The sequence below is a fragment of the Frankia sp. CcI49 genome (genome assembly GCF_001983215.1).
Lineage (GTDB): Bacteria > Actinomycetota > Actinomycetes > Frankiales > Frankiaceae > Parafrankia > Parafrankia irregularis.
The window spans coordinates 1-115,343 of record NZ_MOWP01000028.1; the positions used below are offsets into that span (position 1 = coordinate 1).

Genomic DNA, 115,343 nt, shown 5'->3' on the forward strand with positions numbered 1-115,343 from the left:
AGGTGCCCGGCCGAGAACCCCGCGAAGGTCGGGAAGCACATCGAGGCCAGAATGCCGTTGCGGTCCATGTCCCGCACCCGGTCATGGATGTCGTACACACCCGGGCGCATCTCCGCGAACCCGGCCGGGTCCTTGCCCCACTCCTCGGCGGGCCAGGAGACGACGGCGTTCAGGCCGCTGACACCGGTGACCCGACCCTGGTAGATCCACTGGTCGACGCCCTTGTCGTTGCGCACGACATGCGGCGCCTGGTCGGCGAGCTTCGCCGGAACGTGGTTCTTGAACATGTCGGGCGGCTCGACCACGTGGTCGTCGATGCTCACCAGGATCATGTCGTCGATGTTCATGGGCCTCCTCGACCTCCCGTCCGGGAGTGTGCTCCCGACCACACCATTACTTCTACGCTCCCCGCTCCTGACCGTCTCCGCACAGTCGGCCAGGAAACCCGCGAAACCGGCCAGCACCGGCATGGAATATGCGTCTCGTAGTCGCATTGTGTCGATGCGTCATGCCAGCCCGGCGCGACGGAAAGCCGACCGATTCCCCCGCCGATCCCCGTCCGGCCGGCCGGCCAGGTCGCCATCCATCTCCAACAGTGACCCACCGGCCGCGCGGGCGCCATCGATCAGGCGCCGTAAAGGCACCGCCGAGGCGCCGTGCGCCGCGCCCACCACGTGAAGAACGTCGCACGGTGGTGGCCTGGGTCCGGGACGTAACCAGGGTGCTTTTCTCCGAAGATCCCGACACCGCGTCAGGGATCGGCATCCACGCAGAGGCGGGCTGATGAGCAGGAAGATGTACAGCGCGCAGGAGATCAAGGAATTCATCGAGGAGTTCCGGGCCAACGGGGGCCGACCTGCGGGCCTCTTCGAGGGCGCCACACTGCTGCTCCTGGACAGCGGCCCCGAGCCGGACGGGTCACCGCACGTGTGCCCGCTGAACTTCTACCTCGACAAGGGCCGCTACTACGTCTTCGCCGCCAACGACGGCGCCGACGAGGATCCCAGCTGRCTGGGCCAGTTGCGGGCCAACCCGGCCGCCACCATCGAGGTCGACGGCCAGGTGCTGCAGGTGACCGCCATCGAGCTGCACGGCGGCGAGCGCAGCTCGATCTACAAGCGCCAGGCGGCGCGTAACCCGCAGTTCGAGCACTACCAGGAGCTGACGTCCCGGGTCATACCGGTCGTCGCGCTCGTCCCCACCAAGGGCGCCTGACCGGACGGCGGCCCCGCCCAGCCCCACGTCAGAACCAGCTCCACGCCAGAACCAGCTCCACTTCAGAACCGGCTCCAACGCCGAACTGAACCCGGTGCCCCGTCAGCTTCGGCGGGGCACCGCACCTGGACGCGACGTCGGCAGCACATGCGTGTCACACGACACATGCACAATGCACGGCACCTGCACTCTGCGCTACTCATGCATAGTGCACATCTGCGCACAGGCACCGCGTCCATGGTCAGGGTCACACGAACGGAGCTGGTCCCGGTGAGCACTCCTGCCAGCACGCCCCCGGTCGGCCGCGGTGTCGTGGGCGTCCTCGCCGGCGCCGGAATCATGGTCTCGCTGATGCAGACCCTGGTCATACCGCTGATCCCACGGCTGCCGGAGCTGCTCGACACCAGCGTCTCCAACACCTCCTGGGTGATCACCGCGACGCTGCTCACCTCGGCCGTCGCGACCCCGCTGCTCGGCCGGCTCGGCGATCTCTACGGCAAGCGCCGGCTGATGCTGGTCGCCCTGCTGTCCGTGTCGGCGGGCTCCCTGGTGTGCGCGCTGAGCTCGTCACTGGCACCCGTGATCGTCGGACGAGTTCTGCAGGGCCTGGGTATCTCGCTCATCCCGCTCGGCATGAGCATCATGCGGGACGTCCTGCCACCCGAACGGCTCGGGCGAGCGGTCGCGCTGATGAGCTCGTCGCTCGGTGTGGGTGGCGCGCTGGGCCTGCCGCTGTCCGCGGTCATCGCCCAGCATCTGGGCTGGCACGCGCTGTTCTGGTTCGCCGCCGCGCTGTCGGCCCTCGTCGCGGTACTGATCGCCAGGGTGGTGCCCGAGTCCCCCGTCCGCGTTCGGCAGCGGTTCGACGCCAAGGGGGCCGTCGGCCTGTCCGTGGGGCTGGTCGCGTTGCTGCTCGCGATCTCCAAGGGCGCCGAGTGGGGCTGGACGAGCGCAACCGTCCTGTGCCTCTTCGTCGGCTCACTGACCGTACTGGTACTCTGGGGCGCCTGGGAGCTGCGTGCCCCGTCACCCATCGTGGACCTGCGCACCAGCGCCCGCCGCCCGGTGCTGATGACCAACCTCGCGACCATCGTCGTCGGCTTCGCGATGTACTCCACGAGTCTGCTCGGGCCTCAGATGCTTCAGCTGCCCACCGCCACCGGCTACGGGCAGGGGCTGTCCATGCTCGAAGCCGGGCTGCTGATGGCGCCCGGAGGCCTGGCGATGATGACGGTCTCACCGCTCGCCGCGCGGCTGGCGCAGGTCCGCGGGCCCAGGACCTGCCTGCTGCTGGGCACTATGACCATCTGCTTCGGCAACGTCCTGGCGCAGCTTCTCATCGGCACCGCCTGGGGCGTCACGCTGTTCGGCATCGTGAACAGCGCCGGCGTCGGCTTCGCCTACGCCGCCACACCGACCCTGATCATGAGGTCGGTGCCCCGGTCGGCGACCGCCGCGGCCAACGGCCTCAACTCCCTGGCCCGCTCGCTGGGGACGTCCACCGCCAGCACGGTGGTGGGCCTCGTTCTCGGCCAGATGACGATCAGGATCGGCACGACTGCCGTCCCGGCGGAGAACGGCATCCGGGTGTGCCTGGCGATCTGCGCCGGCAGCGCGGCCCTGGCCGCGCTCGTGGAGCTGGCCATCCCGAGGCTGCAAGCCCCCGTCCCCGAAACCCCCGTCCCGGCCGCCGCCGCAGCTTCCGCTCCGGCCGCGGCCCCGGTGGCTGCGCCTGCTCCGATCACCCGTTAAGCGGCGCATTGAATCGCCTGTGAAGCGGCACATTGATAGGAAGGCGGCACACCTGCGGGTGGCCTGTCTGTCGGCCGAAGGAGGAGACGGGAATTGAGTGAACGGGAGATCGCCCAGCTCGAACACGAGCTTGTGCTCCTGACGCGTCACCCGTCGATGGGAGCGTTCGCCGGTGGCTGGGATCCGGGCAGCCAACAGCTGGAACGCAGTGCGTATCTCCTCATGGGCCGGCTCGAGAGCGCGGGCCCACAGTCCATCGGGCAGCTGGCCGAGACCTTCCGGCTCAACGCGTCCACCGTGAACCGGCAGACCGCGGCCATGCTGCGCGCCGGGCTCGTCGAGCGCATCCTCGACCCCGCCGGTGGAATGGCGCGGATGTTCCGGCTCACCCCGCACGGCAGGGAACGGCTTGACCAGCACCGCTCATGGTCGGTACGCGGCCTGGAGCGGGTCCTCACCGACTGGGACCCCACCGAGATCAGCGAACTCGTCCGCTCGTTGAGCCGCCTCAACCGCAGCATCCAGCACCGGATCGAGAATTCGCTGCCCGACCGGGCCGGCGCCGCCAGGTAGTCGGCGCCGCCAGGTAGGCGGCCCTGCGACGCGGCGCCGTTCGTCAGCGTCCCGGTGCCCTGGTGTCTCAGGGCGCGGTGAGTGCTTCGGTGGGTTGGAGGCGGGAGGCGCGGGTGGCGGGGTAGATCCCGGCGGCCGCGCCGATGACGATGGTGGCGCTGAAGGCGAGGAGCATCGCCCAGGACGGGACGACGGTAGGCCAGGCTTGAATGGTGGCGTAGCACGTGGTGACGCCGGTGCCGAGGATGAGACCCGTGATCCCGCCGAGGGCGGACAGGAGAAGCGCCTCGGCGAGGAACTGGTTGCGGATGTCCCCGCGGGTGGCGCCGAGCGCGCGGCGAAGTCCTATCTCGCCTCGTCGTTCGAGTACTGAGATGACCATGGTGTTCGCGACCCCGATGCCGCCGACGAGCAGTGCGACTGACCCGAGGCCGAGCAGGAGCCCGCCGAGGGTGGAGTCGGCCGCGTGCTGTGCGGCGAGGGCGTCGGAAGGACGTGAGACGTCGACCTCGTTGGGGGCGGTCGGGTTGGCGGTGCGGGCGAGCAACGTCTGTACGGCCTCGACGTTCCCGGGGTCTGTGCGGGTGTACAGGGTGGTCGGGAAGCTGTCGAAGCCGAGCAGGTCGGCGGCGACGGGCCAGCCGACGAGGGCGGCGCGGTCGAGTTCGGGGGCGAGGCCGACGGGGGCGAGGATGCCGACGACGGTGAACCACTGGCCACCGAGGTGGATCTGCTGGTCCGGTCCGGTCGAGTCGACGCCCAGGTGGGCTGCTGCGTCCGATCCGAGGACCACGGCGGGATAGTGCTGGGTCGCCTCGTTGAGGTAGGTGCCGGCGACGATGTCGGCCCCGACGGTGTGAAGCAGGTCCAGCCTGGTTGCCAGCACGGCGATACCGCCGGATTCCGCGGCCGGGATGTGGTCGTTGCGATAGACCTTGGCGTCCGGCACCAGGCCGGTGGCACTGATCGACTCGACGTGGCCGATCGCGCCGATCATCGCGACTGCCTCGGTCGGGAGGTGCGCCTGGTCGCCGAAGAGGCTCTGGCCGGGACTGACAGTGAGCAGGTTGGTACCAAGTGCGGCGATCTGGCGGTGGAAGGCCTCCCGGCTCGAGGAGGAGATACCGATTACCGAGATCATGGCCGCGATGCCGATCGCGATGCCCAGGGCGGACAGTGCGACACGCATCGGTCGGGAGCGAAGTCCGGAGGAGCCGACGCGGATGAGGTCCGGCGCGGTGAGCCGGACCGGGCGCAGGACCAGGGTGGCGTCCGGCACCAGCCCCCGGTGGGTCACATGTCCGGTCCTGTCCGTCGCCAGGATGCCGCCCCGAGTAGACGCATCAGTCGTTGATCGGGTGGCGGTCATGCACGGGCTCCCTGAGGTGTCCGGATGTCTCCGCTGTCGCCGACTTTGTGGCCGTCCCGCATCTCGATGCGTCGTGGCAGGGCGGCGGCGATGTCGCGGTCATGCGTGATGATCACGACGGTGGTTCCGGCGGAGCGGAGCTGTTGTAGCAGGGCCATCACCTCTGATCCGGACGAGGAGTCGAGGTTGCCGGTGGGTTCGTCGGCAAGCAGCAGTGCGGGCTCGCCGACGACAGCGCGGGCGATTGCGACACGTTGGCGTTCGCCGCCGGACAGTTGGTGCGGCCGGTGGTGGACCCGGTGGCCGAGACCAACCCGGTCAAGGGCGGCGCGTGCACGTTCGAGCCGTTCCGGACGGCGCACGCCGGTGTACAACAGCCCATCAGCCACGTTGTCCAGCGCCGGCACGCCCGAGGCGAGGTGGAACTGCTGGAAGATGAACCCGATGCGTTGCGCGCGTAGCGCCGAACGCTGGTCGTCACTCAGCGCGTGGACCGGTTGGCCGTCGACGGTCACGGTTCCCGTCGTCGGCCGGTCGAGGGTGCCGAGCAGGTGGAGCATCGTCGACTTGCCCGACCCGGACGGCCCGACGATCCCGACAAGCTCGCCCTCGTTGATCCGCAGGCTGACGTCGGCCAGCGCGCTGACCGTGCCAAAGGACCTGGACACCCGGTCGAGGACGACGATGGCAACCGCGGCGCTCACTGGGCGACCCGCACGGTGAGGCCTTCGCTGATCCCGGCTCCGCTGATCTCGACCTTGCCGCCCGCGAACATGCCGATCGTCACTGGCACGAACGTCAGCCGTCCGTCCCGGACCGCCTGGACGGCGTACCCGCCATCGGGGTTCGCGAGGAGCGCGGTAATCGGAACAGTCAGCACGTTCGCCCGCTGCCCGGTGACGATTGCCAATGTCACCGGCGACGAGTCGAAGCCTCCGGCGAGCGCGGAGGGATCGTCGAACGACACGATCACGGTGATGAAGGTCTTGTCCTGCTCCTCGATGGTCTGTGCGACGGCGCCGACGCTGCTGACCGTGCCGTCGAGACGCTGGCCCGTCGGAAGGGTGACGGTCGCCGGATCTCCGGTGTGGACGAGATGTTGCAGCGAAACGTCCAGTGGGATCGATGCCACCTGTGTGGCGCCGCTGTAGGTGATGACCTGCTGATTGGGTTGCAGGCCCAGGCGGCTGCCGGCCGGGATGACCTGGAGGGCGACTCGGATGTCGCCGTCGTGGACGAAGATCTGGTCAGGCGGGACGGTGCCTGTGACAGGCAGACCACTTTTGGCCTGCCACACCCGCACAGCCGAGGCGGTGGCGGCGTCGAAGGTTTCGTCGACGGTGAAACCGGTGTAGCCCAGGTTCTTCAGGCTGGTCTCGAGCTCCTTCACATCCGGGCCCAAGGTGCCCGTGGCCAGTGTCCGGTACGGCGTCGCGGTGCCGTGCAGGAGAATGACCGGCCTGCTGTCGACCGTGTACACGGGTTGGCCGATCTTCACCGTCGTGCCCGGGGCAGCGATCCAGGTGAGGACTCCGGACTGTTGCTGCGCGACGAGTCCGACCGGCTCGCCGTAGGAGATCAGACCACCGACCTGCTGGGTCTGGGTCAGGGTCGTGCGTAGGACCACCGCGGTCGCCGCGGGAAGCGGCCCGGTCGGCGGCGACGAGCTGCCACCGAAGCCCACCGCGGCAGCGGCGATCAGCGTGACGGCCCCCGCCCCCGCCCCTGCCAGGGCGAGCAGGTGCCGGCGGCGCCGCAGGCGCCGTAGCGATCTCCTAGCCAGCGGTGCGACCACCGCCCGTGTCCAAGCCCCGCTGGGCACATCCGGGCCGCCCGCCCTGCGCCCGACAGCCGCCGGCGGGGCGGTCACGGAAGTCTCACTGGTTCTGGTCTCTCCTGCCCCGGTCCCGGCCATGTCACGCGCCTGCGTTGTCGAGGATGTCCTGGCACTGCTGGGCCGCCTGCTGGAACGCCGGGTCGTCGCGGTCGACGTCCGCGCCGGCGAACAGACCGCCGGCCGAGCCGGGCTGGGGGTCGGGGAAGCCCGGCAGGCCGTTGTCGCGCATGCACTGCGCAAAGGCCACATAGGCGCCGAGGTCGGCGTCGTTCGGTTCTCCCCGGCTGCCGGCGGGCAGCCGATCCTGGCAGGCGGCCAGCGCCTGCTTCACGGCCGGACTGTTCGGGTCGACGCCCTCCCCGAACTGCGGAACTCCCGTGGACGGGTCCGGGTCAGCCATGTCGACGTCGTGGTCGCGCATGCACTGTGCATACGTCTGTACCGTCGGTGCCCCAGTGCCACCGGCACCGGACACCGTCCCGACCGGCGCCGCGCCACCGCCGGAGCCGCAACCGGCCAACCCCATGACCACCAGGCTCAGGCCGGTGGCCACCACTGCCAGCGGAAGTGTGGTCCTGATCATCCGTGTCCTCCGTCGTGGTTGAGCGATATCGACTACGGCGCCCAGTGGACGGCATTGCGGATAACCAGGCCGTAACGTCGGCGGCCGCTCGTTATCCGACGGTTATGCCCGCGGCGCCATGCTGAACGGGCACCGCACCGGGGCGCAGACGAGGCGAAGGGGGAAACCAGATGGTTCGGGTGATGGTCGTGGAGGACGAACCAGAGCTCGCCGGTGCGCTCTGCGAGGCGTTGACACGCGAGTCGTTCGCCGTCGACGTGGCCTACGACGGCGAAGAGGCGCTGGAGAAATGCGCCACTCACGACTACGACGTCGTCGTTCTGGACCGGGACCTGCCCGTCGTGCACGGCGATGAGGTCTGCCGCGCGATCGTCGCCGCCCGACGATCAACGCGGGTCCTGATGCTGACCGCCGCCTCGGCGGTCCGCGCCCGGGTCGAAGGGCTCGCGATCGGCGCCGACGACTACCTCGTGAAGCCGTTCGCGCTGGCCGAGTTGTCCGCCCGCGTGCACGCTCTCGCCCGCCGCACCGCGCCGGCCGCCGCTCCGATTCTCGAACGCGCCGGCCTACGTGTGGATCAGGCCAGCCGGACCGTCACTCGAGACGGCCATTTCGTCACTCTGACGAACAAGGAGTACGCGGTCCTGGTCGAACTGCTCCGCGCCGCCGGCGGTGTTCTGTCGGCTGAGCAGCTGCTGGAGAAGGTCTGGGACGAGAACATCGATCCCTTCACCAACACCGTCCGCATGACGGTGATGAAACTGCGCCGCAAGCTCGGCACACCACAACTGATCGAAACACTGCCGGCGGCCGGTTACCGCATACCGTGAACAGCCTGAGCCTGCGCGCCCGTCTCACCATTCTCTACGGCGCGCTGTCGATCCTCGCCGGAGCGGTCATCCTCACGCTGCTCTACCTGGTCGTCCAGGCCCGCCTCGACGCCGAGCTCACCGGGGACTCCGACTTCCGCATCGCCGCTCTTCGACAGCGGGCCGGCCAGGCGGGCGAAGCGACGATCACCGCACCCAGCGGGAGCCGAATCAGCCTCGACGACCTCGCCGAGCAGATCAGAGGCAACGAGGAAAGGATCAGGAATGCCGCCCTCGACACACTGCTCGTTCGGGGAAGCGGCATCGTCCTCGCCATAGGCCTCGCCACCGCGGGCACCGGCTGGATCATCGCAGRCCGCGGCCTGCGACCACTCGATGCCATCACCGCCACCGCCGAGCAGATCGCACGGTCCACCGGCCCGCACCGCGACCTCAGCCAGCGGATCGCGCTGACCGGACACAGCGACGACATCAGACGGCTAGCCAATGCCTTCGACGCCATGCTCGAAACCCTCGACCACGCCTTCGATGGCCAGCGCCGCTTCGTCGCAAGCGCCTCCCACGAACTGCGGACCCCGCTCGCGCTGGAACGTGCCGTGATCGAGCTCGAAGCGACCAAGGCGACCGCTCACCCCGACATCGTCCACTTCGCCGACCGCCTGCTGGCCATCAACACCAGGAACACCGATCTCGTCGACCGGCTCCTGACCCTCGCCGACGGAGGCAACGAACTCACCGAACCGATCCCCGTCGATCTAGCCGACGTCGCGGCCGACGTTCTCGCCCACACCAACACGGACACCCTGACCAGCGCCCGGATCACCGCCGACCTGGCTACCGCTCCGGTGCTCGGCGATCCCATCCTGCTCCACCAACTCGTCCGCAATCTGGTCGAGAACGCGGTCAATCACAATGTTCCGGGCGGCTGGATCGAGATCGGCACCGGCACCGGCACCGGCACCGGCACCGGCCAGATGTACCTGGCCATCGCGAACAGCGGCCCGCTGCTGCTCGCCCATGACGTGAACGGCCTCTTCGAACCCTTCCGGCGCGGACGGCCCGACCGAACACGGGACGCAGGCCGTCGGGGGTTCGGCCTCGGTCTCACGATCGTCAAGGCCATCGCCGACAGCCATCACGCACGGATCATCGCTCTCCCCAGGCAGGACGGCGGACTGGACCTGCGCATCACATTCCCGGCAGCATCTACATCCGGTGATGGCCCAGCCGGGACAACGCCGTGATCCTCCGATGCACTGAGCACCTAAGCGCCTGGTCACCTCGCCGTACCCGCACATCCGACCGAGGCAGCACCACATCGGCGCATGCCTGCCGCAGGCGGGCATGCCTGACCTACGCGAGGAGGCGGCCCGGCGGTCAGGTCGTTCGCTCGTTCTCGCACGCGGAGCGATCAATGGGAGGTTGGCTGGGGGACACGTCCTCGGAGGCGACAGTCCAGGCTATGAGGTCGTAGAGCCGGCCCGCGCACGAAAAAACCCGGCCCGCGAGGGGGCCGGTGGGCTAGACGCCTAGGCTCGCATGCGGTAGGCCCGGTGTCAAAGCCGGGCCCACCATCGCCGTGTCTACCAACCGGGAGGTCGGCTGATCGTGCCGATCTGGACCGGCAGCTGCGCCACGGTGAGGTCGACCGCGCGCAGGTTGTACCACCAGTGCCGGCCAACACCGGTGTCCGGCACTCCTCGCAGCGCACCGGCGGTGTAGCCCTTGCTGGGGTTGATGACTCCGACGGGTCCCCGAACGTCTGCACGCCGCCACCGAGGCCATAGACGACTTCCTCCGCAGGACGGCTGTGGACACCAGGCGGGGAGCACCGCTGAAGCGGCTTTGCTACACGGTTGGCCACATAACGATCATCCCGGCCCCGCCAGGTCGGGCGAAGCCCGACACTCGGGGGTCCGGGGGTCGCCCCCCGGGCAGACATCCAACCTCGGCGAAGCCGACCAGAGGCCGGCGAGCAGCCAGCGAGTGGAGACGAGGGGACTTGAACCCCTAACCCCTGCCTTGCAAAGGCAGTGCTCTGCCAGTTGAGCTACGCCCCCGTGGGTCTGGCCGCCAGGACGCGAGATCCGGGTGACCAACGTCCCCAGACTACGGCATCGCTCACCGCTGGGGCGCCTGCCGCCGAGGTTTCTTCACCCTTGATCTTCGGCGGCGGGGGTCGTGGCGTGGGCGGCAACCACCGCGTTGTCCACAGCCAGTACCCCCAGCCCGCCGAGGCGGCAGCCCCTTCGATCGGCTCCACCGGCCCGCCACCCACGGCTCTCCGTAGATCAAAGTTGTGATCATCTTGGCAGTTCTGCCAGCTCAGGCCGGGTTCAACGATGCAAGGCCGACCAGAGTGCACCCCTCGTGTCAGCGTGGGTCGAGATTGTGGATAACCCGACCCCTCTCGGCGCACGCTGCCCATATATGGAGTGCGTTCAAGTTCTCGGCGCCATTCCGTGCCGAGGTACAGACATAAAGCGAGCAATGTGCCATGATTGCCACAACGCACGTTGTCTGGAAATATGTCTGGAACACGCCACGCCATCGGCGATGAGTCGGCCTGAGTCCCACCGGGCCGCGACGACATCGATGGCGCTTGTGTGTTGGTAGTGACGTCGTCAGGTCGGTCTCGGTCGTGCTGCCGCTCCGCGGCGGGGGGCTCGGTTCGGTTCGACAGCTGTGGAAAGCCCGCCGGAGCTCGGCCTCGCCGTGGGTGAACGAGACCCATGGGTGGAAATCGTTAGCTGTTCTCCGCCTGTGTGGCTGGTTCGCGCGGGATCTTCGTTGCTCCGTCGGCCAGCTGCGAGGGCACGCGCCGCAGCGAACCCGGGTTGGCGGCCTGTGCGCAGGCGCCGGCCGGCAGGCAGAAACGGTCCAGACTTATCCACACGATGCCCACCAGCGGTCATCGTTCCCGCCGTGGACCACCGAACTGTGGACAGCGTGGCCCCGCGCTCCAGCGCACGTTGACCACAGGCCTCGCGCAGCAGGCCTCGGCCCCACGACGACAGGTCCACGCGCAACCCGAATCCGGTGCGGAGGCTTCTCCGTGGCAGTGGCGACACATCCGATTCGCGCGACCGCTCCGGCGGGATGGTCACGTCGTCCGCGTGGGCCGCACGGCCGATGCGGGACGCCCAAGGCACGGCTGCGGCTGCGGCTGCGGCGACAAGGTGCCTGCGGCGGCAGCCCCTGGGCGATGGGAGTCACTGCAGCTACGGGAGTTCCGCAGGGGCACCGACCCTGCTCGCGGCCAGCACGCGGGTACTCCCGGCGACGATGGCCCGAGCCCAGTTTGGAGTCCGCCATCTATTGCTAATAAGCAAACGTTCTACACTCACGCCATTGACGAGCGCGACGACAAGGAGCTGGCGTAAGCCATCACGCCCGTAGATCGCCGGGACCATCTCGGAATTCGTTCCCGTCGGCGACGCTCTCCGTCGATGGCTTCCGAGCAAAAATTTGACAGAAACCCCACTGGGAGTCAGTCAAATTTTGTCAATTAGCAAACGTTGTAAACTAACTCCTCGGGCGGTCGGCGCGCAAATCGTCCACCGGATTCCCTCGATGGTCAAAGATGCCGGTTGATGCCAAGCAAACTCATCGAACTTCTGCGACAGTCACCGCGGAGGATCAAGGTGCCCTCGTACAGCCAAAACTGCAGGTGGGTACTGTTGAATTTTGCGCATGAGCAAAATTATCCGACAGAAACCCGGGGTGGTAGGGGTTCGCATCACCGACCCTTTTCACGACCGGCGATCGACGACGTTTGCTGACTAGCAAAATAGTTTCACCATGACCACCGCCGGCCGTCGTCAGCGTCGCCAACCATGACCATCCCTGGAGTGTGCGTTATTTTGTTGCAAAGCAAAATAAGTGAACGTTCACCGGACCTGGAAATCGTCGGACGATGTACCGATCGCCACGCAAGGTGAACGACAGATTTTTCTTTGAAGAAAAATGATTCGACAGTCACCGTGGGCAGTTTTCGTACGCGGATTCGGGCAGCCACAGACAGGGGCAACGTCGACCTTTTGCGACAAGCAAATATCGTGCACGGTCACCATCACAGGGATGCCTGCGGGCTGCCGCACAATCGAGTCCCGGCTCCCACGCCGCGGTACCTGAGCCGGGGTGAACGAGGCGCTGCGGTCCGCGCAGAGGGACTGTTGGCCGCGAGCTACCGCTGTTGTCGACGGCGAAGCGGCAGACAGACTGCGCGGGGGAGGACGAAGCGACGAGACACGGACGGACCACAGTGGGCGAAGCCGGGGACGGAYGCGGAACAGGCCTGACCGAGGCTGGCCGCCGGTTCCTCAGGTCCAGGCGGCCAAGGTAGGCCAGGCAGGGTCGCCTTCGGCCCGGCCGGCCATCCAGCGCAGCGCTGCCCCGGCGGGGAGATCGACCCGGACGATCCGGGCGCCCCTCCCGGCGGCGAGCGACGGGCGATCCCCTGGTGTGAGGTGGAGCGTGACGTCCGACGGAAGCCGTTCCACCAGGCGGCGGGTGGACCAGGCCCATTCGGCCTCGATGTAGGCCGGGCTCAGGTCGCCCCAGTTCGGGCCGCCGAGATCGGTGAGGCCCAGATCGACCAGGTGGACCTCGATCTCACGCCATCGCAGGAACACGAGATCCGCGAGGCTGGTGCTGCCCTGGGTGCTCGTCCGGCCGAGGCCGCCGCGCCAGGTGTTGACGTGGGTGTCGTCCCAGGCCCGTTCGAGGCGCCGCACCGAATCGGCGACGTCGGCGACCAGCTGCTGCGCCGGGCGGCCGGCGCCGGCCTCGATCGCGGTGTTCCGCTGCTCCGGGCCACCCGGGTACTGATCCTCGACATACCCGTCGCGCGCCGCGTCGAGCATGTCGGCGTGGCTGTCGGCGTTTCGTGCGAGATGGGTGATCAGATGCCCGACGGTCCAGCCGGGAAGTAGTGAGGGGCGACGCGCGACGGCGTCGTCAACCCGGGCCAGCAGCTCCAGCAGCCGCGCATGGGCACGTGCGCAGCCCAGCAGCCGGTCGAGCGGCACCGCGGACGGCGTGTACTCGGGAGGCTGCGGCGGCTCCGAGAGGACGACAGAGGAGGACACCGGCTGCGAGTCCGAATGCGGCGCGCTGGGAGTGGCCATGGGGACCAGACTCCCCCCTCGCTCGCCGCGAGCGCCACTTCGCCACCCCGGCAGGGTGCCCGGCGGGATGAGGAAGCGGCACTCGCCGCTACGGATGGGTCAGCGGGTGCCCTGCGCGGCCGTCGCCTCGCGCCAAAGGTCGATCTCGTCCTTGTTGCGGCGGCGGCGGACGGCGGTGAGGAGAGCCCCGGCGCTCGCCGCCACGGCGATGAGAGTGAACTTGCGCATACCGACTCCCCTTGGTCGACTGCCACTACCCGCTCACCGTATCGCGCGTGAAACCGCTGCGCCGACGCCGAACGCTGTCGGATCACCGTCCAGACACAGGCACAGGAAAGTCAGCGCCGACGAACAGGTCGGCGCCGACCGTGGGCGACCAGGTAACCGGCGACCGGGGCGACATCCGCGGGAGCCCGTCCTGCGAGGACGGGCGTCCGGCCACCGTGTTCGGGGTGGCCGGCAGCGGCTGCCGGGGTCGCGCCCTGGGGTGGGGGCGACTGAGGTTCAGCGCTGGTAGGTCGCCCGCAGGACGCCCCGAGCCAGGGTGTGGAAGGTGAGGTTGAAGCCGACGACGGCCGGGGCCACGCTCGCGTCGATCTCGAGCTTCGGCACGTCGACGGCATGGACCACAAAGACGTAACGGTGCGGGCGGTCGCCCTCGGGGGGAGCGGCACCGCCGTAGTTCGGCGTCCCCCAGTCGCTGCGGACGTGGTACGAGCCCGCGGGAAGACCGGACAGGTCACCGCTGGCGGCACCGGTGGCCAGCTCCGTGACGTCCGCCGGGATGTCGACGAGCACCCAGTGCCAGAAACCGCTGCCGGTGGGCGCGTCGGGGTCGAAGCAGGTTACGGCGAAGCTCTTGGTCTCTGCCGGGAAGCCGCTCCAGGACAGCTGCGGCGACAGGTCCGCGCCGCCCGCACCCCCGTACACCTGGTCCAGGCCGAGCGGGCTGCCATCCGTTATGTCGCTGCTGGTCAGGGCGAACGAGGGCAGGGCGGGCAGCAGGTCGAGCGGGTCCGGTGCGGTGTTCCGGTCCAGCAGGGACATCGGTCGGTCCTCTCGTCGAGATCGGATGACGCCCGCATTGACGGGCATCCGCCGGATTGGATGACAATCGCGAGACCGCGTTGTCATCTGTGGGCTTTACGCTTCTCCGCGATGAAACATCATTACGCCACCAGAGGTGGAGCCGGGTCTTGAAGCTCGTGACGGCGATCCTGCGCCCGCACCGSGTGGATGATGTCCGCGCCGCACTGACGACGTTCGGGGTACAAGGAATGACCCTGAGTCAGGTTACGGGCTTCGGCCTCGAGCTCTGGCGTACACAGGCGTATCGAGGCAACGTCTTCCATGACGAATCCGTGAGCAACGTCCGGCTTGAGCTGATCGTGCCCGACGTCGACGCGACTGATGTGGTGAACGTCATCCGGCGGGCGGCGGCGTCGGCAAGCAGCGGGGCCGGCAAGATCTGGGTCCTGCCGGTGGAGGGTCTTGTCCGGATCCGTACCGGGGAGCGAGGCATGGACGCTCTCTGATCGCCACCCAACGTCACCCAGGGCAACCAGAATGTGGACTTTCAGACACGGAAAGTAACCGCACTATGCCCGTCTTGCGCTAGTTCATCATCTTTTCGGGGATAATTGGGCCGTGGGCGCGACGTAGGGCCGACCGGGCGGATACGGTAGCTGTGTTCCGGCGGGTGTCTCCCACTGAATCCCCCCGTATCAGTGGGTCGCCCGCCGGAACCCTTTTCGTTTCCGGCCTTCGCGCCCGGCTGTCGGCTCGGGTGGCCCCTCGGCACAGCGGCCCGGCACAGTTGCGCGGGCCGATCCCGAGCGAGGCAGGCTCGCCGGCGACCAGCCCGCGCGACGACGCTCAGCGGTTCCGGGGCGCCGAATGCCTGCCGCCACCTCCACGCCGCGGGTTCCGCTCGATTCGCATCGTCTGCTCACTCTCGCCCGGCCCCGCCGGTGTGCCCGCAAGCTGGTCGGCGTAGGTCCGACCGCCCGCGACCGGATCGTGCGCACCACTCGCGCCCGTGCCCGTGGGCTGGCCCCCGGTACTGCCGGTGGCCGCGGTGGCGGCCTTTCTGCGACGAGCCCGCAGATACTCCACGCCGATCGGCAGCACCGAGACCAGCACAAGCAGGATGAGCATCGCCTCGACGTTGTCCCGAACGAAGGCGATCTTCCCGAGGTAATAGCCGAGAACGGTGACGCCGCAGCCCCAGAGCAGCCCGCCGATCACATTGAAGGTCACGAAGGTCCGGTAGTGCATGCGGCCCACGCCGGCGATCACCGGGGTGAACGTCCGCACGATCGGGACGAACCTGGCCAGCACGATCGACCGGGGGCCGTGCTTCTCGAAGAACTCCTGTGCCTGGTCGACGTACTCCTGTTTGAACAACCGCGAGTCCTGGCGCCGGAACAGTGCCGGCCCGACCTTTCGGCCGAAGAGATAGCCGACCTGGTCACCCGCGATGGCGGCGACGGCGATCAGCGCACAGGCCAGCCACAGCGGCGTGGACACCTCATCCCGCGAGATCAGTAGACCCAGCGTGAACAGCATGGAGTCGCCGGGGAGGAAGAACCCCACCAACAGCCCGGATTCGGCGAAGACGATCAGCAGGACCATGACGAGGCCAGCCTTGGCCAGGCTGTCAGCGCTGATTGCGTCCGGCCCGAGGGCCAGGGTGTTCGACGCGAACGTGGTCACTGTCGAGGGCCTCCTGGGGATCGAACGGACCGCGCGCGGCAGCGCCGTAGGTAAATCCAGGGTCTCACGTCCACGGGGCGGCTCCGCTCCGGCCTCGGGCCGGGCCCGAAACCCACCGGGACAGCGGGCGGACGGCAGGTGCACGGCAGACGGGCAGCAGGCGGGCAGCGGGCGGGCAGCGGGACAGCGGAAACACAGCTGACGCTCAGATGGTGCCGACCCTGGCAAAGCACCCATAACCTTTCGGGGTGACGAGACCCCGGATCCGTCTCCTCTGCCTCACCCTCGGCGTCACCGCTCTGGCCACGCCACTCGCGGCCTGCACCGCGCGCTCGACCTCCGCCACAGCCCTGCGTCCAACAGCACCGACAGTGGCGTCGGCCACCGCGCCGACGAGGACGTCCAAAACGACGAATCAGCCCAGGGCAACCGGAACGGCGCCCTCCACCGCCAGCTACCAGCTGAGCGGCTACGGCCTGAAGGACCTCACCGTCAACGGCCGCACCGGATCCGAGGACCTCGCCGACCTGCCCGCCGGGAAGCCCGGTGAGCTGGTGTCGACCGCCCCGGTGACCGCGCCGGACGGCCTGCGGGCCTGGCGGATGCTGTACCACTCCACCGGTCCGGACGGGGAGGACCGGCTCGTCACGGGTCTCGTGGTGGCCCCGGCGGCAGGCACGCCCGTTCCGCCCGCTGGCCGCCAGCTGGTCGCGTTCGGCCACGGGACCACCGGGATCAACGACAGCTGCGCCCCGTCGAGAGCGGACTCGCCGCTGTCCACCGTCGGCGGGACGCTCCAGCTCGCCAGGGATGGGAACGTCCTGGCCATCACCGACTACACCGGCCTCGGCGGGCCCGGTGAGCATCCGATCTACGTGGCCGACGTCGAGGGGAAGGCAGTTCTGGACGCCGCCCGGGCCGCGCGCTCCCTCACCGCCGCCCAGGTGGGCCGTGATGTCGTCCTCTGGGGGTATTCGCAGGGCGGCCAGGCGGTGCTCGCCGCCAGTGGTCTCGCCGCCGCCTACGCGCCTGACCTGCGGGTTCGTGGGGTAGCGGCGACCGCGCCCCTGGCCGATGTGCGGACGTCCCTGCGTGAGCTGCTGGCGACGCCGGGGGGCGTCGGCTACCTGCTGCTCGCGGTGCTGGGTGTCACCGCCGCCGATCCGGCTGTCAACCCGGCGGGCCTGCTCACCGCCACCGGCCGGAGGCTGAGCGCCGTGGCGCACAACCGGTGCGCGATCGACCTTCTGCAGGCGAGCACCGGTGAGTCCGTCACCAGTGTGTTCACCAGCGATCCACTGCGCACGGAGCCGTTCGCCGGCGCCCTGGAACGTCAGTGGCAGCAGCTGGAGAAGCCTGGGCCGCCGAAGCTCGTGCTCCAGGGCGATCTGGACACCGTGATCCGCCAGCCCACCACGGACAACGTGGTCCGCGCGCTGTGCGCGGCTGGCGGCCCGGTGGAGTACCGCCGCTACCAGCTGGCCGATCACCTCACGGTCGTCAACGCGTCCATGCGGGACCTCTCCGCCTGGATCAACGCGCGCTTCGCCACCGACGGCACGGCCGAGCCGGACAGCTGTTCGCGGCTCTGACCGCGCCGCCCCCCACAACCGTGCAATCGCGACCGCGGCCGTGACCGCAGCCGCTGGCCAGGACGTCCACGTCACCCACCCACGGGCAGGGTGGGGGCGGAATCCCGGGCTGCGGCGAGGGAGTATTCGACGAGCCTGCGGTGGAAGGCGGTCACCGGCCCAGCAGCGTCCGGCCCACCTGCGTCCGGACCACCTGTGCCGTCCGGGCGATCGGGGTCCGGCCCATCGGAGTCCGGGCTGCCGGGGTCCGGGCTGCCGGGTGGGCTGCCGGGTGGGTTGCCGTAGCCGAACGCCTGCCGTCCGAACGCCTGCCGGGTCAGCAGCACGCCCAGGAAGGCACTGGCGGCCAGATCGGTGTCCAGGTCCGGCCGGGTCTCGCCGCGCAGCCGGGCGTCGTGGAAGGCATCCTGGACAGCTGCCGCGCACCGGTCCACCGACTCCCGCCGGAAGGCCGCGTACAGGTCGGGATAACGCGAGAGCTCGGCCAGGCAGCGGGCGAGGATCGACATCCGCGGCTCGGTGAAGACGGCGTCGACCTGCGGTGCCAGTCTGAGCAGGTCCGCGCGCAGCGAGCCGGTCCGGGGTGGCACGAGACCGGCGGCCAACGTGCCCAGGGCGGCGAGCACCAGTCCGTCACGGGTGGGCCAGCGGGCGTAGATGCCACGTTTCGCCACTCCCGCGCGGGCCGCGACGCTGTTGACGCTGAATCCGCCGACACCCTGGTCGGCCAGCTCCTCGACGGCGGCCCGCAGGACCCGATCGTCGATCGTGGCGTCCCGGGGGCGGCCCCGACGCGGCCGCGAACAGTCCTCGGCCGGATCATCGGGAGCCATCCGTCCAGGGTAGGCGTCTGACCGCAGCCCAGCGGAAACCACACAGCGTAGCCGCAGGACGTGGGAGGTGGACCGGGTCCCGGCCGGGGGCGCGGCCTGGGTCGCCGGACCTGCTCCAGGACGGGACTTGGCAGGTCGCGGATGGTTCGTACCCGAAGGAACCGGCTGCCCAATGTACGGACAACGACGTCCGGGCCGGCCGTGACACCAACTACGCTAAGTAGCCGGATTTGCCCGAAAGCAGCCGAAAGTATCCGGATTCCGTGAAGATCGGCGCCTAATGTCCTAGTGTTCCAGCAACGGCGCTGTCCACGGGCTCGCGGGACCCGTAGGAGGCCGCGAGCGATGGAGGGCGCACCGTTGCGGATTGCGTTGTTGTCGTACCGAAGTCTGCCTACCTGTGGTGGCCAGGGAGTGTACGTACGGCACCTCTCGCGTGAACTGGTTACGCTAGGTCACCAGGTCCACGTTGTGAGTGGGCCGCCCTACCCGGTGCTCGACCCGGGCGTGGAACTCACCGAACTGCCGAGCCTCGACCTCTACCGCGACGGCGATCCGTTCCGCTGGCCGGGGTTCCGGGAGTTCAGGTCCCTGGCGGACGTGGCCGAGTTCGGCATGATGCGCACCGGGCAGTTCTCCGAGCCACTGGCGTTCTCGATCCGGGCGTTCGAGGCACTGCGCCCGCGGCGCGGGCAGGGCCGGCCGGACTTCGACATCGTCCACGACAACCAGACGCTGGGCTACGGCCTGTTGCCGCTGCGCCGGGCACTGCGCCCCTACAGGATCCCGGTCGTCTCCACGATCCACCACCCGATCACCGTCGACCGCCGTCTGCACCTGGCCGCGACGACCGGCCGACGAGCCCGGCTCGGTGTTCGTCGCTGGTACTCGTTCCTGCCCATGCAGGGACGGGTAGCCCGTGGTCTCGACGGTGTGGTCGTGCCGTCGGAGAGCTCGCGGCACGAGATCGTCGCCGACATGAACGTGCCGCTTGATCTGATGCACACCGTTCCGCTCGGCGTCGAGTCCGACGTGTTCACCCCGAGCCCGGCCGGACCCACTGGCGACCAGGACGGCCAGGGCGACCAGGCCGCCGCTGCCAGCACCCGGGTCCCGGGACGGATCGTGGTGGTCACCAGCGCGGACGTCCCCCTCAAGGGCCTGATGGTGCTGTTGGAGGCGCTGGCGAAGCTGCGGGTCGAGCGCCCGGCGCACCTGGTGTGCATCGGGAAGGTCCGGGAGGGCGGGGCGGCGCAGCGCCGAGTCGTCGAGCTCGGGCTCACCGAGGCGGTCACCTTCCGGTCCAATGTGCCCCAGCCCGAGATGGTCGAGCTGCTGCGCACCGCCGAGGTCGCCGTGGTGCCCTCGCTCTACGAGGGCTTCAGCCTCCCCGCGGTGGAGGAGATGGCCTGCGGGCTGCCGCTGGTCGCGACGACCGCCGGCGCGCTGCCCGAGGTGGCCGGGCCGAGCGGGGAGGCCGCGCTGCTGGTGCCCCCGGGCGACGCCGACGCGCTCGCGGGCGCGATCAGGACACTGCAGGACGACCCCGAGCTGCGCGCGCGGATGGGTGCCGCCGGCCGGCGCCGGGTCGAGGAGCTGTTCTCCTGGAAGGCCGCTGCGGCCGGCACCGCCGCCTGGTACGAGAAGGTGCTCCGCGAGGCCAGGCCGGCCGCCGGCCACGACAACCAGGCATCCGCCGCATGCTGACCGTCGATTTCGAACGCTTTCCCGTCCCGGGGAAKGCCCTCGTCCTCGACCTCGGCTGCGGTGCCGGCCGGCACTCGTTCGAGGCGCTGCGCCGCGGTGCCCGGGTCATCGCACTCGACTACTCGGCCGACGAGGTGGCCGGGGTGAACGCGATGTTCGGCGCGATGGCCGCCGAGGACCAGGTGCCCCCGGGCGGGCAGGCGGGGGCGGTGCGCGGTGACGCGCTGTCGCTGCCCTTCGCGGACGGCACCTTCGACCGGATCATCGCGGCCGAGGTGCTGGAGCACCTCCCCGCGGACGCCGGCGCGATCGCCGAGCTGGCCCGCGTGCTGCGCCCCGGCGGACTCGCCGCGGTCACCGTGCCCGCGCGTTTCCCCGAGCGGATCTGCTGGGCGCTGTCGGACGACTACCACAACGTCGAGGGCGGCCACGTCCGCATCTACCGCCAGGACGACCTCGTCACGAAGCTGCGCGCGGGTGGCCTGGACCTGATCGGCCAGCACCGCGCGCACGCGCTGCACGCCCCGTACTGGTGGCTGCGGTGCCTGGTCGGTGTGCACGACGACAACCATCGGGCCACAAAGCTCTACCACCGGCTGCTGGTCTGGGACATGATGCGCCAGCCGGCGATCACCCGCCGGACGGAACAGCTGCTCAACCCGGTCCTGGGCAAGAGCCTGGTGCTGTACCTGCGCAAACCACGAGTGCAACCACCGGCCCGGACGTCCGATCGCTCGGCAGGTGATCACCTCACCGTGGGGGGCCCGCGTGCCGGCGAGTGACGCCTCGCCTGACGCCTCGCCTGATGCCTCGCCGACCGGACCGATCCTCGACGCCGCGCAGCTACGTGCCACCGCGGACGCCATAGCGGCCGCCCAGGAGCCCGACGGGGCCATCCCGTGGTTCCCGGGCGGGCACACCGACGCCTGGGACCATCTGGAATGCGCGATGGCACTGCTGATCGCCGGGCGCCTCGACGCCGCCGACGCCGCCTGGGACTGGCTGCGCCGCAAGCAGCGCCCGGACGGCTCCTGGCCGGCCAAGACCGTCGGCGGCGTCATCACGGAGGACTTCGCCGACAACAACCAGTGCGCCTACGTGGCGACCGCGCTCTGGCACCGCTGGCTCGCCACCGGCGACCGGGCGTTCGTCGACCAGCTGTGGCCGGTCGCCCGGGCCGCGCTCGACTTCGTCGTGGACATGCAGGCGCCCGCCGGCCAGATCTGGTGGGCCCGCGACGCCGCCGGGAACGACTACCCCGAGGCGCTGCTGACGGGATGTTCGTCCACCCTGCACAGCCTGCGCTGCGGGCTCGGGCTGGCAGCGCTCGTCGACGATCCGCAACCTGACTGGGAGCTGGCCGCGGGCCGGCTGTGGCACGCCCTGCGCCACCACCCGGAGAACTTCATCTCCCGGGATCGCTGGTCGATGGACTGGTACTACCCGGTGATCGGCGGCGCGCTGCACGGCGCGGAGGCGCGAGCCCGGCTACGCAGCCGCTGGGACGACTTCGTGGTGGACGACCTGGGCATCCGCTGTGTCGACGACGAGCCGTGGGTCACCGGTGCGGAGACCTGCGAGCTGGCCATCGCGCTGCACCTCGCCGGCGAGTCCGACGAGGCCGCCCGGATGGTGCGCAACATGCAGCATCTGCGCACCGCGGACGGCGCCTACTGGACCGGCTGGCAGTTCGTGGCCCAGTGCCACTGGCCGGAGGAGCAGTCGACCTGGACCGCGGCCGCGGTCATCCTCGCCGTCGACACGCTCGCCGGCGGGCCCACCGAGCGGGCCTTCCGCGGCGACGGCCTGCCCGAGGCCCTGCAGCCCGCTTCGGCAGCGCACGGGGCGTCCGCACCGCACGCCGACCTGCCCGGACCCCGCCGGGCCCCCGATTCCCCGGAGCCCGGTTCCCAGAGCCCCCACCAGCAGCCCGCGGACGAGTCGCCGCGGGCCTGATCCGGACCTGACCCGGGCCTGCTGCCCCAGAGGCCTAGGGCAGGGGCCTGCTGACGCGGCTCAGAACAGCCGGCGGAGTACCCGCAGGGATCCCGTCCGCGACATCTCGGTGAATCCGTCCCGGACGGCGCGGAGCAGCACGTGGTACGGCGCCTGGCCGCCATCCGCCGGGTCGGGGAACACGTCGTGGATGACCAGCCGGCCGCCGGGACGCACATGGCGGGCCCAGGCCTCGTAGTCGGCCTGGGCCTGCTTCTCGGTGTGCCCGCCGTCCAGGAAAAGCAGGTCGATCGGCGTCGACCACCAGCGGCCGACCATCTCCGAGCGCCCGATGACGGGTGTGACGACGTCCTCGACGCCGGCGGCCTCCAGCGTGGAGCGCAGGGTCGGCAGCGTGTCCATCCGCCCGCTCCGCTCGTCGACGAGCGTGGTGTCGTGGTACTCCCAGCCCGCCTGGTTCTCCTCCGAGCCGCGGTGGTGGTCGACGGTGACCACCACGGCACCGACGAGCCGGGCCGCCGAGGCGAGGTAGAGGGTGGACTTGCCGCAGTAGGTGCCGATCTCGCAGATGAGCCCACCGCCGGGAAGCTCGGCGGCGGCCGCATGCAGCGCCTGTCCTTCCTCGGGTGGCATGAAGCCCTTGGCAGCCTCGGCCGCCTGCCGCAACGCCACGTCCACGTCGTCGTCTCCTCGTCCCAGGTGGGGGATCCGGGTGGGATCCGGGGTCCGCGACCAGCGGGATGACCCGCTCGGCTCCCCGCCCCGTAGCCGATGCCGCCTGCTCGTCTTACCAGAACTGGCAAAGCGCATGCATGGGATGCGGGCCGGCACTTCGCCCACCGGTGCGCGGCTCGCACCCATCCACCCGTGGCGTTCGTGTCGGCTTCCAGACACCACTCACCACGATTGGCACCCACATAGCGGCCTATCCACAGGATCATCCACAGCTTTATCCACAGCCCTGTGCACAGACCCGTGGACAACCACAGGACCACAAGGACCAGACCACGCTAAGCCCCCCGCACCCCACCGGCGGTACCCGTGCGGATGAACCCGAGGGCGATATCCACAAGACTGAGCCGGTACAGGTCGACGACGTCCGTCAGCGGGATCCAGGCGGCCAGGTCGGTGGTGCCGCCCACCTCGGACCGCAGCTCACCGCCGACGACGTGGCCCGAGTACACGATCCGCAGCCCGTGGAAGTCGGTGTTCCTGTCGGCCCAGAACTCGCGGATGGAGTCGACGCCGAGCAGACCGGTGATCTCGACGTCGAGGCCGGTCTCCTCCTCGACCTCCCGAACGGCGCCCGCCTCCGGCTGCTCACCGTGGTCCAGCCCACCCCCTGGCAGCGTCCACCGCGCCGCGTCCGCGGCCACGCTCGGACCCGTCCGGACCAGCAGCAACCGCTCATCCTGGACGCAGACCACGTAGGCGGCGATCCGCTGGTACTTCCGGGCGCCCCCACCACCCCCAGCAAGCCGCACAAGCCCTCCCAGCACCGATTCGTCCACCCAGGCCGATTCTGGTGCCGCCAGGCCCCCACAGACCACCAAACCCCACAACCACCCGACCGCCCCGCCGCCGTGGGCGGCCCCGGCGGACGCCCGGGTGGCTCACCCCACATCAGCCGGATCTCGCCCGAACGGCCACCCTTCGGGGATCCCACCCCGCCCCGGCGCACCGACAATTCATCTCAAAAGCGGGCAAAAAGGGGTACGGGTTGCCTGGCAACCCGCAAGAAAGAAGGATTTCGGTCGTCGGAGCAACCAAAATCGTTCACTCTTGCGACTCACCACACCGGGCCACCGGGCCACCGGGCGACCGGGTGCTCGGAGGTCCGGCCGCGTTCGTGGGGTGCGGACCTCCCCGCCCACCATCCAGCGATCTTGATCGGCGCCAGCCTGCGCCAGGCTCCCAACGACCAAAATCCTCAGATCGTGCCAGGCACCAATAGCTCCATCGCCCGAAGCCACACCGCAGGACCCGGGAGGAACCGACCAAGCAAACCCAATCAACCAGGCAATGCCGGCTAAGACCCCCCGAAGCCCCAGGCCCCCGCTGATCTTCGAGGATTCCCGTGGGGGTTCGGCCCCCCGACCAACATCCCGCGGGCCCCAGGGAGCCCCCGAGCAGAGGGACGAACACACAAAGCCGACCAACCAGGCAAACCCTGCGAACCAGAAAACCCCCGAAGCCCCAGACCCCCACCATCTCCGGGGGGTTCCCGTGGGGGGTCCCGGGGGGCTCGGCCCCCCGACCAACATCCCGCGGGAGCCAGGGAGCCCCCCACCAGGGGGGCGAACACGCAAAGCCGATCGCGTGGACCTAGGTGGACTTGAACCACCGGCCTCTTCCTTATCAGGGAAGCGCTCTAACCGACTGAGCTATAGGTCCTTGGCTGTTGATGAGAGTACAGGATGGCGACAGCTGCGTGACGGCTGCCGCCATCCGAATTCTGGGAGATCTTCTACTGGTCGCTCAAGGTCACTTCGAGGCCGCCGATCATCTCGGCGCAGAGGTTGTAGAGGAGGGCGCCGAGGGTCGCGAGCGCGGTCATCAGCACCACGTTGATGGCGCCTACGAGCAGGCTGATCTGCATGGCGCGGCCGAAGGACAGCCAGTTGGACACGTCGGCGTTGGTGCCGTTGGTGAGCGTGTCGGCGGCGTCGGTGACGCTGTCGAAGACGCCGATCGAGTTGAGCACGAACCACAGCACCGCGACGGCGACCATCATGATCAGGAAGACGCACAGCGAGAACGCGAACGAGAGCTTGGTCACCGACAGCGGTTCGACCCGGGACAGGCGTAGCCGGGCGCGCCGGCCGCTGGCGGGGGGGCGCCGTTCGGCTGGTTCCGCCCGGTCGCTCCGGAGCGGCTCGTAGCCGCCATGGTCGCGGCCGCCCTGCGGAGGGCTCTGGGCACCTCGGGGGCCGGCCTGGGGGCCGGGAGGACCGAGCGGCCCCGGGCGGGACTGCATCGGGCCGTCAGGGGGGCCCAGCGGCTCGGTGGACAGCGCGCCCGGGCCGAGGCGGCTGGGGGGCGGCTGTACGCCTGGCGGCGTGCCAGGGCGGTCGTAGGGCGCGGTGCGGTCGGCCGCGGGGGCGGGCCGCCCGGCCCCTGAACCGGCCCGTACGGGCTCGGGGGTGGGTCGGCGTTCCGCGGGCATCCGCTCGGTGACGGCGGCGCGGTCGGTCTTCTTCATGCTGTCGCCGCCGCGGTCGGTCGTGCTGCCGGTTCCGCGCCTGGGCAGGTTGGGGCGCACCAGGGAGATCGTGTCGGTGTCCCGCGGCCCGTCCAGTGCCGATGTGGGTCGGGCCGCGGGGGTCGCGACGGTGCTCTGCGCATCGTGCTTTCTGGTGGTGTCGGATCTGGACCCGTCTGTTCGGGCGGTGTTCGGCCCGGCCGCCGTGGCGGGGGTACGGGTGTCGGTGCCGGTCCGGGTCTTGGCCACGGAGGGCTTGCGGGGGTCGCCGCTGCCCGGGTCCGCTGGGTCGCCGTCCCGGGTGGCGGCCGTGGCCGTGGTCTTGGATGTGGTCTTGTCTGTGCTCTTGACTGTGGTCTTGGCGGTGGTGGTCCGCGCCCCGGCGCCGCGGTCGGCGTCGCTGCCGCGGGGAGCCGGAGTGGCACGGTCGGTGCCGCCGGGCTTCCTCGCGGCCGAGGTACCGGAACCCGACGCGGATCCCGAAGTACCGGAGCCGGAACCAGCGGACGAGCTGCCCTCCTTGGTGGGCTCTCCCGCTGCGGCGGCGCCGGAACGCGCCTCGCTCCTGGCAGCCCCCGGCGCCTTGCCCCGGTCGTTCGAGGAGCTGGAGTCGCGCCCGTTCCGCTGGAAGAAGGGACTGGACGCGCCTCCCGAACCGGCGGCCGAGCCCGAGCCGGCGGCCGAGCCCGAGCCCGCCGCTGATCCCGAGGGGCCACCACCCGCGGGGCGGCCGTCATCGGCCCGGCTCTCGCCCCGGCCGGTCCCCGGCAGGGAGAAGCGCCTCGGCGCGTCGCTGCCGCCGTCGGCGGCGGCAGCGCTCGCGGCATCCCCGGGCCGCCGCGTCAGGTCGGGATCGTCCAACCGGCCGGCACCCACGGGTGACTCCTGGCGGCCCGGGGATGCGCGGTGGACGGCCGACCGGGCTGGCCGGTCACTCTGACTGTCGCTCACGGATACTCCCCGTCCACTCCTGGTCGCACGTGGGACCTGCCCGTCGGCAGTCCTGGCTGGCGCCGACGACGCGCGACGTGGCCGTCAGGCCGCCGGATCGCCGAACTCAGGTGGCCGGCCCGTCCGACCCCGCATTCTCGCCGCTTCCGTCACTGTCGTTGGCATCAGCATTGCGCGCCACACCGACGACCTGCACACCGGCCTCCAGGTCGATGAGCCGTACGCCCATGGTCTGCCGCTGTGCCCGACGGACATCCTTCGCTACGGTACGCAACACACCGCCGTTGGATGTGATGGCGTAGAGCTGGTCGTCCGGTGCGACGACGAGCGCTCCGACCAGACCACCCCGAGTTGATACGATCTTGGCGGTCAGGACCCCCTTGCCGCCCCGCCCCTGAACGGGGTATTCGGCGAGCGGTGTCCGCTTCGCGTAGCCACCGCTGGTGGCGACCAGCAGGTCCGCGGTGGTCTCCGGCACGACGACGTCCATCGAGAGCAGTTCGTCCGAGTCGTCGAACCGCATGCCGATCACGCCGGACGTAGCCCGCCCCATCGGGCGGAGCTGCTCGTCGTCGGCGTGGAACCGGATCGACTGCGCGTTGCGGCTGACCAGCAGAAGGTCGTCGCCCGGTGCCACGAGACGCGCGGCGATCAGCTCGTCGTCGTCGCGCAGGTTGATGGCGACCAGGCCGCCGGCGCGGTTGGAGTCGAAGTCGGTCAGYGCCGTCTTCTTGCACAGGCCCCGCTTGGTCGCGAGCACCAGGTAGGGGGCGGCCTCGTAGTCCTGGATCGCCATCACCTCGGCGATCCGCTCGTCCTGGCTGAACGCGAGGATGTTCGCGACGTGCTGCCCCTTGGCGCTGCGGGCCTGCTCGGGCAGCTCGTGCGCCTTCGCCCGGTAGACCCGCCCCTTGTTCGTGAAGAACAGCAGCCAGTGGTGGGTGGTGGTGACGAAGAAGTGCTCGACGATGTCGTCCTCGCGCAGCGCCGCGCCCTGCACGCCCTTGCCGCCGCGCTTCTGCGAACGGTAGAGGTCGGTCTTGGTGCGCTTGGCGTAGCCGCCACGGGTGACGGTGACGACGACGTCCTCGCGGGCGATGAGGTCCTCGACGGACATGTCGCCCTCGAACGGGACGAGGCGGGTGCGCCGCTCGTCGCCGTACTTCTCGACGATCTCCGCCAGCTCCTGGCCGATGATCTCGCGCTGCCGGGCCGGTGAGGCCAGGATGGCCTCGAGCTCGGAGACCTTCGCCCGCAGCTCCGCGGCCTCGTCGATGATCCGCTGCCGCTCCAGGGCGGCCAGGCGGCGCAGCTGCATGTCGAGGATCGCGGTGGCCTGGATCTCGGAGAGGGAGAACCGCTCCATGAGCTGGCCGCGGGCGACGTCCGCCGACTCGGCGTTGCGGATGAGGGCGATGACCTCGTCCAGGTGGTCGAGCGCGATGAGCAGGCCGTCGAGGACGTGCAGCCGCTCGCGCGCCTTGCGCAGCTGGTAGCGCGTCCGCCGGACGATGACCTCGATCTGGTGCTCGACGTAGTACGAGATGATCTGGTCGAGCCGCAGCGTGCGGGGCACGCCGTCGACGATCGCCAGCATGTTGACGCCGAAGGTGTCCTGCAGCTGGGTGTGCTTGTAGAGGTTGTTCAGCACGACCTTGGCGACGGCGTCGCGCTTGAGGTCGATGACGAGCCGCTGCCCGATGCGCGCGGACGTCTCGTCGCGGACGTCCGAGATGCCGGTGATCTTGTTGTCGCGGACCAGCTCGGCGATCTTCTCGGCGAGGTTGTCCGGGTTGACCTGGTACGGCAGCTCGGTGACGACGAGCTGGGTGCGGCCCTTGTTCTCCTCGACGTTGACGACCGCGCGCATCCGGATGCTGCCGCGACCGGTGCGGTAGGCGTCCTCGATGCCGTTGCGGCCGACGATCAGGCCGTAGGTCGGGAAGTCCGGGCCCTTGATGATGCCGATCAGGGCTTCGAGCAGCTCCTCGGGGGTGGCGTCCGGGTGGTCGAGCGCCCACTGCACGCCCTTGGAGACCTCCACCAGGTTGTGCGGCGGAATGTTCGTCGCCATGCCCACCGCGATGCCGCCGGCGCCGTTGACGAGCAGGTTCGGGAACCGGCTCGGCAGGACCAGCGGCTCCTGCGAACGGCCGTCGTAGTTCGGCGCGAAGTCGACCGTCTCCTGGTCGATGTCGCGCAGCATCTCCATGGCCAGCGGGGCCATCCGGGCCTCGGTGTACCGCATGGCGGCCGGCGGGTCGTTGCCCGGCGAACCGAAGTTGCCGTTGCCGTCGACCAGCGGGTAACGCAGCGACCAGGACTGGGCCAGCCGGACGAGCGTGTCGTAGATCGCCGAGTCACCGTGCGGGTGGTAGTTACCCATGACGTCACCGACGACGCGGGAGCACTTGAAGTACCCCCGGTCCGGCCGGTAACCGCCGTCGTACATGGCGTACAGAACCCTGCGGTGGACGGGCTTCAGCCCGTCACGCACCTCCGGCAGGGCACGGCCGACGATGACGGACATGGCGTAGTCGAGGTACGACCGCTGCATCTCGACTTCGATGCCGATGGGCTCGATGCGGTCGCCGGGGGGCGGGGGTAGGACGTCGACCACGGGGTCCTTCCAGGCAGTGGGAGCGATGAGTCGGCGGGTGCGGGCCGGGCGCCGGGCCGCGGGGAGTGGCCCGGTCCGTCCCCTGGCGTCCGCGGGCCGCTCACTCGCGGATCCGCCGGGATCAGATCGGTTTCAGATCGGTCCAGCTCAGTGCGGGAGTCCCAGCTCAGTGCCGGATCAGTGCCACCAGCCGCCGGACGGGGTCGGCGGGCCCGGCCAGCGCCCGGACCCCACCGGCGAACTGGCCTAGATGTCCAGGAAACGCACGTCCTTCGCGTTGCGCTGGATGAAGCTGCGGCGCGCGTCGACGTCCTCGCCCATGAGGACGGAGAACAGCTCGTCGGCGACGGCGGCGTCGTCCAGGGTCACCTGGAGCAGGATCCGTCGGTCCGGGTCCATGGTGGTGTCCCAGAGCTCGGTGGCGTTCATCTCGCCGAGACCCTTGAAGCGCTGGATCGCGTCCTTGGGCAGCTTGCGCCCGGCCTCGGTACCCCGCTCCAGCAGGCCGTCACGCTCGCGGTCGGAGTAGGCGTACTCCCAGTCCTCACGACMCCACTTGATCTTGTAGAGCGGGGGCTGCGCCAGGAAGACATGGCCGGCTTCGACCAGCGGGCGCATGAACCGGAACAGCAGGGTGAGCAGCAGGGTGCGGATGTGCTGGCCGTCGACGTCGGCGTCCGCCATCAGCACGATCTTGTGGTAGCGCAGCTTGGCGATGTCGAAGTCGTCGTGGATGCCGGTGCCCAGCGCCTGGATGAGCGCCTGGACCTCGGTGTTCTTCAGAACCCGGTCGATACGGGCCTTCTCGACGTTCAGGATCTTGCCACGCAGCGGCAGGATGGCCTGGAACTTCGAGTCCCGCCCACCCTTGGCCGAGCCGCCGGCCGAGTCACCCTCGACGATGTAGAGCTCGCACCGCTCCGGGTCGGTGTACTGGCAGTCCGAGAGCTTGCCGGGCAGGCCGGTCCCGCCGAGCAGGCCCTTGCGGCGGGTCAGATCGCGGGCCTGCCGCGCGGCGATGCGCGCCCGCTGCGCGTCCAGCGCCTTGCTGACGATGGCGCGGGCCTCGGTCCGGTTGACCTCGAACCAGTCCTTGAGCGCCGCGTAGCACATCTCCTGGACGAACTTCTTGGCCTCGGTGTTGCCGAGCTTCGTCTTGGTCTGGCCCTCGAACTGGGGCTGCGCGAGCTTCACCGAGATGATCGCGGTGAGGCCCTCCCGGATGTCGTCGCCGGAGAGCCGCTCGTCGGTGTTCTTGGAGCCGGCCTTGACCGGCTTCAGGAGGTTCTGATCCTTCGCGTAGGCGTTGACCGCGCTGGTGAGCGCCGCCCGGAACCCCTCTTCGTGGGTTCCGCCCTCGTGGGTGTTGATCGTGTTCGCGAAGGTGTAGACCGACTCGTTGTAGCCGGAGTTCCACTGCATCGCGAGCTCGGCCTCGATGCCCGTGCCCTTGGACTCCAGCGAGATCACGCTGCGGTGGACGGCGTCCTTGGTCGCGTTGAGGTGACCGACGAAGTCGACCAGGCCGTTGTCGTACTTGAAGGTGACCTCGACCGGCTCGGTCACCTCCTCCGCCGCCGCGGTCTGGGCGCTGCTCGCCTCCACGGAGCCGGTCTCGGCCGCGGATGCCTCGGCCTCACCTGCCGCGGCCGCCGCCTCGGCGGCCTCAGCGGCCTTCGCGGCCAGCGCCGGGTTCTTGGCGGCCGCACTCCGCTCGTCGCGCAGGGTGATGGACAGGCCCTTGTTCAGGAAGGCCATCTCCTGCAGGCGCCGGTAAAGCGTCTCGTACTTGTACGTGGTGGTCTCGAAGATCGTCGGGTCGGCCCAGAACGAGATCGTCGTGCCGGTCTTCTTCGAGGTTCCGGTCTTCGCCAGCGGCGCCGCGGGGCGGGATGCCACGTAGGGCTGGAACCAGGAGTGGCCGTCGGTCTCGACGGCGACGTCGAGCCGGGTGGAGAGGGCGTTCACGACGCTGACACCCACACCGTGCAGGCCACCGGAGACCGCGTACGCCTGGCCGTCGAACTTTCCTCCGGCGTGCAGGGTGGTCAGCACGAGTTCCACAGTGGGAATCTTCTTGACGGGGTGCTCACCGACCGGGATGCCTCGGCCGTTGTCGGTGACACGTACGCCGCCGTCGGCCAGCAGGGTCACGGTGATCGTGTCGCAGTAGCCGGCGAGGGCCTCGTCCACCGCGTTGTCCACAACCTCGTAGACAAGGTGGTGCAGGCCCCGCTCCCCGGTGGAACCGATGTACATGCCGGGGCGCTTGCGTACTGCGTCGAGACCCTCGAGAACCTTGATCGAACTAGCGTCGTAGGCCACGCGGCAGGTCCCCTCGCTCTGACGGAAGTATTCCTCAGTCTACCCGGCAACCCGTCGTAACGGACGCAAGGTGCCGTCTCAGCTGTGCGCTGGGCCCCGAACTCGGGTCGGCTGTGGCCCCCTACCAGCTCCACGCACCCTGAGGCCTTGCGTCCATCTGCGACCGGTCRCCGAGGTCACCGCGACAGTCACTCTGATCCGTTCGCCGACCGGAGGTCTCGTTGCCGCGGCCCGCGAGGCCCGATTCGGCGGGACGTCCGGGGGTGCGCGGGATACAGAGACAGCACAGGATTACAGAGAGAGACCGGGCGGGGTATGAGGTGTCATCCGTATGTATCCCGCGGGCCGCGCCCACCGCTGGTGGACATACCGCCGTGATTCCAGGAGGGCGCGGCCGGGCCCCGCACCGTGATCCGGCGGACGACGTGCGGTCCCAGCTCCTTGCGAAGGATCCCGAGAATCTGCCTGGAAAGCATCCGCAGCTGGGTGGCCCAGGCCGTCGACTCCGCGACCAGTTCCAGCTCTCCGTCACGCAGCGAGACCGGCGAGCAGTGCGCGGCGATGTCCGGGCCGACGAGGACATCCCACCGGGCCAGCACCGATGCGTCCGTGGCCCGGCTCTGCCAGCCACGTTCCGCGACAAGGCGGGCGATCGACGAACCGACCACCATCGGCGTCCGCCAGTCGCGACCAGGTGCTGCGATACCTGGCAGCCGCGGGCGCGGCGGCGGATCACCAGAACTTTCCCGCCCCCGCCGACCGGGGTCGTGCCCGCCGGCACCCGCACCGGTCTCCGCATCGGCACCAGCGCCGGTGCCGGCGCCTCGACCCGACGACGTGCCCGGGCGACCCTGGCCACGCGCGCGGGCGTCCCGCTTCGCCCGGGCCAGCATCTCGCGCGCGAGATCGGCGCCCCGCGCCCCCGAAGCCGGCGCGGTGGACGGGTCCGCCCCCGAAGCCGTGGCCGGACCCGATGCCGGCGCCGGACCCGCGGGCGGCTCTGCCGGTGAAGGCGGCGGCGATGACGACCCTGCCGCACCGAACTGGTCAGCCGACACGACGCACCTCCCCGGAGCTCACCTCGAACCGCACCCCGGCCAGCTCGGCGGGGACGTCCGCCTCAACCGCCGCGGTCACCAGAACCTGCTCGGCCGGCGCGACGAGGGCGGCGAGCCGGGCCCGTCGTCGGACGTCCAGCTCGGCGAAAACGTCGTCCAGCAGCAGCACAGGCTCCCGGTCGTCGGCTCGGAGCAGGTCATAGGAGGCCAGCCGCAGCGCCAGCGCCAGCGACCAGGACTCGCCATGGCTCGCGTAGCCCCGGGCCGGCCGCCCCTTCACCGACAGCAGGAGGTCGTCGCGATGCGGCCCGACCAGGGTGACCCCGCGTTCGATCTCCTGGGAGCGGACCGCGGCCAGCCCGGTCAGGATGGCTTCGGCCAGCTCGGCCCGCAGATCCGAACGGCTGGGCCGGCCGCCGGGCCGCGTCTCGTCCGAGCCTTCGGCGCCTTCGGCCTGCCCTGCGCTCGGAGCCGGCCCGGCCGCCTGATCCGTCGGCGCGGACGAGACGTCGGGAGCACCCGGAGCGAGCTCGGTGCCCGAGTCGGTGTGGCCGGCGGCTGCCGTCCGGTCGGGTATCGCCCGGTATGGGACCGTCGAGCGATAGTCGACGTCGGTGGGCGAGTCCTCGCCGGCGACCGCCGCGTAGGCGCTGCGCACCCGTGGCCTGAGCTCCTCGACCAGCGCGAGACGGGCCGCAAGCAGCTCCGCGCCGTGGTCTGCGAGATGACCGTCCCAGACGTCAAGGGTCCTCAGATCGCCCCGGCCGCCGGATCGACGCGCCGCACCGGCGGTTCGCAGCAGCGCGGACCGTTGCTTCAGCACCCGTTCGTAGTCCGCCTGGACGGCGGCCATGCGCGGCGAGCGGGCGACAAGCAGTTCGTCGAGGAACCGACGCCGTTCGGCCGGATCGCCCTTCACCAGGGCGAGGTCCTCCGGGGCGAAGAGCACCGTGGCCAGCAGCCCGGCGACGTCACGAGCCCGTGGCACCGGCGCCCGGTTCAGCCGCACCCGGTTCGCCTTCCCCGGCACGATCTGGATCTCCACCAACGCCGCCCGGTCACCGCGCACGATGCGTGACCGGACGACCGCCTGCGTGGTTCCCTCTCGCACAAGCGGAGCATCCGTCGCCACCCGATGACTACCCAGCGTGGCGACGAATCCGATCGCTTCGATCAGATTCGTCTTTCCCTGGCCGTTCGAACCAACGAACGTCGTGACTCCCGGCTCCAGAACCAGATCGAGCCGTGGGTAGGACCGGAAGTCAGTCAGGGACAGGTGAGTTAGATGCACGTCACCCGTTGAGGCGAATGGGCATCAGCAGGTAGCGATAGTCGGGGATCTCGGTCTGGTCGTCGCCGCCCTTGCCCGTGAGGATCGCGGGCTTGTTCGCCRCCAGCGCGGGGTCCTCGTCGCTGGCGAAACCGATCCGGACGATGTCGGACTCCAGCGCGCCGAGTGCGTCCAGCAGGTACGTCGGGTTGAACGCGACCGTGAGCTCAGGCCCGTCGTAGGTCACCGGCAGCGTCTCGGACGCCTGGGCCTCGCCGCCCGTGCCCGCCTCGAGTACGAGGTGATCAGGCGTGAACGTGAGCTGCACCGGAGCGGTGCGGGGCGCCACGAGGGCCACCCGCTTCACGGCCTCGGTCAGCGGCGCGATCTCCAGCTGGGCGATCAGCGGTGAGCTGTCGGGAAGCAGCTTGCGGTAGGGCGGGAACGTTCCCTCGAGCAGCCGGGTGGTGGTCTGGCGGGTGTTACCCGCGAAGCCGGCCAGGGTCTCCCCCGACGGACCGGTTCCCAGCGCGATCGCCACCTCGACGCCGGTGCCGGACAGCGACTTCGCGGTGTCGAGCAGGGTACGAGCCGGAACCAGCGCGACGCCGGACGCCTCCGGCGTCGCCGGACGCCACTTGAGCGTGCGGACGGCGAGGCGGTACCGGTCGGTCGCGGCGAGGGTGAGCGTGTCCCCGTCGATCTCGAGCCGGACGCCGGTGAGGACCGGCAGCGTGTCGTCACGCCCGGCGGCGACCGCGACCTGCGCGACCGCGCTCCCGAACGCGGCGCCCTCGATGTGGCCGGTGATCTCCGGCATCGGGGGCAGGGTCGGGTAGTCGTCGACGGGCAGCATCGGCAGCGCGAACCGTGCGTTGCCGCAGGCGACGACGAGCCTCGTCCCATCCACGCTGACGTCGACCGGGGCTGCCGGCAGCGAGCGGGTGATGTCCGCCAGCATCTTGCCGTTGACCAGGCCACGGCCCTCTTCGGTGACGGTGGCGTCGACCTCGCCCTGTGCGGCGACCTCGTAGTCGAAGGCGGCCACCTTCAGCGCCGGACCAGTCGCGTCGAGCAACAGGCCGGCAAGCACCTGCAGCTGGGTGGTTGCCCGGCTCGGCAGGGTTCGCGCCGTCCAGGCCACCGCATCGGTGAATTCGTCCCGTTCCACGCGGAACTTCATGGACACGTCCTCCCGTCGTTCCACGCCTGCCGTAGCCACGGCGAGCCGCGGAACCTGACATCACCGGTTGAGCCACCCAGCGCCGGCCGCCCGGATCGCGCCGCACCCGGAGACGGGTGCCGAACGACCACGGTGTCGGGCCTGAGCCCATCCAGCATCCCAGAGCCGGACCGGCGGATGACGAGCGGTCTGTGTTCCGAGGGTGGCACACCTGGCCGAGCACCGAAGACGGGTGTCGGCCAGGACGCATCCCGTCATCACGCGTCACCACCTGCGCACTCGATCGGTGAGAGCAGCCCGGTGGCGCTGGTGGCTGGTTTCGGCGGTCGAGGGTCAGGGCAGATCCGACTTGCGGTTCGGCACCGAGACGCTACCTCGTTCGACCCGGGCACTTTCCGTGACGACCACGTCCGCGTCGTGCGTGCGCATGCGTGCCCTGAAGGTCGGGGGCCACATCAAGATCGCTTCTGGGCGTTCATCCCCAGGCCCTACTGCTTCGAGCTTTGATCTCTCCTGGAAGAAATTTGGTTCGTCGTAGTAGTAGGGGCTGTGGAAACTGTGGAAAACCGCCGTTTTCCCAGCTCAGAGCCCCTGAGGCCCTGTGCGCATCCTGGGGGTGGAGGTGTGGATGATCAAGGTACTTATCCCCAGGGCCCGATCGACTCCACAGCTGTCCCTCAGCTACACACAGTCTGTACACATGTTCATCCACTGGCTACCCACAGGTTAGGAGGCCACTGTCCCCAGGCTTCTGGCGCCCATGGACATCCCGACGGCCGCTCCCGGCCTGTGCACAGAGGCGGGAATTGCTACTTATCCACAGCCTTCTCCACAAGGTGTGGGTAAAGGCCACAGTGGTCCCTTGAGTCGATCGATGCGGAGTCGGCCCGGGAAGACCACGGTGCCTGCAGGGTCGAACCCGACATCGCAGGAGAGGGACCCGTTCAGGTGCCTCTGATCTGATTCACCCGATATAGGGAATTAACACTTCATTGGTGAGTTGTTTCCACTTGGGTAACCAGTGGATGCCTCGCGCGCGGACGATGACAACCGAGCAGGTGGCGACGGCACCCGAGCAGGTGGAGGCGCGGCGGAGCAGAGGGCGGTGCGGCGGGGCCGTGGCGCACCCACATCCGCATCCCGAGCGGCGGTCTCTGAGCACCCGGCTGGCCCGCCGTCCCGGACGCATCGGTCGCAGCGCGCGCCCGGGGCGCGCAGCGCTCAAAAGCTGGTAGCAACCCGGACATCGGCCGACTGGTCTACCCGGCAGGGACGTTCGTGCATGGCCTGAGTAGGCCGCGTGCCGGGGCGGAGGGACGGCTGCGAGGGATGCGGTGCAGACGAACATGTTGGTATGGACATGCGCAGAAGAACGTGTGAGTCGACCGTAGTCGTTCAGCCGGTGACGACCGGGGTCGTCACATTTCAAGGAACCGACCTCGTGGGGCCAGAGATCCGGTTCCGGGAATCAATCCCGGTGGCCCAGGTCCTGCCCGATGGCGATTGGTCCGAAGTGCAGGCGCATTGGGTCGTTCGCCTGAGTGGCGAGGCGTCCGCCGACCGGCCCACCCCAATGGTTGGAGCGCGGAGGTCGGACGGTGAGAAATTCAGGATTTCGGTCGTTGAAGAGCCTTTGGCGTAGCCCGAGCCTCGGGCTACGGTTGCTGCCGGGCAAAAGCGGAGGATTTTGGTCGTTGGGACGACCAAAATCCTCCACTCCTCGAGCCTCGAGCCTCGAGCCGCGAGCCGCGAGCCGCGAGCCGCGAGCCGCGAGCCGCCGGTGGCGCCACCGACGCCGAGCAAGATCCGAAGATCGTGGCTGCCAGGACGGCCGAAATCCTCAGGATCCCGCCAACGAGGGCAGGAGCGGACACGGTGCCACCGCGGCCGGCGGACAGCGGATCAGGCGTGCCGAGCCTGCGCGCGGATCCGGTTGGTCAGCTCGGTGACCTGGTTGTAGATGGCGCGTCGTTCGGCCATCAGACCGCGGATCTTTCGGTCCGCGTGCATGACGGTGGTGTGGTCGCGCCCGCCGAAGTGCTGGCCGATCTTGGGCAGTGACAGGTCGGTCAGCTCCCGGCACAGGTACATCGCGATCTGCCGGGCCGTGACCAGCACCCGGCTGCGTGAAGTACCGCAGAGGTCATCCATCGAGATCCCGAAGTACGCGGCGGTGGCGTTCATGATCGCCGCTGCGGTGATCTCGGGGTTCGCCGCGTCGGGGATGAGATCGCGCAGGACGATCTCGGCCAGCGTGCGGTCGACGTGCGACTTGTTCAGACTGGCGAACGCCGCGACCCGGATGAGCGCGCCCTCGAGCTCGCGGATGTTCCGCTCGATGTGGGTCGCGATGTACTCGAGGACGTCCGGCGGCACCGGCAGCCGCTCGGTCGCCGCCTTCTTGGAGAGAATCGCGATGCGGGTCTCCAGGTCGGGCGGGGTGACGTCGGTGATCAGCCCCCACTCGAACCGGCTGCGCAGCCTGTCCTCCAGTGCCGCCAGCTGCTTGGGCGAGCGGTCGGAGCTGATGACGATCTGCTTCTCGGTGTCGTGCAGGACGTTGAAGGTGTGGAAGAACTCCTCCTGCGTCCGCTCCTTGTTCTCCAGGAACTGGATGTCGTCGACGAGGAGGACGTCGATATCCCGGTAACGACGTTGGAAGGCGAGCTGCCGGTCGTCGCGGATCGAGGCGATGAAGTCGTTGGTGAACTCCTCCATGCTCACATATTTGATCCTGCTCTCCGGGTAGAGCTTGACCGTGTAGTGACCGATCGCATGCAGCAGGTGAGTCTTGCCGAGCCCGGAGTCACCGTAGATGAACAGCGGGTTGTAGGCCTTCGCGGGAGCCTCCGCGACCGCGACCGCGGCGGCGTGAGGAAACCGGTTGCTGTCACCGATGACGAAGGTCTCGAACAGATAGCGCGGATTGAGCCGGGCTGGTTCGGACGGCCTCGGGGACGGATCACGGCCAAGACCTGGCGAAACCCTGCCGGGCGCGGGCCCGTCGACCCGGACACCGTCGACGCTCTCGGCACCCTCGTCCAGTGTGGTGCCGGACCCCCCGCCCATCAGGTGCTGGGTCAGGTCCGCGGTGGTGGCGGGCCGGATGAGTGGTCCGGTCATCGGCYCGGGGTCCGGTGTGTGCTCCACGGTGACCGCGACCCGGATCTCGCGTCCATAGGCTCTGGACAGGGCCGTGGACAGGAACGGCCGCAGCCGCGAGTCGAGCAGGTCCTTGGTGAACTCGTTCGGAGCGGCGAGCAGCGCCGTGTCCTGCACCAGGCCGAGTGGGCGGGTCAGCCTCAGCCACGCCCGCTGCTGTGCCGACAGCGCACCGTCCGCAACGCCCGCCACAGCCTGCTCCCACACCGCCGACAGGTCGGGATCTGACGGCGGTGTGGCTCCCCGGGACGGCAGACCTGCGACGGAATCGGCGCTGAGGTCGGTCACTGCGGGGCTCCTCGTGGTTCTTCGTGGCTGTTCGGAGGGATGACACGACCGTAGGTAGCCGAAGTCGCTGACTGACTCTGACTGGCAGTGTGACCCGTGGTGTCTCTGGTAGCCGTCCTGTGTGGGTAATCGTCGGAAGTGTCGGCAGGACGACCCCGCCGAGGTGATCGGCGGGCGTGGATCCCGGCAGCGACGCGGTCGGTTCGCTCCCCGGGCCGACCGCGCCCGGGTCGGCCGTACCCGGGTCTGCGTCGCCCCTGGCGGCGATGCGGCGTCCACTGCCGGCGGCACACAGCATCCTCCGAGAAGAGTTCTCCACATCGTCGTCCACAACCTGTGCATGGACATGACACCGCATCGGGCGTGGCATCGCCGGCAGGGCCACAAACTGGACGACAGCCGGGAAGCCACGGAGTGCGTTGCGCCGACGAGCGGGTGGTGACGGTGCTGCCACCTACAGCCTCCGCGCGCTTCGTGGAGGGCAGGCGGTTCGCGGACGGAGGTGACGGCGGCACGGACAGAGCACCAAACGTTAACAGCCCGGTCCCTGGGGCGGGATTCGGGCCTCCCTGCGATCCCCCCGCGACTGCCCGGCGGCGACGGGACCGTGGCCTACGGTCAGGACGGACCCGGCGATGGTGGCATCGTGTGTAGGCTAGGGAGAACCACGGCGACGGTCGGCTCCCATGTACCTCGGTGACATCACGTACCTCGGTGCCATGGGGCCTGGCTTCCCGGATGTTGGGATTTGGCGAAAGGCACCCTCCGCACAGGGGGTCCGGCCGGTCGGCGACCCAGGTCCGCGCCCCGTAGCCGAGGCGTCAGTCATGACCGGCAATCCACGCCGGTGTCCCGCCGTCTGTGTCTCCGGAGTCCTCACGTGAGCAAGCGCACCTTCCAGCCGAACAACCGCCGGCGGGCCCGCACCCACGGGTTCCGGCTCCGGATGCGGACCCGCGCCGGCCGCGCCATCCTGTCCGGTCGCCGCCGTAAGGGCCGCAACGAGCTCTCCGCCTGACGGCGGAACCAACGCGCCTGCCGCCGTCCAGCCATGCTCCCCCGGGGCTCGCGAGTACGTACGAAATCGGACCACGCCATCCTCGGGCGGTCCGGCCGGCGTATTCGGGCGGGGTCAATCGTTGTCCACAGCATGCACACCGATGTGGACAGTCCACCCCGGGCGGGCTTTGTCGTAGGGCGGCGTGTCGGTAACGCGGTGGTTCGTAACCGTGTCCGTCGGCGTCTTCGCGAACAGACCCGGTCCCGGCTGCCTCTGCTACCGCCGGGAACCGCGGTTCTGGTTCGAGCGTTGCCTGAAGCGGCGACCGCGACGTCGGCAGATCTGGGCCGATCGCTCGACTCGGCCTTCGGCGCGGTTCGTTCCGGCCGGTCCCCACGATCGGCGCGCTTCGGATGAGCGTGGCCCGGTACGCGGGGATCCTGGTGGTCCTGATGGCACTCGTCGACCTCGTGTTCGCCGCGCCGATCACCGCCAGGAGATTTCCCACCCTGGCCCGGACCTCCGACCAGTCGGTCCGTGGGCCTCTTGCGTGGGCTCTCACGGCGCTGGTCCGGCTGTACCGCGCCGGCTGGTCGGCGCGGAACGCGGGCTGCTGCCGGTTTGAACCGTCCTGTAGCGCCTATGCCCTGACCGCTCTGCGGCGGCACGGTGGCGTCGTCGGTGGTTTGTTGGCTCTCCGTCGGCTGTTGCGTTGCCAGCCGCTGTCGGCTGGCGGCTACGACCCGGTGCCAGGTGTCGGGTCCGGTGTCGCTGGCAGCCCTGGCAGGGGTCCTGCGGCCCCGAGCCCGACGGGCATCGACCGGGCAACGGGCATCGGCCGGGCGGATGCCGCCCGGGCCGCTGCCGGGCCCGGGCATCGCACCGCGTCCCCGCTCGGGGGGACGCGTTCCGAGATCGTCGGTTCCCGTCGCGGAACGCGGGTGTGAGGAGACAGACAGGTGTTGGATCCGCTTTACCATCTCGCGGCAAACGCGATCGTCTTCTTCCACAAGGGCTTCGGGCCGATCTTCGGCAGGGACAGCTTCTTCGCCTGGGCGCTGTCGGTCATCCTGCTCGTCATCTGCGTCCGCATCCTGATCTTCCCGCTGTTCGTCAAGCAGGTGAAGTCCCAGCGGACGATGCAGATGATGCAGCCGCGCATCAAGGAGATCAAGGAGAAGTACGGGCACGACAAGCAGCAGATGCAGCTGGAGATCATGAAGCTCCAGAAGGAGCACGGAAATCCACTGCTCGGCTGTCTGCCCATCCTCCTGCAGATCCCGCTGTTCATCTCGCTGTTCCACGTCTTCACGCACCTGGCGCCGATGAACGAGGGCCCGGGCGGCTCTCTGGTCTGGCGGCCCCGGGTCGGCCTGTCCGCCGATCAGGTCGAACAGATCGCCACGGCGAAGCTGTGGGGCATTTCGCTGTCGAGCAAGTTCACGTCGTCACCGGACTTCCTGGACTTCCTCGGCGCCAACGGGATGCACACGAAGATCCTCGCGGTCGTGCTGATCGTCACGATGGGCGTGACGACCTTCCTGACCCAGCGCCAGATCATGAACCGTGCCGGCACCGCGGTCGACCCGCAGCAGGCGATGGTCCAGAAGATCCTGCTGTACGGTTCGCCGCTCATGCTGGCGATCTTCGGATTCCGGTTCCCGATCGCCGTCCTGCTGTACTGGCTGACCACCAACCTGTGGAGCCTCGGCCAGCAGTTCTTCGTCATCAGGAAGATGCCGCCGATCCAGCCGCTCGCCGCCGGCGGCCGGGTTCCCGGGGCACGCACGGCCACCACGGACGGCACGACGGTTTCCCGTCCGGCGCCCGGTGCGCGGCCGGCCCCCGGCGCCCGCGCGGGAGCGAAGTCGAAGAGCCTCGGGGCCCGGGCAGCGCAGTCCACGGCGGACACGGCGGCAAGCGGCTCGGGTGCTGGCACCGACGCGCCTCGGCCGGGCAGCCGCCCGTCGAAGGCTCCCCCCGGAACCCGCTCCAGGTCCGGTGCCGCGGCCGGCAACGGCTCGGCGAAACCCGCTGCCGCCAAGGGCGGCCAGACGAAGGCTGATTCGTCCGGTGCCGGTGCCGGTGGAGGCAGTGGCAAGGGCCGCCTGACGAAGGGCGGTGCGGCGGGCACCGGTGGGGCCATCTCGTCGCCGACCGCGGCCGCAGCCGGCGAGACGTCGGGCGCGAAGAACGGCATCGCCGACGGCGTGGGCGACAGCAAGTCTGGTTCGGCGTCGGCGTCGGCGGGAACCTCTCGTAACGGTGTCGCCGACTCGGATGCCGCCGCCGCTTCCCGGTCGTCCCAGGCCCCCGTCCCCGCCGGCGCGCGGCGGGCTCCCGGCGGATCTCGCCCCGCCAAGCGTCGCGGGAAGGGCAAGCGGCCGGGCGGGCGTCGCTGATGGGCCGGTGGTCGGCGCTAGTGCGTGCGCATCCGGTCGCGGCCGCCGCTGGGCGACCTGGCCGGGTACCGGCCCCGCGCCCACCCCTGAGCATCGTCCGGGCAGTCAGGCCGGGACGACACGGAACGTCCGAAGCGGCAGCGCCCCGCCACCGTCGCGTTGACCCCGCGGCGGTCGGACGTGCCGTACTGTCGGCATCGCCGCCCACTTTCCCCTGGAGTAACGCTGATGACCGGTTCGGCACCTGACCTCGCCGTGGAAGAACCCGAGGCCAACGAGGACAGCCCTGCGGCCGGGGCCGACGAGGCCGTGACCGACTCGGCCGCGGCGACCGGAGGGTCGGGGTCCGCGGGTGGCGGCGAGCGCCGCGTCGCCGACCTGGAGCAGGAAGGCGAGATCGCCGCGGACTACATCGAGGGTCTGCTCGACATCGTCGACATGGACGGCGACCTCGACCTCGACGTCGAAGGCGGGCGTGCGGTCGTCGCCGTCGTCGGGGACGGCCTGGACAAGCTGATCGGCACCGGCGGCGAGACCCTTGAGGCTCTCCAGGAGCTGACCCGGCTCGCGGTGCTGCAGAAGACCGGTGTCCGCAGCCGGCTCATGCTCGACGTGGGCGGGCATCGCGCTCGTCGGCGGGTGGAGCTGCGCAAGGTCGCGACCTCGGCGGCACGTAAGGTCCTCGACACCGGCGAGCCTCGGAAGCTGGCCGCGATGACCCCGTTCGAGCGCAAGGTCGTGCACGACGTGATCGCCACGATCGACGGTGTGCACAGCGAGTCCGAGGGCGAGGAGCCCAGCCGTCGGGTCGTGGTCCTGCCCGACTGACCTCGCGTGTAGCGTCGGCTGGGCTTTCCCGGGCTCGGCCGCGTGATCCCTGCGTGACGTGACGCCCGCGCGCGGCCTGATTCGTGCGCGGGCGTGGAACGGCTAACCTGCGGCACACGCCGGCAGGTCAGCGGATTCCCGATCCCGGCTGCGTAGCGAGGCGATCGGGAGGCGCACGGGTGGTTCCGCCACGGGCACAGGCACCGGCCATCTCGCCCAAGGCGGTGAAGCCGTCGGCGCCGGCCAGTCCTCCCGCTGCCGCGACGGCTCCTCCCACGGCGTCGCCGTCGCCGTCGTCCGCAACGGCCGCGGCACCTCCCGCCGCTGACACCACGGCCGACGCCCCCTCTCAGCACCCGCGGTTCTCGCGGTTCTCGCGAGCCTGGCTGATCGGGTGTGTGGTGCTCCTGCTGACGGGGCCCGTCGTACTGCTCGCCGCCTACCTGCGCCGACCGTTCTGGTACGACGAGATCTGGCGTGGTCATTTCGTCAGTGAGCCTCTGAGCTCGGTGTGGTCCGAGCTGGCGGTTGCCAACACCCCGTCCGCGCTCGGGTGGTTCGGACTCGTCCGGCTGTCCGGGGAGGCGTTCGGCTGGCATACCTGGGCACTGCGACTGCCCGGCCTGCTCGCGCTTCCCGTGCTGGGCGTGGCGGTCGCGGTTCTCGTTCGCCGGTTCGCCGGGTCGGTGGCGGCTGCCTTCGCGGTCTGCTGGCTGTGCCTGAACGCCACCTTTCTCGACCTCGCGACCCAGCTCAAGCCGTACACGGTCGAGACCGTCGCGACCGTCGCGGTGGTGCTGCTGTGGCTGGGGCCGGTGCGAGGCGACGACACGCGTGGCCGGGGTTCCCGCAGGATGGCCGCCGGGGTGGTCGCCCTGTGCTCCGTTCCAGCGGTGTTCGTGATCGTGCCGCTCGCGGCGATGGACGTCCTGGGCGGTGGCGTCGGCGGTGGTGGCGGCGGAGGCCGAAGCCTGCTGCGCCGAGGCCAGTTGCGCCGAAGCCAACTGGGCCGGCGTCTGCGTGAGACGTTGCCGGCCGTCGTGCTGGTGACGGTGCACACCCTGGTCTTCCTCGGCCACCAGTCCGCCCAGCGCGCGGGGGACTACTGGGACACGCAGTTCCTCGCCGGACGGGATCCGTGGCAGGCCGTGTGTTTCGTCGGCGATCAGCTCTGGCGGATCCTCGCCGGCTCGCCGCCGGGAATCGACCAGTTCGATCCGAGCCTCGTGCCGGGGTACCTGCACCTGCCGCACTATCTGCCGTGGCTGCTCGCCCCGCTGACCGGGGTGTTCGGCGCGGTCGGCATCGCCGCGCTGGCCCGCCGGGCGGACGGGCGGCGGGTCCTGGCCGCGCTCGTCGGAGCCGAGGTGCTGATGCTCGGCGCGAGTGCGGTGCGCTTCTGGCCGTTCGGGCCGACGAGGACGAACCAGTTCGTCGTTCCGCTGCTGCTGCTTGTCGTGGTTGTCGGCGTGGATCGAGTGGTCCGTCAGGTGGTCCGACGGGTGACCCGCGACCGGGCTGATGCTGCGCCCCGTGACCGACTGCTTTCGGCGCTGGGGGTGACATCCGGGGCGATGGTGCTGCTGATGGTCGCGGGTGTGGCGCTGGCGGGCGGCCTGTCCGGGGACCGGCTCCTGTGGGAGCGGCGGGACCGCCTGCGCGGACTGGATCTGATGGTCGATGCCACGGTGGCCACCCGGCGTCTGGTCCGTCCGGGCGATGTCGTCGTGGTCGGCGGGCGCCTTGCCCGTCCGGGCTGGATCTACGCCATGGAGGTCAGCGATGACCTGCCACGTCAGCCGGAGGCGCTCCCCCCGGTGCCGGCGGGGACCGCTGCCGGGGTGGAGGCACCGCGGGTCGCGCGAGCTGACACGGTGTTCGTCGTCCCGGGCCTCCTGCGTCGCGCCGAGCTCGCGGCGTCCATCGCGACCGCCTCGGCTGATTCGGCCGCGGCAGCTGATTCGGCCGCGGCAGCTGACTCCGGCATCGCGGTGGACAAGGCGGCTGCCACTTTGGCGGACACGGCCGTCACCGGCTCCACCGCCGACTCCGATTCCGTCGGCGCGGACAACGCGGCTGATGTCGCCACGGTGGCTCACCTCCAGCGATCGGAGCGGCTCATCGTCTTCGTCTTCGACATCGAGGAGAAGGCGATGGCCTCCGACCTCGCGGCGCTGCGGCAGGACGGCTGGTGCCCAGGCGAAGAATGGTCGTTCCGGCTCACCGGCTCGGTGACGGTCTACGAGCGGTGCGTGGCACGAACGGCGCAGAGCGCGAAATGATTCACGGGAAACATTTCCCGTAGGGCGATCGTCCCCGGCCTGATTCCCGACACAACGACAATCCGAAGCAGTACCTGACGCGCGTGCGCCGGTTCACCGGGGATGCTGGGTCCGTGCCTTCATGCCCGACCAGTCCCCGTCATCCCGGGCGCCCGGCTTCGCCTGGATGCCACTCCCCTGCCGGCCGGAGTCCGTCCGCCGTTCCCGGGAGGGCGGTCAGTTCCAGCCTCTCTCGAGGTGAACCGGTCCAATCGGCCCTCCTCGCGCCCTTCCAGGCAGCCCACCGGAGCGGTCTCCCGAACCTGTTGGGCCAGTCCGGCTTTCGTGGCACCACCCGCTCGGGGGGCGCGGCTCGCCGCGCCGCAACGGAGGCCGGGCGGTGAGTACTCCCCCGACGGACTCCGCCGACGGTCTCCTGGACTCCGGCACCGCCGCGGACGTTCGGTCCGAGGCGATCGAGGAGAGCCAGGAGACCGAAGTCGTCCCCGATGCCGCGACCCGCGTCTTCGGTGATCGGTTGGAGCTGGCCGTCCAGTACGCGGAGCTGCTGGCGACGGCGGGCGTGGAACGAGGCCTGATCGGCCCGCGTGAGACCGGCCGGTTGTGGTCCCGGCATCTGCTGAACTCCGCAGTGCTCGCCGAGGCCGTTCCCGCCGCCGCCGAGCTCCCCGGCGCATCCGGACGGGTGCCTGAGGTCGTGGACGTCGGCAGCGGCGCCGGGCTGCCCGGTGTTCCCCTCGCCCTGGCCCGGCCGGACCTGCGGGTCACCCTGCTCGAACCAATGGAACGAAGGTGTCGCTTCCTGAGCGAAGTTGTGGCACAACTTGGCCTGGAAGAACAGATTGAAGTGGTGCGTGGTCGGGCACCGGACCTCGCACAGCGTCCGCCACACCGTGATTTCGACGTATCCGTGGCCCGTGCGGTGGCTCCACTCGGCCGCCTTGGCGCGGTACTGCTGCCGATGACCCGTTCAGGCGGTGTCATGCTTGCACTACGCGGCTCGCGAATCCTTGAGGAATTGCAGGCGGCGCGTAGTGATCTCGATTCCCAGGGTTGGCGCGAGGTGGACGTCGTGACGTGCGGAGCTGACCTGGTGGAGGAACCCACCCGCGTGCTTCGTGCGACGCGTACCGTCGCGGCGGCCCGCGGGGACGGCGGGAGGGGACGGCGCGGCACGGATGACCGGCAGGCCAGACGGGCGACACAGCCACGGCGAGTACGGGAGGGAACTCCTGATCGACCGGCACGTGGGCGGTCACGTTCCACGTGAAACAGAGATGCCTTACCAGACGGCGATGGCACCTGAAGCAGCGTCGACGGATCGAGGAGGCCTGACCTATGGGACGTCACCGGGCGGTGGGTCCGGATTCCCGGGGCTGGACCCTCTCGATTCATCGACCCCGATCGGAGCGGCGGCAGCAGCGGCGGTGGAAGCACTGACGATGGAACGACGACGACCCTTCCCGCGACCCAACCGGCGGCGCATCATCACCGTCGCGAACCAGAAAGGTGGCGTCGGCAAGACGACGACCACCGTCAATCTCGCGGCCGCACTGGCCATGCACGGCATCCGGGTGCTCGTGGTGGACCTGGATCCCCAGGGCAACGCCTCGACCGCGCTGGGAGTGGACCACCGCTCCGGGACACCATCGATCTACGAGGTGCTGGTCGGCGACCGTCCGCTTGACGAGATCGTCGTGCAGTCGGGAGAGGCCGAAGGGCTCTTCTGCGCGCCGGCCACCATCGACCTCGCGGGTGCGGAGATCGAGCTGGTCTCCCTGGTCGCGCGGGAGACCCGGCTGCGGCGGGCCATCGAGGGCATGCGCAACGAGGTCGACTACGTCCTCATCGACTGTCCGCCATCACTCGGCCTGCTCACGGTCAACGCGCTGGTCGCGGCCCGTGAGCTCCTGATACCGATCCAGTGCGAGTACTACGCGCTGGAGGGCCTCGGCCAGCTACTGCGTAACGTCGAGCTGGTCCAGGCACATCTCAATCAGGAGCTCCGGCTGTCGACCATCCTGCTGACCATGTACGACTCGCGCACCCGGCTCGCCGACCAGGTTGTGCACGAGGTCAAAGAGCATTTCGGGGATCGGGTCCTGAACACCACGATCCCACGGAACGTGCGGCTGGCCGAAGCGCCTAGCTACGGGCAGTCCGCCCTCACCTACGACCCGGCGTCCCGTGGGTCGCTGTCCTACCTCGCGGCGGCGCGGGAGCTCGCCGAGCGGGGGGCCGACCGCGGGCCGCGTGGCGGTGGGCTGGCCGGCGGAGCTCCGCCGGTGGGCGATGCCCGGGCCGCGGCCGAATCCGTGCCTCGGGCCGATCACGGGCCAGGGGCCGGCGCGGGCGTGCCCGCTGCGGCCGCCCCGAGCGCCGCTGGGGCGACGAGTGGCCACTCCCCCGCCGGACATCCCGGTGCCGGTGGTTTCGTTGCGCACGGGCCGGCTGAGCGGCACGCGACGGGCGCACCCTACGGTCCCGCGGACCGTCGCGGCGGCCCGGCTGACGGCTACGGCCCGGCTGACGGCTATGAGGCGGCGGACGGCTACGGCGCCCCGAACGGAGCCCGTCGATGACAGCGCGGCGAGGCGGCCTCGGCCGTGGGCTCGGAGCGCTCATTCCCGCGGCTGCCGAAAGCGCGGACGCCTACCAGTCGATGTCCGCCGACCGCGGCTACGCCCCCGCACCGGTCGCGGGGGCGGTCTTCCGTGAGATCCCGCTGGACTCGGTCACGCCCAACCCGCGCCAGCCTCGCAACCACTTCGACGAGGACGCGCTCGCGGAGCTGGCCGAGAGCCTCAAGGAAGTCGGCCTGCTACAGCCGATCGTGGTGCGTGAGCTGCTTCCAGGCCGGTACGAGCTCGTCATGGGCGAGCGCCGTTGGCGCGCGTCGAGGCTGGCCGGGCTCGACCAGGTCCCCGCCATCGTGCGGGAGACCGCGGACGACGCCATGCTGCGCGACGCGCTCCTGGAGAACCTGCATCGCCAGCAGCTCAATCCGCTGGAGGAAGCGGCTGCCTACGAGCAGCTGCTGCGGGACTTCGGCGCGACCCACGAGGAGCTCGCCGGGCGGCTGGGGCGTTCCCGTTCGCATGTCACGAACACCATCCGCCTGCTGGGCCTGCCGCCGGCGGTCCAGCGGCGGGTCGCGGCCGGGGTGCTGTCGGCCGGGCACGCCCGCGCCCTGCTCTCCCTGGACGATGCCGACGCCCAGGATCGGCTGGCGACCCGGATCGTCGCGGAGGGCCTGTCCGTCCGGGCGGTCGAGGAGATCGTGGCTCTCGGCGAGGAGGGGCCGCGCAAGCGTGCTCCGCGCAAGCCGCGCTCCCCTGTCCCGGCGCTGACCCAGATCGCCGATCGGCTCGCCGACCGGCTGGAGACCCGGGTCAAGGTGGACATGGGCCGCAACAAGGGCCGGATCACCGTTGAGTTCGCCACGCTGGAAGACCTTGAACGCATCGTCGAGGCCATGTCCCCCGACTCGACGATCTCCTGACTGGACGGGGGCCCTCGGAGTCATCACCACGGCCCGGATCCCGGCTGGACCGGATTCGGCCACGAGACTCCGAGCGGCCCGCCCACGCTGGGCCCGCCCACGCCGGCTTCGAGAAGCCGGCCCACGCCCGACGCCGGCCCTGACGGGCGGCGGAAGTCGGCTCAGATCGCCCCGGGAACGGGGTTCACCTGGCCGCGTAGCACGCCTTCGGGACTCATGGACCCGAGGAGACGCTCCAGGGCCACCTCGACGTCCTCCCGCCAGCTCACCGCGTTCTTGACCTCGAGGCGCAGGCGGGGCCAGCGATGATGCGGCCGGACGGTCTTGAACCCGACGGCGAGCAGGTAGTCGGCTGGCACCACGCAGCGGGTGTCGGAACCCTTCAGATCCCCGAAGGCCTCGATCGCCCGGTAGCCGCGTCGGGTGATCTCCTTCGCGACCGCCTGGACCAGCACCCGGCCCAGACCCTGGCCGGTGAACTCCTCGACGATCTGGGCCGTCATCAGCAGCACCGCGTCCGGGCTGACGGGACTTGTCGGAAACGCCACCGAGCGGGGTACGTGCGCCGGCGGCGCGAACATCACAAAGCCGGCCGGGACGTCGTCGACATAAGCGATTTTTCCGCAGCTGCCCCATTCGAGGAGGGCGGCGGAGACCCAGGCTTCCTTCTCGATGTCCGTGGCGCCGGCCTCTTCCGCGCGGCTGCGGGCGACTGGATCGAGTTCCCAGAAGACGCATCGCCGACATGGGAGCGGTATGTCGTCGATGTTGTCGAGCGTGATGTTCGCGATCCGTCGACTCATCGAGCTACGCCTCCCAGCGGTTCGGACAGCCTTGTCCGGCCGGAACTATCGCCTACTTCCGACAGCCTAGGGCGCCTGCCGGCATTGATGACGACGGGCACGCCGTGAGGTGTTCCACGTGAAACTTTGCCGGGTGGGCGTTGCGGACCGAGGCGCGGCGTGCGTTGCAGGGGAGCGGCGTCCGCTACCCGGCAGCGGCGCGGTACGGGGGTGGCGCCGAGCGCTGGAAGTAGGCGCTGAGCAGCGGAGCGGCTGCGGGCCGCCGAGGGGTATCGGACAGCGGAACGGCGTCGGATGGCCGAGGGCGTCGGGCAGCAGAGCGGTGTCGGGTGGTCCACGGGTGTCGGACAGCCGAGCGATGCCGGGCAGCAGAGCGATGCCGGGTGACCGAGGGGTGTCGGGCAGCAGAACGGTGCTGGGCGGGATGGATCGGCACGATCGGCGGCGCGGCGAAGCGTTCGAACGGCGAAGTCAGCGGGGCAGCCGAGTAGGCCGAGCAGGGGAGTCGCCGCGGCGCGGGTGGTTCTGTGTGGTGGCCCGCCTCGGGCCGCCGGGGCCGCCGCCGGGGCTGTCGCCACTAGCCGGACAGGATCTGAGGATCGTGGTCGGCAGGACGACGACAATCCTCAGATCTTCGGTCCGCCGCTCACCCGGCCGCGGCGCGTTCCGGCCTGTCGGCCAGGTTCGGCCCGTCGGTCAGGTTCGAGCTGCGATGCGTGGCACCCGCAGCTGGCCCGTCGGCGGGTCCTGCTCCGGCGGGAGGAACAGCCGCTGCGTGGCGGCGAGCAGCGCCTCCGCCACCGCGGCCCGGAACTCGGTGGACGCCAGGGCGGCCACGTCGTGGGCGTTGGTGAGATAGCCGAGATCGATCTGCACCGCGGGCATGCGGGTACGGCGCAGCAGCTCCCAGGTCTTGGGGTGGGCCCGGCAGTCGACCATGTCGGTCCGCGAGATGATCTCTCGCTGGACCAGCAGGGCGAAGCGCTCACCGACGGCCGACGACCCGCGTGCATGCCCGTAGTAGTAGGTCGAGACGCCCTGCGCCTGGCTCGAGCCGCTCGCGTCGACGTGTAGCGAGACGAGGAGGTCGGCGCCGATCTCGTTCGCGCGCGCGGCGCGCTCCGCCTCGGACGGAGACTCGTGCGGGCCGTGGACCAGATGCGCCTCGAGTCCGGAGGCGAGCAGGCGCGCCTCCAGCCGGGACGCCAGATCCGCCATCAGATCGCGCTCGCACAGCGGACCGCTCGTCACACCGGGGTCGTCGCCGCCATGGCCGGGGTCGATCGCGACGACCATGCCGAGCAGGGACGGACCACGGGCCAGCAGACGCACCGACTCACGCAGGACGTCCGGGCGGCCGCCGGTGACGGTGCGCTCCAGCCGCTTGAGCTCACGAAGCGTCCGCGGGCCGCACAGGCCGTCCGGGTCGAGCCCACGGTTGCGCTGGAAGTCGCGGACGGCGACGTCGGTGCGGGCGCCGAAGATTCCGTCGGCACGGCCGACGTCGAAGCCCATGTTCGACAGTCGCTCCTGCAACGCGGTGACGTCGTCGCCGACGAAGGGGTGCGTCACGCTGAAGTAGAGGAGCCGGTCACCCAGGCGGCGCCGAGCCTCCTCGATGGCCCGGAACGTGTCGGGGCCGATGATCCCGTCGACGGAGAGCCCCCGGCTCTGCTGAAAGGCCCGGACCGCGTTGTCGAGCTCGCGGTCGAACAGATCAGCCGTCACAGCCGGCTCGGTCGCCGCGGCCGACCGCTCCGCCTCGGTGGCCCCGGTCTGCCCGCCAGGCTCCGCAGGCTCGGCGGCCCCGGCGGTGGTAGCGGTGGCCGGCCCGGTCGCGGTGACAGGCGCGTTGTCCGCCACGGCGGCCTGGCGTGGTGCGACCGGCAGGAAACCGAGGTGGATGAAAGCTGCCCGTGCCTCGGCTACGGAGGGATCACGGTCACCAAGGCGCAGCAGCTTCACGAATGAGCACCTTTCGAATGTGCGTTCATCGAACCGTCAACCAGCGTCGAACCGGTTCGGCCGCCGAATCCCGCCATCAGATTAGGGCATCGCCGCTGGTCCGCGAGGGCTGCGATCCCCAACGTCCGGTTTTCCCGCTCCGCGACGGCTTTCGCCGGCCCGCGACGGATTCGCCGGCCCACGTGACGACGTCCGCGCGGTGTGACGGTTGCCTGTCACCGGCCGTGAGCGAGGGTAACGGGCCGGGCCCAGGTACCGGGCTGCATCCATCAATCGATCATGTCCACGGCCCGTACAGCCCCGTGGAGGGCACCTGCCGGTCCGGGCCACCTCCAGTGGCGGGCTGCGTCCACCAGGAGTGCCGAGGATGTCACCGGTGGTCGCGGAACCTGCCGCAACAGCAACGGCCCGCTCCACAGGGAACGGGCCGTTGCTGTTGCGGCAGGTGCGTGCCGGTGTTGCTGCTGACGCGGGATCAACGGCTCCGCGGAACCGTCATGCCCGCGGCGAAGCGGCGCGGCGAGGCACCGCTCAGACGTAGGCCGCCAGATCGCGCAGCAGCGCCGCCTTCGGCTTCGCCCCGACGATGGTCCGGTCGACCTCGCCGTTGACGAACACTGCCATGGTCGGAATCGACATGATCTGGTACTCGCGGGCGACCTGCGGGTTCTCGTCGATGTTGAGCTTGACGATCCGCAGCTTCTCGCCGTGCTCCTTGGCGATCTCCTCGAGCACCGGGGCGACCATCTTGCACGGGCCGCACCACTCGGCCCAGAAGTCGACCAGCACCGGCTTGTCGCTCTTCAGTACCTCGGTGGCGAACGTGTCGTCCGTCACCACACCGGTTGCACCTGCCATGGGGTTCTCCTCGGGTCGTTCCTGGTCTTCGCTGTCTCTAGCTGCCTGGGTGTGGCRGCCGCCGGTAGCTGGCGGCCCGCCTGCTGCTCGACGGGGKTGGCGCTCCTCCCCCGTCGGCCAGCCAATTGTCTGGCCAAACCGGGCGGATGGGGTACTCCGCCGCCCGGATGGCCCGCCCTTCCGAGCGACCAGCCCGGGCCGAGCGACCAGCGCAGGCCGGGTGGTCAGCGCGGTTCAGCTCGCCAGCGCGGGATCCGGCACCCGCGCCGCGACGGCGGTCGGGTCGGCGACGCCCTCACTGCCGGCGATGTAGCGCTCGGCGTCCAGTGCCGCCGAGCAGCCGGTACCGGCGGCCGTGATCGCCTGGCGGTAGGTGTGGTCGACCACGTCGCCACAGGCGAACACGCCGGGGATGTTGGTCGCCGTGGTCGGGTGCGCCACCTTGACGTAACCCTCCTTGTCGAGCTCGAGCTGGTCGGCGACCAGCTCTGTCCGGGGCGTGTGGCCGATCGCCACGAACAGGCCCGTCACGGGAATCTCGTCGGTCTCGCCGGTGACCGTGTCGCGCAGCCGGACGCCCGTCAGCTTGTCGTCGCCGAGGACCTCCGCGACCTCCGAGTTCCACCGGAACCTGATCTTCGGGTCGGCGAAGGCGCGCTCCTGCATGATCACGCTCGCGCGCAGCTTGTCGCGCCGATGCACGATCGTCACCGACTTCGCGAACCGGGTGAGGAACGTCGCCTCCTCCATCGCGGAGTCGCCGCCGCCGACGACCACGATGTCGTGGTCCCGGAAGAAGAAGCCGTCACAGGTCGCGCAGGCGGACACACCGCGGCCGAGCAGCCGGTCCTCGTGCTCGATCCCGAGCTTCTTGTAGGCCGAGCCGGTGGCGACGATGACGGACCGGGTGAGGTAGGTCTCCTCACCGACCTTGACCACCTTCGGGTTAGCGGCCAGGTCGACCTCGGTGACATCGTCGGGGATGAGCTCTGCGCCGAAACGCTCCGCCTGGGCGCGCAGGTTGCCCATGAGCTCCGGTCCCTGGATGCCCTCGGGGAAACCGGGGAAGTTCTCGACCTCGGTCGTGGTCATCAGCGCGCCACCGGAGGTGACCGCACCCTCGAACACCACCGGCCGCAGGTTCGCCCTGGCGGTGTAGATCGCCGCCGTGTACCCGGCCGGGCCGGATCCGATGATGACGACGTCCAGGACCCGCTCCCCGGAACGTTCGGTCCCGGCGGTCGGGACCGCCTGGTCCTTGCCCTGGGCTGCCACACCCGCTCCCTTCATGATCGTCGACGGCCTGCCGCCGACGTCCCTCGCCTCGCCTGGTTTGGTTCGACTTCTCTTCGGTTCTTCGATACTGCGGTTCTTCAGATCCTTCAGGTACTGACGTCTGCCCGCATAACCGCGCGCGCCTGTCGCTGATTCCAGCAGTGGATCACAGTGGCCCGCCACCTACATGTGACGTCGGCACGCCGGGCCGGCTGGATGGTTGGCGGCTCACCCACCTGCCGGGCGTCCGGGCTGTTCGGCGGCGCTCGACCCGCTAGCCACGGCTCGCGTTCACGCTGTACCAGACGGCACCCGGAATCGGGACGGATCCGCAGTGCGCGTCGATGACGACGAGGTGGGCGGTGGTCGGCTGCCCGGCGACCGAGAGCACGAGCATGATCGCCTGCTGGTCGTCGAAACGCACCCGGTCGAGCGCGATGACGGAACCGCCGGTCTGCGCGGAGAGGGTTTCGTAGCACATCCGTAGCTGCGGGGTGTCGTAAACCCGGGCCAGCGACTCAGGCGTCGTCGCCAACACCTGGTCGGCACCGGCGGCCTGGTCGGCGGAGGCGGCGCCGGCGGATGGAGGAGGGGAATCGGCGGTCGCGGCCCCGTTGGTGGCGGCGGACGTGGGTGCCGCGGCCTCCGTCGCGCCGGAGCGGCTGCCCAGGGCGGACCAGGCAAGCCGTGTCATCGCGAGCTGGCCCGCGAGCAGCTGCTGGCCGTGGGCGACGACGCCGGCGGGGCGCAGGACCTTGTCGGTGTCGGCGACGAGCACCCAGCCACTGCCGGCAGCCGACGTTCCACCGGCGGCAGCCGCCTCGTTCGCCGCGGACGAGGCGGCTGTGGGCAGTGCCTCGCGCTGCGGTTGGGCAGCTGCGCCGAAGGTGCCCGCCTCCGCCGGGTTGGCAGCGGCGACGGCGGCGTCAGCCGTGGTCTCCGCGCTGGTTCCGGAGGTGAGCCCGCGCACCGCGAGAACCGCGGCGCCGAAGGCGACCAGCGCGACGCACGCGGCCGCGATGGAGATCCAGTCCCGAGCACCGCTGCTGCGGTTCCCCGCTGGCCGGCCGCGGCGCCCACCGGCATCGTGCTGCCGGGATCCGGACCGGGGCCGGGGTCCGGATCCGGTCCGGGGCCGGGGTCCGGATCCGGGCCGGGAGCCTGAGGCCCCGTCCACGAGGCTCATCCGCCGGATACCCGCGGGCGTGATGTCGGCTGCCGGGACGTCAGCGGCGTCGTCGAGGCCGTCAGCGGGGTCGGTGCCGAGCGGACGGCCCGCGGGCCTGCCGCCGGCGGCCGAGGCGCCGGAGCGGGCGGCGAGGGCCGCCTGGATCCGCTCGGCGACGTCGTCCGGCATCGTCATGCTGGCCAGCCGGGCGAGCTCGGCCCGGACCCGGCGCAGCGCGCTCAGCGTGTCCTGGCAGGCGAGGCAGGAACGGAGATGGCGGTCAACCCGGCTCGCGGTCACGCCCGGGGATGCGCCGGGGCCCGGTGGATCAGGATGGGTGTCGAGGTAGGCGTCGAGCACCTCGATGTCGGGATGGGCGTCCCGCCGCCAGGCTCGCCCCTGGCCGGCCTGGCCCGGCCCGCCGGTACCGATACCGCCAGCACCGTCAGCGAGTTCGGAACAACCGGAATCATCGGAATCGCCGGGGCCCGTGAGGTGCCAGCCCGGATCAGAGTCCTGGGTGCCGTGCTCGTCCGTCATCACCGTCGATCACCTCCTCCGGCGAGTCAGTCGACCGGCCCTGCGGGCGGTCGGGTTCGTGTTGTCGCCCGCCCCTGAGCCTGCGGCCTGGCCTTTGGATCCGTCCGGCGCGTCACGCCGTCCCACATCTGAGACGGAAGGGGACGCCGGCTGGTTCCCGCCAGGGGGCTGGGGTGCCCTTTCGGGGGCGAGATGTCCGAGATGAACGGCGAGTTGGGCCCGGGCCCGCGCGCAGCGGCTTTTGACCGTTCCGACCGGTATATCCAGGAGCTGGGCAACCTCGGCGACCGGTCGGCCCTCGACGTCCACCAGCACGACCGGGGCGCGCAGTGTGACGGGAAGCATGCCGAGCGCGGTCTGGATGTCCATCCGGGTGTCGTGGTCGGTGATCGCGTCGCGGACGTCCACCGGCTCGCGGGGAAGACCGTCGGGAGACGACGGAAGAGGCACGGTCGGGCGCGCCGCCCGGCGGCGCAGGCGGTCCAGGGCCGCGTTGGTGACGATGCGGTGCAGCCACGTCCCGACGGCCGCCTCGCCGCGGAAGTCGGCGGCCCGGCGGTGCGCCGAGAGCATCGCCTCCTGGACGGCGTCCGCCGCCTCCTCCGCGTCGCTCAGCAGGTTGAACGCGACCGCCCACAGCCGGTCCGCGTGCGCGCGGAACAGTTCGCCGAACGCCTCCGGATCACCGGCCACATGCCGACGAAGCGCGTCGGCGTCCGCCGCCACACCAGCGTTCGGGGCCGCCGCCGCTGCGGCCCCGGCCCCGTTCCCGCGCGTGCCGTGTCGGCTGTCAGGCGGGGACTCCGCCCGCCCCGCTGCAGACGGGTTCACCGTCTCCCCAGCCCCGCCGCCGCGACCCGATCAGCGCTTGAACTCGACCTCGGCGATCGAGCCCTTGAGCTTCCCGTCCGCACCCGCGGGCAGCTCAGTCAGCCAGACCACCCAGTACTTGTGCTTCTGCTGGTCGGACGGCATCGTGATCGAAACCTTGCCGGACTTGCCCTGCTGCGCCACGCCGACGAGCGGATAGGTGTTGATGTCGTTGGCCTCGGTGTCGCCAGCCCGCAGCTCGAACGAGACTGGAGCCAGGGAGCCAATGGTGACCGCCACCTCGCTGGGTGCGACGGGCTCGTTGAAGGTGAACCGAAGACCGACACCTTCCTTCAACCCACCGAACTGCCGAGGCGGCGCGTAGCCACTGGTGGTCCACTCCGTCGACGTGTTCCCGTCGGCCGCCTTCGAGACCGAGTCGTTGTTCTCCTCGCCGTCACCCGGCGGAGGGTCGAAGGCGGTGACGCCCGCGATATCGATCTTCTGTCCCGTCGAGAGCATCGTCGTCGACGACGGGCTGGTGCCGGGGTCCGTCCCCGGAGTTTGGTCGTCCTTGTTCTGCAGTGCGATCACGGCGACGATGGCGACGAGGACGACGACCACGGCGAGCGCCAGCCAGGGCAGGACGCGCCGGGCGGTCGAGCCGCCGCGGACCCCGTCGGGCGGCGGGATCCGGTTGTCGTCCGGGTGCCGCCGAGTCTCGGACGGACCACGCTGCACCGGATAGCCGTCGTAGCCACGCTCGCGCTCGTCGCCGCGGTCGTAACCGCCCCCGCCCGCGCCCCCACCTGCGCCGTACCCGCGCTCCTCGTAGGCGGTCTGGTCGTAGCCGCCGCGGCCCATGTAGGCGGTCTGGTCGTAGCCCCGGCGGTCGTAGCCGCTGCCCGTAGCACCAGCAGCACTGCCCGCACCGCCGTAACCGCCGCCGCCCGGGCCGGGGTAGCCGCCACGGTTGTCGTAGTCACCCCGGCTGCCGTAACCGCCACGGTTGTCGTAGTCACCCCGGTTGTCGTAGCCGCCGCGACCGTCATAGTCGCCCCGGCCGCCGTAGCCATCTCGGTTGCCGTAGCTGTTCGGGCCGCTGTCGTAGCCGCCGTAGCCGCCCCGGTCCTGGAAGTCGCCGGTGGCCGGGCCGTAGCCGTCCACCGGCATCGCCTCGGTGCTGGCCGGGCCCTCGTCGCCGAGGCTCATCAGACCGGTGTCGAGCACCTGATCGACGGGGCTGACTGCCTCCAGCTCGGCGACCAGCTCGGCGGCGGTGGTGATGGGTGCGCCGGCCCGCTCGTCGCCGAGGGTCGCCAGCGCGATCGCGTCGAGGTCGCGGGGGACCGCGGCGTTGACCTGCCTGGGCGTCCGCAGCCGACCGTTGGCCGTCGGGGCCGCCGGCAGCGCGTGCTCGCCGAGCAGCGGCCACGCGCCGGTCAGGCCCGCGTAGAGCAGCGCGCCGAGGGCACGGACGTCCGCCAGGTCCCCGGCGGCGCCGGTGCCCGTCCCGTCGTCGCCCTTCGCCTCCGAGCTCGAGCCCGCGTCGCCGTCCGCACCCGCACCCGCACCCGAGTCCGTGCCGGCGCCGACGGTCGGCTCGGCGCCGGTGGCCGAACCGTCCAGCCCGGCCAGGATCCCGCCGATCTCAAGATCGACGACCTTCACGGTGCCGTGGCCGGAGACGATGACATCGCCCGGGTTGAGCCCGCCGTGGTGGATCCCGCGCTCGTGCGCCGCGGCGAGGACCCGGGCGGCGGCGAGCACGATGGCCCCCGCCTGCTCGGGGCGCGGCGGGCCCTCGGCGGCGAGCTGGCGCAGCGTGCGCCCTTCCACCCACTCCGAGACGACGTAGGAGATGCGGGTCGACCCGGTGGTGGTCGTCGTCGCGTCATAGGTGGACGCGGCACCGGGATGAACCAGCCGGCCCGAGCTGATCGCGGCCTTCAGCAACGACTCGGCGACCTCCTCGAGGGCAGCCTGGTCGGCCTCGGACCCGGGATCGCCGGAGCCGTCCGGGTGTTCGACGATGCGCACCGCCACCGGCCGGGCGAGAACGTTGTCGTCGCCCCGCCAAAGTGTGACCGGGCCGCGGGTGTTCAGCGGCGCGAGCAGCCGGTAACGCCGGTCGAGAACGGATTCGGCGAGGACGGCGGTGCTGGCGGGCAGGTGCGCCGGCGCATCGTTGGTCACGTTGTTATCGACGTCCGCGCCCTGCGGTCGGTTGCTTCCGTCGACCACAGTGCCTCCGTCGTCCGCATACCCGCCGGTGGGTCACCCCACCCGAACCGGGCAGAGGATCCGCCCAGCGTTCCACCACTGCGAACGAACACCCGGGCACCCTCCGTCGCCTTGTCAGACGTAGGGCGCCCAAGGTGCCCCAAGCCTGGGTGCTGCGCCTGGTTCACCGGCGACGTTGGGCGGGGCCCGCGCACAGCGTGTTCAGTGTACGAGGCCAGCCCTGACATCTTGCGGATGTCTCCAGACAAGCCAGGTTGACGCACCGAGTGACTGCGTCCGCCCAGGTAACGGCCACGGAAACCGGGACCGGTGTGACCGGGTCGAGAACAGGCCCTCCACTCGTAACGGGCGAGGCTTCTGGCGTTTCCGGTTGGCTTCTCTTGGTGTCTGATCCTCGCTGGCGGCCGGCAAATTTTCGACAGATAGTCACGCGAGAACTACCTTTAGTTGTTTCGCGGGCGGGGTTGTCATCATCGGAGGTCGCGGAAGGGGGCGGCGGCCACGTGGCTGCTTCTCCGGACCCACCTGGTCGAGGTCGCCGCCACGCTCACACTGACCAGACGTATCGGGCGTATCGGACGGATCGGTCTGGCTGGTCCTGATTCGTCCGTCGGTGCGAAGGCGGCCTGTCGGTGTGTCGTTCGCGGCCGCGCGAGCGGAGCCGGCCGCCTTCCGTTGCTTTTGAGCAAGACCGAACGATCGTGGTCGCCGGGACGACCAGAATCCTTCAGTCTTCGAGTCTCCACCGCCGCTGCCCCGCTCGTGCGACCGCTGCCGACTCGCGCGGGACATGCCCGGCCGGTCCGCGGCAGCGGGCACCCGACCAGCACCCGACCAGCGCGGGATTCGAGCTCAGCGGGGGCGACGCCGCGGGTCGGGGGGTCCGCCGCGGCCTCCGGACGAACCCCGCGATCCACGTTCGCCGCTGCCGCGTCCACCGCGTCCGCTGTTGTCAGCGCCGCTGCCGCGGCCACGTCCGCCACCGCTGCGGCTACCGCCGGGACCTCGCCCGCCGGGGTCGCGCCCGCCGGCATCACGTTCGCGCTGTTCGCGCTGTTCGCGCTGTTCGCGCGGTTCGCGCTGTTCGCGCGGTTCCCGCCGCTCCCGCGGTTCACGGGCGCGATCCTGATCCGCCGGGACCCTGGGCGGCCCCGACGACCGGCTGGCCGCGGGACGTGCGCCCGAGGACGTCCCGCCCTTGCCCGCGCCGCCCTTGCCCGAGCTGCCCGGGGACGCCACGCTCTGGCGGGCCGGTCCGCGCCGGCCCGCGCCGAGCTTGCCGCCGACCATCCGCATCAGTGCCGTCATCTCGTAGAGCCCGCTGCGCACCGAGATCACGACGAAGGCGAGACCGCCGACGACGAGCCCGATGACGACCGCGATCCCCGATCCGAGCCAGCCGTGCCCGAGCACGTCGCGGACGACGTCCGCGATGACGCTGGCCAGCACGGCGCCGATGCCGGCGGTCACGCTCACCCGGGTCGTCACCCGGGCGACGCGGTTGCCGTCGATGCCGCCGAGCTTGCGCCGCAGCAGGACGGTCGTCGCGACCAGGCCGCTCATGTAGGCGAGCGCGAAGCCGAGCGGCAGCACGACCGCGCGATGCTCCGGCGCCGCCAGGTGGGACAGCACGAGGGCGGCGACGATGTTCGTCGCGACCACGCCGATGTTGACCAGCGCGGGGGTGCGGCTGTCCCGGTAGGCGTAGAAGGCCCGCAGCTGCACCTGGAACAGGGCGAAGGGCACGAGCGCGATGGCGAAGGCGCTCAGGGAGTCGCCGATCCGCACCGCGCCGGCGACGTCGACCGCGCCGTGGTTGAAGATCGTCACGGCGATCGGGCGGCCCAGCGCCAGCAGGAACAGGGCGGACGGAACGATCGCGGTGACCGTCATCCGGGTCGCGGTCGACAGGTCCTCGCGGACGAGCGCGGTCTTGCCGGCGGCCGCGTGGTTGCTCATCCGGGGGAGCAGCGCGGTGACCACCGAGACGCCGATGATCGCGTAGGGGAGCTGGAAGAGCTGGTAGGCGTTCTGGTAGATCGTGGTGACTTCGCTGTGCTTGTCGTTCGTCAGGTTGGTGATCACCGCGAAGCCGAGCTGGCTGACCAGGACGTAGAGCAGCGTCCAGCCCGCTAGCTGGTAGGCCGACCGCAGCCCCGGGTGGCGCAGGTCGAGGCGGGGCCGGTAGCGGAAGCCGACGGCACGCACGGTCGGGAGCAGCGCGACGGTCATGATGATCACGCCGAGGGTGGTTCCGCCGGCCAGGACGAAGGTCTGGGCGCCGGTGATCCCGTCCACCGTCGGCGGGCGGTCGCCCGGGACGAGGAAGAACGCCACACAGGTCGCGATGACCACCAGGTTGTTCAGCACCGGCGCGAACATGGGCGCGGCGAAGGACTGCCTGGTGTTGAGGATCGCCCCGAGCACCGCGCCGACCCCGTAGAAGAGCACCTGGGGCATGAACCAGCGCAGCAGGTCCGTCGCCAGTGCCTTCTTGGCGGGATCGTTGCCGTGCATGTAGATGCCGATGATCTCGGGCGCGAGGATCATCCCGAGGACCACGGCGGCGCCGAGGCCGAGCACCGTCAGGGTGACCAGGGACGACGCGAAGCCGTCCCCGCCGTCCGGATCCTCCTTCGAGGCACGGACCAGCACCGGGACGACGGCGCTGGTGAGGATGCCGCCGAGCAGCAGGTCGTAGAGGACGTTCGGGGTCGTGTTCGCGGTGGTGTACGCGTTGCTCACCACACCGACGCCGATCGCCGCCGAGATCGCGACGGTGCGCAGGAAGCCGGTGGCCCGCGAGGCGATGGTGCCGATCGCCATGATGCCGCTGGCCCGGCCCAGGCCGGCGCTCTTCGCCGGCGCCTTCTTGCGGCTACCGGTGCCGGTGCTGGTGCCCCGGCCGGTCTGCGTGGACGTCGTCCGCCGGCCGGCCGGGGCCGGTGGCTGCCGCGGCGGGCCTTTCCGGGCCGGTGCCGCCGGCCGCGGGGTCCTGGCTTTGGGCGGCGCCGCGCTCGGCGGTGGCAGCCGAGCGGTGCGATCGTCGTAGGCGTCCTCGTAGGCCTCTTCGTAGGGACCCTCGTGGACGTCCTCGAAGGGCTCCTCGTAGGCCGCGTCCTGGATCGGCTCGTAGGGCGGCTCGTCGAGGTCCTCGAACGGCTGGACGGGCGGCTGCGCGGGCGGGCGGTTCCGGGGCGGCCCGGTGTGCCGCGTCGGCTCACTGAGGTACGCGGGCTCGCCGTGCCGCATCGGCCCGCTGTGGTGTGAGGGCTCGCCGTGGTGTGTCGGCTCGCCGTGGTGCACCGGGTGGCCGCGGGGGGCGGTGCCTGGGGCCGGTGTGCGGGCACGCGCCGCCCGCGTCGCGGGCCCCCCTTCGGACGGGGGCGGGACGGGCGGGGCGCTCGGGAGCCTGCGGGTCTGCTCACCCCGCTCGACAGGCCCCCGCGGGTCGGCGGGGTACCCGCTGATCCGCTCGTCGTCCACCTGGTAAGACTTAGGCGACATGCCCGGGTACGGGGTGATACGGCCGGCTCCGCTGTCGTACGGGTTTCCGGTGTTGTGGTGGCCGGCTACCGGTGATGGTGGCCGTGCCGGCGCCGGTGGGGTCGGTGGACCGCCCGGATAGGCGGAGCCGGACGGCACCCGGCTGGTAGGCGATGATCCGTCCGGATACCGGGCCTGGCCGGGGTCGGTCGGCGGGCGTGCCTGGTCGCCGCGACGGCTCCGTTCGTATGCGTCGTATTCGGCGCGGTTGATGTAGCCCGCGCGGCCTGGGTGGCCGGCGTGGCCGGCGTTCTGATCGGGTACCGGCCGGCCGTACCCGGCATCGTCGTCGTAACCCGGTGCGCCTGGGCCGTAGCCGCGCTGGTCGCGGAGCCGCCGCTGGTCACTGTGGCCACGCTGGTCGCTGATTCGGCGCTGATCGCCGTAGCCGTCGCCAGCGCCGTGCCCATGCTGGTTGCTGCGCCGACGCGGGTCGTCGTAGTCCTGCTGATCGCGGTAGTCCTGCGGGACGTCGTAGCCGTGCTGGTCGCTGTGCCGGGGCGGGTCGTAGGGTGCCGCCGACTCGTAACCGCCCTGCCCGTACGTGCCATGGTGGTCCTGGGAAGACCGTGACCGGGTAGCCGGCGGCAGGTGACCGTCGGCTGGCCCCCACCCGTCGCGCTGCTGCTCATACGGGGGCTGGGTCGCGCGGCCCCGGTGCTGGGCGGGGTCGTCCCAGTGCGCTGCGGAGTCTCCGGCGGGTCGGGCCACGTTCGGACGGTAGCTGTCCGGGCGCTCGCGGGCATCGGGAAACGGTGGTGCTTCCGTGCCCGGCTCGGGTGCGTTCACGTACTGGTCGTCTCCGTGGCCGGTGTACCGCTCGACCACATACGGATCGTCGGCCGCGGGGCGGTAGGGCCGATCATCATGATGATCGTCGGAAGGCCGCCGGCCATGACCGTCGTACGGTCCCATCACCGGCCATCCGGGCGCTGGGGCTGGGGCTGGGGCTGGGCTGTCGACCCTGCCGGTGCCGCCGGGCGGCCGAAGCTCCACGGCCCGGCGCGGCCGAGATCCGGGCCGCCGGCATGGTGCGGGTCGCGGGCGCGGCCCGGGTCGCGACCATGGTCCAGGCCGCCAGCGTGGTCCAGGCCGCCGGCATGGCGTGGGTCGTGCGCATGGCGCGGGTCACCGGCATGGTGCGGATCACTGGGGTGGTGCGGTCCCCCGGCGTGATGCGGGAACCAGTCCGGCGGCGGGGGTGGAGCTGGATAAGGGGCCCCGCCCGCACCGGCCGAGGGGTACTTCCTGAGCGGGAGGGTCGCCCGTTCTGTCACCTGGGGTGCCGGTGCGGGCGGGCCAGCGGAGTCAGCCTGCCCCGGTCCCGGTCCGCCCGGGAGGTCGTCGGGGGGCGCGCCCTGGGAACGCGAACGGGCCCGGAGCCGGCGGACGAGGCGGATCAGCACGGCGGCGAAGAGCACGCCGACCGCCCCGACCGTGATGCCGATGGCGATGGCCCCGTAGACGGTCGAATGGACCAGCACCCGCGCGGACGCCTCCGGGCCGATGGCCTGGCCGTCGACGGTCTCCAGCCGGATGTCGACCGGGAAGGTGCCGGCGCTCTCCGCGTCGACCTCGATCTCGATCTGGTCCTTCTGGCCAGCCTTGAGCACGCGGGTGATCTTGGTGGCGGAGATGAGCCGGCCGCGGTCGCTGGACGACAGCTTCACGACCACGGTCGCGTCCCAGTCGGAGCTGTTCTCCAGGGTGACGGGTACCCGGCCGCGGCTGCTGGTGAGGTTGACCATCTGTGATCCGACGACCCGGATGCTGGACTGCTTCTCCCGCATATCGCCGTCGGCCTGCTGGACGAGCAGAGCACCGCCCGCGCGGTCCGTGCGCCAGGCCGCCGACAAACCCATGATCAAAGTATTGATCATGGGTTTGTTCCTGGTCTGCTCGCAGACAATCTGATTCAGCCCCGGACTCGCGCCCGGCTGGCAGAAGACGGACCCGAGGACGTTGGCCTTGTCCCGGATCTCCTCGACCCGGTCGACGTAGTCGGCCGGCAGCTCCTTCGCCTGAGCCGCCTCGCCGTAGGTCAGTGCGGTCCGCTGCCGGGTGGCGTCCAGTTTGGCGTCTGTGGTCGCGCCGCGCAGATCGATCCCGGTCGAGTAGGTGCTCGTCGTGACGGTGCCGAGGATGGTGCGCAGCCAGCTGGCGGAGACGGCCGCGTACCGGGGGAGCGCGAGCACGACGAGGCGCTGCCGGTCCGGAGCCTGATCTGTGATCATCGCGAGCTCCGCCTGGAAGCGGGCGAGGGCGGGATCGTTCTGGCTGCCGTCGATGTCGCCGTCGGGGTCGGCGACGAGGTCGGCCAGCACATGGTCGGCGGACAGCAGGCGGACCTGGCCGGTCGCGGTCGCCATGGTGGTGGCTGCCGACGGCGTGTATGTCAGGCGCTGGGCGGCGGGGAGGAGCTGGTCGTCGACGATCACCGTGCCGTAGCCGTTGGCGCTCAGCGCGTTCACGGTGGTGGCGTCGGCGAGCCCGTCCGCGGGGAAGGCGGTCCAGCTCCCCCGCTGGATCCGGTCCTGCTCGTCCAGGATCTCGTTGAGCACCAGCTGGCCGGTGTTGACCGAGTACTGCAGCGCGTCGAGTTGGTCGGCGTGGACGAGCGCGGGCAGGTCGGTGTCCCCGTAGGGCAGCGCGAAGACGGTGCCGCCCGCCTTCGCGTAGTCACTGATCGTGGCTAGGTAACTGATCGCATCGGGGTTGGCCAGAGCGGGCTGAGGAGTCCCGGACGGCGTCGCATAGGAGTACCCCGTCTTCATCCGGTTCAGGGCCTGCACCAGGGTGGGGTCGACGCCGAGCGCGACGGTCGTCGTGCCGGAATCGATCACTCCTTCCAGCAGTTCTCGGAGCCGGCCGCCCTCCTCGATCTCCTGGGCCAGCGTGTTGTCGGTGAGCAGGCCGTCGGAGCGCAGCCGTGGCTTGCTCGCCAGTGGCACCACGGTCAGCACCGGCGTCCGCTGCGACTGTGCCACTCGGGGAGCGGACAGGACCACGAAGGTCGTGACCGTCGCCAGCCTGTCCAGGGCGCCTCCGTTGACCTTGCCGATGACGCGGATCCGCACCGGGAGGACATCCACACCACTGGCCGGGGTCCACGAATCGAGGTCGACGTCGACGGCGAACGTTCCGCCGGTCGGCGCCAGTTCCTGACTGGCACGGTTCGACGAGTAACCGGGGTCTCCTCCAACGCCCGATGCCACCTGTTGCAGCTTGCTGCGCGAGGTCAGCGGCGCGGTGCCGATGTCGACCCGAACGCCGAGGTCGGTAACCGACTGGGCGCCCTGGACGAGCACCGAACCGGTGATTCGCATCCGAGTCGAGCCGTTGCCGGGCGGGGTGACCTCGGTGACGGTGAGCTGGACGGCCTGGTTCGTGCCGGCGGAACTGGACGCGCCACCAGAGCTGCCCGAAGTGCCGCTTGTGTCCGGAGATGTCCTGGTGACCGGCTGGATTGTTGCGGTCGTTCCAGCCGCGATACCCACAGATGAGGCCGATCCTGTGGACAACTCTGTGGACAGCCCTGTGGAAACTGTGGATGAAGCTGTGGTCGCGGCGTTGTCCAGCGACGATCCCGCCACCGAGCGTGTGGTAGAGCTCGCCGGTTGCCCGCCGGTGACCCCCACGGCCAGGCTGAGAGCTGCCACCACACCGGCGGCGAGCCGCGTCGGGAACCGCACGCGGCTCGCCCGGCGCCGCCGCCGGGACGGGTAGGCCACGCTCACGACGCTTCGGCGAGGATCGTCGGGATCTCGTCGAGCAGCCGCCGTTCGTCCGCGTAGGCGAGGCGGTCGGCGACCTCGGCGAGCGGCACCCAGGCGACCTCCTCGACCTCGATGTCGTCGTCGGAGAGCGCGCCCCCGGTGCGCACCAGGAGGAAGTGGTGCACGGTCTTGTGCACCCGGGCCTCCCCGGCGACGAACCAGAAGTCGATGGTGCCCAGCGGGGCCAGCACCGCCCCGGTCACCCCGGTCTCCTCGGCGACCTCCCGGACGGCTGCCTCCTCCGTGGTCTCGTCGGCCTCCACATGCCCCTTCGGCAGTGACCACAACAGTCGCCCACGTCTGTCCCTACGGKCGATCAGGGCCGCGTTCGCCCCGGCTGACGGCGTGTCGAGCACCAGGCCACCCGCCGAGGTCTCCTCCACCCGGCGCAGCGGCCGGCGGCCGGGCGTCGTCCTGGGCGGGGAGGGCATGCCCTGATCGTACGAGCAGCGGCCGAATCGGCCTCGTTGTGTGTCCGGTTCGTCCGCGTGAATCGGCTCAGTTCCTGGTTCGGGACGTCCCGAGCGTGACGGGCCGGGCCATGGACCGGCTGTGGACGTCCCGGTGGGGCCGGGCACCCGTAATCTGAACGTGTGGCTGTAATCAGTCTTGACAATCCCCGGGATTCGGCGGAGCAGGTGGTGAGCGAACTGCTGCGGGTGCCCGCGCCCGCGGATGAGCTGGGCCGGATCTTCGCCGACCATGGGCATGCCCTGTACCTGGTCGGCGGCTCCGTCCGGGACTCGCTGYTGGGCCGGGCCAAGAGCGCCCCAGACCTCGACTTCACCACGGACGCCCGCCCCGAGCGGGTCCTGGAGATCACCCGGGGCTGGGCTGAGGCGACCTGGGAAGCGGGCATCGCCTTCGGCACGGTCGGCCTGGCCCGCCGCGGGGTGCGGTTCGAGGTCACCACCTACCGCAGCGAGACCTACGACCGGACGTCCCGCAACCCGACCGTGACCTACGGTGACGGGCTGCATGATGACCTGGTCCGGCGGGACTTCACCGTCAACGCGATGGCGGTGTCCGTCCCGGGGCATGACTTCGTCGACCTGTTCGGCGGCATGGCGGACCTGGCTCGCGGGGTTCTGCGTACCCCCGGCGCGCCGGAGGCGTCCTTCGACGACGATCCGCTGCGGATCCTGCGCGCCGCCCGGTTCGAGGCGGCACTCGGGCTCACCCCGGAGCCCGAGCTGGTGGCGGCGATGCGGTCGCGGGCCGCGCGCATCAAGATCGTCTCCCCGGAGCGGGTGCGCGACGAGCTGCGCAAGCTGATCGCCAGCCCGAACCCGATCGCCGGGCTGGAGCGGCTCGTCGAGGTCGGCATCGCCGACATCGTGCTGCCCGAGCTCGGCGCGATGCGGATGGAGATCGACGAGCACCACCAGCACAAGGACGTCTACGCGCACACGATGACCGTGCTGAGCCAGGCGATGGCGCTGGAGGACGACGGCCCGGACGAGATCCTGCGCTGGGCCGCGCTGCTGCACGACATCGGCAAGCCGCGCACCCGCCGGCACATCCCCGGCGGGCGGGTGTCCTTCCACCACCACGAGGTCGTCGGGCGCGACATGACGCGCCGGCGCCTCACCGCGCTGCGCTTCCCGAAGGACGTCACCGACGCGATCTGCTCGCTGGTCTTCCTGCACCTGCGCTTCCACGGTTACGGCTCCGGTGAGTGGACGGACTCCGCGGTGCGACGGTACGTCCACGACGCCGGCCCGCAGCTGAACCGCCTCCACAAGCTGGTCCGCTCGGACTGCACGACCCGCAACCGCCGCAAGGCCGAAAGTCTGGCCCGGACCTACGACTCGCTGGAGGAGCGGATCGCCGACCTCGCCGCGAGCGAGGAGATCGCCTCCATCCGGCCGGAGCTCTCCGGCGACGACATCATGGCGCTGCTGGCGCTGCCGCCGTCGCGGCTCGTCGGGAAGGCACGCGAGCACATGCTCGACGTCCGGTTCGAGCGCGGGCTGCTGGGCCGCGAGGCCGCCGAGGCGGAGCTGCTCCGGTGGGCGCAGGAGAACGGCATACCCGTCCCCGTTCCCGGAGACGAACCGGGCAGCGACGTCTAGTGCGGCGCCTCCAGTAGTTCCTTGCCGTCGGCGGCCAGCGCGGCCCTCGGGGCCCAGCCAAAACCGCTCCTCCCTGCCCGAAAGCAGCCGCAACGGCGGCAGCGGCGGCAGCAGCGGCAGCGGCGTGAAGAGTGAAGGGTTTTGGTCGTTCCGGCGACCAGAATCCTTCACTCTTACTCGGAAGCAGCCACGTCCGTCCGGCTATCGGTCTTTGGTGGAGCGTTTTCAGGACCGCGAGACGGGCTGCTTCAGCCAGGCCCGGACGAACGTCCGGAATCCCTGGTGGATGCCCCGTGGCTCGCACCCGGAAAAGTGACAGAGGCGTCTGAAACCTGAATCGTTCCCATCTGTTGAATGAATGGCGGGCGGGCCGCGACCAGTGATCACGGGCTCACGGCGGCCGCGGGCGGCCCGCGGCCGCGGCCGCCGTTGGCCCGGCGCGGTGTCGGAGCGGCCGGCATGACCTCAACAACCCCTGTGACCAGCGGCTCAAGGGCCCATCAGCGGCGCCCGCGGCTCGCTGGACGCACGAGATCCCACCGCCGCGGGGCTCGGCGAGGTTCGCTGGAACGACGATCAAGGGGCTCTTTGTGGCTCTTCCGATAACCGCTCATCGAAGCCTTGTAAAACCGGCGACGAAATGGATGTCAAGAGATCCGGAGGAAGGGAAACGAGGAGCCCTCTAGTCTCGTGAATGGAAAAGGCGCGCCCGCGTCGAAAGCTGGCCAGTGCTGTCAGAAACCAAATAGATCGACCAGGCGCACAGCTCGCCGCCGGCGCGGCCCGCCGCCCGCGCGGTCCGTTGCCCGCGCGGTCTGCCGCGCCGATCGGCGGCTGTGGCTGTAACGGCTGCTTCCGGGCAGGCTCGAGACGCTGGGGGTGCTGCTGCCAAGCAGAACCTGAGAATCTTGGCCTGCGGGAGCGGCTGTCGCAGAATCGCGAGCTTCGAGCTTCTGCTGTCGCTGCTTCCGAGCGTGAAATGAGAATTTTGGTCGCTACAGGAACCGAAATCCTCGCCTCTTGCGGATCAACAGGTGACCCTTTGCCGCTTTTTGCTGCTATTGACACTAATTGCTGGCGGTGGCGGTGGCGGTGCGGGATCCCGGTGGGTCGCCGTGCGGAGGGAGGGTGGGCACGGACGGCCAGGTCGATATCGGGGGCCAGATCCGCCACTTCTCACTGAGGCGCACCGCCAGGGTGCTGAGGCGCACCGCCAGGGCGGGCGACGTCAGCTTGTGAGCGGCGTGCTCGTCGACGGTGACGTGCTGGCCGCGTTCGTCACCGTCGACGAGCCGGCGCCGCTCGGGCCGTCGATCGCCTGGTTGTCGATCGCCGGGTTGTCGACGACCGGCGCGCCGATCGACGGCCCGTCGATCGACGGCCCGGCGGCGAGTGGGCTGTCGGTGATCGGGCTGTCGGCGGCCCGGTTGTGGGCCGCTCCGACGCCGCGGATCACCCGGTCCTCGGGGTGGCGCATCGCGGCCTGGTAGTAGACGAGGCCCGCGAGGCAGTAGCCAACCCCGGCGACGATGATGGTCGGCGCGGAGCGGCCGTCCTCGGGCACGATGAGGGCGGCGACCGCGGCGGCCGCTACGAAGGCCAGGTTGAACAGCAGGTCGTAGAGCGAGAACGCCCGGCCGCGGTAGGCGTCCTCCGTCTCCTCCTGCACGATCGTGTCGACGCAGATCTTGCTGGCCTGGGCGGAGAAGCCGAGCAGCAGGCCGGCGACGACGAACAGCAGGGACTGGAACGGCAGCCCCAGCGCGATCTCGACGACACCGCCCCCGACGAGGACGATCGCGATCCAGCGCGCCTTCGGCATCCGCTGCGTCACCCGGGGGGTGACCACGGCGGCCAGCACCGTCCCGATCCCGCTGGCGGCGACCACCTGGGCGAGGCCGGCGAGGCCGCCCGTGGCGCCGGTGAAGTGGTTGCGGTAGAGCAGCACCGTCAGCACCAGCACCAGCCCGTAGGCGGCCCGGGACGCCGTCAGCGCCGCCAGGGCGCGCCGCGCCGGACCGTGATGCCACAGGTAGCGCACGCCGTCGGCCAGGTCGGCGGCCACGCTGCGGGCCTGTGACCAGGCGCCCTGCCAGGGTGCCGCCTCGACCGGGCCGAAGGCGAGCCGGGCCGGGCGTGACGCTGTCACGGCGGCGGCCACATAGGCGAGCGCCGCGAGGCCCGCGACCAGCGCGACCTCCTTGTCGTCACCGCCGGTGAGCCCGCGCAGACCGCTGCCGATGCCGGCGCCCAGCAGCGTGGCGACGGTGCCCGAGGTGACGGACAGCGCGTTGGCGGTGACGAGGCGGTCGACGTCCACGACCATCGGCAGGCCCGCGGACAGGGCGGCCAGCACGAACCGGTTCACGCTGACCGCGGCGAGCGCCGTCGCATAGAAGTCGGCGCCGGTGCGCCCGCCGAGGATCAGCCCGACGAGCACGACCATCAGCAGTGCGCGGATCACGGAGGAGACCACGAGGACCCGCTGCCGGGAGACGCGGTCGAGCACGATGCCGGCGAACGGGCCGATCACGCTGAAGGGCAGCACCACCACGGCGAGGGACGCCGCGAGCGCGCCGGCGGACGTCGCGCGCTCCGGCGAGAACAGGACGTAGCTGACCAGGCTTGCCTGGAAGACACCGTCCGCGGCCTGCGATGACAGCCGGGCGGCGTAGAGCTGGCGGAACCCGCGGCCGAGAAGCAGGGTACGCAGATCACCGGTCCACTGCTTGCCGGGCGAGTTGCCGGTCGAGGCCACCTCGTCAGCCTACGAAGTGCACGGCCCGATCGGAATGGCGGGCCACCGCAGGAGCGCCCACGAAATGAAGGGTGATCTCTCCGGGGAGACTTCCGTTTCCGGGTCATCGCAATGGCGCCACCATGCTCGCGCGGGTCTTTGGGGGTGCATCAATGCAGACACTGCGGTCGTCTGTGGTGGCGCCGGGTCGAGGAGGGTCCGCTACGGTCACCTCGCGTAGATCGACCGTTTCGGAGGTCCCGGTCTGATGTCTGGTGCCCGGCACCGGTACCGCCGCACCGGCCCGTCCGTCCGCCGGATCATGGCGCTGGCCGCGATCCCGGTGCTCGCCGGAGCCCTGACCAGCGGCTGGGTGTTCCTCCGCGGCAGTCCGGCGGTCGCCACCTGCGCCGGCACCGTGACGCTGACGGTCGCCGTGGCCCCGTCGTTGGCCGACCCGATGGAGGAGCTCGCGACGGCCTACCACGACGAGCATCCCGCCGTCTTCGGGTACTGCGCGTCCATCCAGGTGGACGCCGTCGACAGCGGCCGGGCCGCGGCGTACCTGCGCGGCGGCTGGAGCGACCCGGGCGCCGGGGAGATCCCCGACATCTGGGTGCCGGACTCCGCCGACTGGCTGGCCCTGGCGCGAACCACCGAACCGGCCAACCGGCTGCTGACCGACACCGGTCAGCTGATCGCCACGTCGCCCGTCGTCATCGCGATGCCGCGGCCGATGGCGGTGGCGCTCGGGTGGCCCGGGCATCAGCTCTCCTGGGCCGACCTGGGTAGGCAGCTGGCGGAGCCGGGCGATGACGACTACTGGACCGCGCACGGGAACGCGGCCTGGGGCGATTTCACGATCGGCCTGCCCGACCCGCGCACCACGACGTCCGGCCTGTCCGCGCTGACCGTCCTCGTCGCCCAGGCCCTGGACCGGCCGGCCGCGCGGCTCATCGAGAAGGACATCACCGACGACCTCACTGACGATCTCACGACCGACAGCGCCATCCTGCGGCTCGAACGTGCGGCGAGCCTGCTCCCGGGCTCCGACGCGAGCCTGCTCGCGACGCTGCGCGGCACCGGCCTCGACGATCCGGGCGCGTCGCGCCTGTCCGCGATCCCGCTTTCCGAGAGCCTCGTCTACCAGTACAACGCCGGGGTCGGGCTCGGCGCGCGGCTGCCGGACGGGGACGGGCCCGAGCTCGTCGCGTCCTACCCGTCCGACGGGCTCATGCTGGACGAGATCCGCTACGTCCAGCTGAGCCGGGTCTCGTCCGACCCGGTGAAAAGCCAGGTGGCCGCGGACCTGCTGGCGCTGCTGAGGTCGGGGCGGGGCGTGGCGGCGCTGGCCGGTCACGGTTTCCGAACCGTCGACGGGGCCGCCGACTCCCTCGGACCCGAGACCGGGCTCGCGGCCCGGCCGCAGGAGCTGGGCAGGAAGCCGGTGATGGTGCCGACGGTCATGACCGCGCTGCAGGCGACCTTCGTCGGGGTGCATCAGCAGACCAACACGCTGATGGTCCTGGACAGTTCGGGCTCCATGGCCGAGCCGGTGCCCGCCAGCGGAGACCGCAGCCGGCTGGCGGTGGCGCTGGACGCCGCGAAGGCCGCCCTGCCGATGTTCGCGGACGGCAGCAACCTCGGGCTGTGGCGGTTCTCCTCCCGGCTGCACGGCGCCGACGACTGGGACGAACTCGTCGGGCTCGGCCCGGTGGAGGAACGGGCCGGCGGGGCAGACGGGGCTGGCGGGGCAGACGGGGCTGGCGGGGTACCCCGACGGCAGGCCGTCATCGACGAGATGAGCCGGATCGAACCTCGCGGTGACACCGGGCTGTACGAGACCACGCTCGCCGCGTTCCGGCATCTGAACCAGCACTATGAGGATGGCTGGCCCAACCAGGTGGTGCTGCTGACCGACGGCCGCAACTCCGACCCGGGCAGCATGTCGCTCGACGAGCTGGTCCGGACGCTGCGCCGCGAGTACTCGCCGCTGCATCCGGTGCGGATCATCACGATCGGCTATGGCGAGGACGYCGACCTGGAGGCGCTGGCCCGGATCTCCGACGCGACCGGCGCCCAGAGCTACCCGGCCCTCGACCCGAACAGCATCTTCGTGGTGCTCGTCGGAGCGTTCACCGAGATTCCCGGCTGACCGCCTCCGGACGCCGGTCCGCCTCTCGACGCCAGCCTGCCTCCGGATGCCAGCCGCCTGCCTCCGGACGCGGCGATGGCCCCGGGACAGACGTCCTCGGGGCCATCGCCGTCATCTTCAGTGCGGCGCGATCAGCGTCGTGCGATCACGCGCGGTGGTGCCGCTCGCTCAGCCTTCGCCGCGGATGAAGGACTCGACCTTGTCGCGGGCCTCGCTGTCGCGGTACTGCTCCGGCGGGGACTTCATGAAGTAGGAGGACGCCGAGAGGATAGGCCCACCGATGCCGCGGTCCAGCGCGACCTTCGCGCAGCGGACGGCGTCGATGACCACGCCGGCGCTGTTGGGGGAGTCCCAGACCTCGAGCTTGTACTCCAGGTTCAGCGGGACGTCACCGAACGCGCGGCCCTCGAGGCGGACGTAGGCCCACTTGCGGTCGTCGAGCCAGGCAACGTAGTCGGACGGGCCGATGTGCACGTTGTCCTTGCCCAGGTCGTGGGAGACCTGGGAGGTCACAGCCTGGGTCTTGGAGATCTTCTTGGACTCCAGCCGCTCCCGCTCGAGCATGTTCTTGAAGTCCATGTTGCCGCCGACGTTCAGCTGCATCGTGCGGTCGAGGATGACGCCGCGGTCCTCGAACAGCTTCGCCAGCACCCGGTGCGTGATGGTGGCGCCGACCTGCGACTTGATGTCGTCGCCGACGATCGGCACACCCGCGGCGCGGAACTTCTCGGCCCACTCGGGGACACCCGCGATGAAGACCGGGAGGCAGTTGATGAAGGCGACGCCGGCGTCGATGGCGCACTGGGCGTAGAACTTCGCCGCGTCGTCGGAGCCGACCGGGAGGTAGCAGACGAGGACGTCGGCGCGGGCCTCACGCAGCGCGGCGACGACGTCGACCGGGGCCTCGTCGGACTCCTCGATCGTCTCGCGGTAGTAGCGGCCGAGGCCGTCGAGGGTGTGCCCGCGGGCGACGGTGACGCCGAGCGGGGGCACATCGGCGATCTTGATGGTGTTGTTCTCGCTGGCCACGATGGCCTCGGAGAGGTCGCGGCCGACCTTCTTCGCGTCGACGTCGAACGCGGCGACGAAGGTGAGGTCGGAGACGTGGTAGTCGCCGAGCGTCACATGCATCAGACCAGGGACCTGGGCCGACGGGTCGGCGTCGCGGTAGTACTCGACCCCTTGGACGAGAGATGCGGCGCAGTTGCCCACACCGACGATGGCGACACGAACCGAACCCATGACGGATGCGCTCCTTAGCTGGTGAATGGGATGCTGGCGTTGCTGGCGGCCTGGAACTGCTGAAGGCCTGGCGTTGCTGGGTGGCAAGGTGCGGGACCTGGCTGGACGGTGACTACCTGCGTCAACCGTGCGAGCCCGACCACGCGCCGAACCAGACCCCTGCCGTGATGCCCGGGGCCGCACTGCCGGTGGTGCGCTGCGCTAGGTGCCGGGGGCTGGGGACGGGGCCGCGTCGCTGGGGCCTTCGCCACGGATCCGCGTGTCTGCTGGCGGGGCCGTTGGCTCCACCGACTCCACGTCAGCTGTGGACGAACCTGTGGACAACTCTGTGGATGATGTGGACAACACCTGCGGCCCTGGCCTGGGCGCAGGCGCCTGGGCCCGCTCAGTCTCGATCAGCTCGTTGAGCCACCGAACCTCGCGCTCGACCGATTCGAGGCCGTGGCGCTGCAGCTCGAGGGTGTAGGAGTCGAGCCGCTTCTGGGTGCGGGTCAGCGCCGAGCGAACCTTCTCGCCACGCTCCTCGAGTCGGCCGCGCCGCCCCTCGAGGATCCGCAGCCGCACCGCCGCGTCCGTCTTGGAGAAGAAGGCGAAACGGACGCCGAACATCTCGTCCTCCCAGGAGGACGGCCCACCTTCACCCAGCAGATCGGAGAGCTTCTCCTTGCCCTCGGCGGTGAGGGTGTAGACGACCCGGCTGCGCCCGCCGATCCGGGCGGCCGCGCCGGCGTCGTCCGCAGTCACGAAACCGGACGCCTGTAGCCGGCGCAGGCAGGGATACAGCGAACCATAGCTGAAGCGGTGGAAGGACCCGAGCACGGCGGCGAGTCGCTTGCGCAGCTCGTAGCCATGCATGGGGCACTCCGACAGGAGCGCGAGCACCGCCAGCTCCAACATGCGCGCTCACCTCCCGCGGCAGCTACCAGGCCCGCACCGGCCCGGTGGCCCGGACCTGTGTATCGGCTCCGTGTGTATCGGCTGTGTGTATCGGAGCTGTGTATCGACTAGTACTGTCGCACCGACATATCGATGCGATACATCGAGGATAGACGCCTCGGTACGCCCACGGCAACACCGGATTGCGTACTGGCGACCGGACGATGACAGATCGAGGATTCGCCGCAGGTCAGAAGCACTGCGGTGGATGGACACGAGGGTTCGGCGCCGGCTCGTGYGACGCCGCTGCCGGGTGACATCCGCGCCAGGCACGGTCCGGGCCCGCCAGGCCGGGTCGGGCGCCCGGGAGCCGCCGCCGGCGAAAGGCGTGGAGCGCGTCAACTTCTGTCGTTACCGTCTGCCCGGCGACCGCCGTCGGCGTACCGTGGCAGGCATGCGTCCACGGTCGGTCATCGACTATGCGCTCGCCCGCAGGGCGACGCTGGGCGACCTGTTCGCGGGCCGGGTCTCCTCGGCCGACGTGTGCGACGCACATCCCTACCTGGTACGGGCGGCCAGGTACCACGGCGAGCCGACGAAGAAGCGGTGCCCGGTCTGCCGCGGCGCCGACCCGCTCATCAACGTCACCTATACCTATGGTGACGAACTGGGGCCCAGCTCGGGCCGGGTGCGAGCCACCAAGGAACTGCCCGGCCTGGCCACCCGCTACAGCGAGCTGAACGTCTACGTGGTCGAGGTCTGTCCGCCCTGTGGCTGGAACCATCTGATCACGTCGTACGTGATCGGTACCGGTGAGCCACCGGCCAGGAAGCAGTCACGCCGACGGGCCGCCGACACCTGAGAGCCTCGGCCGAGCTCCGTCGCCTTGATCGGCCTGTGTCGGTCCAGGCCGCCTACACTTCGGTGCCCTCTCGTGGGTGGTCGAATCTGGCATGAGATTCTGGTCTGCCATGTGGGCTTCCACGTGGGTGCGGCCGACTTCGGCGCGGTGGCGCGGGTTCGGGGAGCGCTGGCCGGATCATGGCCTCAGCACAGTGACCGGGGGGCACACGGCGAACGGACGGGGTAGCTGGTGAGTACTCCCTATAGCCAGGGTGCACGGCCGAACAGCCAGGGTGCACGGCCGGCAGGCACTCGTGCCGGCGACGGGCAGCCATCGCCTGACGGCCCGCGGCCGGCCGGTGGGCCACCGGACCGACGCTTCGACTCCGCCGGGGACCCGGCCGCGACCTCGGTGAGCAACCCCGAGCCCGCCGGCTGGGCGCCCGATCCCGGTGCCGCGGCTCGCCGCCGGGCCGCTGCCGGCCGTGACGGTGGCGACTCCACCGCCGGCCGTCGAGCCGCCGGCCCCAGCGGGCCGGGCCCCAGCGGCCCTGACTCCAGGGGGCAGGGCTCAAGCGGCCCGGGCTCCAGCGGGTCGGGCGACCAGCGGGCCGCCTCCGGTCAGCCCGCGCGGCCCACGACGGGGCCGCGCAACGCGGGTGCGGGTGCGGGAACCGGTCCGGCGTCCGGCGGGCGGGGCTTCTCCGACCGTGCGGAGGGCAGCCGATCCGGTTCCCGGCAGACCGGTGCGGAGCGCACCGGGTCCGGGCGGGTCCTCAACCCCCGCAGCACCAACCCGCGCAGCACCAGCCCCCGCAACACGTCGGCCGGCCGCACCCCGCCCACGGGCGGACCTGCCCGCGGCGACGTCGCCGGGCCCGGCCCGGCTGGCGGGCCCGGCGGTCGCGGCGGCTCCGGCCGCCCGCAGGCCGGCGGCGCGGGTGCCGACTCCACCGCCCTGCTCAACGGGGGGCCGGCCGCGGATCGCCCGTCACGACCGGTGGCGGGCCGTGCCGCCGCCGCACGTGCCCGGGCCACCGGCGCCACCGGCGCCGCGGGAGGAGCGGGAGGAGCGGGAGCCACGGCGGGAGCTGGCGGCAGCCGGAGCGAACGACTCTCCGGCGCCACCACCCGGCTGCGTGCCTACCGCCCGGGCGGGGGGCGTCAGTCGCCGGCCGACCAGCCACCCGGCCAGGTGAACGCCCTCTACGACACCGTCGACCAGGCCGCGCTGCGGCGGGTCGACGTGCACGAGCGCACCGCGGACGCGACCGTCTACCGCAAGGTGGCACCCGGCGGCGCTGCTGTCGACGGGATCGACTCGCTGGACTCCCTGGACCGCGACGGGCGCTCCGGCATGTCGGCGTCCCGGATGGGCGGCGCCGATGGGCGGCGTCCCGGTGGCCCTCAGGGCCCGGGTGGGCGGACCGGACCACGTTCCGCCACGAACCCCACCGGGGCACGCGCCGCCGTCGGTGGCCGCGGGAACCCCCGGCGCAACGTGGGCCGGCATGGCCCGAGATGGTGGCGTAACCGCCCGCGCTGGTTCCGCCGCCTGGTGCTGGCCAGCTTCCTGTCCGGCTCGCTGCTGTTCGTCGCCGGCCTCGCGGTGATCTATGCGGCCACCCGCATCCCGCTGCCCGACGAGGTCAAGACCGACCAGACCTCGATCATCACCTGGGCGGGCGGTGGCGAGATCACCCGGATCGGGACGGTGAACCGTACCGACGTCCCGCTCTCGCAGGTGTCGAAGGACGTCCAGCACGCGGTGCTGGCCGCCGAGAACAAGGACTTCTACAGCGAGCCCGGGATCTCCCCGAAGGGCATCGCGCGAGCGATGTGGGTGAACGTCACCGGCGGTGAGATCGCCCAGGGTGGCTCGACCATCACCCAGCAGTACGTGAAGAACGCGTATCTCACCCAGGACCGCACGTTCACCCGGAAGATGCGGGAGATCGTGATGGCGGTGAAGATCTCCAGGAAGTACTCCAAGGACCAGATCCTGGAGTTCTACCTGAACACGATCTACTTCGGCCGCGGCGCCTACGGCATCGAGGCGGCGTCCAAGGCGTACTTCAACAAACCGGCGTCCCARCTGACCGCGGGTGAGGGTGCGGTGATCGCCGGGCTCATCCGGTCGCCGAACTACCTGGACCCGAAGGAGAACCCGAAAGACGCGGAGGCGCGGTGGAAGGACGTCGTGGCCACGATGGTCGCCGAGGGCTGGGCGCCGGCCTCGCTGGCGAACGAGAAGCCACCGGCGGTGATCGACAAGAACGAGGGCTCCTCCTACACGTCCTCCGACCAGGTCGGCTACATCCGCGATCAGGTCCTGAAGGAGCTGGACGACAAGGGCATCACCGAGGACCAGATCAACCGGGGTGGCCTGCGCATCACCACGACGCTGGACGAGGCCAAGCAGACCGCGGCCTTCCAGGCGGTCAGCAAGGAGATCGGGACGGCCTACGCGGCCGTGCCCGAACTGCGCACCGGCCTGGTGGCGGTGAAACCGGGGACCGGTGAGGTGCTCGCCTGGTACGGCGGCTCCCTGTACGGCAAGGGTGAGAACGGCCAGGAGCAGTACGAGGACAACGTCGGGACCGCGGAGGTCCAGCCCGGCTCCACCTTCAAGACCATCACGTTGGTGGCAGCCCTGAAGGCGGGCATCAGCCTCAAATCGACCTACCACGCCCCCGCTCATATGAACATCGGCACCTACGAGTTCAGTAATGACGAGAGCGAACCGGGTGATCTCGGCTATCCGGATCTGATCGAGTCGACCGCCGAGTCGATCAACACCGTGTATGTCCCGCTGGGTAACGACATCGGTGTCAACAACATCATCGAGACCGCTCATGACATGGGGATCGACGCGGACACCAAGCTGGAGGACGTCGCCGGTGTCACCCTCGGCAAGGACGGCGTCACGGCGCTGGAGATGACCGACGTCTACAGCACCCTGGCCAGCGGGGGCTACCAGGCGACCCCGCACATCGTCGCGACGGTCGAGGACAACTCCGGCGAGGTCATCCTGCGCGGCGGGGACAGCGCGCAGACCTCCAAGGACCCGGTGATCCCGCCGAGTGTCGCGCGGGACGCGACCTACGCGCTGCAGGCCGTGATCGACCACGGCACCGGCACGAAGGCGAAGCTCGCGGACAACCGGCCGGCGGCCGGAAAGACCGGCACCACGGACAACTTCCGCTCCGCCTGGTTCTGCGGGTACACGAAGGAGATCGCTTCCTGCGTGAACATGTTCCGCGGCCAGGGCAGGGAATCGGACCAGCTCAGGGGGATCCCCGGCGTTACGAACGGCGTCGTCTACGGCGGGACCTACCCGGCGAGGATCTGGAAGACGTTCATGGACGCGGCCCTGAAGGGCGAGCCGATCAAGCAGTTCGACCCGCCGGCCTACGGCGGCTCCGTCACGCTGCGCAGCCCGTCGCCGACGCCGGAGCCGACACCGTCCGACCTGCCGAGCCAGACGCCGGTCGGTGGCACCGACGACTGGGACATCTTCGGGGACAACGAGAACCGCACCAGCCAGTCCCGGCAGACCAACCGGGCCACCTCGGGCACCAGCGGCCAACAGACGACACGCCCACAACCGACGAGGTCGCCGACAGGCATCGTCGGCGACATCTTCGGCGGGCATTAGCTTGGCATTAGCTGCCGCCGCTGCCGGACAGGATCTGAGGACCGTGGTCGTGACAACGACCGCGGTCCTCAGATCTTCCGGCGGTGGCACGGGGGCCCACGGGCGCCTGATCAGTGTCGTCGAACGGGCACTCAGGTCCGTGTACCAGAATGACCCGCATGGCCACGACCCCGGCGTTGCCCACCCGGTCCAGCCCGGCGCAGAACGACCCCGTGGTCGCGGGCGCCAGCGAGCTGATCGGGGGGCCGCCCGGGCGGCACGCCGTCGTCGGTACCACGCGGACCTGGTGGAGCCCGCTACGGGTGCTGATGCTCTTCGTGGTCATCACCTGCGTGCTCGGCTACGCGCAGAAGTCCGGCTGCCGCGACACCCGTAACTGGACGGACGAGTACCAGTACACCCGGATGTGCTACTCGGACGTGGTCGCCCTCTACAGCCAGGAGGGCCTGGTAGACGGCAAGATCCCCTACCTGGACTACCCCACCGAGTACCCGCCGCTCATCGGCGCGGCGATGCAGCTCGTCTCCTCGTTCGCCGGCCTCGGCTCCGCGCCCGTCGCCGTCTTCCGCACCGAGGGCGGGCCGCCCGGAGCCCAGGTCTTCGACCACTACTCGATGGACACCCGCTCGGCGCTGTTCTACGACTTCACCGCGCTGCTGTTCCTGATCGCCGCCTGCGTGGCCGTCGCCTGCACCGCGATGACGGCCGGCCAGCGCCGGGTGTGGGACGCGGCCCTGCTCGCGCTGGCGCCGATGCTCGCGCTGCACCTGCTGACCAACTGGGACATCCTCGCCGTGGCCTTCGCCGCCGGCGGCCTGCTCGCCTGGTCACGCCGAGCGCCGCGACTCGCCGGCATCCTGTTCGGCCTCGGCATCGTCACGAAGCTCTACCCGGTGTTCTTCCTGGTCGGCCTGGCGGCGCTGTGCCTGCGCGCCGGGCGGCTGCGCCCGCTGGTGCGCAGCGTGCTCTACGCGGCCGGCACCGTGGTCGGTGTGTTGCTGCCGGTGTGGCTCACCGCCGGCTACTTCAACGGGACGGACAAGGTCAGCGACGGCATCTGGTCCACCTTCTGGGGCGGCGGGAACTGGACCGCGCTGCTCGACGGCGAGTACGCGGGCGGGCACAACGGCCTGCAGCGCTTCTTCGAGCTCAACTCCGAGCGCGGCGCCGACTGGGACTCGCTGGCCTTCGCCCTGTCCTGGGCCGCCGGGAAGTACGACACCGGCTGGTTCGCGCCGGCGCACCTCGTCGTGATGCTCCTCGGCCTCGCCGCCGTCGGGGCGCTCGCCGCGGTGGCGCTGCGCAACTGGCCCTGGCGGGCCCCGCGGATCATCGGTGCGGCGGCGGTGTGCTGGCTGCTGGTCGCCATCGCCACGCCGCTGCTGCTCACCGCGGTGCACAAGCACGGCATTCCCGTCGGAACCCTGAACGCGGTGACCGCGGTGGCGCTGATCCTGGCCGTCGCCGGGGTGATCGCCCTGGCGCTGCTGGCACCGCGCCGCCCGCGGGTGCCACAGGTCGTGCTGCTCCTCGTCATCGCGTTCCTGCTGACCAACAAGGTCTTCTCGCCGCAGTACACGATCTGGCTGCTGCCCCTGGTCGCGCTGGCCAGGCCCCGCTGGCGGCTGTTCCTGCTCTGGCAGGCCTGCGAGATCTGGGTGCTGTTCACCAGGTTTATGCACTTCATCTTCAACKACACCTCCGGCGCCGACGGAATCGACCGGGGCTGGTTCGTCGGCGCGGTCGTGCTGCGCGACCTCGTCCTGTGCGTGCTCGCGGCGTTCGTCGTGTCGGAGATCCTGCGGCCCGAGCGCGACGTCGTCCGCGCCGACGGACTGGACGACCCGGCCGGGGGCGTGCTCGACGGGGCACCCGACGTGCGCGGTGGGCGCCTCGGGGCTCGGACCCTGCTGCCGCTGCGCAGGGGGGCCTGGGCCGACAGCGCGGCCCCGTCCGGGCCGGAAGATCCGGCCGGAGCGGCCCGCCCAGCCGAGGCGGCCGACGTGGCCGGGTCCATCACGTCCGTCCATGCCGTCCATGCCGTCCATGCCGTCCACGCTGTGCACGACGCGCCGTCCGCTCGTTCGGTCCTGTCTGCTGAGTCCGTCCTGTCCACCGAGTCCGTCCAGTCCGGCCTGGCTGCTCCGTCCGTCCAGTCCGTCCGGCGTGCTTTGCCGCGGCTTCCATCGATCCTCCGCCCGCGGGGGGATGCAGGGTGACCTCGGAGACCCGGGAGGTCGTCGCGGCGGAGCCGGGGAAGCCGGGCGGCTGGGGCGGCTTCGGCGCGGTGCGCACCGCCTGGGCCCGGCTTCCCGCGTGCGTGCAGGCGACCCTGCCGCTGTGGGTGGCGAGCCGGGTCGCGGTGGCCCTCGCGTCGCTCGCCGGGGCGCGCCTGCTCTCCAACGGCCCGGCCCGGGACGTCCCCGGGCTGACGACGCTGTGGGACCGCTGGGATGTCGGCCTGTTCACCAAGGTGGCTCGCTACGGCTACCTCTCGCCGTCCTACTCGGACCGCACCGAGGTCGACTTCCCTGGACTGCCGCTGGCCATCCGGGCTGTGCACGTGGTCGTTCCCGACTGGATCGGCGCCGGTCTGGTGGTCTCGTTCGTGGTCGGCGCGATCGGTGTGGCCGCACTGTGGCGGCTGGCGGCCGACGAGGTGGACGACGGCGACGCGCGGTTCGCGGTCCTCGCGCTGGTGTGCTTCCCGTACGCGGTGTTCCTCTTCGCCGCGTACTCCGAAGGCTTCTTCCTCGGCTTCGCGACCGCCTCCTGGCTGGCCGCGCGCCGTGACCGATGGCTGCTCGCCGGCCTGCTGGGAGCGGCGGCGGCCTCCGCGCGGGTGACCGGCATCGCGTTCTGCGCCGCGCTCATCGTCCAGTACGTGCTGGTGCGGCGTGCCGCTGGACGTCCGCTGATCGCGAGGCCGGCGCTGGCACTGGCCATCCCGCCGCTGCCGATCGCCGGCTACCTCGTCTACCTGCGGGTCCGCAGCGGGCGGTGGGACTCCTACACCGACGCCATGCACGACGRCTGGCATCGTGCCGTCGACTGGCCCTGGAACGGCTGGTCGCGGACCTGGGGCTCGGCCTTCGACGGCGACGGGGCGTCGACGTTCGTCTGGTTCTGGCGCGGCGAGCTGCTCGCGGTCGTCATCGGTGTGCTGCTCACCGGTGCCCTGATCTGGGGCAGGCGGTGGGGGGAGGCGACGTTCGTCGGGCTCATGACGGTGATCATGAGCTTCACGAACTACTACGCGTCCGGGATCCGTGGCATTCTCGTCGCCTTCCCGCTGTATCTGCTGCTCGCGCGGGCCGGTGCACGCTGGCCATGGGTGCGGGGCGCCTACGTCTGGGTGTGTGGACCGCTCATGGTGATCTTCGTCGTGGCCTTCACCCAGGGCTACTGGGTGGACTGACGCCGTGCTGTGGCGTGCCTCGTCGTGCCTCGTCGTGCCGTGGCGTCGTCCGGCCGGGGTGCGGGTGTGGGTGCGACACGGCCGAGCTGATCGGATGCGTGCCCGGCCGGCCGGACATACGCGAGGATGTGAGCCGTGACGGGCGACGACCGACAGGGTGGCAGCGCGGGGCCGACCGTGGCGCCCGCGCGCGCGAACGTGCCGCAGCGGCTGGTGGTACCGGCGGCCGCCGCCGGCGTGCTGGCCCTGCTCTTCCTGATCCTGGCGATCGTGGCGGCCGACCCGTCCCGGCACGCCCGCGGGCTGCTGGTCGTCATCGACCTGGTCGGGGTCGTCGGGGTCGGTGTCGCGTGGGTCCGGGTCAGCCGGCTGCTGAGCCTCGCCGACCACACCGGGCGGGTCGAGTAATCTCGACCAGACATACCGTGTGCCGACGGTGCGCGCGCCTGTAGACGGCGCTCCGCTCACCGGCGCCTGGTTTCCTCCTGCCACGGGTGATTCCGTGGCCGTTAGAGTCCACAGGAGGTGGGTTCAACCTTGCCACGCCACTATGAACTGATGGTGATCCTCGACCCCGAGCTCGAGGAGCGCACCGTCGCTCCCTCGCTCGACCAGTACCTCAACGTCGTCCGCCAGGGCGGCGGGGTCGTCGAGAAGGTCGACGTCTGGGGCCGCCGCAGGCTCTCCTACGAGATCGCGAAGAGCTACGAGGGCATCTACGCGGTCATCGACCTGCACACCGAGCCGGCCATCGTCGCCGAGCTGGACCGCCAGCTCGTGCTGAACGAGTCGGTCATCCGCACCAAGGTGATCCGGCTGCCCGAGCCGAAGGCTCCGCGGGCCCCCCGCCGGGCAGCGGCGTGACGCGAGCCGCCCGTTCGGCGCGTAGCGCGCCGGCACGGGCCGTCCAGCGAGGGGAGCGTGATCATGGCCGGTGAGACGGTGATCACGGTCGTCGGCAACCTGACCGGCGATCCCGAACTGCGTTTCACGCCGAACGGCGCCGCGGTCGCGAGCTTCACGGTCGCGGCGACCCCGCGCACACTCGATCGCAACACGAACGAGTGGAAGGACGGCGAGGCGCTCTTCCTGCGTTGCTCGATCTGGCGCCAGGCGGCCGAGAATGTCGCCGAATCCCTCACCAAGGGTTCGCGCGTGATTGTTCAGGGCCGTCTCAAGCAGCGCTCCTTCGAGACCCGCGAGGGCGAGAAGCGCACCGTCATCGAGCTTGACGTTGACGAGATCGGCCCGTCGCTGCGCTACGCCACCACGAAGGTCACCAAGGCTTCCCGCGGTGGCGGGGGCGGTGGCTTCGGCGGCCAGGGCGGCGGTTTCGGTGGTGGCCAGGGTGGTCCTGGCGGTCCAGGTGGTCAGGGCGGCGGCGGCTACGGCGGCGGCCAGGGCGGCCCCGGCGGCGGCTACGGCGGTGGTCAGGGCGGTGGTGGCGGCGGCGGTTACGCCGGCGGCGGCCCCGCAGACGACCCGTGGTCACAGCCAGCTGGCGGCTATTCCGACGAGCCCCCGTTCTAAGGCGGTCGAATGTCTTCAACGCGCGATCGGAACTCGCGTAACCAAAGAGGTAGGAGCACATCCATGGCCAAGGCGGCCGTGCGCAAGCCCAAGAAGAAGGTTTGCGTCTTCTGTAAGGACAAGGTTCACTACATCGATTACAAGGACACCTCGCTGCTCCGCAAGTTCATCTCGGACCGCGGGAAGATCCGCGCCCGTCGGGTGACCGGTAACTGCAGCCAGCACCAGCGTGACGTGGCGACCGCGGTGAAGAACAGCCGCGAGATGGCGCTGCTTCCGTACACCTCGACGGCTCGCTGAGGGGGATGAGATGAAGCTCGTCCTCACCCAGGAGGTCCCCGGCCTCGGTAKCCCSGGGGACATCGTCGACGTGGCTGACGGCTACGGCCGCAACTACCTGGTGCCGCGCAAGTACGCGATCCTCGCGACCCGCGGCGCCGAGCGTCAGGTCGCGCAGATCAAGCGGGCGCGGGACGCGCGCGCTGTGCGTGACCTCGACCACGCCAAGGAGATCGCCGGCCAGCTGGCCGGTCTGTCCGTGCGGCTGACCGGCCGCGCGGGCAAGGAGGGCCGGCTGTTCGGCTCGGTGACCGCGGCTGACGTCGTCGCCGCCGTCACCAACGCCGGGGGCCCGGAGCTGGACCGTCGCCGCGTCGAGCTGAGCACGCCGATCAAGGCGCTTGGCTCGCACTCCGTCTCGGTCCACCTGCACCCGGAGATCACCGCGAAGCTGACCGTCCAGGTCGTCTCGGCCTGACTTCGCCACCGGTGTCGCGGCTGCCCCCTCGCCGGGGGCGCCGCGGCACCGGTGACGGTCCACCCGCGGCGCCGCGCCTTGTCGTCGGCGCCGCGTTTCTTTGCCGCTGCCACGCGTAGATCACTGTGGATCGGTGTCCGGTCGGCGTGTGCGCCCAGGAAGCGGAAGCGGCAGCGGGACACTTGAGGCGAACGGGATCGGCGTCCACTGGGGCGTTCGGTCCGTCTGGTGGCGTGGTGGCGTGGTGGCGGGGCCAGCTGCGGAGGGTGAGATCGGACGTTAGGGCGATATAGCCCGAATGGGCCAGCCTGCGCAGTAGCCCGAAAGTCGGCTGAACTATTTTCCGTCCACAGGTTGGATCGGGCCGCTGGCCGTTGCGCGCTGCGGGTTCGCGTCAGGATCGCAGGGCCCTGTCCACAACCGGTCGGGGCACTATCCCGAGGTGGTCCCCAGATCTTCCGCAGTTACCAACAGGTTGTCCACAGGGTGCTGTGGACAACTTTTTGGAGCCTCCCTGTGTCTGCGCCTACTGTCGGACCCTCCACACTGGCTAGCTATCCCCTGGATCGGGATAGTCCGTACGGGCGGGGGGTTAATGATCTTGAGGTGGTCGGGCGGACGGGCGAGTTGACAGGTCCCGCAGGCCAATCGAACATAGGTTCGATTTCGGTGGCTGGGGCGGGCCTGCGTCGGATGGGCCCGCCGTTGACGGGCCGGGTTCGGGTGGGCCCAGGGCGGGGGGGTAGGGCGTGAGCGTCACCGATATCAATCGCGGGTCCGGAGCGCCGGTCGAGTTCGACCGGACCCCGCCGCACGATCTTCCGGCCGAGCAGAGCGTGCTCGGCGGGATGCTGCTCTCGAAGGACGCGATCGCCGACGTCGTCGAGGTGCTCACCGCGAACGACTTCTACCGGCCGGCACACGCGACCGTGTTCGAGACGATCGGTGATCTCTACGGGCGGGGTGAGCCGGCCGACGTCATCAGCGTCGCCGCCGAGCTCGGCCGGCAGAACCTGCTGGAGCGGGTCGGTGGGCCCGCCTACATGCACACGCTGATCTCCAGCGTCCCGACCGCGGCGAACGCCGGCTACTACGCCCGGATCGTCGCGGAGAAGGCCGTCCTGCGCCGGCTGGCCGAAGCCGGTACCCGCATCGTCCAGCTCGCCTTCGGCCCCGCACCCGACGTGAGCGAGGTCGTCGACCGGGCCCAGGCCGCCGTGTACGAGGTGACGGAGCGGCGGTCCAGTGATGACTACACCCCCCTCGGGGAGCTGCTCAACCCGGCGCTGGAGGAGATCGAGGCCATCCAGGGCCATGACGGGGCGCTCACCGGCGTCCCGACCGGCTTCACCGACCTCGACGAGCTCACCAACGGCCTGCACGGCGGCCAGCTCTGGATCGTCGCGGCCCGGCCCGCGGTCGGAAAGTCCACCCTTGGCCTGGACTTCGCCCGGGCCGCGTCCATCAAGAACGGGATGACCTCGGTCATCTTCTCGCTGGAGATGAGCCGTATGGAGATCACCATGCGGCTGCTCTCCGCGGAGGCTCGGGTGTCGCTGCAGAACATCCGCACCGGTCGGCTCACGGACGACGACTGGGGCCGGCTCGCCCGGCGGATGGGCGAGGTCGCGGAGGCGCCGCTGTACATCGATGACAGCCCGAACCTGACGATGATGGAGATCCGGGCCAAGGCCCGGCGCCTCAAGCAGCGCAACGACCTGCGCCTGGTCATCCTCGACTACCTGCAGCTCATGTCGTCGCCGAAGAAGGTGGAGAGCCGCCAGCAGGAGGTCAGCGAGATCTCGCGGTCACTGAAGCTGCTGGCGAAGGAGCTGGAGGTTCCGGTCGTGGCGATCTCGCAGCTCAACCGTGCCTCCGAGCAGCGGGCCGACAAGCGCCCGCAGGTGTCCGACCTGCGTGAGTCCGGAAGCCTCGAGCAGGACGCCGACGCGGTCATCCTGCTGTACCGCGAGGACGCGGTGGAGAAGGAGTCCGCCCGCGCCGGCGAGGCCGACCTCATCATCGCCAAGCACCGTAACGGCCCCACCGGCACGGTCACGGTCGCGTTCCAGGGCCACTACTCGCGCTTCGTCGACATGGCCAACTGATCGTCGGTCGCGTCACAACCACATCGCAGCGTCGGACCACGGGCAAACGTGCCACTGGTCGTGGCAGCCGGCCTGAAGTCCCCGGTCCTCGGTGACAGACTGGACGCCATGAGCGTTTCCGGTGTTCCCCCGCGCGACTCCGGGGTGGTCGAGGTCGCGAGGTTCGAAGTCAGGCCTGGCAGCGAGGACGACTTCGCGGCGGCCTATCGGCTTGTCCGCCATGAGCTGGTCAGCACCCCTGGATGTCGGTCCGTCCGGATGACGCGGGGTGTCGAGTCGCCGTCCCGGTTCGTGCTGCTCGTCGACTGGGACAGCCTGGAGGCACACACCGAGACGTTCCGCGGCTCCGACCGGTTCACCCGGTGGCGGGCGGCGCTGTCGCCGTTCTTCGCCGGCGACCCGTCGGTGGAGCACGTCGTGGCGATCGCGGACCGCCCGGAGCCGGCCGCGCCGGGCTCGTCGGCCTAGCGCGCCCCGGGCCAGCCTGAACCGATGGCCACGTTCTTCGAGTACCTCGTCTTCGCTCCGCTCACCGCCGTCTTCTTCGGTTTCCTTCTGTGGCTTTTCGTCGCGATCGTGCTGCGCAGGGTGGTCGAGCGGGTGAGGTTCCGCCCGATCGTCTTCTTCGTGACCGGCTACGCCTTCATCGGCGTGCTGAGCGTCTACCAGCTGATCGGGTACGAGGACCATGACGTCGCTCCGCTGCTGGGCACCGTCGCCTCGTTGGTCCTCGTGGTGCTGATCAACCGGTGGTGGCGAGGCCGGCAAGGGTCGAGGACGGTCGCGCGCTTCAACCGGGCGACGGGGCCACAGCCGGGTTCGCGGCTGCTCGGAGGCCCGGTCGGGTACGGCACCGCCCAGCCGGGGGGTGCGCCCGGCGTTCCCGGAGCACCGGGAGCGCCCGGAACGCCGGGTGCGCCGGGAGTGCCCGGAGCACCGGGGGCGGCTGGCCCGTATGGGCCGTACGGTCCGCCGGGGTACCCGCACTACCCGGGGAGCGGTCCGGGCGTCCCGGGGTATCAGGGGTATCCACCCCACTACCCGGGGTACCCGGGGAACGCGGGTCAGGTCGCCCATCCGGGCTACCCCGGAGCCGCGACGCCAGCCGGTGAGCCGTTCGTCCCGCCGCACGGCCGGCCTGATGAGCCGGGCTGGACGCCTGCCCCCCAGCCGCCGCCGGGCGCCGGCCGTCGGGCCGGGTACCCGTTCGCGGCACCGCCGCCGGAAGGAAGCACCGGTCTGCCCGGGACTCCCCCACCCGGTTCCGCGGAACCGGCGCCCGGGGACGCCGCCCATGGGAATCCGTCAACGCCAGGCCCGTTCCCCGCAGCCGACGTGCCGGCGCCGGAGACGCCGGGGCCGGATCCCGACCGGCCGGATCCGAACACGCAAGCGGATATCGATCCGACCTGGCTGGAGTTCCTGGCCACCGAATCCGGCGGTTCCGGTCTCGGCCCCGACTCCGGCTCAGGGTCCGGTCCTGGCCGGCCCAGCGGGCCCGACAGGCCACCGGGGCCGGGCGGGCCTGACCGGCCTGGCCGCACCGGTCGGCGAGGCACGTCCGGGCCGCCCTCGGCGCCGAACGGACCGACGGGTCCGTCGGGCATCGATGACACCGACGGGACCGACGACCCGGGTTTCGGCCCGGGTCGAGGCTGGACGCCCTGACCGGCACCGTCGCCGTCCCGACGGCGTCCCGACGACGTCCCGACGGATGCAGGGCGTAGCCTGAGCGGTGGCGAGCCTCCGGACCGGGGCGCGCCTGGAGTGTCTGCGGTCGGCTCGGGAACCTCGGTGTCGGCCCCGCTGTGCGGGCGACGCGGACGATGTGGATCGGTGCCCACCCGCCCGAGCCCAGGTCTGGCGTCCCGAGCACACCGTCCGTTCGTGCCCCGAAATTCCAGCCCAGAGGTCGAGATGCCCGCTCTGCGTTCCCGCACCACCACCCACGGCCGCAACATGGCCGGTGCCCGCGCTCTCTGGCGGGCCACCGGCATGACGGATGACGACTTCGGCAAGCCGATCATCGCGATCGCGAACAGCTTCACCCAGTTCGTCCCAGGCCACGTCCACCTGCGCGATCTGGGGACGATCGTCGCGGATGCCGTGGTCGGCTCGGGCGGTGTGGCCAAGGAGTTCAACACGATCGCCGTGGACGACGGGATCGCGATGGGCCACGGCGGCATGCTGTACTCCCTGCCGTCCCGGGAGATCATCGCGGACAGCGTCGAGTACATGGTCAACGCGCACTGCGCCGACGCGCTGGTCTGCATCTCCAACTGTGACAAGATCACCCCGGGCATGCTGCTGGCCGCGCTGCGGCTGAACATCCCCACCGTGTTCGTGTCCGGCGGGGCGATGGAGTCGGGGCAGGCCGTCATCACCGGCGGGGTGGCCCGCTCCCGGCTGGACCTGATCGACGCGATGATCGCCGCGGTGAACCCGGCGGTGAGTGACGAGCAGCTCGACACCATCGAGCGTTCCGCCTGCCCGACCTGCGGCTCCTGTTCCGGGATGTTCACCGCGAACTCGATGAACTGCCTGACCGAGGCGCTGGGCCTGGCGCTGCCGGGCAACGGGTCGGCGCTGGCGACCTCCGCGGCGCGCCGCGGCCTGTTCGTCGAGGCCGGCCGCCTGGTCGTCGACCTGGCCCGGCGCTACTACGAGAAGGACGACGAGGCCGTCCTGCCGCGCTCGATCGCGACCGCGGCCGCGTTCCGCAACGCCTTCACGGTGGACGTCGCGATGGGCGGCTCCACGAACACGGTGCTGCACCTGCTCGCCGCCGCCGTCGAGGCCGGTGTCGACGTCACGCTCGACGACATCGACCAGATCTCCCGGTCGGTGGCCTGCCTGTGCAAGGTGGCGCCGAGCTCGACCGACTACTACATGGAGGACGTCCACCGGGCCGGCGGGATCCCGGCGATCCTCGGTGAGCTCGACCGCGGTGGGCTGCTCGACCCGAACGTGCACAGTGTGCACGCGGCGAGCCTGCGCGAGTTCCTCGATCGCTGGGACGTGCGCGGCGCGGATCCGTCCCCGGACGCGGTCGAGCTGTTCCACGCGGCGCCCGGCGGGGTGCGTACCGTCGAGCCGTTCAGCTCGACGAACCGGTGGGACACCCTCGACACCGACGCGGAGAAGGGCTGCATCCGCTCGGTGGCGCACGCCTACTCGGCCGACGGTGGTCTCGCTGTGCTCCGTGGCAACCTGGCGCCCGACGGCGCCGTGGTGAAGACCGCCGGCGTCCCCGAAAGCCAGTGGTCGTTCCGCGGTCCGGCTGTGGTGGTGGAAAGCCAGGAGGCCGCGGTCGACGCGATCCTGAACAAGGTCGTCAAGGCCGGCGATGTGATCATCGTCCGCTACGAGGGCCCGCGCGGCGGCCCGGGCATGCAGGAGATGCTCTACCCGACCGCGTTCCTCAAGGGCCGTGGGCTCGGCCCGCAGTGCGCTCTGATCACCGACGGCCGTTTCTCCGGCGGCAGCTCGGGCCTGTCGATCGGCCATGTCTCGCCGGAGGCGGCGCACGGCGGGCCGATCGCGCTGGTGCGTGACGGCGACATCGTCGAGATCGACATCCCGACCCGGCGGCTGGAGCTGCTGGTGTCGGAGGAGGAGCTCGCTGCGCGGCGGGCGGAGATCGAGGCCGGTGCCGGCTACCGCCCGGTGGGCCGGGAGCGCCAGGTGTCGGCCGCGTTGCGCGCGTACGCGGCGATGGCGACCTCGGCGTCGACCGGCGCCGCCCGCGACGTCGGGCTGATCACCGGCTGATCACCGGCTGATCACCGGCTCAGTCCTGACCACCGGCCTGGCGGCCGTCCCGGCTCAGGCCGGGACGGCCAGCGTCAGCGCGAAGTCGCCGTCCGGGTCGGTCCACTGCGCGCTGGTGCCGAGGCCGGCCGCCGCGAGCTCGGCCCGGATGCCTTCGAGCGTGAACTTGGCGCTGATCTCGGTGCGCATCTGCTCGTCCGCGCCGAAGCGGGTGACCAGGCCGAGGGCGCGCACGCTGACCTCCTGCTCGCGGACGCTGCGCAGCCGCATCTCGATCCAGGAGTTCTCCGGATCCCAGGTCGCGACGTGCGCGAAGCCGCGCAGGTCGAAGTCGGCGTCGAGCTCCCGGTTGATCACGGAGAGCACGTTGCGGTTGAAGGCTGCCGTCACACCGGCGCTGTCGTCGTACGCCGCGACCAGGCGGGCGGGGTCCTTGACGAGGTCGGTGCCGAGCAGCAGCGCGTCGCCGTCGTGGAACTGGTCCCGCAGGGCGCGCAGGAACGTCCCGCGGGTCTCGGGACGCAGGTTCCCGATCGTGCCGCCGAGGAAGGCGACGAGCCGCCGGTCGCCCGCCATGCCGCCCGCGCTCCCGCTGTCGCCGCCCGCGGAGCCGGGGAGGAAGGCCAGGTGGCGTTCGAAGTCGCCGACGACGGCGTGCACGGAGGTGCCCGGGTAGGAGCGGAGGATGTCCTGGCCCGCCCGCAACAGGGTCTCCTCGTCGACGTCGAACGGGACGAAGCGACGGAGCACCCCGGCGTTGCGCAGCGCGTCCAGGAGCAGACGGGTCTTCTCCGACGTGCCCGAACCCAGTTCGATCAGCGTCGTCGCCGGGCAGGCCGCGGCGATCCGCGCGGCGTTGGCGGCGAGCACCGCGTGTTCGCGCCGGGTCGGGTAGTACTCGGGCAGCCGGGTGATCCGGTCGAACAGCAGGCTGCCGGTGGCGTCGTAGAACCACTTGGGCGGCAGCTCGCGCGGATTCGCGGTCAGCCCGGTGCGGACGTCGGCGGCGAGGGACGCGTGCCGTTCGGCGGACGCAAGGTGGCGTGTGACAGTGATACCGGTGCCCGGCACGGACCCCGACCCCAATCCGTTGGCTGTTGCGTCCTGCGGTCGGGTGGGCTCGTCGCGGATGCCGCTCGGGTCGCCGCCGCTGGCTCCGGCGAAGGCGGACCCGCGCGCTCCCGTGGCAGTTGCGGGTGTCCTGGATGTCAACGTGGGCCCTCCGTCTACTCGTGCGACTCACAGTAGCCGTTCTAAGAGATCAAACTACTAAGAGTGACTTTGCGTGTGTCGGCCACCAGGAGATGTAGGTCGGGTACGTCGATCCAGCCCGAACTGTCGCCGTTGTTGCTGTTGCCGCTGCCGTCGCTGTCACCTTTGTCGTCGCTGTCGCTGTCATCGCTGGCGCTGGCGCTGTCATCGCTGGCGCTGTCATCGCTGTCGTCGTCGTCCGGCTCGCTTGCGACGAGAACGCCGTCCGGCCCCGCCCGGTAGCTGAGGGTGTCCCGCCAGGTGGTGGCCACGATCTGGGTGCCATCCGTGACCAGGAGGTTGAGCCGGGCCGGAGTCCCGTCCGGTTCGGTGAGCTCACTCAGGGTCAGTACGACATCCGCCACGGCCTTCGGTAGCGGCAGCCGGGACGTGCTCTCCCAGAGCAGCGCGGCCACGATGGCCGAGTCGCAGCGGGAGTCCGGCACCGGTGCGCCGGGCCGGGCCAGCAGCTCACTCATCGCGGCCTCGGCATTCACCCGGCCGTTGTGGCTCATCAGCAGCGTGCCGTGGGTGAACGGCGCCGTCGCGGTCTCCTCCACCGGCATGCCGACAGTCGCGCTGCGCACGGCGGCGAGCACACAGGACGAACTGATCGTTCCTGCGATCGATTCGTACGAGGCATCCGTCCACATGGGCACGGCGCGCCGGTAACGCGCCGGTTCCGGGCGCAGCGCCGGCGCGTACCAGCCGACTCCGAAACCGTCTGCGTTGATGGTTCCGTGCCGCATCCGGCGTGGCGCCCAGGACTGGCGCAGCAGGCCGAACGGCGGGTCGACGGTGAGCGCCGCGAGCGTGCGAGGAGCCCCGAGCCAGGCCAGATGGCGGCACACAGGTGCCCCCTTCCTCAGGATGGCCCGGCGTCGCGCGCGAGCCGGAACCCGGCGAAGATCTGCCTGCGGATCGGAAAGTCCCAGTTGCGGAAGGTGGACCGGACCGCACTGGAGTGGGTCGCCCAGGAACCGCCCCGCAACACCCGATAACCGGCGGACTCGCCGCCCTGAGGATAGAAGACCTCGCTGTACTCCCGATACGGGAACGAGGCGAATCCGGGATACGGAGTGAATCCGCTCGCGGTCCACTCCCATACGTCCCCGATCATCTGTTCGGCTCCGCACGGGCTGGCCCCGGCCGGCCGGCTACCGACCGGCGCGGGCCTGGCCCGCCCGTGCCCCAGGTTCGCAAGCTCGGACGTCGGGTCGGTGTCGCCCCATGGATACCGCCGTGAACGCCCGGTGACAGGGTCGTGCGCGCAGGCCTTCTCCCACTCGGCCTCCGTGGGCAGCCGCCGCCCGGCCCAGCGGGCGTGCGCCTCGGCCTCATACCAGCACACATGCTGCACCGGCTCGTCCGGCGGGACAGGCTCGACCCGCCCGAAGCGCTGTCGCGTCCACACATCGCCGTCGCGGGACCAGAACAGCGGCGCGCTCAGGTCCTCCTTGCAGCGCCAGGCCCAGCCGTCGGCCGACCAGAGCCGCTCGTCGTCATAGCCGCCGTCGGCGATGAACTCCATCTGCGCCTGGTTCGTGACCGGGAACCGGCCGATGTGGAAGGCGGGCAGGTGGACGGTGTGCGCGGGCCGTTCGTTGTCGTAGGCCCACGGTTCGGTCGACGTCCCCATCGTGAACTCGCCGGCCGGGACCAGGACCTCGTCCGTGTCGCCCGCCGCCCGTGCCGAGATGCCGGCCGTCTCTCCGCCCGGGCCCTGTCCACCTCGGCCCTGTACACCCGGGCCCTGTCCACCCGGGCCGTCTGCGTCCGCGGGGTCCGCCAGGACGGGCGGCCCCGTGCGTAGCTGCAGCGTGGCGAGCATCGTCTCGTCGTGCTGGTGCTCGTGCTGGATGACCATGCCGTACACGAACGAGTCGGCCAGCAGCCGGTTCCGCGGAACCGCCTCCGCCCCCGCCCCTGCCTCGGCCCGCGCCCCCGCCTCGGCGCCGGGACGTGGCAGCAGCAGATCGGGCTCCAGCGCGGCGAGGACGTCCAGCACCCGGGCGCGGACGTCCCGCAGGTAGCCGCGGGCCTCGGCCGGGCCGAGCAGCGGCAGGGACGTCCGGGTGGCCCGCTTGTGCCGGAAGGCGTCGTAGATGTCGTCCAGCCCGGCGTGCAGCTCCCTGGCCTCGGTCAGCGCGCGCAGCAGCCAGATCTCCTCGTAGTTGCCGACGTGGGCGAGGTCCCACACCAGCGGCGACATCAGGGGAGAGTGCTGGCGCAGCAGATCGTCGTCGGTGAGGTCGGTGTAGGCGAGGGAGCGGCGCCGGGCGGCGTCGAGCTCGCCGGCCACCGCCGCCGCGGTCAGGGGACCAGGACGCACTGGGACGCCTCCTCGCGTAGCAGCTCCGCCGGCCCGCGGGCGGCCAGGCGCAGGCTCAGGTCATCGGCCGGCGAGCGTCGCCGCCGGGTGTAGCGATCCGCGAAGGCCTCGACGGCGAGGCGCAGCTCCGGATCACCGCCGGCGCGACTGAGCGCCTCCACGGCGAGGTCGACGCACCGCACCGCCGCGCGGTGCAGCGCCGGGTCCCGCAGCCCCAGCCGGGCCGCCAGCCGGGCCCGGCCGGCGACCGCCACACTGGCCGCGAGGGCCTCGCGGGCGGCGAGCGGATCGTCGAACAGGACCGACGCGACGGCCACCGGGACCGGCCAGAGCTCCGACGGCTGCGCGTCCAGGTAACGCAGCTCCAGCCAGCCGCGTGGACGGACCGGCGGGAAGAGGGTCGTCGCATGCCAGCCGAGGTCCTGGCGCGTCGGCCGGCGGGTGCTCGGCGCGGCCCGCCCGCCCGCCAGCCAGTCGCCGAAGGTCGCCCGGTGCCCGACGGCCTGATACTCGCCGTCGTCCCCCGCGATCATCATGAGGTGGGCGTCGTGCAGGTACCGCGCCCACAGCCAGGCCAGATGGTCGGTTCCGCCGCGCGGGTTCCATTCGGTCGGCGGCACCGTCGGGTCGGGCAGGACGGGGCCGGTGCGGCTCGGGTCGATCCTGGCCCAGACCTCCTGCCGGCCGGACTGCCAGGTGAGCGGCTGGCCGGCCGGCATCGGCGACGCGGCGAACATCGCGATCAGCACCGGCTCCAGGGCGTGGGCGAGCCGGAAACGCTCGACGGTCTGCGTGACGTCGGCACCGCTGTCCAGGTTGACCTGGACAGACGCGGTGGAGCACATCATCGTCAGCCCGGCCTCACCGCCGACGGCGCGGAAATGCTCCTCCATCGCCACGTACCGGGAGGCCGCCGTGTGGCGGCGCGGTGGCCGCAGCGGGTCCACCCCGAGGCCGGCCAGACCGAGGCCGTGGCGGGCGAGCGCGCCGCGGACGAGCGTGAGGTCGCCGCGCATCGCGGCGACGGCTTCCGCCAGGGCGAGCGGCGGACCGGACAGCTCGAGCTGCCCGCCCGGTTCGAAGGTGAGCCGGCTGCCGCCGGGCAGCGAGGGCAGCGAGGGCAGTGAGTGCGAGGTCGGCGAGGTCGGCGAGGCCGGCGAGGCCGGCGCTCCGGCCCCCGCCCCCGGCCCTGGTTCCGGCCGGCCCGACCGGACGGATGCCCCTGCGGCTCCGGATGCCCCTGCGGCTCCGGATGCCCCTGCGGTTCCGGGCGCCCCTGCGGTTCCGAGCGCCTCGACGAGGGCCGCAGCCGTCTCGTCCGGCGGGACGGAGCGGGATGGACGTGCGACGTCGACGACGAGCCACTCGAGCTCGATGCCGACCCGGCGGGTGTCCGCCCGTCCGGTGGCGCCTTCTCCGGCCGGGGCTCCCGCTCCTGCTCCGGACCCGGCCGAGCCCTCGGCTGTGGCATCGGTGCTGGTGACGTCGCGGGTGGCGAGTTCGACGAGGTCGTCGAACGACCGCAGCTCCGCCGCGGCGGACTCAGCGGAGGAAGTAGACGCGGATGTGATCTTTATGTGGGCCGCCTCGTCGGTCGTCTCGGGCTGACCGGTCGGGCCGTTGGGGCTGGTCCGACCCGTTTGCCTGCGTCCAGAAGCCTCAGGTGTCACGCGAAGTGGCATCGAGTGGCTCCTCTCCCTGCGCCTCGGCCACGTCGACAGGCGCCTATCGTGAGGGCGTTCTCCCCACAGTGGCGGCTCGGCTACCCCTCGTCGGGCAGCGGGCGCAGCGCCGTGGGTTGTGGGCTGTCTCCACCTGACACTCTCCACCTGACACAAGGCGTGGGGGCAGCCACCACTTCCCAGACGGGGGCGTGTACATCTTCGGTAGTTCTTTCGGTTATTCCACGCTTCCGGGCTGTTGCGGTCGCGTTTTCGATGGAAGTGTGATCCTCACGATGAAGATTGCTGGTAGCGCCCGGTGACCGGATCGCGGCAGACTCGCGGTACCCACCTGCGGTCCCCCGAAGCGCGGCGGCGGTACCGAGCTGACAGGAGGTGGTGACCGCGGATACTCATGATCGCGTGCCGGCTGGCCGGACGGCCATGGCCGAGTACCAGCGTCGACGGCAGCTGTACGCGGCGGAGCGCGGCGACAGATCACGACGGGTGGCCGTCGTGGCGGCTGTCGGCGCTGCCGGCGCGGGTGCGCTCGCCGGGTTTCTCTGCGGTCTGGGCGGGTTACCGGCCGTACGGGTGGCGCAGGCCGCGGTGCTCGGCGCGCTCGTCGTCCTCGGTGCGTTCGCCATCCGCTACTACCGCGTTCCACCGGAGATCGAGGCCTGGCGAGTGGATGCCGAGGCCGAGCGCCGCACCGCCCGCTCCCTGGACCGGCTCGGCCGCGCCGGCTACACCGTGCTCCACGACCGGCAGCTCGCGGACTCCGCGGGCAACATCGACCACCTGGTCATCGGCCCGTCCGGAGCCTGGGTGATCGAGACCGACACCCACGGCGGTCCGATCAGGCAGAACCCGGCGGGTGTGTGGGCTGGCAAGGTGCCGCTGCGCGCCATGCTCGGTCTGGTCGCGTGGATGGGCGAGGAGGCCACCAGCCAGCTCGTCGCCGAGCTGCCCGCCGGCTGGCAGCTCGAGGCACAGTCGGTCGTCGCGTTCGCGCGGGCGGAGGTGCCGGATGGCCTCGCACTGGTCGATGGTGTCCTGCTGTTGCCCGTGGCCGGGGTCGCGGACTACATCCTGGCCGCCGGCGTGGTGCTGCGCCCGATCGACGTCGCGCTGCTCGTCGACGTGGCGCAGCGGGTCCTGCCGGGGTACGAGGTCGCCGGGCCGCAGTCCTGGCCCACCCGCTCACGGCTGCGGGGGATGCTGCGCAGATAGCGGACACAGTGCCAGACGGTACGATCACCGTCTTCGGTAGCGGGCACGACGGACACACCGTGCCGACTCGGTTCGGGGGTTCGGGGAGCTGGGATGTGCGGGGGGTTCACCGAGACGGAACTCAGGGCTTTCATCAATGTTTACGAAAGCCCGGTGGAAGCTCGGGACTTTCTCAGGAGGGCTGGCTTTCCGAAGGACAGCCTGCCAGAGGTCAGCCAGGTAAATGCCAAAAAATACTGGTGGATGATCAATGATCTCCTGGAGAAAGGAATACTCAGGGGCGGCCGGAAGCTGCTGCTGGCCGCAGCCCATGACGATTGGCCGGCCAACCCGGCTTTTGAGCCGAGTATGTTCCCGGACATCGACGACACGCCGGCCGAGAGCGTGTCACCGGCCGGTGGTTTTCCGTCCCCCGGCCCGACCGTTCCCGTGCGTGCGGCTGGTCGCCCCGAGCCGCGCGAGCCCGCGGCGGAGGAGTATGGATTTTTCGTCAGCTATGTGACGGGGGACGAGAAGGACCGGGCCTGGGCGAGATGGATCGCCGGTGAGCTTGCACAGTTGGGCCAATCGTCTCGAGTACCGCCTTCCGTCTGTCTTCCCGATGCGGATGCCCCCCTCGCCTCGGGAATGGTGGACCGGACGAAGCAGGATGCGCCGCGGTCGGCGTGGGTGGTCGCGGTGTTGTCTCCGGCCTACCTCGGACCGGACGATGACGGTGCCACCGAGTGGGGTGCGGTGCTCAACGCGACCCGCCGCCATACCGACCGGGTGTTCACTGTCATAGTCGCCGACTGTGCGCCGGCCGGAGTGTTGGCTGAACTGCCCTGGATCAACCTCGTCGGCCTCGACAAGGACACGGCGAGTCGCACGCTCCACCGAGAAGTCCTCCAGATTGTCAACGTGGCCACCAAGTGCCCACCGGAGCGCCGCTGACCGCGCACGACACCCCGTCGATTTCCGGCGGCGGACATCTGTGCGCGAGCCGCGCCGTATGGTGCCGGAAACGGCTCCCGACGTTCCCGGGTGCCATACCGGCCCGGGTATCGCGCTGCCCGCCGGGGAGGCATCCGAGCACGCGGTCGCTCGTATGCAGCCAACAGCCACGGGGGGAACATGGCTGGCGAGATCTCGTCGGGTTCTCGGGACCGGCGGCGAATATCCGACCTGCTCATCGCCCTTGTCGGCGCCCAGCGGTCGGTGCTGAACCGGTTTCCGGGAGACCGGCCGAAGTACGTCGGTACAGGCGGCGTCATTCTGGGGACCTCGGTCATCGCCGGGTTGTCGCTCGCTTTCGCGATGCGGATCGCCCTCGATGCCAGCCTCCCGGTCTGCGCCGTGCTCGGATTCGGCTGGGGCCTGTTCATCGCCAACCTCGACCGTTGGCTGGTCTCGTTCCCCCGGCAGGAGACGTTCTGGCAGAACGTGGGCTACCTGGTCCCCCGCCTCTGCCTCGCCGTCGTGATCAGCGTCGTGATCTCGACCCCGCTCGTCCTCACGATTTTCGACGACGAGGTGCGAGCGAAGGTGACCGAGATCCAGAGCGAGCGTGAGGCCGAGTTCCTGGCGGATCGGCGTACCGACCCGACGGGCCTGCGGATCGCCGATCTCAGGGCGGAGATAGCCGGCCTCGCGGAGGATGTCGAGGCCGCGAGCCAGACGCCCGACGCCAGCGAACTTCGGCAGACCACAAAGAATCTGGAAGATGATCTGACATCAATCGATAACCAGATCACCGCGGCCAAGACCGAGCTCTCCGACGAAATCAGCGGCAGGGGGCGTACCGGCGCCCCGGGAAAAGGTGACACCGCGGCCTCGATCCAGAGCAAGATCGATCAACTGGTCGCCAACCGCACCGAGAAGAAAGCCGAACTGGACAAGGCGAGGTCGGCGGAGACCGCCGCCGACGGCGTCCGTACCCGTGGTAGGCCGGCGAGCATCACCACCGCAGAAGACAAAAAAGAACTGGCCCGCCTGGAGGCGGACGAAGCCAGGAACGTGGCGGAGTTCCAGGCGCGGAACACCAACAACGACGGCATGCTGATACGGCTCGATGCGCTCCACAAGATCACATTCAGCAGTGGTTCGGGGTTCGCGGCCCACGGCGCCGTCGCCGCGCTGGCGTTGCTGATCGAATGCCTGCCGATTTTCATCAAGTTCCTGATGTCGCTGGGGAAGGAGAGCGCGTACGAAACGACGGCCGCCGCCGACGAGGCGACCGTGCTGCACGAGGCCGGGCTTCGGCGGAAGCTCAGGGAGGAGATCGCCGGTCGCGATGCTGAGAAGGAACTGTTCCTGGCCGAGCTCGACCACGACCTGGAGCTGGATCGGGCACAACGCTGGTCAGAGCGGCTTCGGGAGGTCTACTCCCAGGTGGACGCCGCGCATGCGGACGAGATCCGACGCCGGCTGACGCAGGAGGTCCAGGCGGACCCGTTCCGGCCGCACGACGGGGACCACCAGGGCGCGCCCAGGCCTCGCCGGCTCGCGGAAACGGACGGGGGTCCGGGCCCGGGCCCACGCACCGAGGCTGTCGCCCGTCGCAAGGAGGCCAGCAGAAGGCCGTGGCCCGTGCTGGCCGGGTGGCGTGGCAGGATCAGCGGCCCGCCTCACCCGAACGGTTCGGGCGGTTCGGGCGGTTCGGGTGGCTCGGGTGAGGATGTGCCACCCGAGGACCCGGCGGCGAGTGGCGGCCCGCCCAAGGACCTCGGCTCGGCCTGATCAGGCGCATCCCGTTTCAGGAGCCAGGAGACCGGCGACGTGAGGAAGACCGCGGACGGCCGTTGAGGTCCTCGTTGACCTTCGCCCGCATCACCAGGACACGTGCCTCGGTGAGCTTTCGCAGGTAGGCCTCCCGGTTGTACGGAATGAGCGTCTCGTAGCCGGCCACAGCCTCGTTCGCCAGCGCAAGCGCCACGGCCGGATCGGACCGCATCCGAACCCTGGCCAGGTTGACCTGGACGTCGGCCCGGTCGTGCGTGAACTCGTCGCCTGACCCGTACTTCTCCAGGACCTCGTCGTACAAGGTCCCGGCCGCCGAAGGATCTCGGGCGAAGACGAGGTCGGCGAGATAGTGCAGCTCCTGGGCCAGACGGCGGACCCTGATCGGGTCTTCCGGCCGGAGCCGGGCTCGTTTCTCCTGCACAACACGTTTTTGGAGTGCCAACTCGACCTCGGCCTGACTGTTCCGTGCCGACGGCCGCGACCGCTGGCCACCGGTCCAGCTGGTCCGGCCGGTCCCGGAGCCCTGTGCGTCGGTGCCCTCGGCGACCAGCCTCCCGACACTGCTTCGCACGGCGTCGCGATGGAACGAGCGCCGCAGCTCGTCGTACATCCAGTCCTCAGCAGCCTCAGCCTCTTCCGGCGTCAGGACGGCTGTCCCGGTACCCGTCCCGGTCGCGGTGTGCGCCAGGACGGCCATGATCCCTTCCGTGAGATCCTTCAGGTGATCGACGACCGAGCCTTCGGCATGCCAGCTGTCAACGAGTGTCTGACCGGCGGTCTCGGCGAGCAGTTGCTCGGCCAGCAGATCGGGGCGCAGCGGTTCGACGCCGCCGGCGCGGCGCGGGTGGAGGTCGCACAGCCAGGCCGTCAGCGCGGCGCGGTCGGGTGCGGCCGCGTCCTCGCCCAACGCGGGAACCGCGGCTACCAGTACGTCAGCCGCACGCCTGCTGATCGGGCTGGTCAGTGTGGTGACGGCGACGGCGAGGCTCGCCATTCCGTCGTGCGTCGTCGTGCCCTCGTGCAGGTCATCAGTCCGCGGGAAGCGACCGCTCGGCCGGCCGTCGGCCACGTGATCCCTCAGCGACCGGCGCCAGTGCAGGCGTTCCACCATCAGCAGCTCACGCAGCACGAGGTCGCGGCCGGCGTCGGGAGGCAGCTTCCTGGCCTCCGGATGACGTTCGAGCAACATCCGAGCCTGGAGTACCAGCGGGAGGCCGAGGTCACCGCTGGACAGCACGTGGGTCAGGACGTCACTTGCCACGCCGTCGGTCGACGAAGCTCGGGGGCTCGGCAGGACCTCGCCGTATGCCACGTGCGCGTCGCCGGCCAACTGCCGCCGTGCGTCGGATGCCAACGGGATCTCGCCGAGCACGAGGTCCTTCGAGTTGTCCAGTCCCGGGAGGCGATCGGCGGCCGAGCCCGAGCTGGTGGCGAACCGCCGCCACCACCAGGACTTCCGGTGCCTGGCGAGCAGCAACAGCCGGGTGCGGTTGCCCGACCGGTCGAGGGTCAGCCTGCGGAGCAGCTGCCCGGCCTGCTCGGCGTTCAGGTCGACGTCGTCGACGACGATGAGTGCCGGGGGTGTCGTGGAACCAGGGTCGCCTGCCGGGCGGAAACCCGCGCCGGGGCCTGGTGAAGGCTCTCCCAGGCTGGCGAAGCCCGCCGACCAGCCTGCGTTCTCGAGCCTTCGGCACAGTTCTGCGGCCAGCCGGGACTTCCCGGACCCGCCCGGCCCGGTAACCAGACGGGCGGCAATCGCGCCCGGCCCCTCCCGACACCAGACGACCAGCTGGCGGAGTTCGTCGTCCCGGCCCGTGAACGAGACGACCTCGTGGGCCGAGTCCAACAGCAGCCCTGGGCTGGAACGGCTGCTGTCGTCGTCCGGCAACAGCCTGAAGGCCGGCTCGACTCGGACCACCTCCCCTGTTCTGACCACCTCGGTGTGCTCGGTCAGCACGACGGACCTGATCTCGGGAACGTCGTCCGGATCGTCGAGCAGAGTGCGGAAGGCCTCGTCGTTCTCGGCGCCGGCTCCGGGTTCGTCGCCGTGGCGGGCCGCCCGACGTTCTCGTGACAGCCGCCGGAGAACTGCCAGCGCGGCTGACGGCGGGCTGACCAGCAGTTGCCGCCTCGGCCGTCCCGAGCCAGTGCCGGGGGAGAGGTCCGATCCCCACGCGTCGACCACTGTTCCCGCGTACCCGCCGTTGACGAACACGGGGGCGCCACGCAGGGACGCCCAGTCGCTGTCGCTGTCGGTGCCGCGACCGCTGTCACGGGCACGGGCACCGTCGGCACCGTCAGGCCCGACGTCGGCGCCGGGAGCATCGTACGAGGCCTCCACCGCGAGCAGGAGTCGAGGCGGTGCCGCTGCCCCCGGACGGCCGTTGGCAGAGCCGTCCTGCCCCGGCACCGCCGTCACCTTGCCCTCGACCCGCAGGTGAGAGGACCGCGCGATCCCGTAGAACGCCCGACCGACCCGTTGCGGAGGCAGCGTGACGAACGGCGGGTCCTCGCCGTGCCGGTCCGGTCCGGGTTCCAGCAGCTCCAGCAACGCCAGCCCGGAGCGCTCGTCGGCCCATCGGATGCCTGCTGCGACCGGAAGCTGGCCGACGTCGCCGGACGAAGGTTCTGGACGGGGCGGCTCGGCACCGCCGCGCGGAAGCTCCGGGCGGCCATCGGCCCGGCGCCGTGACAACAGCTCGACCCCGGCGCCGGCGGAGCCGCCCGATGGGTCCTCGCCGCGCAGGACCAGCGGGACGGTGACGGCGAACTCCCGGTCCGCCGTCGCGAGGGCAGCGTCCAACGCCCTCCTCGCGGTGATCAGCCCATCTCGGATACGCCGGTCTTCGTCCGCCGCGGTTCTGGTCAGTTCGCGAACGGCGGCAACCCTGGTGACCGTGGGGAACCGCCGCGGCGGCGAACCGGACTCGGCGCCATCCGCGCTGTTCAGGAGGTGAGTGTCGACGTCATCGGCGACCGTGTGTACCAGATCGATCAGGCGCCGAGAGGGAGCGCTTTCCTTGATCCTGCTGTCCACGCGGTCAGACGTATCGTCGGCGACCTCACTTACGCGGGCGCGTAGTTCCGCGGCGCTCACCGCGATCCGCCGGACCAGACCTTCGTATCGGGGTTCCGCGGCGCCGGCCCCGGTGGCGTCACCGAGTTCTGGTCGGTCTGGCGAGGGTGCCCTGGGCGCCATCCGGCGGCTCGCCCTCAGTTCATCTCGGAACCCTCGAACGACCAGATCGGTCTCGGTCACCGGAACCAGCGAAATCTCGCCGCACTCGTGCTCGCTCGCCGCGAGCGAGGAGCCGATCGCAAACTGCTCCTCACGGATGCGCTGGTCCATGGAGCGGACCTCAGGGTCGTCAGCCGGGGCCGACGGCCCGTCCGAGACCAGCTCTCTCACCCGGGTTCGCACTTTCCGGGCGAGGGTCGCGGTCTCATCCTCCCAGCGTCTGAAATAGGCGTCGCACAGTTCCGCGACAACGGTGGCGAAATCGTCGGCGGCGGCCTGCACCTGTGAGGCGTAGTCCTCCGCGGCGTCCAGCGCCACGTCGAGTTGTCGGCGTGCGACAGCGGCATCGGTTCCGAGCTGGGTTGACGATGGGCCGGCCCACGTCGGGGAAGGTGCGGTTTCGGCGCGCACGCCTCCGGCCGCAACCGCCCCAGCCGCACCGACCCCAGCCGCACCGACCGCCTCGACCACACCGAATTCGACGGACAGCGAAACCGCGGAGCCGAACCGCGTGACCGCTTCTGCCGTCAGGACCAATCCGGAGGCCACGAGGTAACCGGCGACGACGACGGAGACTGACGGTGTGCCGTCCGGAGTGTCGTCGTTCGGTCGCACGACGGCTCGGACCCTGACGACACGTTCGGGATCCGGACCGCCGGCGAATCCCGCGGTGACCGTACTCTGGCCGTTGTCGCCGCCGCGGTCGCCGCGGCCGTCCCCGGCGTCGAAATCGGGCGGCCCGCTGCGCGTCACTGTGTCTCCGCCCCGTCGCGCCTCGCACTATCTGCCGCATTTCTACCGCTGTCCGGGCAGGACCGCTATGGCCTCGGTCGCGAGTCGGGTAGCCGCCGGTGTAGCCAGGGCCGCCGCCGGCCTGGCTGTTCACCGCGACCGCGTGGACCTCACTGACGTCCTCAGCTGGGCGCTCAGTTGGGCGGCGCGTCCACGATCTGCGGGTCGCCGACCTGGATGTGGTGGACGCCGTCCCGTACGAGGGGTGGTGCCGCCCAGTGCGCCCTTGCGACGAGGTTCTCCTCGTCCTCCTCGGCCGGGTCGTGGCCCCGCTCGTCGTGGTAGGTGTGGGTCAGCTGACCCGCCGCGGGCACCGGCATCGGTGCGGGCACGCTGAAGGCCACACCGGGCGGATCGGATGTCAGCCGGGGGTTGAGCTCGGGCGGGTCGAGCTCGCTGGGGTCGAGATCGTCGGGGACGAGGTTGGTGTCGTCGACCTCGCCGTGCATCTTCGAGCCGTTGAGCACGACCGGGATCTCCAGGTCTCCGACCACATGCTCAACGTAGAAGGCACGGTGCTGGATCAGCCAGAGGGCGTAGCCGGGGTCCAGCCGGGGCAGCAGGTCGGCGGCGACGTCTGTGAGGCCGAGCGCCTCCTTGGTGTCGGCGATCTGGTCCGATGCCTGCTTGTAGAGAATCCGGATCGCCGTCTCGGCGAGCAGGCCCTTGGCGATCTCCACCGAGTCGGGGGAGGCCGAGAGCAGGTCCGAGATGCGGTGCGCCACGATGGCGTTCGCGCAGCCCCACTGCCGCGCCAGCTTCTGCTGGGCGGACAGCCGGCGGACCAGCCCCGCGAACCGCATCAGCCGCCAGCACTCGTCGTAGACGACGTAGCGCTGCACGCCGTCCTGGCGCATCAGCGCCGCTTCCATCCAGGCCTGCGCGCAGGTCATGATCAGCGCGATCATCTCGTCGCTGCCCTGGACCCGCTCCAGGTTCAGCACGGCGATCGGCTGATCGAAGTCCAGCGGCGAGGTCGTCGGGCCGTCGAAGAGACCACCGAGGGCACCGTGCGTGAGCCGCCGCAGCGTCAGGGTCGCGTCCCGGGACGCGTCACGCAGCTCCATGGCGGTCATCGGCAGGGCCGAGCAGTCCTCCTCGGACGGGTCGGTCATCGCCTCCAGCACGTGGGGKAGCAGCGGGGTGGCCCATCGATCCGGGTCGGCACCGGTGATCTGCCGGGTGACGACGTCGAGCGCGAGGTCGACGGCGGTGTGCTCGGCCGGTGTCAGCGGCACGCCCTTGGCCGTTTCGATCAGCGAGGACAGCAGCGCCGAGCGGGCGCGTTTCACCTCCCGGGCCCAGTCCGCGTCCGCGATGCCCCGGGGGCGCGGTGGGGCGTCCAGGGGGTTGAGCCTGGTCGACAGGCCCGGCCCGATGTAGGTCGGCTCGCAGCCGAGGCGGCGCGCCAGCCGGGTGTACTCGCCCTTCGGGTCACAGGGGACGGCGGCCTGGTAGCCGAACGCGGAGCCGCGCGAGATCAGCGTCTTGAGCAGCGCGGACTTGCGCGAGCCGACGGCGCCGAACACCGCGAAGTTCGGGTTCTCGATCACCTGCTGCCGGTAAAGCTCGAAGACGTCGAAGTCGAAGGAGTTGCCCGACCATACGTGCCGGCCGATGTACATGCCCGGGGCGTCGAGCCCGGAGTCGACCACGAACGGGTAGATCCCGGCGATCTGCGCCGTGGTCTCCATGTGTGCCGGCAGGCGCAGCTTGTGGAAGGCGCGGCCGGCGAAGGGGCCGAGCAGCCGTGGCGGCTKGGCGCCGCGGCGCAGCGACGACTGGGCCCGGCGCATGGAGGCCCGTTCCGCGTTGGCCGCGGCCCGCTCGGCCCGCCGGGACCGCCGCTCGTGGGCCGCCTGTGCCTTCGCCTGCCGGCGGCGGCTGCGTTGGCTGCCACCGAGATCGACGTACCCGCTGGCCTGGTAGCCGGGGTCCTCGCCGGTGTCGTGGTAACCGGTACCGTCGTAGTCATAGCCATAGTCGTCACCGGCGCCGGCGCCGTAGACGTCGCGGTCGGCGGCACCGTGGTCGTAACTCATGCCACCCCCACCGCGAGCGGCAGCGCACCGACGCTGAAGCCCTGGTCCTGCTCGCCGACGAGACGCACCATCTCCAACCGGCTGCGCGACGCCAGGGTCTCCGCCTCACCGCAGGCGTCGGCGAGGGATTCCAGGTCGTCCGCGGAGACGGTGACGAACCCGTGGAAGCGGAACGCGCCGAAACCGGCGATCAGCTCCTGCTCGCGCCGTTCGACCTCGTCGGCCTCGGTGACGTCCCGCTGCGTCGTCACCTTGCCGACCTTGTCACGCATCTGCTGTTCGCCGATGTGCGCCATGCGACGCCGGTTCACGGCCTTCTCCGCCTTGCGACCGGGCAGCGGTTCCACCACGAGCGAGACGGTGCGCCGGCAGGTGGTCTCCATCAGCAGCGGCGCGAGGAAGGCAGCCGGGGACGGGACTCGCGGCCAGCCGTTGATCCAGTAGGTGGTGTGGAAGCCCGAGTCGGTGCGGTAGTGATCCCAGGCGTTCACCGTGCGGATGGGCCCGGCGATGGCCGGGTTGATGCCCGACGGCAGACCCTTGAGACCACCGGCGAGGTCGGTGCTCGCGCCACCCCGGGCGTCGATCATCTCGATCGAGTAGGGGTCGTAGGTGGTGCGGATGACCGCGGCGAGCGCGCGGGGCGGGAGCCAGCCGACAGTGTTGATCGACGCCCGCGCCAGTGCGGCCTCCATCGTCCGCAGCTCGCTGAGCAGCACCGCGCAGGCCGCTTCGTCGCCGCCACCGGCCCGCTGGATGGCACGGCGCGCGTCCTTCGCCCGGAGCTGGAAGGACAGGTAGGTCTCATGCCGTTGCGCGACCGGGCCGGCCGCGTCGATGACCTGTTCGTAGGCCTGCGCGGCCCAGGAGTCGTCGTGGTGGCCGCGGACCCGCCAGTGCCGCTGAAGCTGGTCACCGGAGTCCGGCAGGGTCCGTTCCAGCCACTGGATGCGGGAGAGCTTGCCGCCACCACCGGTCAGGCCGGCGAGCAGTTCGCCCCAGGCGTCGACCCGGGACTGCTGATCCCCGGACTCGAGCAGGGCGAACTGGCTGCCCTTCACCTGCAGCACCGCCGTGTAGGTCTGCTTCTTCGCGTCCTTCACCACGGCCACGTACCGGCCGCCACCCACCGGGAACGACAGGATGACCAGGCCCGACAGCGGCCCCGGCAGGACCGTCCTGGAAATCCGGTCCTCGGTGGGACCGAGTCGGAAGTAGCCTCCACGGAACACCGTCTCGCCCGTCACCTTCTGCATCGCGAAGCCGAACATGATCGGCACCCACTGGTCGAGGTTACGATCCTCCACCCGGACGAACGCGACGAAGGCGAACCCCGCGGCCAGCAGCACCCACAGGGGAACGAGTATCAACGGCGAACGCAGCGCGCCCAGCACCGACAGCATGACGCCGATGAGGAGCGCCAGCTGGGGCCAGCGCATGCCGAGGAGTACCCCGCCGCGCTCCAGGGGCCCGAATCGATAGCTGCGTTCGGATACCACGGGCTACTCGCCACCTCCTGTGCGCGCCGGCGGCGTGACTCGCGGTGCGGCCTGCGGAGTCACCGGCGGCCTGGCCACGGTGTTGCCTGAGACGTGCGCGGCCGGGGCGGCGGTCCGGGCCACCGGGGTGCGCGCCGGCGCGGCGGCCGCCGCCCGGCCGCCGCCCCCGCTCGGAGCTCCCGCCCTGGCGGGGACGGCTCGCGTCGCAGCGGCCGCGCCGACGGTGTTCCGGCCGGACCTCGTCCCGGCCGGGGCCGCGCCGACGCCGACACCCGAACCCTCCGAGCGGTTCACCCTGGCGCGTACAGTCCCGGCGGCACCCGCACGGGCAGGCGTTCCGACCGGCGCCGGGGAACCGGACCCTCCGCGGCCGGGCCGCACCGCCGGACGGGCCGCGGGAACGGTCGGGCCGCCGAAGGCACCCGCGTCGCCGAGCATTCCCCGGTTTCTGGTCTGGAGCCGTGAACCGATTCCGCGGAACGTCTCCCGGGACGTCGAACCGAGCAGCGCGCCGGCACCGTGCCCGAACGACGCCGCACTGCGCTGCCCGGCGGACCCGACCGCGCGCATGAGCTGGACGTCGGCGAATCCGAGCAGGTGCATCAGCATGAACGGCGAGAGGACGGCTGCGATCATCACTACGACACCACTGAGAATGCTCAGTGTCTGGTCAACCGTGGATCCACCGGTGTCCTGGGCGATGCCGGCGCCGAGTGCGAAAATCGCGTAGATGACGGGCTTCGCGAAAATCAGCGCCACCAGCGTCTCGGTGGCGCGCTTCATCCAGGCGCTGGTCGTCATCGTGGGCTGCCCCGCCAGATACAACGGGATGAACACCGCCACGACGATGATCGCGACCTTGCGGATGTAGAGCACGACGAAAAGCGTGAACGCGAAGATCGCCACCAGGAGGGACAGCACCAGATCTAGCGCGAAATTTCCCTGTTCGGGTAGTTCTCGGAGCTGCGCTACGAGGTCCGCTCCCAGGGCCTTGTCATTGCCGAAGGCCTCGGCCATGCCGTCCGAGGCGGCCAGGACCATCTGTAGCAGTGTCAGGGCGATGAACGAGCCGATGATCGCCGTGCCGGTGGTGGCCAGGGCCCGGACGAACACGTGCGGATCGCCCCGTAGTGCCGCTACGGTGCACGAACAGAGGAAGAGCCCGGTGACGATGAGCACCGATACGCCGAAGACGATGTTGTAGTTGTCGACGACATACTGCGCGTTGAGATCTACAGCGGTCTTCTGTGCCGCAAAGCTGAAGACGGACGACGAAAGGTCCGCCGCCATGTTACAGAACGCTTTGCCGACAGAGTCCAAGAAGTCGTCGGCGGCTCCGCCGGCGAGATCTTTTAGTGGCGTCAAAGGAGTCCACGCAAGGACTACACTCTGATCTGCTGGCGCGGAGGCCACCATGCCACCCGTCATGATTGCGGACCTCCAGCCACTACGAACTCTTTGAAGTCTCCGGCGCTACGACTGTGAAGTAGCGGACCATCTGGACCGTCGTCTGCGTTTATCAGCTTCCAGTCGTCCTGCTGCCAGCGAACTTGACAGATTTCGGAGCCCCAACGAACTTGCGCTTGCTTAACCGGGTCAGCCGAGTCGTAAACGCCTAGTGAAATTGCACCCCAGACCAGTATCTTTGCCTCGGAATCGGAGCTGGCCTCTATTTGATATCCGAGCGGCCGAGCATCGAAGTTAACCAGAGGATCCTGAATTGATGGAACGCCGAGGATGGCGGCATTTTCCTGATCAACTCGCAAGATGCCGCTAGCGAGCGTTTCGACTGACCTTGGATCTGCAATTGAAGAAAAGAACTCGCGGATTTTTTCCTGTGATCTATTGGCGCGGTTATTGTACGCGGTGTAGTAGTTTCCGCAGGCGCTTATGGCGCCGGAGCTTGTATGGGGGTAGCCGACCGGGACCCCGAACTCGTTGACCCGCGTGGGGGCGCCGACCGGACCGGCTTCGCCTGTGGGCGTGGGCACATCGTCGGGTGTCGGGACCACGGCTGTCGGCGCTGCCGAAGCCTGTGCCGAGGGCACGACGGGGTTCGGCTCGGCGCTGGCCGATGCCTCAGGGCTGGTGTCCACCGATTGCCGTCCGATGAAGAAGGCCACGGTGCCGACTCCGACCGCGGTCACCGTTGATGCTGCGACGATGACAACGATCAGACGTCCGAATGCCCACTCTGCGAGGCTTACCAACGCCTACTCCCCTCCGTTGCCGGCAGGGTCATCATCGCAATGTCGGAGGCCAGATACCTCCGGAACCGCCTAGAAGTCTGCGGACGGCGGTGCATGGACCACGTCGGGATCATCGACGATGTCTTCGGCGGGGGCTGGGGTGATGGTCAGGACCACGGCGGGCGGACGCATGCTGTTGGTGTTGTCGGTGGCATCGTCCGCGCTGCTGCCGGTGGCGATGAAGAAGTTGACGAAGGTGGCGGCGGCACCGACCAGGAAGGCGAGGCCGAAGCCCGCGAGGACTCCGCTCTTGCCGACCGCCGAAGCGCGGTCCAGCCCCATCCGCTCACCGAGAGCCCACGCGATTCCGCCCAACAACACGGAGGCCACGGCGGCGACGACCGCATACGCGGCCAGCCCGTTGACCAGGTCTTTCAGCGCGTTGATGCCGGGCGCCTTGGCGTCGTCCGGGTTGACCTCTACGTTGGCGAGAAAGGCTGTTGCTGAGGCGGTTGCCGCAACCACGATCATCTTGGTTCCCCTCCCGCAGGCGGTTGACCGCCCGGACGATCCGGCCCGGACACCCGCGTGGGTTTGCTTCCGGGCCGCAGGTCGCCAAATGATACGCCGGGCACCTCGGGGTGATCGGCATCGCCGGTGTGTAGCCGCGTCGAACCGTTGGGAATCGCTAGCGGCGACGGTGGGCCCAGGAGTGGGCGATCCGCCGGAACGGGCGCGCTGACCTCGGCGTCTGCCATTGCGGCCAACGCGTCCACGGTCTCGGCGGCCAGCCGCAGATAGGACCGCCGGGTCGCCCAGCGCAGCCTCGGAATCCGGACCGGGGTTCCGCGGCTGGGGTCGAGGCGCGGATCGTAGGGGACCCGCACGATTGCGTCGACATAGCGGGCCAGCTGGGCCGTGGCGGTCCTGGTCCGGGGTGAGGGCCGGCCTCGCCGCGGTGACACCACGGCGGCGATGACGGCGGGGCCGGGCTGGGCTCCGGCTTCTTCGCGGCGAAGCCGTTCCCGGCTGTTCACCCCGACGCCGGCCAGCGCGCCCTGCGGGTCGAGCAGGTCGGCGAGGGTGGTCTCCAGATCCGAGGCGGTCGCCAGCGTCACGAGAATCACTGCGTCCGCGGAGCGGATCGCCGTCGGAGTGAGCGGGGCCGCCGCCGGTGCGTCCAGGAGAATCAGCGGATAGGCGTGGGCCAGCGCGCCGAGCACGGTTCGGAGCGTTCCCGGCGTTACCGGCTCGTCCACCGGCACCAGTGCGCCCGCGCCCGCGTTCGTATCCGCGTCCATTCCCGCGGGGCGCTCGATGGGCAGTACGTCGAGGTCGAACATGGCGCCCGAGCGACGGGCGCCGATGAGGGCCTGAACCTCCTCGGGTGGCATCGCGACGCCGGATCCGCGCTGCCGCGCGATGTCCGAGACGGTGGTGACACCCCGGCTGCCCACGCGGCTCACCAGGTTGTCACCGCGTGATTCGTCGATCTCGATGCTGTCGGCGGTGGGGGGCACGAAGCCGGGGGTGGTCGTCCCCGGATGGAGATCGACACCGAGCACCGGCTCCGCGCGGACACCGGCCAGGGTCAGACCGACGACGCCGGCCAGCGTCGTGGTGCCCGAGTACGGGAAGAGCGAGGTCACCGCGATCCGCCACGAGCCCGGCAGGACGGCTGCGGCGCGGTCCATGAGAGTGATCCGCAGCGGGATCTCCTCCCAGGGCTCGTCGTCGTCCGCGTCGGCCCAGGTCTCCTGCCCCGGCCAGGCGCTCCGGGACGAGGCTCGGTTCGCGACCGCCGACGGGTGCTCCTGGGCATGGTCGGGTTCGAGGCCTGACCTGCGATGCCGGCCCGATGGCAGCAGCGCCGTCGACGGACGCCGCCGGCGCCCGTCCTCGGACGACACCGGGGACGCCGGGGACACCGACGACAGTGGGGCATCGTCATCGCCCCACATGTCGACATCGCTCTGCGGATAGCCGGTGCTCTCCTCCGCGTCCGGATCAGGACCAAGCAGGGAGACCTGGTCGGCTGCCTCGGTCGCGAGCTCGCCGTCGACCTGGTCGACGTGATCCGCCCCGGCGACGCCGTGCGGTGCGACGGAGCCGGGGCGGTCACCCGACTCGACGGGCAGCGCCGGGATCTCGGGCTGGAGCGCCGTGGCGGCCTCGGTGACACCGGGCTCCTGGGACCACCCGTCGACGTCGCCCCAGGCGGAGGCCGCAGCGGCGGCGGTGTCGCCGAGGGCGTCACCGGCGGTGTCTGCGGCGCCCGGCGTGGACTCGACCACCGGCCAGGCCTGACCGTCGGCTGGCCAGGCCTGATCGGCCGACGGCCACGCCTGACCCACCGCGGGCCAGGCGGGGTCGGCAGTCGGCCAGGCCGGGTCCACCGCGGGCCAGGCCTGGCCGGCGGAAGCCGCCGGTGTGGCCGGATGGGCTTCGGCTGGGTGGATCTCGGCCGGGTAGGTGGGCTCCGTGCCACTGACTTCGCTCTGACCGGGGTAGCTGGGCACTTCCGGCGGCGCGTATGAATCGACCGGCCGGGCCGCTGCCTCCTCCGCGCCCGCTGGTGCCTGGGCTGGCCAGCCGGGCTGCTCCCAGGCTGTCGGCGGCGCGGGCGCCGGGTCGCCTGTGGGCGCCGGATCGGCTACGGGAGCTGGGCCGGTTACGGGCGTTGGGCCGGTAACGGGTGCCGGGTCGGTCGAGGGTGTCCTGGGTGCGAGCGCCGACGGCCGGCCGGGCCGGCGCGGGCCGGCCGTCGTGGGCCGGCGGCCCGGCGGCGGCGCGCTGGTGCCGCCCTGGTATCCGCCGCGACGCGCCGACGGCTCCGCGGGCTCGGGACGCTGGCCCGGCGAGGTCGTCGAGGCACCGGAGCCGCTGATCGTTCCTCTGCCACCTGAGGCCCCGGAAGCCCCGGAAGCACCGCGGCCGGAACCGGACCCGGCGCGCCCGCGGGGCGTTCCGGCGGGGCCTGGTGCCGCTGTGCCGCCGGGGCTGCCGGTGGCACCGGGACCGGCGGCGACGCCGGTGCTGGAGCTGCCGGTGTTGGCCAGGGCGCCCGAGGTGGCCGGCGGGAAGCTGGGGTCCTTGCGGCCCATCGGCGCCGGCGGCGGGACGGCGCGAGGCGTGGCGGCCCGACGGAGCACGGGGCGGCGGTTCAGGGTGTCGTCCGCAGCCGTGTCCGGTGCGGTGCCCTGGTCGTTGGTTGCCGTGACTCGTGGCAGCGACGGGGTCGCCGCGAACCGGCCGGGCGGCACCGGTGCGGGAACCCGGGCCACCTCGACCCGCCGGGGCGGCTCGCCCGCGACGGGCGGCTCCGGGCGGGCCGCGCGTGGCGCGATGGCACGCCGCCCGCCGCCGCTCACCTCACCACCGGCCGTGGCCGAGGTGTCGCGGCCGGCGCTCGGGGGTGTGCGTGGAAGGCGCCGGCCGCGCCGCTGGGCCTGGCCGCGCGGCTCCTGGTCGCTGCCATCGCCACCGTCATGGCCGCTGTGGCCGCCGGCGCGTGGCGGGTCGGCCCGGCCTGGCTCCGGCATGCCGGTTCGGCCTGAGCCCGACATGCCGGACCGGCCTGTGGGCCTGGCGCCGCCGGGTGCCGCATCCTCCAGATGGAACGCCTGGTCCTGCCACGATCCGTCACCAGTGCCGGTGGCGGCGGGCTCGTCCGTGTCACCGCGCCTGCGGTGCCTGCGGCGGGCAGCCCGGGTGGCGGAACGGTCGTCGCTCTCGCCGTCGCGAGCCGGGAGCTCGGCCGCGTAAGGCGTGGATGAAGGGATTCGGGCGCCAATCAGCGAAACGGGCCGCGCGTCCCCCTCCTCGCCGTACGGTGCCTGTGGCACATCGCTCACGCGCCGTCGCCCTCCTGGCAGGTCTGACTGGTTCCTCGATCTGGTGTTGGTGGTGGCCAATTGGTGCCAGTTACGGTTACTTACTGTTACTTGCTCTCGGCTGCGGTCGGATCGATGTAACACGAGCCGTTCAAGTATGACAAGCGATAGTTGGGACTCGCCAGGGTCGGCATTGCGGTGTTAGCCTCCCTCGCCGACGCGTAACGGCTGTCGGTTGTCGGCCGAGAAGGGGGCCCTGGGTGGTGCAGGATCGCTTTCCGACGGCCTCGTCACGCCCGCCGCGAATGCCCGCCCGGCCCGTGGCCAGGACGGCGGAGCCGCCGGCCGCGCCGGTGGCTGCAGGCGCGTCACCTGCGATGTCGCCTCGTCCAGCGCTCCATTCGGACGACGACGACGTGCTCACTGTCGACGAACTGGTGACCTGGTTGCGGCTGTCGGAGAGCACGGTTCTGAAGCTCCTGTCGGAGCGCGCGATCCCCGCGCGCAAGGTCGGTCATCAGTGGCGCATTCGTCGTGGCCGGGTCCGTGACTGGCTGGACGGCCACGAGTGAGACCACGCGGACACGCGAGAAGAACACCGCACCACCGCCTTGATCGCGCCCGGTTCCGCGTTGCTGTTGGATTCGTGACATTGATCTCGCTGCTACTTGTTACGGCGGCGGGCTGTGCAGCGCTCGATGGCACCTCTGACCAGCCATCGGCTGCCCCGACCACGACCGGGCCTCCGCCGGGAGCCAGTCAGGCGCCGGGTCCGCCGCTCGCCACCGCCACCGCTGAAAATCAGGCCACGGTTGATCCCACGGATCCCGCTGCGGTGGCTCGTGACTGCTTCACGAAATGGCAGTCGTTCGACGCCCGCACCGACGCCGGCCCGGCAGCCGGCGTCGAACGGGCCCGCGACTGCCTGACCCCGGACTTCGCCGCCAAGCTCGCCGGAGCCGGCACCGGCGGCTCTGACGGCACCGCCGGGGGAGACAACGGCTCTCAGGCCGGTCGTGCCTGGGACGAGCTGCGCGCCGCCGGCACTCGCTCCACGGTCTCGGTGCTCGCGGTCACACCCGTCGGGGGCGTCGACACCAGCACGTCCGGGCAGGTGGCGCTCCTGCTCAATGTGCGCCGAGAGACGATCTCCGGTGCCGGGCCCGCCGAGATCACGGTTTCGACACCGGCGGTCACGATGCTGGTCGGGACGGACGGCACCTGGCGGATCGCCGGCGCCGATCTTGAGAACGCCGCCGGCGACGCGCCGGGCCGGTAGTACGGACGCGACGAGCAGAGGCGGCGGCTGGGATGGCGAGGACGTCGCGCGGCACGGTCCGGGGCGGGCGCCTGCTGGTCTGGCTCGGCGTCGGCGGCTTCGTGACCATCGGCGGAATCTTTCTGCTGATCTCCGTGCTGATTCTGCTGATCGCCGCGCCCTTTCTCGACGAGCAGAACGTCGGCGGGCGCGCGATCACGAACTCCGAGGGGATTCCGACGGAGTACGTGCAGCTGATCACGGATGCGGCGAACGCCGCCGGCTGCCCCGAGGTGACGCCCTCGCTGCTCGCCGCCCAGCTGCGCCAGGAATCCGGATTCAATCCCCGTGCCCAGTCGCAGGTCGGCGCGATGGGAATAGCCCAGTTCATGCCGGGGACCTGGGCCGCCCACGGCAGCGGAGATGTGTGGAACCCGGCGGACGCCATTCCCGCGGCGGCGCGCTACGACTGCGCGGTCGCGGCGGCCGTCGCCTCCGTGCCCGGTTCAGGGCAGGAGAAGATGCTGGCCGCCTACAACGCCGGACCGGGTGCGGTGCTGGCCTTTGCCGGTGTGCCGCCCTATCCGGAAACGCGCAACTATGTCCGTACGATCCTGGCGCAGGCCCAGGTGTACGGCGATTCGCTCGACACCGGCGTCGAGGTGTCGGTCGAGACACTTCAGCCGGTGATCGATTTCATGTGGTCGCAGATCGGAAAGCCCTACGTCTGGGGGGCGACGGGTCCGGGTGCCTGGGACTGCTCGTCGCTGGTGCAGGCCGCCTACCGGGAGATCGGCGTCTCGCTCCCGCGGGTCACGACCGAGCAGGTGGCCTACGGTCCCCGTGTCAGCGGGGTCGAGCCCCAGCCGGGTGACCTGCTGTTCATCCCCGGCTCCGACGGGACGGCCATCGCGCCGGGCCACGTCGGCATGTACGTCGGGAACGGTCAGGTCATCGCCGCGAAGGGCGCCCGCT

The 115,343-nt window shown here is 70.6% G+C and carries 81 protein-coding genes, 2 tRNA genes and 2 pseudogenes (1 of these 85 running past the window's edge); 40 read left to right on the forward strand and 45 right to left on the reverse strand.

What is annotated here, in order from left to right; translation table 11 throughout:
• Positions 1–347 (reverse strand): annotated as a pseudogene (locus tag CcI49_RS24955) (amidohydrolase); the annotation flags it as partial.
• A gap of 436 nt (positions 348–783) precedes the next feature.
• On the opposite strand from CcI49_RS24955, the gene CcI49_RS24960 reads away from it, so the two are divergent.
• The 3 genes from CcI49_RS24960 to CcI49_RS24970 all read left to right on the forward strand — a co-directional run bounded on the left by CcI49_RS24960 (position 784) and on the right by CcI49_RS24970 (position 3,540).
• Positions 784–1,215 (forward strand): nitroreductase/quinone reductase family protein, encoded by a 432-nt coding sequence (locus CcI49_RS24960; protein ID WP_076829869.1) that lies wholly within the window; start codon positions 784–786, stop codon positions 1,213–1,215.
• 270 nt (positions 1,216–1,485) lie between these two features.
• A complete protein-coding gene (locus CcI49_RS24965) occupies positions 1,486–2,967 on the forward strand; it encodes an MFS transporter (RefSeq protein ID WP_241840232.1) in 1,482 nt (493 codons plus the stop codon).
• A 93-nt stretch (positions 2,968–3,060) separates the two neighbouring features.
• Positions 3,061–3,540, forward strand: coding sequence for a MarR family winged helix-turn-helix transcriptional regulator (locus CcI49_RS24970; RefSeq protein ID WP_076829872.1), 480 nt, complete (start codon positions 3,061–3,063; stop codon positions 3,538–3,540).
• A 67-nt stretch (positions 3,541–3,607) separates the two neighbouring features.
• Here the strand turns inward: CcI49_RS24970 and CcI49_RS24975 are convergent, their stop codons facing one another.
• The 4 genes from CcI49_RS24975 to CcI49_RS24990 form a co-directional block, all read right to left on the reverse strand.
• Positions 3,608–4,819 carry an ABC transporter permease gene (locus CcI49_RS24975; protein ID WP_076830199.1) on the reverse strand — a complete coding sequence of 404 codons (1,212 nt, stop codon included), beginning with the start codon at positions 4,817–4,819 and terminating at the stop codon, positions 3,608–3,610.
• A gap of 86 nt (positions 4,820–4,905) precedes the next feature.
• Entirely contained in the window at positions 4,906–5,613 is a 708-nt protein-coding gene (locus CcI49_RS24980) for an ABC transporter ATP-binding protein (RefSeq protein WP_076829876.1), read from the reverse strand.
• Positions 5,610–6,779 carry a peptidoglycan-binding protein gene (locus tag CcI49_RS24985; RefSeq protein ID WP_241840233.1) on the reverse strand — a complete coding sequence of 390 codons (1,170 nt, stop codon included), beginning with the start codon at positions 6,777–6,779 and terminating at the stop codon, positions 5,610–5,612. The genes CcI49_RS24980 and CcI49_RS24985 overlap by 4 nt, the downstream gene beginning before the upstream one ends.
• 46 nt (positions 6,780–6,825) lie before the next feature.
• Positions 6,826–7,329 carry a hypothetical protein gene (locus CcI49_RS24990; protein ID WP_054568870.1) on the reverse strand — a complete coding sequence of 168 codons (504 nt, stop codon included), beginning with the start codon at positions 7,327–7,329 and terminating at the stop codon, positions 6,826–6,828.
• A 170-nt stretch (positions 7,330–7,499) separates the two neighbouring features.
• On the opposite strand from CcI49_RS24990, the gene CcI49_RS24995 reads away from it, so the two are divergent.
• Entirely contained in the window at positions 7,500–8,159 is a 660-nt protein-coding gene (locus CcI49_RS24995) for a response regulator transcription factor (RefSeq protein WP_116437496.1), read from the forward strand.
• Positions 8,156–9,403 (forward strand): HAMP domain-containing sensor histidine kinase, encoded by a 1,248-nt coding sequence (locus CcI49_RS25000; protein WP_076829884.1) that lies wholly within the window; start codon positions 8,156–8,158, stop codon positions 9,401–9,403. Before CcI49_RS24995 ends, CcI49_RS25000 begins: the two co-directional genes overlap by 4 nt.
• 743 nt (positions 9,404–10,146) lie before the next feature.
• On the opposite strand, the gene CcI49_RS25010 is transcribed toward CcI49_RS25000, so the two are convergent.
• The 4 genes from CcI49_RS25010 to CcI49_RS25025 form a co-directional block, all read right to left on the reverse strand.
• Positions 10,147–10,219: transfer RNA gene (locus CcI49_RS25010), tRNA-Ala, on the reverse strand.
• Positions 10,220–12,481: 2,262 nt separating this feature from the next.
• Positions 12,482–13,288: a maleylpyruvate isomerase N-terminal domain-containing protein gene (locus CcI49_RS25015; RefSeq protein WP_083473565.1), complete on the reverse strand. Its 807-nt coding sequence runs from the start codon at positions 13,286–13,288 to the stop codon at positions 12,482–12,484.
• A 99-nt stretch (positions 13,289–13,387) separates the two neighbouring features.
• A complete protein-coding gene (locus tag CcI49_RS25020) occupies positions 13,388–13,516 on the reverse strand; it encodes a DLW-39 family protein (protein ID WP_006538600.1) in 129 nt (42 codons plus the stop codon).
• Positions 13,517–13,792: 276 nt separating this feature from the next.
• Positions 13,793–14,335, reverse strand: a complete 543-nt coding sequence (locus CcI49_RS25025; RefSeq protein WP_006538601.1) for a YbhB/YbcL family Raf kinase inhibitor-like protein — start codon at positions 14,333–14,335, stop codon at positions 13,793–13,795.
• 149 nt (positions 14,336–14,484) lie between these two features.
• On the opposite strand from CcI49_RS25025, the gene CcI49_RS25030 reads away from it, so the two are divergent.
• The gene (locus tag CcI49_RS25030; RefSeq protein WP_054568864.1) at positions 14,485–14,823 is read left to right on the forward strand and encodes a P-II family nitrogen regulator; all 339 of its coding nucleotides are present in this window, start codon (positions 14,485–14,487) and stop codon (positions 14,821–14,823) included.
• Between the two features lie 340 nt (positions 14,824–15,163).
• Here CcI49_RS25030 and CcI49_RS25035 read toward each other — a convergent pair whose 3' ends face one another.
• Positions 15,164–16,003, reverse strand: coding sequence for a VTT domain-containing protein (locus tag CcI49_RS25035; RefSeq protein WP_054568863.1), 840 nt, complete (start codon positions 16,001–16,003; stop codon positions 15,164–15,166).
• A 248-nt stretch (positions 16,004–16,251) separates the two neighbouring features.
• Here CcI49_RS25035 and CcI49_RS25040 point away from each other — a divergent pair, with 248 nt between their 5' ends.
• A complete protein-coding gene (locus tag CcI49_RS25040; RefSeq protein ID WP_054568862.1) occupies positions 16,252–17,595 on the forward strand; it encodes a lipase family protein in 1,344 nt (447 codons plus the stop codon).
• 71 nt (positions 17,596–17,666) lie between these two features.
• Here CcI49_RS25040 and CcI49_RS25045 read toward each other — a convergent pair whose 3' ends face one another.
• Complete coding sequence (locus CcI49_RS25045) at positions 17,667–18,428, reverse strand: TetR/AcrR family transcriptional regulator (protein WP_076829888.1); 762 nt, start codon at positions 18,426–18,428, stop codon at positions 17,667–17,669.
• Between the two features lie 345 nt (positions 18,429–18,773).
• Here CcI49_RS25045 and CcI49_RS25050 point away from each other — a divergent pair, with 345 nt between their 5' ends.
• The 3 genes from CcI49_RS25050 to CcI49_RS25060 are packed head-to-tail and all read left to right on the forward strand — an operon-like array spanning position 18,774 to position 22,091.
• Positions 18,774–20,135, forward strand: a complete 1,362-nt coding sequence (locus CcI49_RS25050; RefSeq protein WP_076829892.1) for a glycosyltransferase family 4 protein — start codon at positions 18,774–18,776, stop codon at positions 20,133–20,135.
• Complete coding sequence (locus CcI49_RS25055; RefSeq protein ID WP_076829894.1) at positions 20,129–20,917, forward strand: class I SAM-dependent methyltransferase; 789 nt, start codon at positions 20,129–20,131, stop codon at positions 20,915–20,917. Before CcI49_RS25050 ends, CcI49_RS25055 begins: the two co-directional genes overlap by 7 nt.
• Before the next feature lie 43 nt (positions 20,918–20,960).
• Positions 20,961–22,091 carry a hypothetical protein gene (locus CcI49_RS25060; protein WP_116437504.1) on the forward strand — a complete coding sequence of 377 codons (1,131 nt, stop codon included), beginning with the start codon at positions 20,961–20,963 and terminating at the stop codon, positions 22,089–22,091.
• Positions 22,092–22,151: 60 nt separating this feature from the next.
• Here the strand turns inward: CcI49_RS25060 and CcI49_RS25065 are convergent, their stop codons facing one another.
• The 10 genes from CcI49_RS25065 to dnaA form a co-directional block, all read right to left on the reverse strand.
• Complete coding sequence (locus tag CcI49_RS25065) at positions 22,152–22,769, reverse strand: class I SAM-dependent methyltransferase (protein ID WP_054568858.1); 618 nt, start codon at positions 22,767–22,769, stop codon at positions 22,152–22,154.
• Positions 22,770–23,101: 332 nt separating this feature from the next.
• Entirely contained in the window at positions 23,102–23,590 is a 489-nt protein-coding gene (locus CcI49_RS25070) for an NUDIX hydrolase (RefSeq protein WP_241840234.1), read from the reverse strand.
• Positions 23,591–24,411: 821 nt separating this feature from the next.
• A tRNA-Ile gene (locus CcI49_RS25075) sits at positions 24,412–24,485 on the reverse strand.
• A 73-nt stretch (positions 24,486–24,558) separates the two neighbouring features.
• Positions 24,559–26,244, reverse strand: coding sequence for a DUF3566 domain-containing protein (locus CcI49_RS43550; protein WP_241840235.1), 1,686 nt, complete (start codon positions 26,242–26,244; stop codon positions 24,559–24,561).
• Between the two features lie 106 nt (positions 26,245–26,350).
• Entirely contained in the window at positions 26,351–28,864 is a 2,514-nt protein-coding gene (gene gyrA / locus CcI49_RS25085; RefSeq protein WP_054568846.1) for a DNA gyrase subunit A, read from the reverse strand.
• A gap of 246 nt (positions 28,865–29,110) precedes the next feature.
• Positions 29,111–31,189, reverse strand: a complete 2,079-nt coding sequence (gene gyrB, locus CcI49_RS25090; protein WP_076829897.1) for a DNA topoisomerase (ATP-hydrolyzing) subunit B — start codon at positions 31,187–31,189, stop codon at positions 29,111–29,113.
• Between the two features lie 323 nt (positions 31,190–31,512).
• Positions 31,513–31,860: a DciA family protein gene (locus tag CcI49_RS43555; RefSeq protein WP_006538615.1), complete on the reverse strand. Its 348-nt coding sequence runs from the start codon at positions 31,858–31,860 to the stop codon at positions 31,513–31,515.
• 376 nt (positions 31,861–32,236) lie between these two features.
• A complete protein-coding gene (recF, locus tag CcI49_RS25100) occupies positions 32,237–33,538 on the reverse strand; it encodes a DNA replication/repair protein RecF (RefSeq protein ID WP_054568843.1) in 1,302 nt (433 codons plus the stop codon).
• A 1-nt stretch (position 33,539) separates the two neighbouring features.
• Complete coding sequence (dnaN, locus tag CcI49_RS25105) at positions 33,540–34,700, reverse strand: DNA polymerase III subunit beta (RefSeq protein WP_076830208.1); 1,161 nt, start codon at positions 34,698–34,700, stop codon at positions 33,540–33,542.
• A 1,902-nt stretch (positions 34,701–36,602) separates the two neighbouring features.
• Positions 36,603–38,150 (reverse strand): chromosomal replication initiator protein DnaA, encoded by a 1,548-nt coding sequence (dnaA, locus tag CcI49_RS25110; RefSeq protein ID WP_076829900.1) that lies wholly within the window; start codon positions 38,148–38,150, stop codon positions 36,603–36,605.
• A gap of 880 nt (positions 38,151–39,030) precedes the next feature.
• Between dnaA and rpmH the strand changes: the two genes are divergently transcribed.
• From rpmH to CcI49_RS25155, 9 genes and pseudogenes are all read left to right on the forward strand, one after another.
• Positions 39,031–39,168, forward strand: a complete 138-nt coding sequence (rpmH, locus tag CcI49_RS25115; protein WP_006538619.1) for a 50S ribosomal protein L34 — start codon at positions 39,031–39,033, stop codon at positions 39,166–39,168.
• A gap of 33 nt (positions 39,169–39,201) precedes the next feature.
• A complete protein-coding gene (gene rnpA / locus CcI49_RS25120; RefSeq protein WP_076829903.1) occupies positions 39,202–39,567 on the forward strand; it encodes a ribonuclease P protein component in 366 nt (121 codons plus the stop codon).
• Positions 39,564–40,097, forward strand: a complete 534-nt coding sequence (gene yidD / locus CcI49_RS25125) for a membrane protein insertion efficiency factor YidD (protein WP_076829906.1) — start codon at positions 39,564–39,566, stop codon at positions 40,095–40,097. Before rnpA ends, yidD begins: the two co-directional genes overlap by 4 nt.
• A 12-nt stretch (positions 40,098–40,109) precedes the next feature.
• Positions 40,110–41,552 (forward strand): membrane protein insertase YidC, encoded by a 1,443-nt coding sequence (gene yidC, locus CcI49_RS25130; protein WP_076829909.1) that lies wholly within the window; start codon positions 40,110–40,112, stop codon positions 41,550–41,552.
• Between the two features lie 228 nt (positions 41,553–41,780).
• Positions 41,781–42,380: a R3H domain-containing nucleic acid-binding protein gene (locus CcI49_RS25135; protein WP_054568837.1), complete on the forward strand. Its 600-nt coding sequence runs from the start codon at positions 41,781–41,783 to the stop codon at positions 42,378–42,380.
• A 401-nt stretch (positions 42,381–42,781) separates the two neighbouring features.
• Complete coding sequence (locus tag CcI49_RS25140) at positions 42,782–44,662, forward strand: hypothetical protein (protein WP_241840236.1); 1,881 nt, start codon at positions 42,782–42,784, stop codon at positions 44,660–44,662.
• A 454-nt stretch (positions 44,663–45,116) separates the two neighbouring features.
• Positions 45,117–45,932: a 16S rRNA (guanine(527)-N(7))-methyltransferase RsmG gene (gene rsmG / locus CcI49_RS25145; protein ID WP_054569148.1), complete on the forward strand. Its 816-nt coding sequence runs from the start codon at positions 45,117–45,119 to the stop codon at positions 45,930–45,932.
• Positions 45,933–46,038: 106 nt separating this feature from the next.
• Positions 46,039–46,899: pseudogene (locus CcI49_RS25150) on the forward strand (ParA family protein); the annotation flags it as partial.
• A gap of 341 nt (positions 46,900–47,240) precedes the next feature.
• Positions 47,241–48,164: a ParB/RepB/Spo0J family partition protein gene (locus tag CcI49_RS25155; protein WP_054568834.1), complete on the forward strand. Its 924-nt coding sequence runs from the start codon at positions 47,241–47,243 to the stop codon at positions 48,162–48,164.
• Positions 48,165–48,325: 161 nt separating this feature from the next.
• Here CcI49_RS25155 and CcI49_RS25160 read toward each other — a convergent pair whose 3' ends face one another.
• From CcI49_RS25160 to CcI49_RS25205, 10 genes are all read right to left on the reverse strand, one after another.
• Positions 48,326–48,967, reverse strand: coding sequence for a GNAT family N-acetyltransferase (locus tag CcI49_RS25160; RefSeq protein ID WP_054568833.1), 642 nt, complete (start codon positions 48,965–48,967; stop codon positions 48,326–48,328).
• A gap of 696 nt (positions 48,968–49,663) precedes the next feature.
• On the reverse strand, positions 49,664–50,932 hold the full coding sequence (locus CcI49_RS25165) for an N-acetylmuramoyl-L-alanine amidase (protein ID WP_054568832.1): 1,269 nt from the start codon (positions 50,930–50,932) through the stop codon (positions 49,664–49,666).
• Positions 50,933–51,463: 531 nt separating this feature from the next.
• Positions 51,464–51,790, reverse strand: a complete 327-nt coding sequence (gene trxA / locus CcI49_RS25170) for a thioredoxin (protein ID WP_054568831.1) — start codon at positions 51,788–51,790, stop codon at positions 51,464–51,466.
• Positions 51,791–52,024: 234 nt separating this feature from the next.
• On the reverse strand, positions 52,025–53,065 hold the full coding sequence (gene trxB, locus CcI49_RS25175) for a thioredoxin-disulfide reductase (protein WP_054568830.1): 1,041 nt from the start codon (positions 53,063–53,065) through the stop codon (positions 52,025–52,027).
• A 274-nt stretch (positions 53,066–53,339) separates the two neighbouring features.
• Positions 53,340–54,773 carry a hypothetical protein gene (locus CcI49_RS25180; protein WP_241840237.1) on the reverse strand — a complete coding sequence of 478 codons (1,434 nt, stop codon included), beginning with the start codon at positions 54,771–54,773 and terminating at the stop codon, positions 53,340–53,342.
• 9 nt (positions 54,774–54,782) lie between these two features.
• A complete protein-coding gene (gene sigM / locus CcI49_RS25185; protein WP_076829919.1) occupies positions 54,783–55,604 on the reverse strand; it encodes an RNA polymerase sigma factor SigM in 822 nt (273 codons plus the stop codon).
• Between the two features lie 30 nt (positions 55,605–55,634).
• Positions 55,635–57,827, reverse strand: a complete 2,193-nt coding sequence (locus CcI49_RS25190) for a protein kinase family protein (RefSeq protein ID WP_076829922.1) — start codon at positions 57,825–57,827, stop codon at positions 55,635–55,637.
• An 852-nt stretch (positions 57,828–58,679) separates the two neighbouring features.
• Positions 58,680–62,288 (reverse strand): murein biosynthesis integral membrane protein MurJ, encoded by a 3,609-nt coding sequence (murJ, locus tag CcI49_RS39900; protein ID WP_083749713.1) that lies wholly within the window; start codon positions 62,286–62,288, stop codon positions 58,680–58,682.
• Entirely contained in the window at positions 62,288–64,870 is a 2,583-nt protein-coding gene (locus tag CcI49_RS25200; RefSeq protein WP_116437497.1) for a DUF6049 family protein, read from the reverse strand. The genes murJ and CcI49_RS25200 overlap by 1 nt, the downstream gene beginning before the upstream one ends.
• A 236-nt stretch (positions 64,871–65,106) precedes the next feature.
• On the reverse strand, positions 65,107–65,580 hold the full coding sequence (locus CcI49_RS25205) for an NUDIX hydrolase (protein WP_076829929.1): 474 nt from the start codon (positions 65,578–65,580) through the stop codon (positions 65,107–65,109).
• Positions 65,581–65,742: 162 nt separating this feature from the next.
• Here CcI49_RS25205 and CcI49_RS25210 point away from each other — a divergent pair, with 162 nt between their 5' ends.
• Positions 65,743–67,224, forward strand: a complete 1,482-nt coding sequence (locus CcI49_RS25210; RefSeq protein ID WP_054568825.1) for a CCA tRNA nucleotidyltransferase — start codon at positions 65,743–65,745, stop codon at positions 67,222–67,224.
• A gap of 1,228 nt (positions 67,225–68,452) precedes the next feature.
• Here the strand turns inward: CcI49_RS25210 and CcI49_RS25215 are convergent.
• Complete coding sequence (locus CcI49_RS25215) at positions 68,453–69,982, reverse strand: MFS transporter (RefSeq protein ID WP_083749698.1); 1,530 nt, start codon at positions 69,980–69,982, stop codon at positions 68,453–68,455.
• A gap of 247 nt (positions 69,983–70,229) precedes the next feature.
• On the opposite strand from CcI49_RS25215, the gene CcI49_RS25220 reads away from it, so the two are divergent.
• Entirely contained in the window at positions 70,230–72,116 is a 1,887-nt protein-coding gene (locus CcI49_RS25220; RefSeq protein ID WP_076829933.1) for a substrate-binding and VWA domain-containing protein, read from the forward strand.
• Between the two features lie 168 nt (positions 72,117–72,284).
• On the opposite strand, the gene CcI49_RS25225 is transcribed toward CcI49_RS25220, so the two are convergent.
• Positions 72,285–73,358, reverse strand: coding sequence for an inositol-3-phosphate synthase (locus tag CcI49_RS25225; protein WP_054568823.1), 1,074 nt, complete (start codon positions 73,356–73,358; stop codon positions 72,285–72,287).
• A gap of 201 nt (positions 73,359–73,559) precedes the next feature.
• Positions 73,560–74,255, reverse strand: coding sequence for a PadR family transcriptional regulator (locus CcI49_RS25230; RefSeq protein ID WP_054568822.1), 696 nt, complete (start codon positions 74,253–74,255; stop codon positions 73,560–73,562).
• Positions 74,256–74,688: 433 nt separating this feature from the next.
• Here CcI49_RS25230 and CcI49_RS25235 point away from each other — a divergent pair, with 433 nt between their 5' ends.
• The 13 genes from CcI49_RS25235 (at position 74,689) to ilvD (ending at position 90,319) form a co-directional block, all read left to right on the forward strand.
• On the forward strand, positions 74,689–75,096 hold the full coding sequence (locus CcI49_RS25235; RefSeq protein WP_054569146.1) for a DUF5318 family protein: 408 nt from the start codon (positions 74,689–74,691) through the stop codon (positions 75,094–75,096).
• Between the two features lie 393 nt (positions 75,097–75,489).
• Entirely contained in the window at positions 75,490–78,735 is a 3,246-nt protein-coding gene (locus tag CcI49_RS25240; RefSeq protein ID WP_241840238.1) for a transglycosylase domain-containing protein, read from the forward strand.
• 149 nt (positions 78,736–78,884) lie between these two features.
• The gene (locus CcI49_RS25245; RefSeq protein WP_076829936.1) at positions 78,885–80,954 is read left to right on the forward strand and encodes a glycosyltransferase 87 family protein; all 2,070 of its coding nucleotides are present in this window, start codon (positions 78,885–78,887) and stop codon (positions 80,952–80,954) included.
• On the forward strand, positions 80,951–82,153 hold the full coding sequence (locus tag CcI49_RS25250) for a hypothetical protein (protein ID WP_076829941.1): 1,203 nt from the start codon (positions 80,951–80,953) through the stop codon (positions 82,151–82,153). The genes CcI49_RS25245 and CcI49_RS25250 overlap by 4 nt, the downstream gene beginning before the upstream one ends.
• 135 nt (positions 82,154–82,288) lie before the next feature.
• Complete coding sequence (locus CcI49_RS25255) at positions 82,289–82,561, forward strand: hypothetical protein (RefSeq protein WP_054568818.1); 273 nt, start codon at positions 82,289–82,291, stop codon at positions 82,559–82,561.
• Between the two features lie 129 nt (positions 82,562–82,690).
• Positions 82,691–83,017: a 30S ribosomal protein S6 gene (rpsF, locus tag CcI49_RS25260; RefSeq protein WP_255354775.1), complete on the forward strand. Its 327-nt coding sequence runs from the start codon at positions 82,691–82,693 to the stop codon at positions 83,015–83,017.
• A 63-nt stretch (positions 83,018–83,080) separates the two neighbouring features.
• Positions 83,081–83,683 carry a single-stranded DNA-binding protein gene (locus CcI49_RS25265; RefSeq protein WP_054568816.1) on the forward strand — a complete coding sequence of 201 codons (603 nt, stop codon included), beginning with the start codon at positions 83,081–83,083 and terminating at the stop codon, positions 83,681–83,683.
• Between the two features lie 63 nt (positions 83,684–83,746).
• A complete protein-coding gene (gene rpsR / locus CcI49_RS25270; RefSeq protein WP_006543269.1) occupies positions 83,747–83,983 on the forward strand; it encodes a 30S ribosomal protein S18 in 237 nt (78 codons plus the stop codon).
• A gap of 10 nt (positions 83,984–83,993) precedes the next feature.
• The gene (gene rplI, locus CcI49_RS25275) at positions 83,994–84,440 is read left to right on the forward strand and encodes a 50S ribosomal protein L9 (RefSeq protein WP_076829946.1); all 447 of its coding nucleotides are present in this window, start codon (positions 83,994–83,996) and stop codon (positions 84,438–84,440) included.
• A 749-nt stretch (positions 84,441–85,189) separates the two neighbouring features.
• Positions 85,190–86,548 carry a replicative DNA helicase gene (gene dnaB, locus CcI49_RS25280; RefSeq protein ID WP_054568815.1) on the forward strand — a complete coding sequence of 453 codons (1,359 nt, stop codon included), beginning with the start codon at positions 85,190–85,192 and terminating at the stop codon, positions 86,546–86,548.
• A 108-nt stretch (positions 86,549–86,656) separates the two neighbouring features.
• Complete coding sequence (locus CcI49_RS25285) at positions 86,657–87,016, forward strand: antibiotic biosynthesis monooxygenase family protein (protein ID WP_054569145.1); 360 nt, start codon at positions 86,657–86,659, stop codon at positions 87,014–87,016.
• 24 nt (positions 87,017–87,040) lie between these two features.
• Entirely contained in the window at positions 87,041–88,216 is a 1,176-nt protein-coding gene (locus tag CcI49_RS42205) for a hypothetical protein (RefSeq protein ID WP_076829950.1), read from the forward strand.
• Between the two features lie 249 nt (positions 88,217–88,465).
• Positions 88,466–90,319 (forward strand): dihydroxy-acid dehydratase, encoded by a 1,854-nt coding sequence (gene ilvD, locus CcI49_RS25295; RefSeq protein WP_054568813.1) that lies wholly within the window; start codon positions 88,466–88,468, stop codon positions 90,317–90,319.
• A 54-nt stretch (positions 90,320–90,373) separates the two neighbouring features.
• Here ilvD and egtD read toward each other — a convergent pair whose 3' ends face one another.
• The 4 genes from egtD to egtA all read right to left on the reverse strand — a co-directional run bounded on the left by egtD (position 90,374) and on the right by egtA (position 95,584).
• Entirely contained in the window at positions 90,374–91,390 is a 1,017-nt protein-coding gene (gene egtD, locus CcI49_RS25300) for an L-histidine N(alpha)-methyltransferase (protein WP_235498181.1), read from the reverse strand.
• A 182-nt stretch (positions 91,391–91,572) separates the two neighbouring features.
• The gene (egtC, locus tag CcI49_RS25305) at positions 91,573–92,421 is read right to left on the reverse strand and encodes an ergothioneine biosynthesis protein EgtC (protein WP_076829953.1); all 849 of its coding nucleotides are present in this window, start codon (positions 92,419–92,421) and stop codon (positions 91,573–91,575) included.
• Between the two features lie 14 nt (positions 92,422–92,435).
• Positions 92,436–93,902 (reverse strand): ergothioneine biosynthesis protein EgtB, encoded by a 1,467-nt coding sequence (gene egtB, locus CcI49_RS25310; RefSeq protein WP_076829955.1) that lies wholly within the window; start codon positions 93,900–93,902, stop codon positions 92,436–92,438.
• Complete coding sequence (gene egtA, locus CcI49_RS25315; RefSeq protein ID WP_076829958.1) at positions 93,884–95,584, reverse strand: ergothioneine biosynthesis glutamate--cysteine ligase EgtA; 1,701 nt, start codon at positions 95,582–95,584, stop codon at positions 93,884–93,886. The genes egtB and egtA overlap by 19 nt, the downstream gene beginning before the upstream one ends.
• Positions 95,585–96,007: 423 nt before the next feature.
• Between egtA and CcI49_RS25320 the strand changes: the two genes are divergently transcribed.
• The 3 genes from CcI49_RS25320 (at position 96,008) to CcI49_RS25330 (ending at position 99,514) form a co-directional block, all read left to right on the forward strand.
• Positions 96,008–96,796 carry a nuclease-related domain-containing protein gene (locus CcI49_RS25320; RefSeq protein ID WP_054569144.1) on the forward strand — a complete coding sequence of 263 codons (789 nt, stop codon included), beginning with the start codon at positions 96,008–96,010 and terminating at the stop codon, positions 96,794–96,796.
• 93 nt (positions 96,797–96,889) lie between these two features.
• A complete protein-coding gene (locus CcI49_RS25325; protein ID WP_076829961.1) occupies positions 96,890–97,729 on the forward strand; it encodes a toll/interleukin-1 receptor domain-containing protein in 840 nt (279 codons plus the stop codon).
• Positions 97,730–97,909: 180 nt separating this feature from the next.
• Entirely contained in the window at positions 97,910–99,514 is a 1,605-nt protein-coding gene (locus CcI49_RS25330; RefSeq protein ID WP_076829964.1) for a DUF4407 domain-containing protein, read from the forward strand.
• 16 nt (positions 99,515–99,530) lie between these two features.
• On the opposite strand, the gene CcI49_RS25335 is transcribed toward CcI49_RS25330, so the two are convergent.
• The 7 genes from CcI49_RS25335 to CcI49_RS25365 all read right to left on the reverse strand — a co-directional run bounded on the left by CcI49_RS25335 (position 99,531) and on the right by CcI49_RS25365 (position 112,819).
• Positions 99,531–103,508 carry a hypothetical protein gene (locus CcI49_RS25335; protein WP_076829967.1) on the reverse strand — a complete coding sequence of 1,326 codons (3,978 nt, stop codon included), beginning with the start codon at positions 103,506–103,508 and terminating at the stop codon, positions 99,531–99,533.
• Between the two features lie 173 nt (positions 103,509–103,681).
• On the reverse strand, positions 103,682–105,589 hold the full coding sequence (locus tag CcI49_RS25340) for a conjugal transfer protein TraC (RefSeq protein WP_076829970.1): 1,908 nt from the start codon (positions 105,587–105,589) through the stop codon (positions 103,682–103,684).
• Positions 105,586–107,088 (reverse strand): PrgI family protein, encoded by a 1,503-nt coding sequence (locus CcI49_RS25345; RefSeq protein WP_054568804.1) that lies wholly within the window; start codon positions 107,086–107,088, stop codon positions 105,586–105,588. Before CcI49_RS25345 ends, CcI49_RS25340 begins: the two co-directional genes overlap by 4 nt.
• 3 nt (positions 107,089–107,091) lie before the next feature.
• Complete coding sequence (locus tag CcI49_RS25350; protein ID WP_054568803.1) at positions 107,092–108,516, reverse strand: hypothetical protein; 1,425 nt, start codon at positions 108,514–108,516, stop codon at positions 107,092–107,094.
• Positions 108,513–109,298 carry a hypothetical protein gene (locus CcI49_RS25355; RefSeq protein WP_076829973.1) on the reverse strand — a complete coding sequence of 262 codons (786 nt, stop codon included), beginning with the start codon at positions 109,296–109,298 and terminating at the stop codon, positions 108,513–108,515. Before CcI49_RS25355 ends, CcI49_RS25350 begins: the two co-directional genes overlap by 4 nt.
• Before the next feature lie 69 nt (positions 109,299–109,367).
• Positions 109,368–109,808: a DUF6112 family protein gene (locus tag CcI49_RS25360; protein ID WP_054568802.1), complete on the reverse strand. Its 441-nt coding sequence runs from the start codon at positions 109,806–109,808 to the stop codon at positions 109,368–109,370.
• Positions 109,805–112,819 (reverse strand): hypothetical protein, encoded by a 3,015-nt coding sequence (locus CcI49_RS25365; RefSeq protein WP_131831178.1) that lies wholly within the window; start codon positions 112,817–112,819, stop codon positions 109,805–109,807. The genes CcI49_RS25360 and CcI49_RS25365 overlap by 4 nt, the downstream gene beginning before the upstream one ends.
• 668 nt (positions 112,820–113,487) lie before the next feature.
• Here CcI49_RS25365 and CcI49_RS25370 point away from each other — a divergent pair.
• From CcI49_RS25370 to CcI49_RS25380, 3 genes are all read left to right on the forward strand, one after another.
• Positions 113,488–113,682, forward strand: coding sequence for a helix-turn-helix domain-containing protein (locus CcI49_RS25370; protein ID WP_006542858.1), 195 nt, complete (start codon positions 113,488–113,490; stop codon positions 113,680–113,682).
• A gap of 263 nt (positions 113,683–113,945) precedes the next feature.
• Positions 113,946–114,389 carry a hypothetical protein gene (locus CcI49_RS25375; RefSeq protein WP_235498180.1) on the forward strand — a complete coding sequence of 148 codons (444 nt, stop codon included), beginning with the start codon at positions 113,946–113,948 and terminating at the stop codon, positions 114,387–114,389.
• Between the two features lie 32 nt (positions 114,390–114,421).
• Positions 114,422–115,343 carry the 5' portion of a bifunctional lytic transglycosylase/C40 family peptidase gene (locus tag CcI49_RS25380; protein ID WP_054568799.1) on the forward strand. It continues 77 nt past the right edge of the window, so 922 of the gene's 999 nt are visible here — the first part of the coding sequence; the start codon lies at positions 114,422–114,424; its stop codon lies beyond the right edge, outside the window.

Bases quoted from the DNA above. Each gene is read 5' to 3' on its own strand.
- CcI49_RS24990 (WP_054568870.1), bottom strand. From the start codon at position 7,329: ATGATCAGGACCACACTTCCGCTGGCAGTGGTGGCCACCGGCCTGAGC.
- CcI49_RS24995 (WP_116437496.1), top strand. From the start codon at position 7,500: ATGGTTCGGGTGATGGTCGTGGAGGACGAACCAGAGCTCGCCGGTGCG.
- CcI49_RS25015 (WP_083473565.1), bottom strand. From the start codon at position 13,288: ATGGCCACTCCCAGCGCGCCGCATTCGGACTCGCAGCCGGTGTCCTCC.
- CcI49_RS25020 (WP_006538600.1), bottom strand. From the start codon at position 13,516: ATGCGCAAGTTCACTCTCATCGCCGTGGCGGCGAGCGCCGGGGCTCTC.
- CcI49_RS25025 (WP_006538601.1), bottom strand. From the start codon at position 14,335: ATGTCCCTGCTGGACCGGAACACCGCACCGGACCCGCTCGACCTGCTG.
- CcI49_RS25045 (WP_076829888.1), bottom strand. From the start codon at position 18,428: ATGGCTCCCGATGATCCGGCCGAGGACTGTTCGCGGCCGCGTCGGGGC.
- CcI49_RS25050 (WP_076829892.1), top strand. From the start codon at position 18,774: ATGGAGGGCGCACCGTTGCGGATTGCGTTGTTGTCGTACCGAAGTCTG.
- CcI49_RS43555 (WP_006538615.1), bottom strand. From the start codon at position 31,860: ATGGTGGTCGGTTCGTCGATCGCCCGCCTTGTCGCGGAACGTGGCTGG.
- rnpA (WP_076829903.1), top strand. From the start codon at position 39,202: ATGCTCCCCCGGGGCTCGCGAGTACGTACGAAATCGGACCACGCCATC.
- yidD (WP_076829906.1), top strand. From the start codon at position 39,564: ATGAGCGTGGCCCGGTACGCGGGGATCCTGGTGGTCCTGATGGCACTC.
- CcI49_RS25135 (WP_054568837.1), top strand. From the start codon at position 41,781: ATGACCGGTTCGGCACCTGACCTCGCCGTGGAAGAACCCGAGGCCAAC.
- CcI49_RS25155 (WP_054568834.1), top strand. From the start codon at position 47,241: ATGACAGCGCGGCGAGGCGGCCTCGGCCGTGGGCTCGGAGCGCTCATT.
- CcI49_RS25160 (WP_054568833.1), bottom strand. From the start codon at position 48,967: ATGAGTCGACGGATCGCGAACATCACGCTCGACAACATCGACGACATA.
- trxA (WP_054568831.1), bottom strand. From the start codon at position 51,790: ATGGCAGGTGCAACCGGTGTGGTGACGGACGACACGTTCGCCACCGAG.
- CcI49_RS25180 (WP_241840237.1), bottom strand. From the start codon at position 54,773: ATGACGGACGAGCACGGCACCCAGGACTCTGATCCGGGCTGGCACCTC.
- murJ (WP_083749713.1), bottom strand. From the start codon at position 62,288: ATGGGACCGTACGACGGTCATGGCCGGCGGCCTTCCGACGATCATCAT.
- CcI49_RS25225 (WP_054568823.1), bottom strand. From the start codon at position 73,358: ATGGGTTCGGTTCGTGTCGCCATCGTCGGTGTGGGCAACTGCGCCGCA.
- CcI49_RS25230 (WP_054568822.1), bottom strand. From the start codon at position 74,255: ATGTTGGAGCTGGCGGTGCTCGCGCTCCTGTCGGAGTGCCCCATGCAT.
- CcI49_RS25235 (WP_054569146.1), top strand. From the start codon at position 74,689: ATGCGTCCACGGTCGGTCATCGACTATGCGCTCGCCCGCAGGGCGACG.
- CcI49_RS25265 (WP_054568816.1), top strand. From the start codon at position 83,081: ATGGCCGGTGAGACGGTGATCACGGTCGTCGGCAACCTGACCGGCGAT.
- rpsR (WP_006543269.1), top strand. From the start codon at position 83,747: ATGGCCAAGGCGGCCGTGCGCAAGCCCAAGAAGAAGGTTTGCGTCTTC.
- CcI49_RS25285 (WP_054569145.1), top strand. From the start codon at position 86,657: ATGAGCGTTTCCGGTGTTCCCCCGCGCGACTCCGGGGTGGTCGAGGTC.
- CcI49_RS42205 (WP_076829950.1), top strand. From the start codon at position 87,041: ATGGCCACGTTCTTCGAGTACCTCGTCTTCGCTCCGCTCACCGCCGTC.
- ilvD (WP_054568813.1), top strand. From the start codon at position 88,466: ATGCCCGCTCTGCGTTCCCGCACCACCACCCACGGCCGCAACATGGCC.
- egtA (WP_076829958.1), bottom strand. From the start codon at position 95,584: ATGCCACTTCGCGTGACACCTGAGGCTTCTGGACGCAGGCAAACGGGT.
- CcI49_RS25320 (WP_054569144.1), top strand. From the start codon at position 96,008: ATGGCCGAGTACCAGCGTCGACGGCAGCTGTACGCGGCGGAGCGCGGC.
- CcI49_RS25325 (WP_076829961.1), top strand. From the start codon at position 96,890: ATGTGCGGGGGGTTCACCGAGACGGAACTCAGGGCTTTCATCAATGTT.
- CcI49_RS25330 (WP_076829964.1), top strand. From the start codon at position 97,910: ATGGCTGGCGAGATCTCGTCGGGTTCTCGGGACCGGCGGCGAATATCC.
- CcI49_RS25350 (WP_054568803.1), bottom strand. From the start codon at position 108,516: ATGACGGGTGGCATGGTGGCCTCCGCGCCAGCAGATCAGAGTGTAGTC.
- CcI49_RS25360 (WP_054568802.1), bottom strand. From the start codon at position 109,808: ATGATCGTGGTTGCGGCAACCGCCTCAGCAACAGCCTTTCTCGCCAAC.
- CcI49_RS25365 (WP_131831178.1), bottom strand. From the start codon at position 112,819: ATGCCGGAGCCAGGCCGGGCCGACCCGCCACGCGCCGGCGGCCACAGC.
- CcI49_RS25370 (WP_006542858.1), top strand. From the start codon at position 113,488: ATGTCGCCTCGTCCAGCGCTCCATTCGGACGACGACGACGTGCTCACT.